This window comes from Streptomyces sp. NBC_00289 (assembly GCF_041435115.1).
Classification (GTDB): Bacteria; Actinomycetota; Actinomycetes; order Streptomycetales; family Streptomycetaceae; genus Streptomyces.
Genome location: NZ_CP108046.1, coordinates 3,852,187 through 3,967,529, shown reverse-complemented (window position 1 = coordinate 3,967,529; position 115,343 = coordinate 3,852,187). Strand labels below are relative to the sequence as shown.

Sequence of the window (115,343 nt, the reverse complement as noted above, 5' to 3'; positions counted from 1 at the left end):
GGAGGCGGCGCCCCTGGGGGCGGTGCGGCAGCAGTCGACGGGGCGGCCGTCGCAGCAGGAACTGGAGCTGCTGCGGCTGCTCGAACGCGGGCTGACCGACGAGGTCGCCGGACGCAAGCTGGGCCTCTCGCTGCGGACCACCCGGCGCATGATGTCCGGGATCTGCTCCCGCCTGGGCGCCCGCAGCCGGTTCGAGGTGGGTGTCCTCGCGGAACGCGCGGGGTGGTTGTGAGCACCGGCGAGCGGGCGGTCGGGGCCATGGCGCCGAAACGCCCTGTGCGGGAATGTCGCGCGGCGGCGGACGCGGCGCTGTCCGGCACCTTGGCCGCGATGCGTTTCGTCGAGCCGACGGAGAACGCGTTCGCCATCGAGAACCCGTTCGGTGGGGAACCGTCGGATATGGTTCCGCGCGTTTCCGCCGGTCGTGCGGAACGCGTATGCGTGTCGCCTTCACCGAAATCGGCCGCGGTCCCGCGCGAATTCCGGGCGTCCGGCCGGGTTTTCGTGCCGGCACGTCGGACGGTTTCGTTCACTGGACACTTGGCGCCATTGCAGCTTGATGCCAGGAGCCGTCCCTTGAAGGGAAACGAGCACGCCTGAGACCTTTTCGGGGAAGGTCGGGTGGAACTGCGTTCCCAACTCCCGTTTCCATGTCGTGAACCATTACCGGAAAGGGTCCATGCTCGTGAATCCTGGCGCGATTTCCAGCGAATTCCCGAATCGGCAGGTGCCGCTCGACGAATCGCTCACCCTGCACGAGAACTTCGAGCGCGTCGCCCGGCGGTACCCGGAGTCCGTGGCGGTCACCGACCACCGCGGAAACCTCACCTACCGGGAACTCGACGCCCGGGCCGGGCGGCTCGCCGCCGTCCTGCGCGCGGCCGGTGCGGGCCGCGACCAGCGGGTGGGCCTGTGCGTCGAGCGCGGCCGGGACCTGATCGTGGGCATCCTCGGCATCCTCAAGGCGGGCGCGGGCTATGTCCCCGTGGACCCGGCCTATCCGGCCGAGCGCCGCGACTTCGTCTTCGGCCAGTGCGACTCGGGCCTGGTCGTGACCGGTGCGGACACCGCGGAGCTGGTCAACGGGCGGCGGGTCGTCCGCGTCGACTCCGAACCCGAAGAGGGCGTCGAGGAGTTGGCGCAGGCCACGGACGCCGACGGTCTCGCGTATGTGATCTTCACATCCGGTTCCTCGGGAGCCCCCAAGGGCGTGCAGATCGAACACCGCAACGTGGTCCGGCTGTTCACCTCCACCAGCGAGGTCTTCGGCTTCGACCAGACCGACGTGTGGGCCGGCTTCCACTCGGCCGCCTTCGACTTCTCCGTCTGGGAGATCTGGGGCGCGCTGCTCCACGGCGGCCGCCTGGTCGTCGTCCACCGGGACACCGCCCGCGACCCGCGCGGCCTCCACGAACTGCTGCGTCGTGAGCGCGTCACCGTCCTCAACCAGACCCCGTCCGCCTTCCGTAACTTCATCAACGCCGACGCCGAGGCCGGTGCCTCTTCCGCCGAACTCGCCCTGCGCTACGTCGTGTTCGGTGGCGAGAAACTGGACCACCGGATGCTCGCCCCGTGGGCGGAACGCCATGGCCTGGACAGCCCCGCGCTGATCAACATGTACGGGATCACCGAGACCACCGTCCATGTCACCTGGCGGCGGATCGAGGAGGCGGACCTCGCCGGAGAGGGACTCAGCCCGATCGGCGTTCCCCTCTCCGACCTGCGCCTCGACATCGTCGGCGAGGACGGCAAGTCCCTGCCGCCCGGTGAGGAGGGCATCCTTCACGTCGCCGGCGCCGGGCTCGCCCGGGGCTACCTCGGCCACCCGGAGCTGACCGCCGAGCGCTTCTTCGAGCGCACCGCCGCCGACGGCACCACCGAGCGCTGGTACAACTCCGGTGACCTGGGCGTGCAGGTGCGCCCCGGCGAGTACGCCTACGTCGGCCGCGCCGACCGTCAGCTGAAGATCCGTGGTTACCGGATCGAGCCCGGCGAGATCGAGGCCCGGCTCAGGAGGCATCCGGCGGTCCGGGACGCCGTCGTCACCGCGGCCGACTTCGGCGGCGGCGACCCCCGCCTCGTCGCCTACCCGGTGACCGACGCCGACCCGGACACCCTCGCCGCCGAGCTGCGTGCCGACGTGGCCCAGGCGCTGCCGTACTACATGGCTCCGTCGATGTACCTGTGCATCGAGGAGATACCGGTCACCGTCAACGGCAAACTCGACCAGTCCGTCCTCGGCAAGCTGCTCGACGCCCGCCTCGCGGAGACCCGCCACACCCGCGACGCGACGAGCGCCGGCACGGCCGTCGGCGCCACCGGCTCGGACGGTGCCTCGGTCGAGGAGGAGCTGCGGGCGATCTGGTCCGAGGTCCTCGGCGTGGAGGGGGTCAAGGACACCGACGAGTTCTTCGACCTCGGCGGCACCTCCTTCTCGCTCATCCACATGCTGCAGATCGTCAACAAGAGGTTCCGGCTCTCGCTCAACATCTCGACGCTCAGCAAGGGCGCCAACATCGGCGTCCTCAGCGCCGCCGTCAACCGCCGGCTCGCCACCGCTTCCCGCTAGGAGCTTCCAGGATGACCACCACCCTGCCCGAGACGAGTCAGTCGTTCGCGCTTTCCGAGGAGGAGCTCCGGCGTTTCCACCAGCAGGGCTTCATCGGCCCGTTCACCCTCTACGAGCCCGAGGAGATGCGGGAGATCTGGCGCGGCACCCGCCTCGAACTGCTCGACCGCACGGACGCCGTCTACCCCGCGGAGGACGCCGTCTCCGGCGCCACCAACATCGCCAACTACGACCGGCACCTGGACAACGACTTCCTCGCCTCGCACATCGGCCGCCGCGAGATCGTCGACCGGGTGGCGAGCATCCTCGGCCCGGACGTCGCCTGCTGGCGCACCGAGTTCTTCCCCAAGCACCCGGGCGACGAGGGCACCGACTGGCACCAGGCGGACACCTTCGCCAACGCCTCCGGCAAGCCGCAGATCCTGTGGCCCGAGGACTCCGACTTCGGCGGCACCATCACCGTCTGGTCCGCCTTCACCGAGGCGACCCCGGAGAACGGCTGCCTCCAGTTCATCCCCGGCACCCACCAGACGATGTTCTACGACGAGACCAAGAAGATGCACTACGACCCCGACAAGATCAACGCGGTCGACAAGGAGGGCATCCCCCGCGGCTTCTTCGGCTACGACTACCGCGAGCTCCAGAAGGACCCGGACTGGACGCCGGACGAGGACGCGGCCGTCGCCCAGATCATGCGGCCGGGCCAGTTCATCATCTTCTGGTCGACCCTGATGCACGCCTCCTACCCGCACCTCGGCCGGACCAACGACATGCGGATGGGCTTCGCGTCCCGCTATGTCCCCTCCACCGTCCACGTCTACCCGGACAGCGACCACATCGAGGAGTACGGCGGCCGGATCAGCCTGGAGAAGTACGGCAGCGTCCTGGTCAACGGCGTCAACCACCGGCCCGACAACCGCATGGTCACCGAGACCACCCGCGGGAAGAAGTTCTGAGGTGGCCGGCGCCGAGAGCACAGGCGGTGACACCCGGCTCGGGCCGGAGGCACTGGCCCCGCTGCTGACCGCCCTCGACCTGGCTCAGCCGCTGCTGACCGCGGCCGACGCGACCCTGCGGGTGTTCCCCGTCGACGAGGCCGAGGCCGACACGTTCGACGCGCGGGCCGTGGACCGGTGCAACGAGGTGCTGGCCCGTCTCGGCGCCGCCCACCGGCTCACCGTGCCCCGCTTCGTGGCGCCCGCGCCGGAGAGCCCGTCCGGCCTGGAGGTCGCCCTCAGCAACCTCTGCGACCTGGAACTCGGTTCCTGGCGGCCGCTCGCGGACAGCGCGGGTGAGCTGCCGGGGCCGGGGACGGGCGACACCACGGGACCGGTGCGGTCCGTGCGCTCGGGCAGCGCCGCCCTGCCGGACAGCCACCGCGTGACACCCCACGGGCTGCCCCCGTTCGAGAGCTTCGCGGCCGGGGACCCCGGTGACGAGGCGATCGTCCTGGTGCCGCCCTGCGGAGTACCGGCCGGACTCTTCGCCCCCTGGCTCGACCGCCTGTCCGCCCGCCACCGGGTCATCACCTACGAGAACCCCTATCTCTTCGGGGACTGGGCGTCCCTGCCCACTCCCCGGGGCGACTTCGCCGAGGAGATCGCGCAGCTCGTCGCCGTCGTCGAGGAGTACGGACCGGGGCGCGTGCATCTGGTCGGCATCTGCGGCGGGGCGCCCGTGGCCCTGGCGGCGGCCGCTCGCCTGGGCGATCGGGTCGGCTCGTCGACCATGCTCCACCCGGATCTCAACTTCGGCCCCGGCGTCACCCGCACCCCGTTCCAGACCCAGTTCCAGGGACTGCTCGCCGGTGCGGGCAGCAGCCCGGCGCGGGCCCGCGAGGTCCTCACCATGTTCCTCGACCCGAACATGCTCTTCGGCGTACCGACCCGCCTGGCCCCCTTCGTGCTCTACCCGTACGGGGACCTCGAACTCTTCCACCGCTACGCGAGGCTGAACGACGCGCTGATGGCCTACGACGCCAACGAGGCGGCACGCCGGGCCGGTTCACGCACGCTGATCGTCACCAGCCGCACGGACCGGATGACCCACCCGGACACCGCCCGGCACCTGCACGAGCTGGTAGCGGGCAGCACCCTGGAGGTACGGCCGACCGGCAGCCATCACGACATCCTCGCCCCGGACGACGAGATGTTCACCCTGATCCAGGCCTTCATCGACGAGGCGACCCACCGGAGCGGATCCGCCCCGGACCCGCGCCCCGCGTCCGCCCCGGCTCCGGCCCTGGCCGCCGGGAGCCCGCCGTGAGTCCGCCGACGGCCGATCCGCCGGCCGAACGCGTCGTCGTGGTCACGCACGCGACGCTCTACGCCGGACCGGGCGCCGTCGCCGCGCTGGCCGCCGCGGGATTCACCGTTGTCTGCCAGGACGAGACCTTCGGCGACGAGGAGAACCGGGCGAAGTTCGAGGCCGGTCACGAGTGCGTGGTGGCCTGTCCGTCCAAGACGCCCGCCGGCGCGGTGACCTGGGCGATCCGGCGGTACGGCCGCCTGGACGCGGTGATCAGCAACGACGTCTACCCCGGCAAGTACCTCCCGGTGGAGCAGGCGGACGTGACCGAGCTGCGGGCCGCCGCCGAGGCGCTCCTGGTGGCCCCGGTCGCCGTGGTCGCGAAGGCGGCCGCCCAGATGAAGCGCCAGGGCCACGGGCGCATCGTCCTGGTCACCTCGGCGGCCCCCGTCCGGCCCGAGCCGGGCTTCTCCTACTACAGCTCGCTGCGCGCCGCGGCCTCCGCGTTCGCGCGCGCGGCGGCCCGTGAACTGGCCGCGCACTACGTCACGGTGAACGCCGTCGCCCCCAACTTCCTGGAGAGCGAGACCTACTACCCCGAGGAGGCCTGGGGCGACGAGGACGGAAAGGAGAGGCTGCGTGGCCTGCTGCCGATCGGACGTCTCGGTACCGCCCGCGAGATCGGCAACCTGATCGTCTTTCTCACCTCCGGCCGGGCCGACTTCGTGACCGGCGAGGTCGTCGGGTTCACCGGCGGCTGGGCCTGACCGTGCGCGCCGCGGTGACCGCCACCGCATCCGTACCGCTCCTGTCGCCGAGCTCGTCGGCGCCCGACACGACACGAAAGGAACTCGCGCTGTGAGTACGCGGCAGACGCCCCTCCTGGAACCGGTGACCACCTCGGAGCCGAGCCTGGTGCAGCAGATCCTGCTGGACATCTGGCGCACCACGCTCGACCGAGACGTCACCGTCACCGACGACTTCTTCGAGAGCGGCGGCGCCTCGCTGCTCGCCCTCGTCACCATCGAGCAGATCAACCAGCGTCTCGGCTGGAGTCTCAACATGGGCGACCTGCTGCGGTTCCGCACCATCGAGGGACTGACCTCGAACAAGGCACAGCCCCAGGCCGCCAACGGCGAACGCGCCGTCATCCGGATGAGCAACCAGGGCTCGCGCACCCCGATCGTCTTCCTGCACCCCGGTACCGGCATGGTCGACGGCTACGCCCGCCTGGTCCGCCTGATGGGCGCCGACCGCGGCTGCTACGGCCTCCAGTCGCCGCTGCTCATGACCGGCGGAAACCGAGCCGTGCCCGACACGATGGAGGGCATCGCGGAGCTCTACGCCGACCTGCTGGAGGACGAGTTCGGCGAGGACGAGTTCCACCTGGTCGGCTCCTGCGCCGGCGGGGCGATCGCCCTGGAGCTGGTCAGGCTGGCCGAGGAGCGGGGACTCGGGCTGCGCCGTACCGTCGTCATCGACGGCTACCTGGACGTGCGCTCCACCGGCGAACCCGACCCCCAGGAGCTCCTCGCCCAGTACCGCGACGACATCATCCGCCTCTCCGGAACCTCCGGCGTCTTCCAGGAGGTCAAGCCCGACGACCTCGACGAGCACACCGCGATCCGTGACGTGTCGGCGGCGATCTTCGGCGCCGCCAAGGCCGACGACCGGGCCGCCAACGCCTTCGCCCGGCGGATCTACGAGGCGTACCGCCTCATCGCCCGCGCCCTCACCGTGTACCGCCCCGAGCCCGTCGACGCCGACCTGCTGATGCTGCTCGCCAAGGACAACTTCACGCTGGGCGACTGGCGTTCGGTGGTGCGCGGCGAACTCACCGCCGAGGTCATGGACTCCGACTCGTACGGCATGAACCTGTGCCTCACCGACGCGGAGACCCTCGTGGCCCGCATCGAAGACTTCCTGGGCGAGGAGTGACGTCATGAGCGGGAGCAGCAGCACCAATCCGTTCGAGGACGAGTCGGCCGTGTACCGCGTCCTGGTCAACGCCGAGGGCCAGTACTCGCTCTGGCCCGAGTTCGCCGCCGTACCCGCGGGCTGGGACACCGCTCACGGCCCCGACACGCGGGCCGCCTGCGTGGCCCACGTCGAGGAGCGCTGGACCGCCCTGGCCCCGGCCGGGGACTCCGCGGCCCCCGCGGAACCGGCACGGGAGAAGGTCCGCGTCTCATGACCGTTCAGCTGGAACACACCCGGAACGACACCGGCGACGACACCGGCTCGTCGGCCCCCTGGCCGGGCGGCCTCGTCGCGCGTTTCGAGGAGCAGGCCGCCCACAGCCCCGACGCCCCGGCCCTGGTCTCGGGGGAGGTCACGCTCACCTACCGGGAGGTGAACGACCGCGCCAACCGGATCGCGCACCGGCTCATCGACCTGGGCATCGGCTCCGGGGACACCGTCGCGGTGGCGGTGCCGCCCTCGCCGGCGCTGGTGTGCGGGCTGCTCGGCACCCTCAAGTCCGGCGCCTCGTACCTGCCCCTCGACCCGGCGTACCCGGCCGACCGGCTCGCCTACATGGTCGCCGACGCGGGCCCCCGGATCCTGGTCGCCACCCCGGAGGCCGACGCGGCCCTCGACGGACTGGGCGGCTCGCTGCCCCGGCTTCACCTGTCGGAGACGGGAGCCGGCGAGCCGTCCGGACAGGAGCCGTCCGCGGGCCCCGCCCCCACCGACCCGGTGGGTCGCCGCACGGGCCTCGACCAGGCGGCGTACACGATCTACACCTCGGGCTCGACGGGCCGCCCCAAGGGTGTCGTCGTCACCCACCGCTCCCTGGCGAACTTCCTGGCCTTCATGGCGTCGCTCCACGAGGTCGGACCCGGTGACGTGGTGCTGTCCACCACCCCGGTCTCCTTCGACATCGCGGGGCTCGAACTCCATCTGCCGCTCGCCGTCGGGGCGTTGCTCCACCTGGTACCGCGTGACGTGACCGTGGACGGGGTCGCGCTGCGCCGACGGCTCGCCGCCGCGCGCCCCACGCTGGTCCAGGGCACCCCGGCCCTGTGGCAGTTGCTGCGCGAGGCCGGCTGGGATCCACGCGAGATGCCCGCCGGAACCCGGCTGCTCTGCGGCGGTGAGGCGCTGCCCCAGGACCTGGCCGACTTCCTCTCCGCCGACGGGCACGCCGAGGTGTGGAACCTCTACGGGCCCACCGAGACCACGATCTGGTCGCTGCTCGCCCCGGTGCGGGCCGGTGAACCGGTCACCATCGGAACACCCCTGTGGAACACGGGCGTGCACATCCTCGACGAACGTCTCACGCCCGTGCCCCCGGGCGAGAGCGGCGAGTTGTACCTGTCCGGAGAGGGGCTGGCCCGCGGCTACCACCGCAGGCCCGCGCTCACCGCCGAGCGGTTCGTCGCCTGCCCGTTCGGCGCCCCGGGCGGCCGGATGTACCGGACGGGTGACGTCGTACGGCAACGCGCCGACGACGCCCTGGAGTTCGTCGGCCGGGTGGACGAGCAGGTGAAGATCCGCGGCTACCGGGTCGAACTCGGTGAGATCGAGGAGGCGTTGCGCCGGCTCCCCGAGGTGGCACAGGCCCGCGTGGTGGCCCGGGAGGAGACGCCGGGCACGCCGCACCTCGCCGGATACGTGGTGCCGGCCTCCGGACACTCGCCCGAACCCGCCGCACTGCGGGCCGCGTTGGGCGACTGGCTGCCCGCGTACATGGTCCCGGCCGGCATCGCCGTGCTCGACCGCTTCCCGCTCACCCCCGCGGGGAAGATCGACCGGAAGGCTCTTCCGCCGCTGGACTTCACCCGTTCCCGGACGTCCGGACGCGCCCCGGAGACCGAGCACGAGCGGGCCCTCGCCGCGCTCTTCGGCGACGTACTGGGCACCGACGGGGTGGGCGCCGACGACAGTTTCTTCGACCTCGGCGGCAACTCGCTGCTCGCCACCCGCCTGGTGTCCCGCATCCGCGCCGAGCTCGGGGCCGAACTCCCCATCCGCGCCGTGTTCGAGGACCGTACGGCAGCCGCCCTGGCCCTCCGCCTGGCCGGCGCCGACCAGGCACGCCCCGCCCCGCGCCGGATGGAACGCGGCCCGCGCGTCCCCCTGTCCTACGCCCAACAGCGCCTGTGGTTCCTGCACCGCCTGGAGGGCCCCAGCGCCACCTACAACCTGCCCGTCGCGGTCCGTCTGACCGGCGCGCCGGATCTGGCGGCGCTCCGCGCGGCCGCGCGCCACCTGGTCGCCCGGCACGAGAGCCTGCGGACGTACTTCGCCGACGGACCAGGGGGCGCGGAGCAGGTCGTGGTACCCGCCGACGAGGCGGTCGTCGACCTCACCGTCCACGACCTGAGCCCCGAGGCGCTGCCCGCCGCCCTCGACCGCGCCGCGGGCCACCTCTTCGACCTGGCCGCGGAGATCCCCGCCCGTTTCGACCTGTTCCGAACCGGTGAGCGCGAGCACGTCCTGCTGCTCTGCATCCACCACATCGCCAGCGACGGCTGGTCCCTGGCCCCCCTGGTCCGCGACCTGTGCGACGCCTACGCCGCCCACCTCGACCCGGACGCCGAGGGCCCCGGCACCCCCGCCCCGAACGTGGGCTACGTCGACTACACGCTCTGGCAGCGGGAGGTCCTCGGCTCCCCGGACGACCCGGACAGCCCCATGTCCCGGCAGCTCGCCTACTGGCGGGACCGGCTCGCCGGCGCGCCCGAGCTCCTCGACCTGCCCACCGACCGGCCCCGCCCGGCGGAGGCCACCTACCGTGGCGACGTGGTGCCCTTCGAGGTGCCGGCCGGGCTCACCGACCGTCTGCTCGACCTCGCCCGGCGGGAGCGGGTCAGCCTCTTCATGGTCCTGCAGGCCGCCGCGGCCACGCTGCTGACCAAGCTCGGCGCGGGCACCGACATCCCGCTGGGCAGTCCGCTGGCCGGGCGGGCCGACAGCGCCTTCGACGACCTCGTCGGCTTCTTCGTCAACACCCTGGTGCTGCGGACCGACACCTCGGGCAACCCGTCCTTCACCGACCTGCTGGCCCGCGTCAACGCCTCCAACCTCGCCGCCTACGACCACCAGGACCTGCCCTTCGAGTACCTCGTGGAGGCGCTCAACCCGGCCCGTACCACCAGCCACCACCCCCTGTTCCAGGTGATGCTGGTGCTGCAGAACAACGTGGCCCCCGACTGGCGCCTGCCGGGTCTCACCGCCGAGCACGAGACGGTGCCCACCCACACCGCCAAGTTCGACCTGACCTTCGAGCTGACCGAGCGTTTCGACGAGGCTGGACGGCCCGACGGGCTGCGCGGCGAGGTCGAGTACGCCGTCGACCTGTTCGACCGTTCCACCGCCGCCGCGTTCGCCGAGCGGCTGCTCCGCGTCCTCGAGGCGGTCGCCGACGACCCGGGCAGGTCCCTGGAGTCCGTCGACGTCCTCGGCGAGCAGGAGCGCGAGCGGATCCTGCGCGGCTGGAACGACACCGCCCTGGACCTGCCCGACGCGGCCTACCCCGACCTGCTCGCCGCGCAGGTCGCCCGCACCCCCGACGCCGTCGCCCTGGTCCACGAGGACACCGAGCTCAGCTTCGCCGAACTGGACCGGCGCTCCAGCCGTATCGCCCACTGGCTGATCGCCCGGGGAGTGGGCCGGGACGACGTGGTCGGGCTCTCGCTGCGCCGCTCCCCGGAGCTGCTCTGCGCGCTGCTCGGCATCCTCAAGGCCGGCGGCGTCTACCTGCCGCTCGACCCGGACTACCCGCCGGAGCGGCTCGGCTTCATGGTCGAGGACACCCGCCCGGCCCTCCTGCTCACCACCCGTGAGGTCGCCGACCGGCTCCCGGCGGGCGCCCGCGAGATCCCGCGGCTGGAGTTCGACGACCCGGCCGCCCTGGCCGAGTGCGACCGGATGCCCGGCACGGCTCCCACGGACGCCGACCGGCGCGTCCCGCTCCGCCTCGACGACCTCGCCTACGTCATCTACACCTCCGGCTCGACCGGCCGCCCCAAGGGCGTCGCCGTCACCCACCGGGGCATCCCCAACCTGGCCCGCGGCTACCTCGACCGCTTCCGCCTCGACGGAACGTCGCGCTTCCTGCAGTTCTCCTCGATCAACTTCGACCCGACGTTCTGCGAGATGTGCTGCACCCTGCTCGCCGGGGCGACGGTGATCCTCACCTCCCCCGACGAACTGCTCTCCCCGGACCGGCAGCGCGCGCTCACCGCTCGCCACCGCCCCACCCACATCACCTTCTCGCCGACCGTCCTCGGCGGGATGGCCGAGGACGCCCTCGCCGGCTGCGGCAACCTGATGGTCGCCGGTGAGGCCTGCCCGCCCGCACTGGCCGCCAAGTGGTCGCGGGGCCGCCGCATGATCAACGCGTACGGGCCGACGGAGTCCACCGTCGACGCCCTGTACTGGGAGTGCGGAAGCGCGGGCGACGGCTACGAGGAGGATTCGGTCCCGGTGGGCCGTCCGCTGCCCAACACCCGCGTCTACCTCTTGGACCGGGCACTGCGGCCGGTGGCGCCCGGCGTCGTCGGCGAGCTCTACCTCAGCGGCGTCGGACTGGCCCGCGGCTACCTCAACCGGCCGGGGCTGACCGCGGAGCGTTTCGTGGCCTGCCCGTTCGGGCCCGAGGGGTCCCGGATGTACCGCACCGGCGACCTCGCCCGGTGGCGGCCCGACGGCGTCGTCGACTTCGTGGGACGCGCCGACGACCAGGTGAAGATCCGGGGCATGCGCGTCGAACCGGGCGAGATCGAGGCGGTCCTCGACGCCCACACGAGCGTCGCCCAGTCGGTGGTGGTGGTCCGCGAGGACACCCCGGGCCACCAGCAGCTCATCGGTTACGTGGTGCCCGACGCGGCCGCGGGCGACGGGGACCGCGCGGACGACTTCGAGCACGTCGACAAGTGGCAGGAGATCCACGAACAGGGCTACAGCGACCAGGAGGACCTGGGCGGCGAGCAGGACTTCACCGGCTGGAACAGCAGTTACGACAACGAGCCCATCCCTCTCGACCACATGCGGGAGTGGCAGGCCGCGACGGTCGACCGCATCCTGGAGCTCCGGCCCCGCCGGGTGCTGGAGATCGGCGTCGGGTCCGGGCTGATCCTCTACCGGGTCGCCCCGCACGTGGACGCGTACACCGGCGTCGACTTCTCGCCCTCACTGATCCAGACCCTCGGCGCGGGAGTCGAACGCACGGAGTTGCGTGACCGGGTGACCCTGCACAGCCTGGCGGCCCACGAGGTGGGCGAACTGGCCGGGCAACGCTTCGACACGATCGTCGTCAACTCGGTGGCGCAGTACTTCCCCAGCGTCCGCTACCTCCTCGACGTACTCCGCGCGGCCATGGACCTCCTGGAGCCCGGCGGCCGTGTCTTCCTCGGCGACATCCGCAACCTCCGTCTGCTGCGCACCTTCCTGACCGCGATCACCCTGCACGACGGCGCCCACGCCGGCGAGACCCTCGCCGCGGTCGAGGACATGGTGTCCCGTCTCGACGACCTGGAGAGCGAACTCCTCCTCGATCCGGCCTTCTTCGCCCGGATCGCCGAGGAGGTCCCGGGCGTGGCGGGCGTCGACATCCGGCTCAAGCGCGGCCGCCTGAGCAACGAACTGACCGACTACCGTTACGAGGTGGTGCTGCACAAGCAGGGGGCTCGGCCGCTGTCGCTGGCCGGGACGCGCGAGGTCGCGTGGCCCGCCACGGACGGGCTCGACGGGCTGCGCGCCCGACTCGCCGAGGAGAGGCCGCGGACCCTGCGTGTCACCGGCATCCTCAACCGGCGCGTGGCCGCCGAGGTGGCCGTCGACCGGCGAGTGGCCTCGGGGGCGGCGACGCTCGTACGAGACCTGACCGACGGGGAGTCCGGGCGCCCCGGCGTCTGCCCGGAGGACCTCGCCCGGTTCGGCGCCGAGCTGGGTTACACGGTGCACGCCACCTGGGCCGGCGGACCGGGGGAGCAGGACCGCTTCGACGCGCTGTTCCTCGCCCCGGAGGCGGCGGCGCGGGCGGAACGAGCGGGACTGACGGACGTGTTCGTCGCCCCGGCCGCCGCCGCGAAGCCGTCGGAAGCCGGCCTCTCCCTGCACCGGCTGGGCAACGATCCCCAGGCTGTGGATCACGCCCGCAGACTGGGGCAGGAGCTGCGCCGGCACGCGGCCCAGCGGCTGCCGGACCACATGGTGCCCGCGGCCGTCGTCGTCCTCGACCGGCTGCCGCTCACCCCCAACGGCAAGCTCGACACCCGTAGCCTGCCCGCTCCGGACTTCACCTCGCGGGCCGTACGCCTGCCCCGCACCCCGCAGGAGGTCACGCTCGCCCGGCTGTTCGCCGAGGTGCTCGGCCTCGACGCGGTCGGTGTGGACGACCGCTTCTTCGACCTCGGTGGCGACAGCATCCGTTCCATCCAGCTCGTCAGCCGGGCCCGCGCGGAAGGCCTCCTGATCAGCCCGCGTGACGTGTTCCGCGACCAGACGGTCGAGGCGCTCGTCGCCCGCGCCGCCGAGACGGCCGACGCACACGACCCGGCCGCCGTGGCCGCCACCGAACTGGACGACTGGCTCAAGATCCTGGAGACCCCCGACCCGGCGTACCCGCCGCTCGTCGACGGCGAGCGGCCGGACGGCGAGCCGTGGCAGGTCTGCGACCGCACCGTCACCGGCGCACTCGCCGGAGCACTGACCGGAGATCTCCCGGCGATGTTCCGCTGCGGCCCCGAGCACATCGCGCTCGCCGCGCTCGCGCCCGCGCTCGTCGAGTGGCGCCGTGCCCGGGTCGCCGACGTCAGGTCGGCGCTGCGGATCGACATCGCCACCGGCGCGCCGCACAGCGCGTACCCGGTACGACTCACCCCGGGGCTCGCCGACCTCGACAAGGCGCTGGACGACCCGAAGTCGCTGGCCCGTGCGGTCAAGCGGGTCAAGGAGCAGATCCGCACGGTGCCGGCCGCCGGCGTCAACTACCCCGCTCTGCGTGCCGGTTCCGACACGGGCCCGCACCTCGCCCGGTACCCCGGCTCCCAGACCCGCTTCCGTTTCCTGCCACCGGAGTACGTCGAGAGCGCCGACGACGACGGGAGCGGGACCGACGGTCACGCCCTGCGTGTCGACGTCCGCCCCACCGCCGACGGCGCGTCCGTGGCCGTCCGCTGGCACGGGGACCCGGCGCTGTTCCGCGCGGCGGACGTCGCCGCCCTCGCCGACCGCTGGACGGAGGTGCTGTCCGGCCTCCACGGCCTCCTCGGCCACCCGGAACTCGGCGGCCTCACGCCCTCGGACGTGGGCCTCGTCGCCCTCAAGCAGTCCGCGCTGAACGCCCTCGAGGCCGACTATCCCGGCCTGACGGACGTCCTCCCTCTCGCCCCCCTCCAGCAGGGCCTCGTCCTGCACTCGGGCGGCATCCTGGAAGGGCCGGACCCGTACCAGGGCCAGACCCTCTTCGACCTGGACGGGCCGCTGGACGCGGAACGCCTGCGGGAGGCGGCGCACACCCTGCTCATGCGGCACGACAACCTCCGCGCCGGCTTCGTCCACCGCGGCCTGGAGACACCCGTGCAGGTGGTCGGGGACCGAGTGGAGGTGCCGTGGCGGGTGCACGACCTGTCCGCGCTGACGCCCGCCCGGCAGGAGGCGCGGGAGGCGGCCGTCCTCGCCGAGGACGCGGCACTCCGCTTCGACCTCACGCGGCCGCCGCTGCTGCGCTTCTCGCTCCTGCGGTACTCCGCCACCCGGCACCGGCTGCTCGTCGCCGACCACCACGTCCTGCTCGACGGCTGGTCCACCCCCCTGCTCTGGGAGGAACTGTTCGCCCTCTACCGGGGCGAGGAGCCCGGCCCCGTCACCCCCTTCCGGGAGTACCTGGCCTGGCTGGCGAGGCAGGACCGGGCGGCGGCGGCGGACGCCTGGCGCGCCTACCTGGCCGACGTCCCGGTCCCGACCAGGGCCGGCGACGCCGAACCGGAGCCCGGTGTGCTGCCGCGCACCACCGGCGTCCTGCTCTCCGAAGAGCTCACCGCCTCGCTGGTCGCCGCCGCCGCCAGGAACCAGGTCACCCTGAACACCGCGCTGCAGACCGCCTGGGGCATCCTCGTCGGCCGCCTCACCGGCCGCGACGACGTGCTGTTCGGCACGAGCGTCTCGGAGCGCCCGGCGGAGATATCCGGCATCGAGAACATGGTCGGCCTGCTGATCAACACCGTGCCGCTGCGGGTGCGCCGGGTTCCCGGCGAGCCGGTCCGGGCGACCCTGGCGCGGGTGCAGGAGGAGCAGCTGGAGATGTTCCCGCACCGGCACCTGGGCCTCGGCGAGGTGCAGCGGCTGGTGGGTGCCGGCGAACTCTTCGACACGTACTACGTCTTCCAGAACTACCCGGACGCCCCGGACCAGGGCGGCCGGGCCGCGGAGCCGGACGCGCTGCGGGTGACCGAGCGCACGCAGAGCGCCAAGGGCGTCTCGCACTACCCGCTGGGCATCACCGTGATGCCGGGCGAGCGGATCGAGATCATCTTCGGCCACCATCCCGGGCTGTTCGACGACACCAGGATCGAGGACATCAAGAAGTCCTTCGTGGACATCGTCGAGACGGTCGCGGCCGTCGGTCCCGACACCACAGCCACCAACTCACCCCCACCGAAGGGCCGTTCATGAAAGACCTGCTGACGATGGTCCGAGGCCTGCCGCCCGCGGTGCGGATCCTGCTGCTCTGTGCCACGGCCCGGTCGCTGAGCTTCTTCGCCGTCCTCGCCTACATGCCCATCTTCCTCCACGGCCCGGTCGGCATGAGCGGCGCGACCATCGGCTACGTCCTGGGCGCCTCGCTGCTGGTGGGCACCGTCGCCAGCGTCTACGGCGGCTATCTCGCCGACCGGTTCGTCAAGGTCGACCTGATGATCGCGCTGGACGGCGTGCTCGTCCTGGTCTATCTCGCGCTGCCGGCGATCCACGACCCGCTCGCGGTCCTGGCCGTGCTCCTGGTGGCGAACACCGCCTCCTCCTCCATGGGGGTCACCGCAAACGCGCTGCTCGCCGACCTGGTGCCCTCGGAGCAGCGGGCGAAGGTGTTCTCGCTGCGGTACTCGCTGCAGAACATCGGCGCCGCCGTCGGCCCCTTCCTCGGCGTCGCGTCCGTCGCCGTGAGCGGCGGCGGGCCGTTCCTGCTCGCGGCGGGCATCATCGTGGCCGCACTTGTGCCGCTGATCGTCTTCCACCGCCACTTCGTGGCCTCCCCGGCGGCCGGAACGGCCACCGAAGCCGTGGCGGCGAAGGAGTCCGGGGAAGAAGCGGACTCGGAGGAGGCGCTCAACTTCCGTGAGGTGCTGCGGGTGATGCGGGCCGACCGCGCGCTCGCCTGGTTCACCCTGGGCGGCATCTTCAGCATCGTGGTCTACGGGCCGCTGCTGACCTTCATGTCGCAGTACCTGGTCATGGTGGAGGACCGGGACACGGCCTACCGGCTCGTCGCCTACATCTCGGCGGCCAACGCGGTCGTGGTGATCTCCACCCAGTACCTCGTGGGCAGCAGGCTCAAGGACAGCACCCTGATGCGATGGCTGACCTGGGGCACCGCGGCGTTCGTGGTCGGCCTGCTCGCCATGTCGTTCTCGACCCAGGCCGCGCTGCTGGTCGCCGCCGTCGCGCTGTTCACGCTCGGCGAGGTGATCGTGGTGCCGGCCGAGTACATGTTCATCGACTCGATCGCGCCGAGCCGACTGCGCGGCAGCTACTTCGGAGCCCAGAACCTCGTGCACGTCGGGGTGGCGATCGGGCCCGTCCTGTGCGGATTCCTGCTCCAGCACTTCGCACCGGCGGTCATGTTCTACAGCCTCGTCGGCGTCGTGATCGCCGGCTGGTGGTTCTACGTCATCGGCTGCCGGGCCGCGGCCTCGACCGCGCTCGTCAAAGGGAACACAGGGAAGGTCGTGAGTGAGGTATGAGTTTCGAGGAGATCGCCGAGCGCACGTACTGCCCGTTCGCGAGGACGTCGAAACTGGGCCCGCCCGTCACCGTCACCGGCCTCGAATTCGAGAAGGAACTGCACCGGCACAGGGACACCATCGCCGAATTCTTCAGCACCGCCCGGGACAATTCCTACGACGGCATGGTCATCACCTTCGAGGACCCCGCGGCCGGAGCCACCCTCGACGCCCTGGTCGATCTGACCCGCCGCTTCTACACGACGCTCGCGGAGCTCTACCCCAGCGTCTATCTCCAGGACGACCCCGACCCCGACGAGACCTGGTACGCGATGATCGGGGGAGAGCAGTTCTTCGTGGTCTCCTTCGCGCCCTGCTACCCGGCCGACTCGCCGCGCCACACCTACGGCGACCGGCGCACCCACGTCCTGCTCCAGCCGGCCAGCACCTTCGAGCGGAACGCGGCCGCCATCGACCGGCGCCGGGAACGCATCCACCGCGCCTTCACCGCGGTCGGCAAGCCGTACGACGCGCGCCTGGCCAACGTGCAGAACGACATGTTCAAGTCGGTCATGCCCATCGACCCGATCGACCAGCACATCCCTTGGTGGGACGAGTCGTGGAAGGACCGGCGGCAGGACCACGGCAGGGCGCAGGATGTGAAGGACGCGGCCGACGCGCCGAGCCCGGCCGCCTGAACCGCCCCGACAGCTCCAGGGAGCAACCCCGTTGACCAGTGACACCCCGGCCCCGGACCTCACCCCGGACCCGGCAGCCCATCCGCTCGCGGCCTACGGCTGGGACGCGGACTGGGCCGCCGTGTTCGCCCCGTACGAGAGCGAGGGACTGATCCCGGGGCGGGTCGCGCGGGTGGACCGGGGCCGGTGCGAGGTCGTCGTGGCGGCCGGTGCCGTGGGCGCCCCCGGCACGGACGGCGCCGCCGACGCGGCCACCGCGGACCCCTCCGGCGGCGCCGTCACCGTGCGGGCCGACACCCGGCCGGCACGCACCGGCGGCGACCCCGACGCCGTGGTGTGCACCGGCGACTGGGCCGCCGTCGACCCGGGCGCGGGCAGCGGACCCGTGGTGCGGGCGTTACTCCCGCGCCGCACCCGATTCCTGCGCTCCACGCCGTCGGCCCGGTCCGAGGGGCAGGTGCTCGCGGCCAACATCGACCAGGCCGTCGTGGTCGTCTCGCTCGCCGTCGAACTCGATCTCGGGCGCCTGGAACGATTCCTGTCCCTGGCCTGGTCCAGCGGCTCCCAGCCGCTGGTCGCGCTCACCAAGACGGACCTGGTGCCGGACAGCACCCACCTGGTGGCCGACGTCCGGGCGGCGGCACCCGGCGCCCGGGTGCTGCCGGTCAGCGCCGTCACCGGCAACGGGATCGACGCGCTCGCCGCGGAACTCGCCGGTGGCACCGCCGCGTTGCTCGGTCAGTCGGGTGTCGGCAAGTCGACGCTGGTCAACGCACTGCTCGGCGCCGAGGTGCAGGCCCGTGGCGAGGTGCGCGGCAGCGACGGCAAGGGCCGGCACACCACGACCGCCCGAGAGCTGCTGCCGCTGCCCGGCGGCGGGCTGATCGTCGACACCCCGGGCCTGCGCGGCGTCGGCCTCTGGGAGGCCGACAGCGGCCTGTCCCAGGTGTTCGCCGAGATCGAGGAGTTGGCGGTCCGATGCCGCTTCCACGACTGCGAGCACCACGCCGAGCCGGGCTGCGCCGTACTGGCCGCGGTGGCCGACGGAACACTCTCGCACCGCCGCTTCGAGAGCTACCGCAAGCTGCTCAGGGAGAGCGCCTGGATCGCCTCCCGCACGGACGCCCGGCTCCGGGCCGAACTGTCCCGCGAGTGGCGCCGCCGGGAGGCGGCAGGCCGGGAGATGTACGAGCGCAAGCGCGGCGGCGGCCACCGCAAGGCATTCTGAACGGCCGGCAGAGGCCGCGGAATTGGCCACTTGAAGCCACGGCACTTTGGTGCCGGGTGGAATGCCTTGAGACCAGGTCCGGACACTGACACATTATTTCTCGTAAGCCGGAAAAGAAAATCGGCGGAACGTCGCGAAGGAAACCGACGGCAATCCGCTCCGGAAAAGAGAACTGTGTCCATCGAAATGTTCCCTTCGGTCGGAGAGGGCGTTTTTCATGTCCGAATACCCTGGCGTGCTCACCTATGACCTGTCTCTCGAAGAGACCGCTCGGCTGGATGAAGTGATCGCCGAACTGTCGGAGGCCGGCTGCGATCCCGGAGAACCGGAGTTCCACGACACGGCCTGGGAGGTCGTGTCGCGACTGCCGATCGGGCTGCGCCGTTTCGTGGAGGACTTCCGGCGCGAGGACCCGGCCGCAGCCTTCCTGGTACGCGGTTTCCCGGTCGACGACGCCGCGGTCGGCCCGACACCGGGCACCTGGGCCGCCGCCGCGGCCTCGGGCCGTGCGCGCCGGGAGCAGCTCTTCCTGGCGCTGGTCGCCAAGTGCCTGGGCGAGGTGTTCAGTTGGCCCACTCTGCAGGCCGGCCGGATGATCCACCACGTGCTGCCGATCGCCGGCGACGAGCGTGAGCAGAGCGGCCACGGCAGCGACGTCCTCCTGGAGTGGCACACCGAGGACGGCTTTCATCCCGCCCGCTGCGACTACCTGGCCCTCTTCGGGGTCCGCAACCACGACCGGGTGCCGACGACACTCGCCTCCCTGCGTGACGTGCAGATGTCCGACGAGAGCCGACAGGTGCTGTCCGAGCCGCGCTTCTACATCTTTCCCGACGACGAACACCTGCGGCAGCTCGCCGCCCACCAGCCCGACCACCCGGGCCTGCTGCGGATGCGCGCCATGCGGGAGACGCCTGAGCCGGTCGCCGTGCTCTTCGGCGCGGCCGACTCGCCCTACCTGCGTATCGACCCGTTCTTCATGCGCTGCGTCGAGGGCGACAGCGTCGCCGAACAGGTCCTGAAGGAACTGGTGGTGGAGCTGGAACGGGTCCAGCAGGACGTCGTCGTCGACGCGGGCACCCTGCTCGTCGTCGACAACTACCTCGCCGTGCACGGCCGTCGGGCCTTCAACGCCCGCTACGACGGGACGGACCGCTGGCTGCAGAAGGCCATCGTCACCCGCGACCTGCGCAAGTCCCGAGCCACCCGCGACTCGGCCGCCGGCCGGGTCGTGGTGTGAGGCGTGCGATGCCGACGCCCGACGCCCTGCCGCTGGAGGCGGTCGTCCTCGCCGATCTGGCGGTCATCCTGACGGTGGGTGCCGCCCTGGTCCACCTGGTACGGCGGCTGCGTCAGCCCGCGGTGGTGGTGGAGATCGCGGCCGGTCTGATGCTCGGGCCCAGCCTGCTCGGCCTGCTGCCGGGGGACCTGCCCGCCCGCCTCTTCCCGCTCGAAGCCCGGCCCGCGCTCTCCGTGCTGGCCCAACTGGGCCTGGCCCTCTTCATGTTCCAGGCCGGCTGGGAGCTCGATCCGCGCCGACTGCGTGGCCGGGGCCGGTCGGTGGGCACCCTCGCCGTCCTGGCCATGACGGTGCCCTTCGTCCTCGGCGGCGGGGCGGCGGCCCTGCTCCACGCCTCACAGGCCCCCGAGGGCGTGAGCCGCGGCATGTTCGTGCTCTTCATGGCCACCGCGTTCTCGATCACGGCGTTCCCGGTCCTCGCCCGCATCATCCGTGACCGCGGCCTGACCCGGACCCATGTCGGCGTGCTGGCCATGGCGTGCGCCGCCGTCGGCGACGTGGTGGCGTGGTGTGTGCTGGTCCTGGTCGTGGCCCTCGCGGGCGCACAGGGACCCGGCGGCTTCGTCACCGTCATCGCCCTCACCCTGGCCTACGCCGCGACGATGATCCTGGCGGTACGGCCCCTCCTGCGCCGGCTGCTGCGGGACTTCGCCCAGGGGGAGAGCCGGGGCGCGTCGCTGGCCCTGATCGTCTCCGGGGTGCTCCTCTCCTCCTACGTCACCTCGTGGATCGGGATCCACGCCATCTTCGGCGCGTTCGCGTTCGGTCTGGTCATGCCGCGCGGCGACCGCGGCCTGGAGGAACGGATCGGGCAGCCGCTGGAGCGGGCGTCCGCCCTGCTTCTGCCGGCGTTCTTCACCCTCACCGGCCTGTCCACGGACATCGGCGGGCTCGGCTGGTCGGGGCTCGGGGTGCTCGCCCTGGTCCTGCTGGTGGCGGTGACGAGCAAGTTCGCCGGGGCGGCCGTGCCCGCCCGGCTGACGGGGAGCGACTGGCGGGAGGCCGCGGTGTTCGGCACGTTGATGAACAGCCGGGGCCTCACCGAGATCGTCATCCTCGGGATCGGACTTCATCTCGGTCTGATCGACACGCAGTTGTTCACCGTCATGGTCCTGATGGCCCTGATCACCACGGCCATGGCCGGCCCGCTCCTCAGCCTCTTCGGCGGCGGCACCGGAGCCGTGGCCGTACCCGCAGCCGCCCCCGCGGCACGTCAACTCACCCCGGCGAAAGGACAGAACGATGGCTCACCGTTACTTCGGATACCAGAAGCGCCGCGACGGCTCCGTGATGATCACCCGGGGGTGCAGTCCGGTGCGGATCGTGGGTGACAGGGCCGAGGCGGTCGCCCTCCTGGCCGAACTGGCCGAGGAGGACCCCCAGGAGACCCTGGCCCGCTGGGCGGACGAGCGCCCCCGCATGACCGCCTGACGGGCCGTCCGTGGCTCGACCGTGGAGACCCACGCAGATCCGGGTCGCGAGATCGTCAACGGCCTCACCCTCCTCGCCCCTCACCTCTGCCGTGCCACCCGGCGGCAACTGTCCGCGTACGCCCGCACCAGGGGGCGGGTGTCGTCCTCACGGCGCCAGGCGAGCGCGTAGCGGCTCGGGGCGATCCCGCGTACCGGTCGGGTGGTCACGCCTCCCAGCGTGACCAGGGGGGCGTTGCCCGTCGCGACCAGGCAGATGCCGAGGCCCGCCACCAGGGCCTCGTACGTCTCCTCCGTGCCGGCGATCTCCGCGGCGACGCGGGGTGGCCGGCCGGCGCGCTCCTCGAGGGCGAGCCAGAAGTCGCGCAGGGGGCCCGCGCTCGGCGGGAGGGCGAGGAACGGCTCGTCGACAAGGTCGGCGAAGTCGATCTCCGGGTGCGCGGCGAGCGGGTGGGTGTCGGGGAGGGCGACAAGCCGGGGCTCCTCGGCGAGCACCGTCCAGGCGTAGCGCTCCGGGTCCGGCAGCGGCAGCCAGACGAAGGCGACGTCCGTCTCGCCGTCCGCCAGGCCCGCGGTCGGGTCCTCCCAGCTCATCTGCCGGAGCCGGACGACCGCCTCCGGGTGGGCGGCCGTGAAGCGGGAGCGGATCGCCGGCAGCAGCCCGCCGCGCCCCGGGCTGGTGCTCATGCCCACCACCAGGGTGCCGCGCTGGGCCGCCCGTGCCGCCGCCATCGCCGCGTCCGCCTCCGCCCAGGCCGCCAGCACCCGCCGAGCCTGCGGCAGCAGCGCCGTCCCGGCCTCGGTCAGCAGTACGCCCTGGCGGTCCCGCCGGAACAGTTCCACGCCCACCTGCCGCTCCAGGGCCCGGATCTGCTTGCTGAGCGCGGGCTGGGACACGTACAGCCGCTCGGCGGCGCGGGTGAAGTGCAGCTCCTCGGCCACCGCGACGAAGTAGCGCAGGTCCCGCACATGAACGTCCACAGTCATAACCATCGGTTATCACCATGGGTCTTGGACGCGCAACCGCCCACGGCAGCAGGCTTGTCGGCGGAGGAACCCACGAGAGCGCGAAGAGGAGTCGTCATGAACAAGGTGTGGCTGGTCACCGGCGCGAGCAGCGGCCTCGGACGGGCCATCGCCGAGGCCGCCGTGGCCGCCGGTGACGTCGTGGTGGGCGCGGTACGGCGGCCCGAGGGGCTGGGCGACCTCGTCGCCGCCCACCCCGACCAGGTGGAGGCGCTGCGCCTGGACGTCTCCGACACGGCCTCCGCGGAGGCGGCCGTGGAGGACGTGGTGGCCCGGCACGGCCGGATCGACGTCCTGGTCAACAACGCGGGACGCACGCACGTCGGTGCCTTCGAGGAGACCACGGAACAGGAGCTGCGGGACCTCTTCGACCTGCACGTGTTCGGGCCGGCGGCCCTCGTGCGGGCGGTGCTTCCGCACATGCGCCGGCGGAAGGCGGGCGCCGTGGTGCAGATGAGCAGCGTGGGCGGGCAGCTGTCCTTCGCGGGCTTCTCGGCGTACAGCGGGACGAAGTTCGCCCTGGAGGGCATGTCCGAGGCGCTCGCCGACGAGGTGCGGGAGTTCGGGATCAAGGTGCTGATCGTGGAGCCGGGTGCCTTCCGCACCTCGCTGTTCGAGGCGGGACGGGCCGGGGTCAGCGAGGACAGCGGCGTCTACGCCAAGGTGAGCGGCACCCGGGGCTTCGTCTCCGGCGGTCACGGCACCCAGCCCGGCGACCCCGCGAAGGCGGCGGCCCTCGTCCTCGCCGCCCTCGACGCCGAGGAGACGCCCCTGCGCCTGCCGGTCGGCGACGACGCGGTGACCGGCGTGGCCGACCACCTCGACGCGGTGCGGGCCGACATCGCCGCCTGGGAGAAGCGGGCCCGCGCCACCGGCTTCGGCGACTGACCCGGCCCGCGCGGCCGTACCGCCCCACGGGCCTCCCGGGCCGCTTGTCAGAGGCGGGTGTCACGATGGACGCACATCGGGACGGCTGGGGAGCGGGGTGTCATGGAGGGGGAGCTGCCACCGGCGGGGCGTGCCGCCCGAGAGCTGTGGGCGCGAGGCGCGCGGCTGTACGGCGCGGCGCGCACCCTGCGCGAGGACCACACCCGCGCCCTGGACGCCGTCCGCTCGGCGCTCGAACCGATCCGGGACCACCTCGTCGCCGAGGAACTCGAGTCCATCCCGGTCGCCCGCCTGAAGGACGTCACCGAGGGGCGGCTGCGGCTCGGCGCGATCGAGGCGGCCGGGCTCGCCTCGGTGCGCGCGGTGCACGAGGCCGGCCGGTACGAACTGCGGCAACTGCCCGGCGTGGGCCCGCAGACCGCCGACCGGGCGCTCGCCGCCGCCCGCCAGATCGCGCGGGCCGTGGCCGACACCGTCTCCGTCCGCATCGACGTCGACCACCCGGAGCCCCGCACCACCGCCCTGGTCGTCGCCCTGCAACGGCTCGTCGAGGCAGGCCCGGAGCTGCGCCGCGCCCTGGACGCCGCCGAGCGGCTCGACGAGCGGCTCGGCGAGCTGCTGCCCGCGGCCCGGCCGGCCGGCAACCGGCTGCGCATGGCGCTCGCCGGACGCAAGCGCAGGGAGGGCGCGCTCGCCGCCGTCGCCGGGCTGCGCGAGCTGGTCGCCGACGCGGCCGCGCGGGACCTCCGGCTGCTGATCGCCCAGGCCTCCACCGACCTGCTGCGCCCGCCCGTCTCCGACATCGAGGCCTGGGTCGACTTCGAGCTGCGCTCCGCCGAGTACTACAGCCGGCTCGCCGAGGTCTCCGAACACCGCCCGGACCTGGCGGCGAGCGAGGGCTTCCTGCCGGCGGAGATCGCCGAGCGCGTCCACGCCCAGCCGCTCGACGACACCCACCGCCGGGTCTCCCTGCGCGGCTACCAGGCGTTCGGCGCGCGCTTCGCCCTCGCCCAGCGCCGGGTGGTCCTCGGCGACGAGATGGGGCTCGGCAAGACCGTCCAGGCCGTAGCGGCGATGGCCCACCTCGCGAGCGAGGGGCACAGCCACTTCCTGGTGGTCTGCCCGGCCAGCGTGCTGATCAACTGGACGCGCGAGATCCGCGCCCGCAGCACGCTGCGCGCTCTGGCGGTGCACGGCCCGGACCGGCAGGACGCGTACGCCGAGTGGCGCGAGCGCGGCGGTGTCGCCGTCACCACGTACGACGTGCTGCACACTCTGCCCGGTCCGGACGGCACGGCGCCGGGCATGCTCGTCGTCGACGAGGCCCACTACGTGAAGAACCCGGCCACCCGCCGCGCCGGATCGCTCGCGGTGTGGACCGGCCGCTGCGACCGCGTCCTCTTCCTGACGGGCACCCCCATGGAGAACCGGGTCGAGGAGTTCCGCGCCCTCGTCCGCCAGCTCCGCCCCGACCTGCTGCCCGCACTGCGAGGCGCCGGCGCGGTCGCCGGACCGCAGGCCTTCCGCACCCTGGTCGCGCCCGCCTATCTCCGCCGCAACCAGGAGGACGTCCTCACCGAACTCCCCGCACTGCTCCAGGTCGACGAGTGGGAGGAACTCGGCGCCGCCGACCGCGAGGCGTACGACCGCGCGGTCGCCGACGGCAACTTCATGGCGATGCGCCGGGCCGCATACGCCGACGCCGAGAAGTCGGCCAAACTGCAACGGCTGTGCGAGCTGGTCGCCGAGGCCGCCGACAACGGGCTGAAGGTGGTGGTCTTCTCGTACTTCCGCGAGGTGCTCGCCACGGTGCGGCGGGCGCTGACCGAGTCGGCGCGGGACCCCGACCCGGACCGACAGACCGCGGAGCAACGGGTGTTCGGCCCGATCACCGGGGCCGTCCCGGCGGCACGGAGACAGCAGATGGTCGACGACTTCGCGCGGGCGCCGGGGCACGCGGTGCTGCTGTCCCAGATCGAGGCCGGCGGCGTCGGCCTCAACCTCCAGGCGGCCTCCCTGGTGATCCTCTGCGAGCCGCAGGTCAAGCCGACGGTGGAGCACCAGGCGGTCGCCCGGGTGCACCGGATGGGCCAGACCCGCACGGTCCAGGTGCATCGCCTCCTCGCGGCGGACAGTGTGGACGAGCGGCTCCTGGACATCCTCCGGAACAAGGACCGGCTCTTCGACGCGTTCGCCCGGCGCAGTGACATGGCCGAGTCCACCCCGGACGCGGTCGACGTGTCGGACTCCGGACTGGCCCGCCGGATCGTGGAGGAGGAACAGCGGCGCCTGGCGGCCGGCGCGGGCTGAACCCGCAGGCACGCCTGCCCGGGGGCGCGGGCCGGTGCGGATCCCGTCGACCGGCGGGCCGGGTTCAGAGGTGCCCCCGCCCTTCGACCTGGGGCTCGTCCCCCATCGGTGACGGCCCGCGCTTACCATGCGCCCAGTCGCACGTCAGTTCCGTACCGCACCGTCACGGTTTACGGTCACGGTCATCGTCCTCGCCCCGGCGTCACCCCCTGAACCAGGAGCACGGTACTCGTGTCCATACCCCCGCCCCCTGGGCCCCACCAGCCCCAGGAGCCGTACCCCCAGGGTGACGCGCCGACGCCTCCGACGGGCGGCCCCGCCCACGCTCAGGGACCGTGGCAGAGCCCGGCGCAGGGCGGCCCCTGGCAGGGCGCCCCTCAGGGCCCGTCGCAAGGCCCCCACCCAGGCCCCCCGCCGGGCCCGGGCGGCCCCTACGGCCCCTACCCCCCGACGCCCTACCAGCCCTGGGGCCAGGGTTACAGCCCGTACAACCGGCCCGTGCCCGTCAACGGGTTCGCCATCGCCTCGCTCGTCCTCGGCATCCTGTGCTTCGTGCCGGCCGTGGGGCTCGTGCTGGGTCTGATCGCGTTCGGGCAGATCAGGAAGCGGGGCGAGCGCGGCCGGGGGCTGGCCGTCGCCGGCTCCGTGCTGTCCTCCGTGGGGCTCGTGCTGTGGGTGCTGTCGCTCTCCACGGGCTTCGCGTCCGGCGTCTGGGAGGGCGTCAAGGACGGCGCGAACGGGACCGCGTCGATGAACAAGGGCGCCTGCTTCGACTCACCCGGCGGACTGGAGGGCGCGGCCTACGACTTCGACGAGGTGCCCTGCGCGGACGAACACGACGCCGAGGTGTTCGCCGTCGTCACCCTGCCGGGCGGCTCCTACCCCGGTGACGACGAGCTCACGGACACCGCCGAGGACAAGTGCTATGCGTTGCAGGCCGGTTACGCGATGGACGCCTGGGCCGTACCCGACGACGTGGACGTGTACTACCTCCTGCCGTCGCGGCAGAGCTGGCGCTTCGGTGACCGCGAGATCACCTGCGTGTTCGGCAACACGGACGAGAACGCCACGCTGACCGGCTCGCTGCGCAACGACGGCTCGACGCTCGACTCCGACCAGATCGCCTACCTGAAGGCGGCCAACACCCTGGACGCGGCCCTGGACTCGGCGCCCGACACCGCGCCCGACGACGACCTGTCCGCCAACCGGGAGTGGGCGGCACGGGTCTCGGACGCGCTCGGCGAGGAGGCCACGCTGCTGAGCCGGCACCAGTGGCCCGCGAAGGCCGAGCGGCCGGTCGCCGACGTCGCCAGGGAGGTGGCGGCGCTCAGGAAGGAGTGGGCGCTGGCCGCCGTCGCCGCCGACGTGAACGCCTTCTACCGGCACTACGACCGGACCGTGACGATCGAGGACCCCGGCACGTCCGTCACCGCTCGCAAGGCTCTGGGCCTCGCCACCACCCCGCCGTCGTACGGCGACGGCTCCGGCGACTCGGGCGGCGGTGGAGCGAACGGCGACATCGAGGTGTGAGCGCGCCCATAGCGGGGAGAAAGTGCCTGCGTAAAGCCCTCACCGGGCACATGTCATCACATCGAGTGATTCTCTGGCCTTTGCTTGCATGGCACAACCTTCGGTTGCCACGCTGTTGCTGTCTGTACAACCTGATGGGAGCGGCCAGTGACATTCGGTGAGCAGCCGGCGTACCTGCGTGTCGCGGGTGATCTCCGCAAGAAGATCACCAATGGGTCGCTGCCACCGCACACCCGTCTCCCGTCCCAGGCCAGAATCCGTGAGGAGTACGGGGTCTCGGACACCGTCGCGCTGGAGGCGCGGAAGGTGCTCATGGCCGAGGGGTTGGTCGAGGGACGCTCGGGCTCGGGGACCTATGTGCGCGAGCGGCCCGTGCCCCGGCTCATCGCCCGCTCCGGTTACCGCCCGGCCGGCGGTGCCACCCCCTTCCGCCAGGAGCAGGCGGACGGCGACGCCCGCGGCACCTGGGAGTCGAGCAGCGTCCAGGTCGAGGCGGGCGGTGCCGTCGCCGACCGGCTGGACATCAGGCCGGGCGACCGCGTGATGCGCACGAAGTACGTCTTCCGGGACGCGGGCGAGGTGGTCATGCTCTCCACCTCCTGGGAGCCCCTCGCCGTCACCGGCCGTACGCCCGTGATGCTGCCCGAGGAGGGCCCGCTCGGCGGCATGGGCGTGGTCGAGCGCATGGCCGCCATCGACGTGGTCGTCGACAACGTCACCGAGGAGGTCGGCGCCCGTCCCGGCCTCGCCGACGAGTTGCACGCCCTGGGCGGGGTCCCCGGCCATGTCGTCCTCGTCGTCCAGCGCACCTACTTCGCCTCCGGCCGCCCGGTCGAGACGGCCGATGTGGTGATCCCGGCCGACCGCTACCGAGTGGCGTACCACCTCCCAGTGAAGTAGCGCACACCCTCGCACCACCCCGCACACCCTTCCGGCAGTTGCCCCCGGCGTGGGACCCCGCGCGCGCCTGCCCGCACGGCGTTGCAATTCAGCCGTTCTCGCAGGTCGACCGGTACATGCGCCGCATGCCGCTGACCGGATACGTCGGCGCGTCCGGGCGGCGCGTTCGAAGTCGCGCGCCCCCTGTCACGCCCGTCCGACCTGGCTGGTTGCGTACCTCTTTGTGAAAAGCCGTATTCGCTGCGTGAAGGTTGGGCGTAGGGTCGGGCATATGCGGATTGCGGTTTCCTTATCGGGTGGGGCACGGCAGAGGCCGCCGCGGGCGGGAAGTGGAGGGGCGCGATGAACGACGGCACCATCACTCTTCCCTGGCTCGTCATACGGCAGGACGACAACGGCAATCGCTACCGCGTGGGCCGGTACGCGACCCGGGCCGAGGCGCAGAAGATCGCCGACAGCCTCGACAGCCGCGGACACCGGCAGCTGTACTGGGTCGAGCGGATCGGCCCGAACGGAACGGGCGCCGACGGCTGACCCGCGTCCGCCGCTCGCGCCTTTCCCCGGCCGCCGTTCACGCGTCGCCGTTCCGGGCTCCCGTTAGGCTCCGGCGCATGACGCGCATGAGCGAACGGATCGTGGTGGTGGGAGCCGCCCTGCTCGACGGAGGCCGGCTGCTCGCCGCCCGCCGCAGCGCTCCCCCCGAACTGGCCGGCCGCTGGGAACTGCCCGGGGGCAAGGTGGAGCCGGGCGAGACCCCCGATGCGGCCCTGGTGCGCGAGTTGCGCGAGGAGCTCGGCGTCGACGCCGAGACCGTCGAGCGGGTCCCGGGTGAGTGGCCCCTGAGACCGCCGTACGTCCTTCAGGTGTGGACCGCCCGGCTGCGTCCCGGCTCCGCCGGGCCCGAGCCGCTCCAGGACCACGACGAACTCCGTCTGCTGACCCCCGCCGAGATCTGGACCGTCGCCTGGCTGGACCAGGACGTGCCCGCCGTTCGGGAGGTGCTGCGCGTGCTGGGGGCGGAACCGGAGGCGGCGGAGGAAGCGGAGGCGGGGGCCGGGGTGCGGGCAGGGGACACAAGAGGGGACGCGACCGGCGTCTGAGCCCCGCGTGAGCGCCTCGTAAGCCGTTTGTGCCACAGTGCGCCCCCGATGACGGTACTCGTGACTGGATATCGGGTATCTGCCCATTAACCCCATGAAACCGGACATGGGTGAGCTTGCTGGGCTGGGAAGTGATCGGCGTGACCGACACCGAGGGTGGCCGCGCCGAGTGGACCTTTCCCGCAGAACCGGGCGCCGTCCGTGACGCCCGTGCCGCCGTACGCGGCCGGCTGCGCGACTGGGGCCTCGAAAGCCTCGCCGACCTGACCGCTCTGCTGGTCAGCGAGCTGGTCACCAACGCGCTGCGGCATGCCACCGGTCCCATCGGAGTCCGCCTGGTACGCCCGGCAGCCCCCGGCGACGTGCTGCGGGTGGAGGTCTCCGACCCTTTTCCGGACCTCCCCCGGGAGCGCGCCGCCCGGCCCGAGGACGAGAGCGGCCGCGGTCTCCAGCTGGTCGCCCACACGTCCCGGCGTTGGGGTACCCGGCCCGGAGGCGCGGGCAAGACCGTGTGGTTCGAGCTCGCGGTGCCAGGATGAGACGGCGGTTTACGGCGGTCCGGGGGCTGTACGGACCCTCTCACACTGTCGAGCGAATGGTTCAGGCCAGTGGCGGTTGTCGACGGGTGGGATTCGATGACGTGTCCGCTGGTTAGAAGACTGGAAGTGTTGTCGCGGTACGGACCGAAAACCATCGGGACCGTGCTGTGATCGTGAACACCGTGTTGTGCGGAGCCGTAGTGCTGGATACTGCGGGCAGCCGCCGCCGGTGACCGGTGCCGGACGCGGTGAGCTGGAGGGGACGGTTCGCGTGAGCGAGATACCAGCGAAGGCCACGGAGTCCGAGGACCCGTCGGACGGTGCTGGAGCGGAGGTCGTGGATGCTGCCGCGACGGGAGTCCGCCCCGGCGAGGTGCCGCCGGGCGACGCCCTGTGGCAGAGCAGCCCGCCCGGCTCGATCTACGACTACATCAAGGTCGCGTCCTTCTCCATCGGTCCCGACGGACTCGTCGACCAGTGGAGCCTGCGTGCCGAGCAGCTTTTCGGTATCCCCGCCGGCCACGCCGTCGGTATGGACCCCATCGAGGCGTTCATCGACCCCGACCGGCGTGAGCAGGGTCAGCGCAAGATGGCCGAGATCCTCGACGGCCGCGAGTGGACCGGCGTCGTCCCCTTCCGGCTGCCGGACACACCCGGGGGCGAGCGCGGCCACGAGGGCCTCGCCGAGGTGTACGTCATGCCGACGCGGACGGAGGAGGGCGAGAAGGCCGCAGTCTGTATCGTCGTCGACGTCCGCACCCTGCGCAGCATCGAGACGGACCTCGCAGCCTCGCAGGCGATATTCGGTCAATCCCCTTTCGGCTTCCTGCTGATCGACCCCGATCTGCGGGTGCGGCGCGCCAACCACCGGTTCGCGTCGATCTTCGGCGGCACACCCGACGACCACCGTGGCCGCGGCGTCCACGACTACCTCCCGCGCCCCGAGGCCGAGCGGGTCGCCGCCACCCTGCGCCGGGTCCTGGAGACGGGCGACTCCATCACCGACATGCACGTCACGGGCTTCGTGCCGGGCTCCGACGAGCGCCGTCACTGGTCCGTCAACCTCTACCGCGTGCACAGCGGTACCGGCCGTCCCATCGGTGTCGCCTGGCTCGGAACCGACATCACCGCCCGCCGCGCCGCCGCCCGCGAAGCGGCCGCCGCCCGGCGCAACCTCGCCCTGCTGAACGACGCCGGTGCCCGCATCGGCAACTCCCTCGACCTGGAGACCACCGCCCGCGAACTCCTCGACGTCGTGGTGCCCGGCTTCTGCGACCTCGCCACCGTCGACCTCTACCAGGGACTGCTGGCCGGCGACGAGACCCCGCCCGGCCTCGCCGACGGCAGCGCCGAACTGCGCCGCGTCGCGTTCGCCAGCGCCGTGTCGGACGCGCCCTTCGTCGGCGGCGGCCCGCCGGTCGCGGTCGGCGCCGTACACCACTACCCCTTCAACTCCTCCTGCGCTGACGCCCTGCGCACCGCCCGGCCGCAGTTCGTCCCCGCCGAGGAGGGCGGCCTCGTACAGTCCACGCTGGCCGTGCCGATGGTCGCCCACGACACCGTCGTAGGACTCGCGCAGTTCGCCCGGACCAAGGGCAGCGAACCGTTCGGCGACCGGGACCGCGACCTCGCGGTGGAGCTGGCCGCGCGGGCCGCCGTCTGTATCGACAACGCCCGCCTGTACCGGCGTGAGCACGAGCGCGCGCTGATACTGCAAAGGTCCCTGCTCCCGCCCGGCGACCCGGTGGCCTCCGGCCTCGACATCGCCTGCCGCTACCTGCCGGGGAACTCCTTGTCCGACCGGCCCAGCGAGGTCGGCGGCGACTGGTTCGACGTCATCGAACTGCCGGGTCACCGCACCGCGTTGGTCGTCGGCGACGTCATGGGCCGCGGGCTGCGGGCCGCGGTCGCGATGGGCGAACTCCGGTCCGCCGTCCGCACGCTGGCCCTCCTCGACCTCGAACCGGCCGAGGTCCTCTCCGCGTTGGACGAGATCGCGCGCGGTCTCGGTGCCCCCGGCGGTGTGCAGCAGGCCACTCGCTCGGCCCGCCGGCCCCGCGAGGCGGACCTGTCCGAGGTGTACCTCGCGACCTGCGTCTACGCCGTCTACGACTCGGTGACCCGCAGGTGCACCTTCGCCAACGCCGGCCATCTGCCGCCCGTCCTGGTCGAACCCGGTGAGGACGCGCTGATGCTCGACGTGCCGCCGGGCATGCCGCTCGGAGTCGGTGGCGAGCCCTTTGAGGAGGTGGAGGTCGAACTGCCCGAGGGCGCGCTGCTGGCGCTCTACACGGATGGACTGGTCGAATCGCGCGACCACCCGCTCGACGAGGGTCTCCAGGCCTTCGTGGGTGCCCTCACCGACCCCTCCGCGCCGCTGGAGGACGTCTGCGATCACGTGCTCAACACCCTCGACACCCACCACGGCGAGGACGACATCGCCCTGCTGATGGCCCGCGTCCAGGGACTGCCCGCCGGGTCCGTCGGCGACTGGACGCTGCCGCGCGAGCCGCGCAGCGTGGGGCGCGCCCGCGAGCAGGCACGCCGGCAGTTGATCGAGTGGGACCTCGAACCCCTGGTCGACACGACGGAGTTGCTGGTCAGCGAGCTGGTGACGAACGCCCTGCGGTACGGCGAGGGCGAGATCAGACTGCGCCTGCTGCTGGACCGCACGCTGGTGTGCGAGGTCTGGGACTCGGGCCTGGTCCAGCCGCGCCGCCGCCGCGCCCGCGACACGGACGAGGGCGGACGCGGCCTGCAACTGGTCGGCCTGCTCAGCGCGGCCTGGGGCTCGCGCCGTACCCCACGCGGCAAGACGGTCTGGTTCGAACTGCCCCTACCGGACGGCGAGAACGGCCTGGCGGACCCGGCGGAGGCGTTGCTCAGCCTGTTCTGAGGACGACGGAACGGGAAGCGCGGGCCGCGGGACGGGGAGTGCTGGCAGTGGGGCGGGAAGGGCTGCCGCGGACTGCGTAGCGTTGGCCGTGGGACGGCAAGTGCTGTCGCGGGCGCCGTCTCGCCGGGTGCCGTGACGAAGCGCTGGGCGGCGATGTCGGTGGGCAGCGGCCTCGGCTTCACCGACCCCACCGAAGTCCAGCGCACCTGGGAAGTGCAGGCCGGAGGGCGGGAAGTGCTGGCCGCGGGCTGGGAAGTGCTGGCCGGGGACAGGAGGCGCTGGGCGCGAGACGGTGGGCGCTGGCCGCGGGTCTGCCGCGGTTCGGTCAGGGAGTTTCCGGAGCTCGCGGGGTGGTGCGGCCGCGCCGCGCCCGGGTGGCGGGTCCGCCGAAGCTCGCGGGCGGGCCGCCGTCCGGGCCCTTGCCGAGGAGGATTCCGCCGAGCACGGCACCGCCGACTCCCGTGGTGTGCTCCGCCGCCCCGACGGCCGGGGTCCCGTGCACGCGCACGTCCTGCCCGGCGAGCTCACGGGCCCGCCGCGCCAAGGCGTCGGCCGTCGGCTCCTGACCGGGGTCTTCGCCGCGTCCGTGCCCGTACGGCGCCGGGGGGACCGGGAAGGCGAGGAGCCGTTCCGCCTCCGTCAGCAGGGTGCGGGCCGCGCCGCCCACCGCACCCCGGTGCGTCCCGACGAAGTCAGCCGCCAGGGCGGTCGCACTGCGGGCGGTCAGGGAACCGGCGGCCGCCAGGACTCCGGCCCGCCCGGTGCCGACCGGAGCGACGGCCCGCACGATCCGCCGGAGCGCGTCGAGCGGGTCGTAGGGCCCGGCGATCAGCTCCTCCCGTACGGCGGCCAGGACGGCGTCCGCGTGCGCGACCCGGGCGCGGAACTCGGGGGCGAGCATGCCGGGTGCGCCGGGTGCGCCGGGTGCGCCGGGTGCGCCGGGTGCGCCGGGACCGACGGGGACATCGGGACCGCTGGGTGCGCCGGAAGCGCCGGAACCGCTGGGTGCGCCGGAAGTGCCGGGAGCAGCGGGTGCGCCGGAACCGCCGGGTGCACGGGGACCGCCGGATGCGCTGGGATCGCGGGAACTGCCGGACGTGCCGGGACCGCTGGGTGTGCCAGGCGCGTCGGTACCGCCGGGTGCGCCGGAACCGCCGGGTGCGCCGGAACCACCAGCTGCGCCGGAACCGCCGGGAAAGCCGCGAGCACCGGATGCACCACGAGCACCGGAACTGCCGGGCCCGCCAGACACCTCGGGAGTGCCCATCGTCTCCGCCGGCCGCTCCCGGGCGCTCGCCAGCTCCGCCTCCGCCCCGGTGAGCGCGGCCGGGACGAGGCTCGCGGCCGCTGTCAGTTCGGCGGCGAGCCGGTCGATGCCGTCCAGGAACACCGCGGCCTGCGCCACCGCACCCTCGGCGGCGCGCACATGGCGGGCGGCGCTCTCCGGCTCGTCCAGGTCGGCGGCCTGGCGGGCCTGGTTGAGCTGGAAGGTCGCGAACACCAGCCGGTCCCTGGCCTGTTCGACGTGGCCGGTGACGTCGGCGGTGGCGGTGGGGGAGAAGCGCCCGCCGGCGTCGAGCTCGGCGAGGCCGGCGTCCGCGGCCCCGGTACGGCCGGCCAGCTCCCGGAAGCGGGCCTCCGCGGCCTCCAGGGCCGCGCCCGCTCCCCGTTCCAGACCACGCAGCCGGTCGAAGTCGGCGGCCTCCGCGTCCAGCCGGCGTCCCACCTCCTGGCACCGCCCGACGATTCCGGTGAGCGCGTGCCGCCGCGACGGCTCGTCCGCCGGGACGCCCTCGTCGTACTGCCGCCGCATCCGGAAGGCCGCCGACAGCTCGGCCTCCGCCTCCCGTACGGCCCGCGCGAAGGGGGCGACGGCGGGCGCTCCCGAGCGGGCCTCGGCGCAGCCGAGCTCCTCGCGGCTGGTGCGGAGACAGTCGTCGGCCTCGACGAGCAACGCGAGGGTCCGCGCGTCCAGGTCGGTGAGCGGCGGCCGCGGGAGCGGTTCGGCGGGGGCGGCGCCCGGGGTCGTACGGGTGCGGGCCCGGCGGGTGCGCCGTACATAGCCGTATCCGGCGAGCGTGCCCACCACCGCGACCGCGACCAGAGGCAGGACGAGAGCGGCGGCGGACGTCTCGTCCTCCTCGGCGGTCGTGGCCGCCACCGGGGTCTGCCCGGCGGGTACGGCCGCAACCGGGTCGTCGGTACTGATCGTCATCCACGGCAACACCAGCCACACGACCCCGACCGCGACGCCGAGCAGGGCATGTGCGACCCGCACGGATATGCGCGCGGTCGTGCGCCGCGGCCGGCCCCGGCTCAAGGATGACGTCACATTCCGGAGCGTATGAGCAGATATGCGCCGGCGCGACCGGGATGCGTCCGGGACGAGTCGGGGGCGGGGCACGTGAGGAACGGCGACCGGGGAGGAACGACGTGGGGTCGGAGTCGAAGCCGAAGTCGACGACGGACGAGTGGGACGACAGGGGCGAGAGGGGCGAGAGGGACGAGAGGACGGACGCGGAGCCTGCGGCCGGCGGGGGAGCGGACGTGGAGTCGGACGCCGGGGAGGGAGCGAATGCCGAGCCGGAGGCCGGCGCCTCCCCGGCGCCGCCGCCCCGCCGTCGCAGGCTCCGATGGGTCCGCAGGGCGGCCCTCGGACTGGTGCTGGCGCTCGTCCTGTCCACCCTGGGCGCCGAGGTCGCGCTCAGGGTGAACTACACCGGCGACCCGGCCGACGGGACGTACACGAGGAACCGTGACGCGATATGGCTGGGCCACGCCTGGGTGGACGGCCGGAAGGACGACGCCGATGTCACCGGCCTGGCCCGCCGTCTGAGCGGCACCGGCATCCGTGACCTGTACGTCCACACCGGCCCGCTGGAGCACGACGGGACGCTGCCCGAGTCGGTGTACCCGAAGGCGCGCTGGTTCGTGGCCGCCGTCCACCGCGAGCTTCCCGGAGTCAGGGTCCAGGCATGGCTGGGCGACGTGCTCGCCACCGAGAGCCCCGACGGCCTCCGCCTGGAGCGCCCGGCGACCCGCGACGCCGTCGTCGCGTCCACTCGCCAGGTGCTCGCGGCCGGCTTCGCGGGCGTCCACTTCGACCTGGAGCCGCTGCACTCGGGCGACCGCCACTACCTCGCCCTGCTCGACTCGCTGCGCGGGGTGACCCGGGCCCGGGACGCGCAACTGTCGGTCGCCGCGCACCAGATCGACCCGGTGCCGGGCTTCCACTCCTTCTGGGGCACCGTCACCGGACACCCGAAGTGGTGGTCCCAGGCGTTCTTCGGGCAGGTGGCGCGCAGGGTCGACCAGATCGCCGTGATGTCGTACGACACCATGCAGCCGCTGGACACCCTGTACGGCGGCTACGTCGCCCAGCAGACCTCGCTCGCCCTGGAGGTCACCCCGCCGTCGACCGACCTGCTGATGGGCCTGCCGTTCTACCACGAGAACCGTTTCGGCCACTGGGCGCACGCCGAGACCGTCCCCGCCGCCGTCCGGGGCGTCCGCCTCGGACTGTCCCGCACGGACGCCGACCGCGCGCGCTTCGGTGTCGCCCTGTACGTCGACTTCGCGGCCACGGAGGCGGACTGGTCGGCGTACCGGGAGGACTGGGTCCACTGAAATCCGCCTGACGCCGGCCGGGCGGGGTGCGAGGATCCGACGGGTGACCTCCACCCGAGCCCCCTCACCCGCGACGACCTGTCCCCGCTCGCCCGGGCGGCCGCCGGCCCGGGCCGCTCGCTGGCAGCGGCCGCGCGGCTGCGGGGCGGCTCCAAGAAGGGCGTCTACCGACTCACCTTCGACGACGACACGACGGCCGTCGCCTACGTCTGGTCGCCCGACGAGGACTTCTGGGACGACGGCCCCGGCGACCCGCGCGATCCCTTCGCCCACGCCTCGGGACCGGACCTGTTCACGGCGGCGTACGACCGCCTGTCCGCCCTCGGCGTCCGCACGCCCCGGCTGCTGCTCGCGGACGACTCGGGACGCCATCTCGGCGCGGCCGCCGCGGTCGTCGAGGACCTGCCCGGTGGCAGTCTGGAGGAGGCGCTGCGGAACGACCCGGACGCGGCGCGGGCGCCTCTGGAGCGACTGGCCGAGACGCTCGCCGTGCTGCACGCACAACGGGGGCCGGCCGTCGGGAAGGTCGCGCTCGTCGACAACGGCGGTGCCTCGCCCGTCACTTCGTGCGAGCGGCGCGTGACCGAGGGCGCCCTGCGCGACATCGCGGCGGTGGCCGTACGGGACGCGCGGATCGCCACCGCCCGCCAGGACCTCGAAGCGGCGGTACGCGGCCTGGCGGCCGAGGTCCGCCCGCGTGCCCGCCACACCCTGATCCACGGCGAACTCGGCCCGGACCACGTCCTCCTGGCCGCCGACGGCCGACCTGCACTGATCGACATCGAGGGCCTCATGTACTTCGACGCGGAGTGGGAGCACGTGTTCCTGGAGCTGCGGTTCGGCCGGTGGTACGACGTTCTGCGCGTCCCCGGCCTGGACGAGGACCGGCTGCGCCTCTACCGCCTCGCCATGCGTCTCAGCCTGGTCGCCGGCCCTCTCCGCCTCCTCGACGGCGACTACCCGGAGCCGGGACCGATGCGGGCCATCGCCGAACACAATCCGGTGCGGGCGCTGGAGTTGGTGGGACGATGATCGGCATGCACCTCACGCTGGTGGTTCTCGGCGCGCTGACCGTGACGGCGCTGGCAGCGCTCGGTCTCGTGGCGCTCGTGACCGGATGGCTGCTGCCGTGGCACCGGACGAGGGTGCTGAGGCCGAGGCTGTCGGGGCTCGGGACGCTGCTGTGCGCCGTCGGGGCGGGGCTGTTCATGTTCCTGGGCCCGTTCATGGGCCCGCCGCACGGCGAACGTGGTGACGTCGCCTGGGGCGGCTGGGTCACCTTCATGGTGGGCCTGGGCGTCGGGTTCCTCGCCCAACGCCCGGGCCGCACCCCCGGGCCTACGAAGACCGCCTCCTGATCTTCGAGCCCAGCCACACGATCGGGTCGTACTTGCGGTCGGCCGCCCGTTCCTTCAGGGGGATCAGGGCGTTGTCCGTGATCTTGATGCCCTCGGGGCAGACCTCCGTGCAGCACTTGGTGATGTTGCAGTAGCCGAGGCCGTGTTCGTCCTGGGCGGTGCGTTTGCGGTCCAGGCCGGACTCCTCGGCCGCGTCCAGCGGATGCATGTCCAGTTCCGCGACCCGCATCAGGAAGCGGGGACCGGCGAACGCCGGCTTGTTCTCCTCGTGGTCGCGGACCACGTGGCAGGTGTCCTGGCACAGGAAGCACTCGATGCACTTGCGGAACTCCTGCGGGCGGTCCACGTCCTCCTGCATCATGCGGTACTCGCCGGGGGCCACACCGTCCGGCGGTACGAAGGCCGGAACCTCCCTGGCCTTCTGGTAGTTGAAGCCGACGTTCGTCACCAGGTCGCGGATCACCGGGAAGGCCCGCAGCGGGGTCACCGTGATCGTCTCCGCCCGGTCGAACACCGACATGCGGGTCATGCACAGCAGCCGGGGCCGTCCGTTGATCTCCGCGGAACAGGAACCGCACTTGCCCGCCTTGCAGTTCCAGCGCACGGCGAGATCCGGCGCCTGGGTGGCCTGGAGGCGGTGGATGATGTCGAGGACGACCTCACCGTCGTTCACCTCGACCTCGAAGTCCTCCAGGCCGCCGCCCTCGACGTCCCCGCGCCACACCTTGAAGCGGGCCTCGTAGCTGCTCACTCGTAGAGCTCCTCTTCGGCGAGGTACTTGACCAGCTCCTCCTTCTCGAAGAGGGCGAGCAGGTCGGGGCGGACGGGGTCGGTGGTCTCATGGGTGAGGTTGATCTGGCCGCGCACGGTGTCCGTCGCCGCCAGGCCGCCCGAGGGGTCGATGAGCCGGCACAGCAGATTGACCCGGCGCCACGCGCGGTCCATCGCGGGGTGGTCCTCGCGGGTGTGCCCGCCGCGCGACTCCGTGCGCTCCAGCGCGGCCCGCGCCACGCACTCGCTGACCAGCAGCATGTTGCGCAGGTCCAGGGCCAGGTGCCAGCCGGGGTTGAACTGCCGGTGGCCCTCGACCCCGGCCCGCCGGGCCCGTACCCGCAGATCCGCCAGCTTATCCAGCGCCTGCTCCATCTCGGCCTCGCGACGGATGATGCCGACGAGATCGTTCATCGCCTGCTGGAGTTCCTGGTGGAGGGTGTACGGGTTCTCGGCCGGGCGTCCGTCGTCCGCGCCGGGTGCCGGGCCCTCCGCGGAGAAGGGGCGCAGGGCCTCGGCCGCGGCCGTGTCGACCTGGACGTCGTCCACGGGGGGCCGGCCGTCGGCCAGGCCGGTCGCGTACTCCGCCGCGTGCCGGCCCGCACGCCGCCCGAACACCAGCAGGTCGGAGAGCGAGTTGCCGCCGAGACGGTTGGAGCCGTGCATGCCGCCGGCCACCTCACCGGCCGCGAACAGCCCGGGCACCCCGCGGGCCGCCGCGGAGTCCGAGTCGACCGCGATACCGCCCATCACGTAGTGACAGGTCGGCCCGACCTCCATCGGCTCCGCCGTGATGTCGACGTCGGCCAGCTCCTTGAACTGGTGGTACATCGACGGCAGTCGGCGCCGGATGACCTCGGCGGGCATACGTGTCGACACGTCGAGGAACACGCCACCGTGCGGGGAACCGCGGCCCGCCTTCACCTCGGAGTTGATGGCCCGGGCGACCTCGTCTCGGGGGAGCAGTTCGGGCGGGCGCCGGTTGCGGTCCGGGTCGTCGTACCAGCGGTCGCCCTCCTCCTCCGACTCCGCGTACTTCTCCTTGAAGACGTCGGGGACGTAGTCGAACATGAAGCGTTTCCCGTCGGAGTTCCTGAGCACCCCGCCGTCGCCGCGCACCGACTCGGTGACGAGGATGCCCTTCACCGACGGTGGCCAGACCATGCCGGTCGGGTGGAACTGCACGAACTCCATGTTCAGCAGGGGCGCTCCGGCGAGCAGCGCCAGCGCGTGCCCGTCGCCGGTGTACTCCCACGAGTTCGACGTCACCTTGAAGGACTTGCCGATCCCGCCGGTCGCGATCACCACGGCGGGCGCCTCGAGGACGAAGAAACGGCCCGACTCGCGCTCGTAGCCGAAGACCCCGCTCACCCTGCCCGCGGCCGAGCCGCTCTCGGTTGCCGTGTCCTTGAGGACCCGGGTGACCGTGCACTCCTGGTAGACCTTCAGGCGGGACTCGTAGTCCCCGGTCTCCCGGAAGTCCTCCTGTTGCAGGGCCACGATCTTCTGCTGGAGCGTCCGGATGAGCTCCAGGCCCGTGCGGTCACCGACGTGCGCGAGACGCGGGTACTCGTGGCCGCCGAAGTTCCGCTGGGAGATCCGGCCGTCCTTCGTGCGGTCGAACAGGGCGCCCCAGGTCTCCAGCTCCCACACCCGGTCGGGCGCCTCCTGGGCGTGCAGTTCGGCCATCCGCCACTGGTTGAGGAACTTCCCGCCACGCATGGTGTCGCGGAAGTGGACCTCCCAGTTGTCACCGGAGTTCACGTTGCCCATCGCGGCCGCGATGCCGCCCTCGGCCATCACCGTGTGCGCCTTGCCGAACAGCGACTTGCAGATCACCGCCGTACGGGCGCCCCGCTCGCGCGCCTCGATGGCGGCGCGCAGCCCGGCGCCGCCGGCCCCGACCACGACGACGTCCCACTCCTGCCGATCCACCACGGACATCAGAGGACTCCACCCAATCTAGAAGAAGCGCGGATCGTCGAAGGCACCGGACGCCACCAGGAAGACGTAGAAGTCGGCCGCCGCCACACTCACCAGCGAGGCCCAGGCCAGCACCATGTGGCGGGCGTTCAGCCTGCCGACCCACTGCCACATCCGGTAGCGCACGGGGTGTCTGGAGAAGTGCTTGAGCTTGCCGCCGACGATGTGCCGGCACGAGTGGCAGGAGAGGGTGTACGCCCAGATCAGCGCGATGTTGACGAGGAAGACGAGGGTGCCGAGGCCCATGTGGCCCCAGTGGTAGTGCTCGTCGCGGAAGGAGAGCACGGTGTCGTAGGTCAGCACACCGGCGACGAGGAGCGCCGCGTAGAAGAAGTACCGGTGGATGTTCTGCAGGACCAGCGGGAAGCGGGTCTCGCCGGTGTACTTCTTGTGCGGCTCGGCCACCGCGCAGGCCGGGGGCGACGCCCAGAAGCCCCGGTAGTAGGCCTTGCGGTAGTAGTAGCAGGTCAGGCGGAAGCCGAGCGGGAAGATCAGGATGATGATCGCGGGGGAGATGCCCCACCAGCCGCCGAAGAGCTCCCAGTTCGGGCCGGCGCGCATCGTCTGGCAGCGCTCGGCCAGACACGGCGAGTAGAACGGCGAGACGTACGGCGCCGCGTAGTAGTCCGTGTCGGCGAAGGCCCGCCAGGTCGAGTACACGATGAAGGCGAGCAGGCCGGCGGCGGTGGCGGCGGGGGCCAGCCACCACCGGTCGGTGCGCAGGTGCGGGGCGTCGATCGCGGCGCGCGTACCGCCGCGTACGCCGCCGCCGGGCGGATGGGATTCCGTGTCGGGGGGTTCCGTACCAGTGGCCAAGTCATGACTCCGGTCGGGATCAGGGGGCGTGCCGGTCGCGGGCGCCGAGACCCTCGTCGTCCGAGTCCGTCCACAGACTGTTGTCGTACGGGGTGTCGGAGATGGAGACGAGGTCCGGACGCAGTGGCTTGGCGAGCGCGGGGGCGGCGTCGCGCAGCAGCGCGACGCTTTCGCGCAGGTGGTCGGTGTCGGCGCGGACGCGGCGCATCTCCAGACCGCCCTTGCCGAACTGCTGCTCCAGGCGCTTCACGGACCGGGAGAGGTCCTCGAGGCAGCGCTGGACTGATGTCAGGTCGTCGTGCACGGACATGACGTGACCTCGCTTCCGTGGGCCGTGGGCCCGTGGGTGGCAACGTTCATGCGCCTGCGAGTGTTGCGCGTCACACCTACCGGTGGGAACCCGTGTGCACGGATTGGCGGATCGCGAGCCTCCGAGTGCGCCCGGCCCGCGCTCCTGTGCGCGCTGCGTTCCGTGGGGTTGCGGGGGTGTCACGGGGAGCCGCACGGTGCGGCGCGTGGTGCCAGTTGCCGGGACCAATTCTACCGCTTCGTGGTGTTGCGTACCGGTTGGTGATGTCGCGTGCCCGGGGTGTCGCGTACCCGCGGTGCGCGGTGGCGGGTGCCGGGTGCCGGGTCCCCGGGGTGTCGCATGCCGCGTCCCACGACGCGCGCGTCGCGTCTCAGGGCGCCGCGCGACCCTCCCGCCCGGGTTCCGGGGGGCCGGGCCCAGGGGCCCGCGCGGCCCGCTCCGGGGCCCGCGCGCCCCGGCCCCGTTGGGCCGCACGGGTGGGTTTCGTGCCTTCCGCCGCCGTGTCGCCGCCCGCTGCTGAACCCTTTCCTCTTCAGTGGCCGCATAGATCTGATCAGCTCCATATACCGCCAAACGTGATCCAAACCGGCGGCCCATCATCGGAGGTAGACGGGATGTCCCACGACGGCGTCGGACTGCGCGCGGTCATGCGCTCGGTCGCCTTCCTCACCGCGGGTGCGCTCGCGGTGCCCATGCTGGCCGCCTGCAGTTCCCAGGACGAGGCGGGCAAGCCGCTCGCCGGACAGGACCTCGCGCCCGCCGCCCGTGACCTGGTCAGCGACGGCGGCACGCTGAACTGGGCGGTGGACGCCGTGCCGGAGACGTTGAACACCTTCCAGGCGGACGCCGACGCGGCCACCAGCCGGGTCGCGCAGGCCGTACTGCCCTCCATGTACCGGCTCGACGCCAGCGGCCGGCCCCGGATCAACCCCGCGTACCTGGAGTCGGCGAAGGTCGTCGACACCGAGCCGAAGCAGGTCGTCCTGTACAAGCTCGACCAGCAGGCGGTCTGGAGCGACGGCCGCGAGATCGGCGCCGCCGACTTCGCCGCCCAGTGGCGCGCCCTGTCCGGCAAGGACAGCGCCTACTGGACCGCCCGCAACGCCGGCTACGACCGCATCGAGAAGATCGAGCGCGGTGCCAACGACCTGGAGGTCAAGGTCACCTTCGGGCGGCCGTACGCCGACTGGCGCTCGCTGTTCTCGCCGCTGTACCCCAAGGACGTCATGGGCACCCCGGACTCCTTCAACGACGGGGCCAGACGCAAGCTGAAGGTCACCGCCGGGCCCTTCGCGGTGAAGAAGGTCGACCGCAAGGAGGGGCGGATCACCCTCGCCCGCAACCCGCGCTGGTGGGGCCGGCCCGCCAAGCTCTCCGAGATCGTGCTGCGCGCCGTACCGCGCGACAAGCGGACCGCCGCGCTGGCCGCCGGCACCGTCGACCTGGCCGAGATCGACTCCGCCGAGGCCCAGAGCATCACCCTCGCCGCCCGCGCCGGGGGCAGCGGCACGAGCACCCCGCTCCAGGGGCCCGGCGAGAAGAAGCCCAAGGCGCTCACCAAGTCCGAGCGTCAGCGCAAGGCACTGCGGGACTTCGAGGTCCGCAAGTCACTGGAGCCCGCCTACACCCAGCTCGCCCTCAACGGCGCGGGAGGCCCGCTCGCCGACGAGCGGGTCCGCCGGGCCGTAGCCCGCGCCCTGGACCGCGCGGAGCTGGCCCGGATCGTGCTGAAGCCGCTCGGGCTGCCCGCCGAGCCCGTCGGCAGCCACCTCGCGCTTGCCGGGCAGGCCGCGTACGCCGACAACAGCGGGGCACTGGGCGGCCAGGACACCGCGGAGGCACAGGCACTGCTCGCGGATGCCGGCTGGGTGCCCGGCGGCCCGGTGACGAAGCAGAAGAAGAAGGCGGAGAAGGCGGCCGGCGCCGAGCGCCGCAAGCCCAAGGACGACTCCTCCGACGGGGAGGGCGGAGACAGCGGCGACAGTGATGACGAGGGGACGTACATCGTCGGCGAGGACGACAAGGCGCGCGGTGACGCCGACCGGGGACAGGCGAAGGAACCGGGCGACCAGGCGAACAAGCACCGGCAGACGAGTGAGCTGGCCGGCCGGAAGGCCGAGGAAGGCGCGCGCCACCTCGCGCAGGACGGCAAGCAGTACAAGCCCCTGACTCCGGACGGCGCGTACGCCCCGAAGGGCACCGCCGTCCCGGCGGGCGCCGTGGCCGGGCCGCTCGCCAAGGACGGCAAGCCGCTGACGCTCCGCTTCGTGCTCCCCTCGGGCTCCGGTTCGGACTCCCTGCGCGCGGTCGCCGACCGCGTCGGCCGGATGCTGGATCGCGTCGGCATCCGCACGGAGATCACCAAGGTCTCCGACGAGAGCTACTTCAAGGACCACATCGCGGCCGGTCAGTACGACCTCGCGCTGTACTCCTGGCCGGCGTCCGCCTTCCCCGCCACCGACGCCCGCCCCGTCTACGCCAAGCCCGTCCCGGCCGCCGACGGCTCCCTGAACGTCGAGCAGAACTACACCCGCGTCGGCACGGACCAGGTCGACCAGCTGTTCGACAGGGCCATGAGTACGCTCGACGAGGACGAGAGCAGGAGTTTGATCCGCAAGGCGGACTCCCGCATCTGGGCAGCGGCGGGCTCCATCCCCCTCTACCAGCGCCCGCAGCTGACGGCAGCCCGGAAGACCGTGGTCAACGCGGGTGCCTTCGGTTTCCAGACACCGGTGTACGAGGACATGGGTTTCCTGAAGAAGGGCGCGAAGCCCTCGACGAGCCCGTCACCGAAGTAGCCCGAGCCGGAGACTGAGCCGACAGCCGAGCCGGAGCCTCGAGCCCGAGCCCCGAGCCGGAGCCTCGAGCCCGAGCCCCGAGCGGGAGCCCCGAGCCGGCACCGAAGCAGTCCCGAGCCGGACACTCGACCGGCCACGAGCCGGTCGCCGGACCGGCCACGAGCCGGTCGCCGGACCGGCCACGAGCCGGTCGCCGGACCGGCCCCGGGCCCTTCGCAGGACCGGCCGACCGGATGCCCGAACCGCGGCGGTCGCCGCCCGCATCGCGCGGGTGGCGGCCGCCGCGTCGTGTTCGGCGGGTGTCGCGCCGGCGGCGGACGTCTGACCGGCGACGACGCCGGGCGGGGCGGTGCCGCAGAAGCCCGGCGCGCCCCAGTGTCGGCGGCCCCGTACCATGGGGTAAGGCCGTGGCGTGTCCAGCCCGGCAGGGTCCGCGTAGCACTGACGTACGCGCAGGCCGTCCACTCACTCCGGGAGAAGCGCCTCAATATGGCCACGCGCCACGACATCCGCAACGTAGCCATCGTCGCCCACGTCGACCACGGCAAGACCACCTTGGTCGACGCCATGCTCAAGCAGGCCGGTGCCTTCGCCGCGCACGCCGCCGAGTCGCTCGACGACCGCATGATGGACTCGAACGACCTGGAACGTGAGAAGGGCATCACGATCCTGGCCAAGAACACGGCCGTCAAGTACCACCCCAAGGATGGCGGCGACGTCATCACGATCAACATCATCGACACCCCCGGCCACGCCGACTTCGGTGGCGAGGTCGAGCGCGGCCTGTCGATGGTGGACGCGGTCGTGCTGCTGGTCGACGCCTCCGAGGGGCCGCTGCCGCAGACCCGCTTCGTGCTGCGCAAGGCGCTGCAGGCCCGCCTGCCCGTCATCCTGTGCATCAACAAGACGGACCGCCCCGACTCGCGCATCGACGAGGTCGTGAACGAGGCGTACGACCTCTTCCTCGACCTCGACGCCGACGAGGAGCAGATCGAGTTCCCGATCGTCTACGCGTGTGCGCGTGACGGTGTCGCCTCGCTGACCAAGCCGGAGAACGGCACGGTCCCGGCCGACAGTGACAGCCTGGAGCCGTTCTTCTCCACGATCCTGTCGCACGTCCCGGCCCCGTCGTACGACGAGGAGGCTCCCCTCCAGGCGCACGTCACCAACCTGGACGCCGACAACTTCCTCGGCCGTATCGCGCTGCTGCGCGTCGAGCAGGGCGAGCTGCGCAAGGGCCAGACGGTCACGTGGATCAAGCGTGACGGCACCATGTCCAACGTTCGCATCACCGAGCTGCTGATGACCGAGGCGCTCACCCGCAAGCCCGCCGAGAAGGCCGGCCCCGGTGACATCTGCGCCGTCGCCGGTATCCCGGACATCATGATCGGCGAGACCCTCGCCGACCCCGAGAACCCGATCGCGCTGCCGCTCATCACGGTCGACGAGCCGGCGATCTCGATGACCATCGGCACCAACACCTCGCCGATGGTCGGCCGGGGCGCCACCGGCAAGGGCGCGGACAACAAGGCCGCCGTCAAGGACCGCAAGGTCACCGCCCGCCAGGTCAAGGACCGCCTCGACCGCGAGCTGATCGGTAACGTCTCGCTGCGCGTCCTGGACACCGAGCGCCCCGACGCCTGGGAGGTGCAGGGCCGTGGTGAGCTGGCGCTGGCCATCCTGGTGGAGCAGATGCGCCGTGAGGGCTTCGAGCTGACCATCGGCAAGCCGCAGGTCGTCACCAAGATCGTCGAGGGCAAGGTCTACGAGCCGGTCGAGCGCATGACGATCGACGTGCCCGAGGAGCACATGGGCCCGGTGACGCAGCTCATGGGCGTCCGCAAGGGCCGCATGGACAACATGTCCAACCACGGCTCCGGTTGGGTCCGCATGGAGTTCGTCGTTCCGTCCCGCGGCCTCATCGGCTTCCGTACGGAGTTCCTGACCGGTACCCGTGGCACGGGTATCGCCCACTCCATCCACGAGGGCCACGAGCCGTGGTTCGGCACGCTGACGACCCGTAACAACGGCTCGCTGGTGGCCGACCGCGCCGGTGCCGTCACCGCGTTCGCGATGACGAACCTCCAGGAGCGCGGTGTGCTGTTCACCGACCCCGGCACCGAGGTGTACGAGGGCATGATCGTCGGCGAGAACTCGCGTTCCGACGACATGGACGTGAACATCACCAAGGAGAAGAAGCTCACGAACATGCGGTCGTCCTCGGCCGACTCGTTCGAGGCGATCGTCCCGCCGCGCAAGCTCTCGCTCGAGCAGTCGCTGGAGTTCTGCCGTGACGACGAGTGTGTCGAGGTCACCCCGGAGGCGGTTCGCATCCGCAAGGTGAACCTGGACGCCCGTGAGCGCGCCCGCTCCGCGAGCCGCGCCAAGCACGGCTGACCCGGCCTCAGGAGGCCGTCAGACCGCCCCGACAGACCCCGCCGTCCGCTGAGCGGACGGCGGGGTGTTGGCGTGCTCGGGAGGCGTGCTGACCTTCACAGCGCCCGCGTGCGGGAGCGCCCGGCGGGGGCGGGTTTCGGCCTGATCCGCAGAACCCGAAGTTCCTGTTCGGTAATCGGTGTTCCAGCGATCAAGTTTCGGACATGTAAACCGAAATCTCTTCCTGAATGCCCGATATGACGGGTTGCCACTCTGCGTGTCAAGCGCGTACAGATGTCAATCTTTGCAATTTTTGCTCAAAATATGGACCGTAGGGAGATCCCTGTGTCTTCCGCCCTTGACGCGCGTTGACTCGCTTGGCGAAAGTTCCCCCAAACCACAGAACCTGCCGGTATCTGTGCTGCGCACAACTCTCAACCCCCCGGGGGAAGAACAAACATGACCAGTCCAGCCAAGGCTGAGGGCGCCGGGCCGTCGATCGCCTTGGACCCCGAGCTCGAGACGCACCCCGAGCCCGCCAAGGGTGAGAAGAAGCTCGAGGGCCGTTCTCCCGGCCAGTTGATGTGGCAGCGCTTCAAGCGTGACCGTACCGGTGTCATCTGTGCCGTGGTAGTGATTTTGTACTTCGCCGTCTCGCTGCTCGCGCCGCTGCTGGTCAAGCTCAGCGGGACGGACCCGTACACGCTCTACGGGCAGGACCCGACCTACGCGGACAAGCCCGTCCTCGACCAGTTCGGACTCCCGCTCGGCTACTTCGGCGGTGTCTCGGCGGACCACTGGTTCGGCGTGGAGCCCCAGTACGGCCGCGACCTGTTCGCGATGCTGGTGTACGGCATGCGGACGTCGCTGTTCATGGCGCTCGGTGTGACGGTCCTGCTGATGGTCACCGGCGTCATCATCGGTCTGATCGGCGGCTACTTCGGCGGTCGGACCGACTACTGGATCGGCCGGGTCACCGACTTCTTCCTCTCGTTCCCTCAGCAGCTGTTCTTCATCGCCTTCATGCCCGTGGTCACCGCGTTCTTCGTCGACCCGCGGGAGGAGACCCCCACGTACTTCCGCGCTCTGGCGATGCTGATCGTGCTGTGGCTGCTGGGCTGGATGGGCATGGCGCGACTGGTCCGCTCCACCGTGCTGTCCCTGCGTGAGCGGGAGTTCGTCGAGGCCGCCAAGGTCTCCGGCGCCTCCCCGGGCCGGATCGTCCGCAAGGAGATCCTGCCGAACGTGGTGACGCCGATCCTGGTGCAGTTCACGTACAGCCTGCCCAGCACCATCCTCACCATCGCCTTCCTCTCCTTCGCCGGTGTCGGTTTCGTCGAACCGACTCCGGACTGGGGACGTCTGTTCGCCGCCGCTGCCCAATACACCCAGCAGGACCCGGCGTTCCTCTTCTTCCCCGGACTGGCGCTGGTGATCTTCGTCCTGGCCTTCAACCTCCTCGGAGACTCGGTCCGGGACGCGTTCGACCCCAAGTCCGGGCGCTGAACCGTCCATTGGTGGGGGGTGGCTGCCGCCCCCGCGTCGGCATACCAGCCGCGTCAGGCAGTACTCATGGATAACAACCGACAGGTAGGTATTCGCCACATGAAGTCCATCAGCTCGCGCAGAGCGCGTTCCATCGTCATTGCGCTCGCAGCCGGTTCCCTCGCTCTCACGGCCTGCTCGAAGAACGAGGGTGGCAAGTCCGACGCGGACTCCAAGAAGGACCAGAAGCAGGCGTCGGTCCAGTCGAAGGCGGTCACCTACGCCGACGCCGCGGGCTCGACCGGTCCGGCCCCCGAGGTCACCGGTGCCAAGAGCGGTGGCACCATCGACGTCTACCAGGAGGCGGGCCTCTCCCACCTGGACCCGGGCCAGATCTACGTCTCCGACGCCGGCCAGGTCGCCAACCTGCTCTTCCGTCGCCTGACGCAGTTCAAGGAGGACGGCAAGGGCGGCGTCTCGGTCGTGGGTGACCTCGCGACCGACGCGGGCAAGGCCTCGGACGGTGGCAAGACCTGGACCTTCACGCTGAAGGACGGCATCAAGGACCAGAACGGCGCGGCGATCACGTCCAAGGACGTGCGCCACACCGTCGAGCGCCAGTACGCCAAGTTCATCTTCGACGGCCCGAGCTACCTGCAGACCTGGCTGAGCGGTGCCGACTACCGCAAGGCGCTGCCGGACGGCGGCTTCGGCAAGAAGCACCTGCCGGCCTCGGTCCTGGACACCCCGGACGACAAGACGGTCGTCTTCCACTTCGACACCGCGCGCCCGGACCTGCCGCAGACGCTGGCCATGGCCGGCTACGCCATCGTCCCGGAGAAGACGGACACGAAGGAGAAGTACGACAAGGCCCCGGTCTCCACGGGCCCGTACAAGATCGCTTCGTACAAGCTCGGCAAGTCCCTGGTGCTCGAGAAGAACACGAACTGGGACCCGAAGACCGACTCCGTGCGCCACCAGTACGTGGACGGCTTCAACTTCGACTTCGGCGTCACCGAGTCGACCCAGACCAAGCGTCTGATCGCCGACCAGGGCGAGGACAAGAACGCCATCCAGCTCACCGCCGGCGTCGAGGCCACGCAGATCCAGGACGTCATCGGAAACCCGGCCGTCAACAAGCGCACGGTCAAGGGCTACCAGCCCTACGTCATGCAGCTGTCCTTCAACCTGGACCGGGTGAAGGACCTGAAGGTCCGCCAGGCCATCACCTACGCGGTCAACTCCAAGTCGCTCATCGCCGGTGAGGGCGGTGTCTACGGCGGCGACGTGGCCCCGAACTACTTCGCCCCGACCCTGCCCGGCTACGAGGCGAAGTACGACCCGTACGGCCGTCTCAAGACGCCGCAGGGCAACATCGCGAAGGCCAAGGAGCTCCTCGCGGGCGTCCCGGCCGCCGAGAAGAAGGTCGTCTTCGCGTACGCCAACAGCGAGAACGGCCAGAAGCGCAAGGTCGCCATCGAGGACGCGCTGAGCAAGGTCGGCTTCGACGTCGTCTCCAAGGAGGTCGACGCGGCGAGCTACTACGAGCAGATCGGCAAGCTGGACAACCCGTACGACATGTACATCTCGGGTTGGGGCCAGGACTGGCCGTCCGCGGGCACGGTCGTCACGCCCGTCTACGACGGTACCCAGGTCGCCGACGGCGCCCCGAACTACTCGCACGTGAAGGACGCCAAGGTCGACGCCCTCATCAAGAAGGCGCTGTCCCAGCAGCCGGAAGAGGCCGCGGCGACGTGGAAGGAAGCCCAGCACTACCTGCTGGAGAAGGTCGTTCCGGCGGCCCCGCTGTGGTACACGAAGCAGTTCCAGCTCTCCGGGTCGAACGTCGGCGGTGCCCGCTACGGCTCCGTTTCGAGCCTCATCGACATCACCCGGCTGTACCTGAAGTCGTAACTCTCTACGGCTGATCGCGGGGGCACGCACCAGGCGGAGCGTGCCCCCGCAGTCCCGTGAATCCTCCCCACCGTCTCCGCAGAGAGCAGCCTCCCCGCCATGCTTCAGTTCATCCTCCGGCGCACGGTCGGTGCCGTCGTCACCCTGTTCCTCATCGGCGCCGCCACCTTCTTCCTGTTCGTCGCCGCGCCCTCCGACTACGCCTCCCTGGCCTGTGGCAAGGACTGCTCTCCCACGAGACTGGAGGACATCCGCCAGGCTCTCGGCCTCAATCTGCCGATCCACCAGCAGTTCTGGGACTTCATGTCCGGCATCGTGATGGGCCGTGACTACCCCACCGGGCACTGCAACGCACCCTGCCTCGGCCAGTCGTTCTACTCGGGCGACATGGTCTGGTCGACCATCATGGACCGCTTCCCCACGACGCTCACGCTCACCGCGGGCGGCGCGGTCGTCTTCGTCGTCGTCGGTGTCGGCGCGGGCATGATCGCCGCCTACCGGCGCGGATCGCTGGTCGACAAGGTCGCCACCGGCGTGTCCATGGTGCTCAGTTCGTTCCAGATCTACGTGCTCGGCCCGATCGTCCTGTTGATCTTCGTGTACAGCACGGGCTGGATGGAGAACCCCGCGTACCACCCGATCAGCGAGGACCCGTGGCGCTGGTTCACCGGCATGCTGCTGCCCACACTGGTGATGGCCACCATCTTCACGGCGCAGTACACGCGTATGGCTCGCTCCTCGATGATCGAGCAGCTCGCCGAGGAGCATGTCCGGACCGCGCGCGCCAAGGGCATGTCGCAGAAGTACGTGTTCTTCCGGTACGCCTGGCGCGGCTCGATGATCCCGATCGTCACCGTCCTGGGTATCGACATCAGCAGCATGCTCGGCGGCGCGGTCGTCACCGAGCTCACCTTCTCGCTCCAGGGGATCGGCCGCCTCGCAGTGGACGGCGCGGTCCACAAGGACCTGCCGCTCACCATGGGCGTCATGCTGGTCGGTGCGTTCTTCATTCTGATCATCAACATCCTCACCGACATCGCGTACGCCTACATCGACCCGCGCGTCCGGCTCTCCTAGGAAGAACGAACCACCGTGACCACACTGACCAAGACCGAGGACGCGCCGGCCCCGACCGGTCCGGAGAGCTTCCTCTCGGTGCGTGATCTGAAGGTGCAGTTCTCCACCGAGGACGGCATCGTCAAGGCGGTCGACGGCCTCTCCTTCGACGTCGAGCGCGGCAAGACCCTGGGCATCGTCGGCGAGTCGGGATCCGGCAAGTCCGTCACCAACCTGACCGTTCTCGGTCTGCACAACCCGCGCAACACCACCATCGACGGCGAGATCGTCCTCGACGGCAAGGAACTCGTCACCGCCACGGAGAGGGAGCTGGAGCGGCTCCGCGGCAACAAGATGGCGATGATCTTCCAGGACCCGCTGACCGCCCTGTCGCCGTTCTACACGGTGGGCCGGCAGCTGTCCGAGCCGTTCATGAAGCACCGGGGCGCCTCCAAGAAGGAGGCGAAGGACCGCGCCGTCCAGATGCTGGAGAAGGTCGGCATCCCGCAGCCCCGGATGCGCTTCGACGACTACCCGCACCAGTTCTCCGGCGGTATGCGCCAGCGCGCGATGATCGCCATGGCCCTGATGTGCGACCCCGACCTGCTGATCGCCGACGAGCCGACCACCGCGCTCGACGTGACCGTGCAGGCGCAGATCCTCGACCTGCTCAAGGACCTGCAGCAGGAGTTCGGCTCCGCGATCGTCTTCATCACCCACGACCTCGGCGTCATCTCCAACATGGCCGACGACCTGCTGGTCATGTACGCCGGCCGGGCCGTGGAGCGCGGCTCCGTCCGCGAGGTCCTGGGCGAGCCCAAGCACCCGTACACCTGGGGCCTGCTGAGCTCGATGCCCCGCCTCGACGGCGACATCAACGAGGTGCTGGAGCCGATCCCCGGTTCCCCGCCCTCGCTGCTCAACCCGCCCTCGGGCTGCCCGTTCCACCCACGGTGCGTCTACAAGGACCAGGTCGCGGGCACGCTGTGCACCGACGTCCGTCCACCGCTCGGCGAGGGGCGCGCCTCCGCGTGCCACCTGACGCCCGAGCAGAAGCAGACCATCTTCATCGACAAGATCCAGCCCCGGCTGCGCTAGGGAGATCCGAGACATGAGCGAGAACCTCACCCTCCCCGCCCAGCAGGGTTCCACCGGTACGTCCGCCGAGACGCTCCTCAAGGTGGAAGGGCTGACCAAACACTTCCCGATCTACGGCGGCTTCCCGATCAAACGCAAGGTCGGTGCCGTGCAGGCCGTCGACGGGGTCGACCTGTCGGTCGGCGTCGCCGAGAGCGTCGGCCTGGTCGGCGAGTCCGGCTGCGGCAAGTCGACCACGGGCCGGCTCATCACCCGCCTGCTGGAGCCGACCGCCGGCACGATCACCTACGCGGGTCAGGACATCACCCGCGCCTCGCGCCGGCAGCTCGCGCCGGTACGGTCCGAGATCCAGATGATCTTCCAGGACCCGTACTCCTCGCTGAACCCGAGGCAGACCGTCGGCACGATCATCAAGTCGCCGATGGAGGTCAACGGCATCGAGCCGGCGGGCGGCCGGGAGAACAGGGTCCGGGAGCTGCTGGAGCTCGTCGGCCTCAACCCCGAGCACTACAACCGCTTCCCGCACGAGTTCTCCGGCGGCCAGCGCCAGCGCATCGGTGTGGCCCGCGCCCTGGCCCTCCAGCCGAAGCTGATCGTGGCCGACGAGCCGGTCTCCGCCCTCGACGTGTCGATCCAGGCGCAGGTCGTCAACCTGCTGAAGAAGGTGCAGCAGGAACTTGGCATCGCGTTCCTCTTCATCGCCCACGACCTGGCCGTCGTACGGCACTTCTCGCAGCGTGTCGCGGTGATGTACCTCGGCAAGGTGGTCGAGGTCGGCGACCGGGAGGCGATCTACAACCGCCCCCGGCACCCGTACACGCACGCCCTGCTCTCCGCGGTGCCCGAGGTCGACATCGACGGCACCGGCGCCGACCGGGAGCGGATCCGGCTCTCCGGTGACGTCCCCTCGCCGATCATGCCGCCGTCCGGCTGCCGCTTCCGCACCCGGTGCTGGAAGGCGCAGGACAAGTGCGCGAGCGAGGAGCCGCCGCTGGTCCAGCTCTCCGGCAACCGCGCGGGTCACCTGACGGCCTGCCACTTCCCGGAGGACCCGACCACCGAGGCCCGCGACGAGGACGTCATCCTCGACCCGGCGCTGAAGGCGCTGGAGGCGAACGCCCCGAGCGACGCCGTCGGCAAGGAGTGACGACGGGCCGGCCCGGACACCGGCGCCGATGACCTGACCGACCGGGGCGGGGGCCGTGTGCCCCCGCCCCGGTCGCGTGCGTCCACCCGCCCGCGGTGCCGTCCACCGGCCCGCCGAGGATGCCGGGGTGACTGCCCGTGACTCCGTGCGTCGACGGTGGGCGGAGCGGCCCGGCCGGGGTCGGCATGGCCCGACCAGCGGAGTACCTGCCTCCTCCACCACCCGAAAGGGTGGAGCGCAAGTGCAATGTGCAACTTTTGGGTCGATATTGGCCCATAACGGATCAGCGCCCCGGCGCTGGCGGCACAGCGCACTCACGAGGAGGAACTCCATGCGCGGAGCCACGCACGCCACATGGGCCGCATGCGCGGCGGCTGTAGCCCTCGCGGCGACAGCCTGCGGAAGCGGGGACAGCGGCAGCAGTGGCGGCGGTGACGGCAGCGGGGTGGTCAGTGCATCCTGGGGTGATCCGCAGAACCCGCTGGAACCCGCCAACACCAACGAGGTGCAGGGCGGCAAGGTCCTCGACATGATCTTCCGGAGCCTGAAGCGGTACAACCCGGAGACGGGCGCCGCCGAGGACATGCTGGCTCAGAAGATCACCACCTCGGACTCGCAGAACTATACGATCACCGTGAAGAGCGGCTGGAAGTTCAGCAACGGCGAGGCCGTCACCGCCCAGTCCTTCGTGGACGCCTGGAACTACGGCGCGAGCCTGAAGAACAACCAGAAGAACGCGTACTTCTTCGGGTACATCGACGGGTACGACAAGACCCACCCGGACGACGGCAGCAAGCAGACCGCCGACACCCTCTCCGGCCTCAAGGTCGTCGACGCCAACACCTTCACGGTCAAGCTCAACCAGAAGTTCTCGACGTTCCCGGACACCCTCGGCTATCCCGCCTTCGCCCCGCTGCCGAAGGCCTTCTTCGACGATCACGACGCCTGGGTGAAGAAGCCCGTCGGGAACGGGCCGTACGCCATCGACTCGTACACCAAGGGCTCGCAGATGGCCCTGAAGAAGTGGGACGCCTACCCGGGCACGGACAAGGCCGAGAACGGCGGTGTGACCCTCAAGGTCTACACCGACAACAACACCGCCTACACCGACCTGCTGGCCGGCAACCTCGACCTCGTCGACGACGTCCCGGCCGCCCAGCTCAAGAACGTCAAGAGCGACCTCGGCGACCGGTACATCAACACCCCGGCCGGCATCATCCAGACCCTCGCCTTCCCGTTCTACGACCCCAAGTGGAACAAGAGCGGGGTGGAGAAGGTCCGCCAGGGACTGTCCATGGCGATCAACCGCAAGCAGATCACGGAGACGATCTTCCAGAAGACCCGGACCCCGGCCACCGACTGGACCTCCCCGGTGCTCGGCAAGGAGGGCGGCTTCCAGGACGGCCTGTGCGGGGACTCCTGCGATTACAACCCCTCCGAGGCGAAGAAGCTGGTCAAGGAGGGCGGTGGCCTCCCCGGCGGCCAGGTGAAGATCACGTACAACGCGGACACCGGCTCCCACAAGGAGTGGGTCGACGCGGTCTGCAACTCCATCAACAACGCGCTCGACAACGACAAGGCCTGCGTCGGCAACCCGGTCGGCACCTTCGCCGACTTCCGCAACCAGATCACCGACAAGAAGATGAGCGGGCCGTTCCGGGCCGGGTGGCAGATGGACTACCCCCTCATCCAGAACTTCCTCCAGCCGCTCTACTACACCAACGCCTCCTCCAACGACGGCAAGTGGTCCAACAAGAACTTCGACAAACTGGTCGACGAGGCCAACGCCGAGACCGACACCGCCAAGGCGATCCAGACGTTCCAGCAGGCCGAGGAGGTCGTCCGGGACAACATGGCGGCCATCCCGCTCTGGTACCAGAACGGCAGCGCCGGCTACGCGGAGCGCCTCTCCGAGGTCAAGCTCAACCCGTTCAGCGTCCCCGTCTACAACGAGATCAAGGTGGGCTGAGCGCTCATGGGACGCTACGTCCTGCGGCGGCTGCTCCAGATGATCCCGGTCTTCATCGGCGCCACGCTGCTGATCTTCCTGATGGTGAACGTGATGGGCGACCCCATCGCGGGGCTGTGCGGCGACAGACAGTGCGACCCCGCCACGGCCGCCCAGCTGAAGAAGGAGTTCGGCCTCGACAAGCCGGTCTGGCAGCAGTACCTGACCTACCTGGGCCACATCTTCACCGGCGACTTCGGTACGGCGTTCAACGGGCAGCCGGTCACCGAGCTGATGGCGACGGCGTTCCCGGTCACCATCCGGCTGACGATCGTGGCGATCCTCTTCGAGATCGTCATCGGCATCACGCTGGGCGTCGTCACCGGCCTCCGGCGTGGCCGGCCGGTCGACACGAGCGTCCTGCTGCTCACCCTGGTCGTGATCTCCGTCCCCACCTTCGTCACCGGTCTGCTGCTCCAGCTCCTGCTCGGCGTCGAGTGGGGCTGGATCAAACCGTCGGTGTCGACAGAGGCCACGTTCGGCGAGCTGATCGTGCCGGGCCTGGTCCTCGCCTCGGTCTCGCTCGCCTACGTGACCCGGCTGACCCGCACCTCCATCGCGGAGAACAAACGCTCCGACTACGTCCGTACGGCCGTCGCCAAGGGCCTGCCGAGACGGCGGGTCATCACCCGGCACCTGCTGCGCAACTCGCTGATCCCCGTGGTCACCTTCATCGGCACGGACATCGGGGCCCTGATGGGCGGCGCGATCGTCACCGAGCGGATCTTCAACATCCACGGTGTCGGCTACCAGCTGTACCAGGGCATCCTGCGCCAGAACACCCAGACGGTCGTCGGCTTCGTGACCGTCCTCGTCCTGGTGTTCCTGGTCGCCAACCTGCTCGTCGACCTGCTGTACGCCGTCCTCGACCCCAGGATCCGCTATGCCTGAACCGCAGCAGCCGGGGCATCACCTGCGGGGCCCGGGCCGCACCCCGGAGGACGGTGCCATCGCCGGGACCGGCATGGGCGGGGCCATGGACCTCGCCACGAGCGAGGGCGAGACGCTGGAACGGTCACCGGGCCCGGACAGCGCCGGCGGCCCCCAGGGCAAGCCCCGGTCCCTCTGGTCCGACGCCTGGCGCGACCTGCGCCGCAACCCGGTCTTCATCCTCTCGTCGCTGGTGATCGTCTTCCTGGTCGTGATCTCGATCTGGCCGTCCCTGATCGCCACCCAGAACCCCCTCAAGTGCGACCTCGCCAAGGCCCAGGAGGGCTCGCAGCCCGGTCATCCCTTCGGCTTCGACGGCCAGGGCTGCGACGTCTACACCCGCGTCGTCTACGGCGCCCGTACGTCCGTCACGGTCGGCGTGTGCGCCACGCTCGGCGTCGCCCTCCTCGGCTCCGTCCTGGGCGGGCTCGCCGGGTTCTTCGGCGGGTTCCCGGACTCGATCCTGTCCCGCATCACCGACGTCTTCTTCGCGATCCCGGTCGTCCTCGGCGGCCTGGTCCTGCTCTCCGTGGTGACCAGCAACACCGTCTGGCCGGTCATCGGGTTCATGGTGCTGCTCGGCTGGCCGCAGATCTCCCGCATCGCCCGCGGCTCGGTCATCACCGCCAAACAGAACGACTACGTCCAGGCCGCGCGGGCGCTCGGCGCCTCCAACTCACGCCTGCTGCTGAGGCACATCGCACCGAACGCGGTCGCGCCGGTGATCGTCGTGGCGACCATCGCGCTCGGCACGTACATCGCGCTGGAGGCGACCCTGTCGTATCTCGGTGTCGGGCTGAAGCCGCCGACGATCAGCTGGGGCATCGAGATCTCCGCGGCGTCCCAGTACATCCGGCAGGCCCCGCACATGCTGCTGTGGCCGGCCGGGGCGCTGGCCATCACGGTGCTCGCGTTCATCATGCTCGGCGACGCGGTGCGCGACGCCCTCGACCCGAAGCTGAGGTGAACCGCCGTCATGCTGCTCGAAGTGCGTGACCTGCATGTCGAGTTCCGGACCCGGGACGGCGTCGCCAAGGCCGTCAACGGCGTCAACTACGAGGTGGACGAGGGGGAGACCCTCGCGGTGCTCGGCGAGTCCGGCTCCGGCAAGTCGGTGACCGCGCAGGCCGTGATGGGCATCCTCGACATCCCGCCCGGCCGGATCACCGGTGGCGAGATCCTCTTCCAGGGCCAGGACCTGCTGCGGCTCAAGGAGGAGGAGCGGCGCAGGGTCCGCGGCGCCGAGATGGCGATGATCTTCCAGGACGCGCTGTCGTCCCTGAACCCCGTGCTGTCCGTCGGCGACCAGCTCGGCGAGATGTTCGTCGTGCACCGCGGAATGTCGAGGAAGGACGCGCGGACCAAGGCCGTCGAGCTGATGGACCACGTCCGCATCCCGGCCGCCGCCCAGCGCGTGCGCGACTACCCGCACCAGTTCTCCGGCGGTATGCGCCAGCGCATCATGATCGCGATGGCGCTCGCCCTCGAACCGGCGCTGATCATCGCCGACGAACCGACCACCGCCCTCGACGTCACCGTCCAGGCCCAGGTCATGGACCTGCTCGCGGAGTTGCAGCGCGAGCTCAGCATGGGGCTCATCCTCATCACCCACGACCTCGGCGTGGTCGCCGACGTGGCGGACCGGATCGCGGTGATGTACGCGGGCCGGATCGTCGAGTCGGCGCCCGTGCACGACATCTACAAGGCGCCCGCCCACCCGTACACCAAGGGCCTGTTGAAGTCGATCCCGCGCCTGGACCAGAAGGGCCGCGAGCTGTACGCCATCAAGGGCCTGCCCCCCAACCTCACGAACATCCCGCCGGGCTGCGCCTTCAACCCGCGCTGCCCGATGGCCCAGGACGTGTGCCGCACCGACGTACCGCCCCTGTACGAGGTGGACGAGGACCGTCGCAGCGCCTGCCACTTCTGGAGGGAGTGCCTGCATGACTGAGCCGATTCTGGAGGTCAGCGGGCTGGTCAAGCACTATCCGCTCACCCGGGGCATCCTCTTCAAGAAGCAGATCGGGGCGGTGAAGGCCGTCGACGGGGTGGACTTCGCGCTGGCCCGGGGCGAGACCCTCGGCATCGTCGGCGAGTCCGGCTGCGGCAAGTCGACGGTCGCCAAGATGCTCGTCAACCTGGAGCAGCCGACGGCCGGCACGATCAGGTACAAGGGCGAGGACATCACCAAGCTGTCCGGCCGCGCCCTGAAGGCCGTACGGCGCAACATCCAGATGGTCTTCCAGGACCCGTACACCTCCCTCAACCCGCGGATGACGGTCGGCGACATCATCGGGGAGCCGTACGACATCCACCCGGAGGTGGCGCCCAAGGGGGACCGGCGGAAGAAGGTGCGGGACCTCCTCGACGTCGTCGGCCTCAACCCCGAGTACATCAACCGCTATCCGCACCAGTTCTCGGGCGGCCAGCGCCAGCGCATCGGCATCGCGCGGGGTCTGGCGCTGCGCCCCGAGGTCATCGTCGCCGACGAGCCGGTCTCCGCGCTCGACGTGTCCGTGCAGGCCCAGGTGATCAACCTGATGGACCAGCTCCAGGGCGAGTTCGACCTGTCGTACATCTTCATCGCGCACGACCTGTCGATCGTGCGGCACATCTCGGACCGGGTCGGGGTGATGTACCTGGGCCGGATCGTGGAGGTCGGGCGGGACGCCGAGATCTACGACCACCCCACGCACCCCTACACCCAGGCGCTGCTGTCCGCGGTGCCGGTGCCCGACCCGGAGGCGCGCGAGCACCGGGAGCGGATCATCCTCGCGGGCGACGTGCCGTCCCCGACGAACATCCCCTCCGGGTGCCGCTTCCGCACCCGCTGCTGGAAGGCGCGGGAGCGCTGCGCGCTGGAGGTGCCGGCACTCGCGGTACCCGCCGAGTTCCGCCTCACGGCCGGTCCCGCCGCGCACGACTCGGCCTGCCACTTCGCGGAGGAGAAGCAGGTGGTGCCGCCGGAGCAGACCACGGACGATCACCCCGACGGCACGGCATAACCATACAAATGCGCACCAACCGCGTTAACACACAGGCAACTCGGCCGACCCGGTCTCGATATACGGACAGGCCAGTCTGAACGACGTACGGCCGTGCGGGTGCCGTAAACGGGCCGGGAGCGCCATGTCTCCCGGCCCGTTGCCGTTCTTCGCCCTCAGGTCAGGTCGAGGGCGCGGCGGAGGAAGTCCACCTGGAGGAGCAGCAGGTTCTCCGCGACCTGTTCCTGCGGGGTCATGTGGGTCACCCCCGAGAGGGGCAGGACCTCGTGCGGGCGGCCCGCGGCCAGCAGGGCGGAGGACAACCGCAGGGAGTGCGCCACGACCACGTTGTCGTCGGCCAGTCCGTGCACGATCATCAGCGGGCGGTGCGGCTCGGCGGGGGAGACCAGGCCGTCGTCCGTGACCAGGGAACTCTTCGCGTACGACTCGGGGTGGGCGGCCGGGTCGCCCAGGTACCGCTCCGTGTAGTGCGTGTCGTACAGCCGCCAGTCCGTGACCGGGGCGCCGGCGATGCCCGCGTGGAAGACGTCCGGGCGGCGCAGGACCGCCAGCCCGGCCAGCCAGCCGCCGTAGGACCAGCCGCGGATCGCCACCCGGGAGAGGTCGAGGGGATGGTTCTTCGCGAGGTCCTGGAGGGCCTCGATCTGGTCGTCGAGGGAGACCGTGAGGTCGTGGTGGACGGCCTTCTCCCAGGCGGGGGAGCGGCCGGGGGTGCCGCGGCCGTCGGCGACGACCACCGCGAAACCCTGGTCGGCGAACCACTGCGAGGTGAGGTGCGCGTTGTGTGCGGCGACCACCCGCGGACCGTGCGGACCGCCGTAGGGGTCCATGAGGACGGGGAGGGGCGTGTCTCCGGTGTAGTCCGTAGGCATAAGCACGGCGCACGGGATTCCGCGTGCGCCCCCCTGAGTGAGGGTCACGCGCGGGGACAAACCAGGATCTTCGGCGTACGACGTGACGGTCACCGTCGGCTTCGCATCGCGCAGCACCCGCGCTCGCGTACCCGGCCGGTCGAGGGTGGCGGAGACCAGTACCGTCACACCCCCGGCGCGCACCGCCGAGTGCACGCCCGGCTCCTGCGAGACGCGCTCCACACCGAGCTCGTTGACGCGATACACATGTACCTCGCCGGTCTCCGGGTCGGCCGCGCCCTCACCCGCGGACGCCGAGACCAGTACGTCGTCGGAGCCCACGTCCAAGACCGCCCGGACGTGCAACTGCCGTCCCGTCAAAGGCCGTTCACCGACCGCCAGGACGCGCGCACCGCCCTCGTCGGCGATCCGCACGAGCCGTCCCGACGGACTCCAGCACGGCGCACCGGCGAAGAGTTCCAGCCAAGTTGGATCTTCGTCGGCGTGCACCATCCGGGTCGCTCCCGTCTCCGGGTCCACGGCCAGGAACAGCTGGCTCCGCTGGTCGCGCGCCTGTACGAGCAACAGCGGGGCACCCGCCGCTGACCAGTGGACATGCGCCAGATAGGGAAAGCGCGTCCGGTCCCAGACGACCTCCGTGCGCACCCCGTCCAGAGCGAACACGAAGAGTCGTACGTCCGCGTTGGCGGTGCCCGCCGCCGGATACGGGACGTGCTGTGGATCACGTTCCGGGTGCGCCGGGTCGGAGATCCACCACCTCCGCACCGGCGCGTCGTCCACCCGCGCGACCAGCAGCCGGTCCGACTCCGGAGCCCACCAGAAGCCCCGCGACCGGCCCATCTCCTCGGCCGCGACGAACTCGGCCAGACCGTAGGTGACCCGCTCCGGCCCCGTCGCCGGCTCCGGCGAGGCCAGCGCCCTGTCGTCCTCGCCGTCCGCGCCCACCACGCGCAGGGCGCCCTGCGCGACGTATGCGACCTGTCGGCCGTCGGGGGACGGGCGCGGGTCGATCACCGGCCCGGGGGTGGGCAGTTCACGTGCCGTGCCGGCTCGCAGCTCCGCCGTGAAAAGCCGCCCTGACAACGCGAAAGAGGCCAACTCGACGGCCGCGTCGGTGGCATAGCCGACGATGCCGGCGCCGCCCTCGCGACTGCGTTCACGGCGGGCCCGCTCCTCGGCCGAGAGGCGCTCCACGGCACCGCCCAGCAGGGCGCGCGGGTCGGCGGCCACGCGCTCTCCGCCCGCCTCCTGGTCGAGCACCCACAGGGCGTTCGCCCGGTCCGTACCGGAAGCGGAGCGCAGGAACACGACACGGGAACCGTCGGGCGCCACGGTGAACGCGCGGGGTGCGCCGAGCGTGAAGCGCTGGGTGCGGGCGTGCCGGCGGGGGAAGGAGTCGGACGTCGTCGTCATGCCCCGACCATATTGGCCATGCGCCCCCTTGTGCGGCCGTGCGCCGAGCGATGCGCGAGTGCGGATAGTTATGATCACTACCGCATAGTGGGTATGAACCCGCTGGCTGCTGTATGGATTTATCTGACCCCTTGGTCCGACCCCCCGTGCTCCTGGGATCTTTGGAGGTGAGCCGCCGTGGCACTCTCGATTTCGGCGGTGGTGCTGCTGGCGATCATCGTCTTCCTGCTGGTCAAGAAGTCGGGCTTGAAGGGTGGACACGCGGTTGTGTGCATCCTCCTCGGCTTCTACCTGGCCTCGTCGACGATCGCTCCGACGATCAACGATCTGACGACGAACATCGCGGGCATGATCGGCGACCTCAAGTTCTGACCGGGCGGTCGGCCTCGCGCGGCACGCGGTTCGCCCACCGTGCCGGGGCTGACCTCGGAAGGTCCCCCGCGTCGCGGGGACGAGAACGGTCCGGTGCCCGAGTCGCGACCTCGCCGGGCCCGGTGGTCTCGTGCCTCGTAGGGTGGCCCCATGACGGAACCATCCGGCCGTCGTCTGCTGCTGGTGCACGCGCACCCGGACGACGAGTCGATCAACAACGGCGCCACCATGGCCAGGTACGCGGCCGAGGGGGCCCGGGTGACGCTTGTCACCTGCACCCTCGGTGAGCTGGGTGAGGTCATTCCGCCCGAGTTGCGGCAGCTGACCGGTGCCGCGCTCGGCGAGTACAGGCTGCGCGAGCTCACGGCCGCGATGGGTGAACTCGGCGTCGAGGACTTCCGTCTGCTAGGCGGCGCGGGCCGCCACCGGGACTCCGGGATGATGGGCCTCGCCGACAACGACGACCCCGCGTGCTTCTGGCAGGCCGACGTGGACGAGGCCGCCCGGTCCCTCGCGGAGGTGATCCGTGAGGTTCGCCCGCAGGTGCTCGTCACCTACGACCCCGACGGCGGCTACGGCCACCCCGACCACATCCAGGCCCACCGCGTCGCCATGCGTGCCGCCGAACTCGCCGCCGGGTCGGGCTGGGAGATCGCGAAGATCTACTGGAACCGCGTCCCGCGCTCCGTCGGCGAGGAGGGCTTCGCCCGGCTCCGGCAGGACCTGCCCGAGCTTCCCTTCAGCAAGGCGGCCGCCCTGGACGACGTACCGGGGGTGGTGGACGACGAGCGGATCACCACCGAGATCGACGGCACCGCGTTCGCCGCCGCGAAGACCGCCGCGATGCGCGCGCACGCCACGCAGATCGAGGTGGCCCCCGACGCGCCGTACTTCGCGCTCTCCAACGAGCTCGCGCAACCCCTCCTCACCACCGAGTACTACGAGTTGGTGCGACCGGAGCGCGCTCCCGGCCCGCGGGAGACGGATCTGTTCGCCGGGATCGAGGAGACGTCATGAACGACCGGACCCCGGTGCTCGCCCAGCCGCTGCAACGGCCCTCCGCCGGCCGGGCCGCCGTCTACCTGGGCCTTCTGGTGTTCGGCGCGCTGATCGGCGTGGCCGGGTCACTGGTGCAGGCCGGCTGGTTCCCGGGCGGGCTGCTGCTCGGCCTGGCCGGCGAGGCCGGGCTGTGCCTGGGCGCGGCGCGGGCGGTACGCAGCAGGGGCGCCGCCGTCGCCGCCGCGGCCGGCTGGATGATCGCCGTCGTGCTGCTGACCGCCAGCCGCCCGGAGGGCGACTTCGTCTTCGCCGCAGGAGCCGGTTCCTACCTCTTCCTGCTCGGCGGTATGGCCGTGGCTGTGATCTGCGCCACCCTTGGTCCGGGGCGGCAACCGGGCGGCGACGCCGTCCGACTTGGCAAGTGACGTACCACTTCGCCGTACCTGACGCGTGCGAGTCCGGTGTGGGTTTCCCAGGCGGTCGTGGGATACACGCCTGAAGTGGCCAGTATGGTGGTGCGCGCCGCCGAGCCGCCCGAGAGAGGTCGTACCGCGGGCGGCGGAGCCAACCGGGAGAACCTGCCTTGAGTCGTGAAACTGACACTCCGTCCTCCGGGCCCAACGGGCGCGGCGGAGCCGCATACCCTTCGGGGACGCCGCCGTACGGGACCCCCATGGCTTCCGACGACGGTGCGGAAGCGGCCCGTTCGGCCGCCAAGCCGGAGGAACGCAAGACCGAGACCACGCTGACGACCCGCATCCGGATCAACATCCCCGGATCGCGGCCGATTCCGCCGGTCGTCGTCCGCACGCCCGTCGCGGACACCGAGGGCCCCGACGGCCCCACCGACAGCGAGACGACGTCGTCCGGCATCCCGACGCCGACGCCGACGCCCACCGGCGCCACCGAGCCGCCGCCCGCCGATCCCACGGCCGGGGGCGCCCCCGGCCCCGGGGAGAAGACCAGCGACTGGTTCGCGCCGCGCAAGTCCGGTCCGGGCGGCGGCGGTCCGGGCGGCGGTCCCTCCAACGGGGCCGGACTGCCCGGAGCTTCGGGCGCGCCGAGCGCTCCCGGCGGCCCGGCCGCTCCGGCCGCCCCCGGCGCCGCGCGTCCCGAGTCCGCGCGTCCGAACGCCGGCCGTCCCGGCGGTGTGGTCGGTTCCATGGGTATCCCGGCCGGCTCCCGGCCCGGCGGTACCAACGGGGCCGGGCTGCCCGGCGGTGCCACCGGCGGGCCCGTGGCCCCCGGGCACGGCGGCGGCACCGGCTCCTTCGACGTCACCGAGGCCTTGGCCGCGGGACCGCTGGGCACCGGCCCGCGTCCCGGCACGGGCGGCGGCGAACCGCGCCGCGACGACCTGCCGTACTTCGCGGAGAACGGAAGCGGCGCCCAGAACGGAAGCGGCGCCCAGAACGGCCAGGGTGCCCGGAACGGCCAGAGTGCCCGGAACGCGTCCGGCGGCCAGGGCGGCTACGGCGGTCCGAACGGGCAGGGCGGCTTCAACGGGCCCAACGGCCCCGGCCGCCCCGGCGGACCGCAGGGCCCCGCGGGGCCGACCGGCGGCCCGGTCACCGGAGACGGCTCGCTGGTGCCGTCGGCCGGCGGCGGGCCCGGCGCCCCCCGCACGGGTCGCGGCCCCGGCGCCCCCGGCGGCGGACTGAGCGACGACACCGCGATCCTGACTCCGCAGAAGCCGGCCTCCGAATCCGGCACGCCCGGCTACCGGCCCGCGGACAACGTCTCCGGGCACACCGTCACCAGCGGTATCCCCGTCGTCCCGTCGACCGGCCAGAACTCGCCGTTCGGGCCGGGCGCGCGCACCGACGGACCGCTGCCGCACACGCCTCCGAAGCTGCCCGAGCCGGTCGCGCAGAACGTGCCCGCGGCCGCCTCGTCCAAGAAGAAGAAAAAGAAGGGCCGCAGCAAGCTGGTGCTGCTCTTCGTCGCCGCGTTCCTCATCGGGGGCCTCGCCTACGGCGCGGGTCTGCTGATGAACCACTCCGACGTGCCGAAGGGCACCACCGTGCTCGGCGTCGACATCGGCGGCGGCACGCGCGACGACGCCGTGAAGAAGCTCGACGACGCCTTCGGCGACCGGGTGAACAAGGCGCTGAAGCTGTCCGTCGGCGGCGACACCGTCGCGCTCAAGCCGGACCAGGCCGGCCTCCAGTTCGACACCCAGGCCACGGTGCGGGCGGCCGCGCAGAGCGACTACAACCCGGTCTCGGTCATCGGCTCGCTGTTCGGCAACCACCGGGTCGTCGACCCGGTCATGCCGGTCGACGAGGAGAAGCTGCACGCCGCACTGGAGGACGCCGCCGGCGGCTCCGGCTCGGCGACCGAGGGCACGATCACGTTCAAGTCCGGCAAGGCCGTCGCCGTGTACGGCAAGGCGGGCAAGGGCATCGACGTCGGCAAGTCGACCCTGGCGGTCGAGGAGGCCTACCGCACGCAGGTGGAGACGGACGCGTCCGCGCCGGTGGCGGTGGCGACGACCACCAAGCAGCCGACCATCTCGAACGCCGAGGTCGACCGGATGATGAAGGAGTTCGCCAAGCCGGCGATGTCCGGACTCGTCACCGTGCAGACCGACGCCGTGCACAGCATCAAGTTCGGCCCCGTGTCACTGCCGAAGATCCTCGGCGTGAAGGCCGTCGACGGCAAGCTCGTGGACACGTACGACCTCGAGGCGCTCAAGGAGGCGTACGGCGCCACCTTCCAGGGCGTGCAGATCGACGGCGCGAGCGGGAAGCGTGACGTCCTGCCGCAGGACGTCGTCATCGCGCTGCGGAAGGCCCTGGGCGGCAAGACGTCGGCGGAACGCGTCGGCGTCATCGACACCACCCCGAGCTAGTGCCGCAACAGGCCTCACTTCGAACGGGAGGGGGCACCCGGCACGCGCCGGGTGCCCCCTCCCGTCGTAGGGCACCTACCGCACATGACATCTGTCATCCGCCGGTCAGGACCCTCGACACTGCCGGACGGCGGGCCCGCGCGGCCACGATGGTGGGCATGACGACGACAACGACGACCACCGCCACCGAGGTGGTCGGGTTCGAGCAGGTGAGCAAGAGCTACGGGGACGTCCGGGCCGTGGACGGTCTGACGCTGCGCCTGCACCCGGGGGAGACCGTGGCGCTGCTGGGCCCCAACGGGGCCGGCAAGTCGACCACGCTCGACCTGCTGCTCGGCCTCAAGCAGGCCGACAGCGGCACGGTGCGGATCTTCGGCACCGGCCCGCGCGAGGCGATCGTCGCCGGACGCGTCGGCGCCATGCTGCAGAGCGGCGGACTCATGGACGAGGTCACCGTCCGCGAACTGGTCACGCTGGCCTGCGATCTGCACCCGAGGGCCTACCCGGTGACCGACGTGCTGGCCCGGGCCGGCGTCACCCAGATCGCCGACCGCAAGGTCAACAAGCTCTCCGGCGGCCAGGCCCAGCGCGTCCGCTTCGCCCTCGCCACCGCGGGCGACAGCGACCTGATCGTGCTGGACGAGCCCACCACCGGCATGGACGTCTCCGCCCGCCAGGCCTTCTGGGCCACCATGCGCGAACAGGCCGACCAGGGACGGACCGTGCTGTTCGCCACGCACTACCTGGAGGAGGCCGACGCCATCGCCGACCGGGTGCTGGTGCTGCACCGCGGGCGGCTGCTCGCCGACGGCACCGCGGCCGAGATCAAGGCGAAGGCGGGGGCGCGCCGGGTGTCGTTCGACCTGGAGGGCCCCCTCGACGAGGAGCCCCTGCGCAACCTGCCCTTCCTGACCTCGATCGACATCTCGGGCCACACCGTCCGTATCCAGTCCTCCGACGCCGACGCGACCGTCCACGCCCTGTACGGACTCGGCGTCCACCCCCGCAACCTGGAGGTCGCCGGACTCGGTCTCGAGCAGGCCTTCGTCGCCATCACGGCCGCCGAGGAGGCGAAGTCGCTGTGAACAGCCTGATCAAGCTGGAACTCGTCCGCGCCCTGCGCAACCGCAAGTTCCTGTTCTTCTCGGTGATCTACCCCTCGGCGCTGTTCCTGCTCATCGCGGGCAACGCCGACGCCACCACCAGGGTCGACGGCACGGGCCTGACCGTCCCGACGTACATGATGGTCTCCATGGCCTCCTTCGGCGCCCTGACGGCCGTCCTCATGGGCAACAGCGAGCGCATCGCCAAGGAGCGGGAGAGCGGCTGGGTACGGCAGCTGCGCCTGACGCCCCTTCCGGGCCGCGGCTACGTCCTCGCCAAGACCGCGAGCGCCGCCGTCGTCAGCCTGCCGTCCATCGTCATCGTCTTCGTCGTGGCCGCGGTCGTGAAGGACGTACGGCTGGACGCCTGGCAGTGGCTCGCCCTGACCGGCGCGATCTGGGCGGGCAGCCTGGTCTTCGCCGCGCTCGGTGTCGCCATCGGCTACCTGGCGTCCGGGGACGCGGTCCGCCCGATCACGATGATCACCTACTTCGGCCTGTCGATGCTCGGCGGCCTGTGGATGCCGTCGACGACGTTCCCGCAGTGGCTCCAGGACATCGCGCAGTGGCTGCCCACGCACGCGTACGCTGCCCTGGGGCGGGCCATCGAACAGAGCCAGGCCCCGCACGCGAAGGACGTCGCCATCCTCGCCGTCTTCCTCGCCCTCTTCGCGGGCGGCGCGGCCTGGCTGTACCGGAAGGACACGCTGAAGGCGTGAGCAGCTACCCCGACGAGGCCCGGCCGGCCCCGCTGACGCGCATGGGACAGTCGCCCCGCAACCTCCGCGAGGCGCTGCGCAAGACCGTGTGGATCGTCGTCTGGCTCGTCTTCCTCAGCTCGCCGGTCCACGACCTGGTGTCCGGCGACCACACCACGGGCGCGACCGTGGCCGGCTGGCTGGGCCTGCTGGCCTTCGTCGCGGTCTACCTGTCGCTGGTCTTCCGGAACATGGGTGGCAGGGCGTACTCCGGGCGGACGCTCGGCGCCCTGATCCTCGGTCTCGCGGTCGTCGCCACCGTCCTGTGCCTCACGCTCGGCACGGAGTGGCTCGGCCTCTACGTGTACGTCTCCGTCGCGTGCGGGGCGGCCCTGCCGCTGCGCATGGCGTACTGGACGATCCCGCTGACCGCCGCGACCATGGTGCTCGTCGGCCTGCGAATCGGCGAGCGGGACGCCATGGACCTGGTGCTGCTCGTGGTGCTGATCGGGTTCGCGATGACCGGCGTCGGCCAACTGGTGCGGACGACCATAGAGTTGCGCAAGGCCCGGGCCACCGTCGCCCAGCTCGCCGCGAACGAGGAACGGCTGCGGCTGGCCCGCGACCTGCACGACCTGCTCGGTCACTCACTGTCCCTGATCACGCTGAAGAGCGAGCTCGCCGGCCGGATGCTGCCGGGCCACCCCGACAAGGCGGCCCAGCAGATCGCCGACATCGAACAGGTCAGCCGCCAGGCCCTCGTCGACGTGCGCGAGGCCGTCACCGGCTACCGCCGCCCGCGCCTGCACGGCGAACTCGCGGGCGCGCAGGTCGCGTTGACGGCGGCCGGAGTCATCGCCGAACTGCCCTCCGAACCGGACCTCACCGGCGTCCCCGAGGAGAGCGAGTCGGCCCTCGCCTGGGCGCTGCGCGAGGCGATCACCAATGTCGTACGGCACAGCGGCGCCGGGCGCTGCACGGTCGAGGTGCTGCACCGCCAGAGCCTCGACGGGCCGGTGTGCGAACTGTCCGTCGAGAACGACGGCTCCGGCGGCTCCGGCAAGGGGCCGGGCAACGGCCTCACCGGCCTCACCGAGCGCCTGGAGAAGGCGGGCGGCTCCCTGGAGGCGGGCCGCACCAAGCGCGGCTTCCGGCTTGTCGCCCGCGTGCCGGCCGGCGGCGCGGCCGACGTAGGATCCGGCGCATGAGCCGCACGATCAAGGTCCTGCTCGCCGAGGACCAGTCGATGGTCCGCGAGGCGCTGGCCGCACTGCTCGGCCTCGAGGACGACATCGAGGTCGTCGCCCAGGTGGCGCGCGGCGACGAGGTCCTGGCCGCCGCCCGCGAGCACGACGTGGACGTTGCCCTGCTGGACATCGAGATGCCGGGCGCGACCGGCATCGAGGCCGCGGGCCTGGTGCACCGGGAGCTCCCCGGGGTGAAGCTGGTCGTCCTGACCACCTTCGGCCGCCCCGGCTACCTCCGCAGCGCGATGGAAGCCGGCGCCGACGCCTTCCTGGTCAAGGACGCCCCGGCCGCCCAACTCGCCGCCGCGGTACGCAAGGTGCTGGCCGGTGAACGGGTCATCGACCCCACGCTCGCCGCGGCGGCCCTGGCGGGGGGCGCCAACCCCCTGACCGACCGCGAACGCGAGGTTCTCCGGGCGGCGGCGGACGGCTCCACCAACGCCGAACTGGCCACGGCCCTGCACCTGTCCCAGGGGACGGTCCGCAACTACCTCTCCACGGCGATCCAGAAACTGGCGGTACGCAACCGGGCGGAGGCGGTCCGCGCGGCGCGGGAGAAGGGCTGGCTGTGAGACGCGGCCGACCGCGTCCCCGGGAGGCGCCGGGGACTCAGTTCAGCATCGCCCGCGCGGCGTGCGCCTGGTCCCGGACCCGTGCCGCGGCCGGCTCGTCCACCGCGCCCACCACCTCGGCGTACGCGTCGAGTTCGGCCGCGCCCTCGACGAAGTCCCCCCGCTGCACGAGCAACTGGGCCCGCTCGTAGCGCAACCGCGCCGGATGCGAGGGCAGCAGCAGCGACAACTCGACGGCCCACAGGGAGACGTCCGACCGCTCGGGCCGCGCCGCGGCCCACGCCCGGACGTTGTTCAGGATCCGCACCACCACCTCCAGCGGCTCCGCGGGACCGAGCATCGACGGATGCAACGGCGCCCCGGTGGCCCCCGCCACCAGCAGCTCCGCGTCGGACCCGCTCAGCACGCGCCCCCCGTCGAAGGGATCGGCGAGCACCTGCTCCTCGGTGCCGAACCCGACCACGAAGTGCCCCGGCAGAGCCACCCCGTACACCGGCGCCCCCGCCCGTCTCGCGACCTCCATCCACAGCACCGACAGCAGGATCGGCAGCCCCCGCCGTCGCGCCAGCACCCGGTGCAGCAACGAGGACTCGAGCCGCTGGTAGTCCGCGGGGAACCCGCGGAACCCGGACCGTTCCCCCAGCAGTTCCCGTAGCGCGACCGCCCACGAGCGCGGTCCGCCCGGCCGGAACGGCAGCTGTCCGGCGAGCTTGTCCAGCTCGATCTGCGCGCTGTCGAGCCCGGCGTCGTCCAGCTCCCCGTCGGCCTCCGCGCCGAGCAGCAGGCACAGCGCGGACAGGTCGGGACGCTCGGAGCGCGCCTCTGCGGCGAACCGCTGCCGTAGTTCGGCGGAGCGCTCGGGCGGCGGGGGATAGGGAGGACGCATAGCTGGCTCGTGCCCTCTCAGGACGATCGGTACCGGCCGGTGCCGGCACTTCCGGGTTCGACGCGTTCCGGTTCGCGGTAGTGGTGGTACGCGTGGTGCGCCGTGAAACCCAGCTGGTCGTACAACGCCTGCGCTCCCACATTGTCCGTCTCGACCTGCAGCCACCCGGCCGACGCGCCCTCGTCGAGCGCGCGCCGGGCCAGCGCGGTCATCACGGTCCCGGCCAGCCCCCGCCGCCGTAGCGCGGGATCCACCTCGACGGCGGCGAAGCCCGCCCACCGTCCGTCGACGACACACCGCCCGATCGCGGCGGGAGCCGCGCCCGCCGCCGCACCCGGCACGGTCGCGAACCACACCGAGGGGCCGCTGCCCAGCACCTTCAGGGCCACCTCGCTCACCCCCTTGCGCTGATAGCGCGCGAGCCAGGCCTCGTCCGCCTCCCGGGACAGCAGGACGCCGGGGGCCTCCTCCCGGTCGGCCACCGGCGCGAGCGCGCCGGTCCACAGCTCGGCGGTCACCTCCCGCACCCAGCCCCGCCGCTCCAGCTCCGCGCTCAGCAGCTCCTGCGTCCCCGCGGCGCCGGTGGCGGTCTGCACGTAGGCGGGCAGCTCCCGCTCGCCGTACCAGCGCCGTACGGCGGTCAGCGCCTCGTCGAGCGGCAGGCCGGGGTCGCCGAGCGGCAGCACGGAGTTCGCCCGCCGCGTGAAGCCTTCGGCGGCCCGCAGCTCCCACTCGCCCAGCCGCTCGCTCACCAGTGGCCGCCACGCGCGCGAGGACACCCGCGCCAGCTCCTCGTAGGAGGCGGCGGGGCCGCGTCGGCGGGCCGGCGCCGGGGGCACGATCTTGCCCGCCACCAGCGCCGATTCCGGAATACGGACACTGCGGCCGTCCTTGCGTGTGATCCGCAGCACACCCTTGTCCCATGATGTGAGAACACCGACCGTGTCGGTGAACTTCTCACCCGCCGCCGCATGTTCGATCATGGACCGTACGGAGACCCGTTTGCCCACGTCAGCGGCGGTGAGACGGACCACGAGACGTCCGGTCGCAGAGATTTCCACAGGTCGGTTCACCCCTCCTGTTCGGATCATGCCCGGGAACGGAGATACTAGAGGCGGGCATCGACGACGCCGCGCTCCCGCGCGCCAGGCGGCGGAGCCTGTGGAGGCCCGCCAGCGCCCTATCGAGGAGGAACGACAGCGTGACCTACGTCATCGCGCAGCCTTGTGTCGACGTCAAGGACAAGGCGTGCATCGAGGAGTGCCCGGTCGACTGCATCTACGAGGGCCAGCGGTCCTTGTACATCCACCCGGACGAATGCGTCGACTGCGGCGCCTGTGAGCCGGTCTGCCCGGTCGAGGCGATCTTCTACGAGGACGACACTCCGGAGGAGTGGAAGGACTACTACAAGGCGAACGTCGAGTTCTTCGACGAACTCGGCTCTCCCGGCGGCGCCAGCAAGCTGGGCCTGATCGAGCGCGACCACCCCTTCGTCGCCGCGCTGCCGCCGCAGAACCAGTAAGCGCGGCCCGCGTCCTCCCCGGTGCTCGGCCCCGCCCGAACCGGGGAGAGGCCCTTCGCCTCGGTCCCGTACGGCCTGATCGCCGCACGGGCCGGGGCGTTTGCCGTACGAGAAAGTGAGTCAGATCCCGTGTCCGCAGTCTCCGACCGTCTCCCCACCTTCCCCTGGGACAAGCTGACGCCGTACAAGGCGACGGCCGAGGCCCACCCGGACGGCATCGTCGACCTGTCCGTCGGCACCCCGGTCGACCCGGTTCCCGAGCTGGTCCAGAAGGCGCTGATCGACGCGGCCGACTCGCCGGGATACCCGACCGTCTGGGGCACACCCGGGCTGCGCGACGCGATCACCGGCTGGGTGGAGCGCCGGCTCGGCGCCCGCGGGGTGACGCACCGGCACGTCCTGCCGATCGTCGGCTCCAAGGAACTGGTCGCCTGGCTCCCCACCCAGCTGGGCCTCGGCCCCGGCGACCGGGTCGCCCACCCCCGCCTGGCCTACCCGACCTACGAGGTCGGCGCCCGGCTGGCGCGCGCGGAGTACGAGGTCTACGACGATCCGACGGACCTGGACCCGACGAACCTGAGGCTGCTCTGGCTCAACTCGCCGTCGAACCCGACGGGCAAGGTGCTGGGCAAGGACGAGCTGACCCGGATCGTCGCCTGGGCCCGCGAGCACGGCGTCCTGCTCTTCTCGGACGAGTGCTACGTCGAGCTGGGCTGGGAGGCCGAGCCGGTCTCGGTCCTGCACCCCGACGTCAACGGCGGCTCCTTCGAGGGCATCGTGTCGGTGCACTCCCTCTCCAAGCGCTCGAACCTGGCCGGCTATCGGGCGGCCTTCCTGGCCGGTGACCCGGCGGTCCTGGGTCCCCTGCTGGAGATCCGCAAGCACGGCGGCATGATGACGTCCGCGCCGACGCAGGCCGCCGTGATCGCGGCGCTCGGCGACGACACCCATGTGCGCGAGCAGCGCGACCGGTACGCGGCCCGCCGTACGGCCCTGCGCGAGGCGCTGCTGAAGCACGGCTTCCGCATCGAGCACAGCGAGGCCAGCCTCTACCTCTGGGCCACCAGGGACGAGTCCTGCTGGACCACGGTCGCCCACCTGGCGGACCTGGGCATCCTCGTGGCCCCGGGTGACTTCTACGGCACTGCGGGCGAGAACTTCGTCCGCGTGGCCCTCACCGCGACGGACGAACGCGTCCGGGCGGCCGTGGGGCGCCTGTAACCGCCCTGCCGAGCCCCCGACGTCCGCACACGACGCTCGGCCCCCCCGACGTCCGCAGACGGCGAACGGCGGGGCCCGGGAACGCGTCCCGGGCCCCGCCGCCGGTCGAACCGGGCGCGGCAGGCGTCAGCCGCCGAGCGGAAGCCCCTGCGTCGGCAGGGAGCCCGTCGGCAGGGAGCTCGTCGGCAGCCCGCCCTTGGTCAGGGAGGTCGTCGGCAGCCCGCCCTTCGTCGCCGTCTTCGTCGCGTCACCGAGGATGCGCGCGGCGGACCCGGCCGCCTCACCCGCGGCCTTCTGTGCCACCGGCGTCGCCTTCTTGGCGGCCTTGCCGCTCGTCTTGCCGGCGGTGGGTACGGCCTTCTTGACGGCCTTGCCGCCGGTGTCGCCCGCGAGCCCGGCGACGTTCTGGGCCGCTCCGTCGATGGTGTTGCCGACGTTCGCCCCGTCCAGGGCGGTCAGTCCGCCGAGGTTGGGGGCTGCCGGAAGGTCGGGTGCCGCACTGGCGGCGCCGGCCGCACCGACCCCGGCGGCCGCTCCGGCGGCGACAAGCAGCGCGGCACGGGCGATCCGGCGGGTCAGGGGGAGGGACATGGTGCTCCTTCGACGGGAGAGAACGATGAACTGTCCGCCCGCGCCCGCAAGATCGACCGCTGTCAGACCGACCGGCTGTGGACCGACCTGCGGTTGATCGTCCGGGCTCGGACGCAGTGACTACCGCTCGAAGTCCGTGAAGGTTGCGGCGCCCCGACGTAAAGAGTTGGCAATGTGTCGCATTATCGGTTGCGGATAAAAACGGGCAAAGGGTGCCCGGATCGACAGTGTGTCGAGTCCACGCAGTCCTTTGTTCCCAAGGGATTCGGCTACTGCGACGATGAGCGGCCGCATACCCGCGCACCGTTCTCCGCACCGGGCCCGCATGACCCCTGCGGGTGATCGACCGCACTACTGCGCGGTCATGATCCGCACTGCGCCCGCCCCGGTGTCCGTCCGCGCCCCGCTCGTACGCCACTGGCTGTCCGTGTTCCCGGCGGTCCACTCCCGGCCGGCGTACGCGACGCGTTCGATGTGCAGCGCGGAGGCGTTGGCCACCGCCCAGTGCGCCAGCTGCCAGCCCCGCTGCCGGGCGCCGCGGCCGTCGCCCCCGGCGCCGTCCGGGTCGGCGGTCACCGGCAGGGTCACGGTCCGACCGTCGCCGCTCGCGGACGGGGCCGCCGTCGGCGAGGGCGACGCCTTCGAGCCGCCCACCTCCGCGTTCACCGGCTCCAGTACATCGCGCCCGAAGTCCCTGACGAGCGCGGACCGCACCGCGTCCGGACCCGCGGCCACGGTGGCGCTCTGGCGCCCGTCGCAGGTCAGCGTGGCGGGAGAGGTCCCGGTCAGGGCGGCGGAGAGCAGCACCGCGTCCGGCTCGTGCTTCGCGTACGCCGACGGATAGCCGCTGCGCTGCACGCGCTGCGCGGCGACGGTCAGCGGCAGTCCGGTGTAGCCGGGCACCTTGGCCAGATGCTCGTAGAAGACGCCCGCCGCGTACGTCGGGTCCATGATCTCCTTCGCCGTGCCCCAGCCCTGCGAGGGCCGTTGCTGGAACAGGCCGAGCGAGTCCCGGTCCCCGTGGCGGATGTTGCGCAGCCCCGACTCCTGGAGCGCGGTCGCCAACGCGATGGTCACGGCCCGCTCGGGCAGCCCGCGCCCGGTGCCCACCGCCGTTATCGTCGCCGCGTTCACCGCCTGCTCCGGCGTGAGCTCGTACGCCGCCGCGTCCCCGTCCTTCGACACGACCTTGCAGCCGGGTCCGCCCGCCCCACCGGTGACGTACTGCACCACGAGGTAACCGGCGACGGACAGCAGGACCACGAAGGCCGCGCCGACACGGAGGAGGCGTCCGCGGCGACGCTTGGGGGAGGTGGGGGACGGCTCTGGCACGCGTACAAGGTACTGGAGGGCCCCGTGATCTCCGCGCCGGGTGGGAAGGAGGATGCCGGCCCCCGGGTACTAGGGTCGACGACATGGCCGATACCCCGCTTGACCTCACGCTGGACGCCGCGCGGCTGACCGCGCAGCTCGTCGACTTCCCCTCGGAGAGCGGCAGCGAGAAGCCGCTCGCGGACGCCATCGAGAGCGCCCTGCGGGACCTTCCCCACCTGACGGTCGACCGGTACGGCAACAACGTCGTGGCCCGCACGCACCTGGACCGCGCCGAGCGCGTGATCCTCGCCGGACACATCGACACGGTCCCGATCGCGGACAACGTGCCGTCGAGGATGGACGAGGACGGCGTGCTCTGGGGCTGCGGCACCTGCGACATGAAGTCCGGGGTGGCGGTCCAGCTCCGCCTGGCGGCCACGGTCCCGGCCCCGAACCGTGACCTGACCTTCGTCTTCTACGACAACGAGGAGGTCGCCGCGCACCTCAACGGCCTCAAGCACGTGGCGGAGGCCCATCCGCAGTGGCTGGAAGGCGACTTCGCGGTGCTCCTCGAGCCGACGGACGGTCAGGTGGAGGGCGGCTGCCAGGGCACGCTCAGGGTGTTCCTCACGTTCCGGGGACAGCGGGCGCACTCCGCGCGCGCGTGGATGGGCTCCAACGCGATCCAGGCGGCGGCCCCCGCGCTGGCCAGGCTCGCCGCCTACGAGCCGCGCACGCCGGTCGTCGACGGACTCCGGTTCCACGAGGGCCTCAACGCCGTCCGCGTCGAAGGCGGCGTGGCCAACAACGTCATCCCCGACGCCTGCACGCTCGTCGTCAACTTCCGCTACGCGCCCGACCGCAGCGCGGAGGACGCCGAGGCGTTCGTGCGCGAGTACTTCGCCGACTGCGGTGTGGACGAGTTCGTCATCGACGACCACAGCGGCGGCGCCCGCCCCGGCCTGACCCACCCGGCCGCGGCGGCCTTCATGGCGGCCGTCGGCGGCGAGGCCCGGCCCAAGTTCGGCTGGACCGACGTCGCCCGCTTCAGCGCGCTGGGCGTGCCCGCGGTCAACTACGGCCCCGGCGCGCCGCTTCTGGCCCACCGGGTCGACGAGCGCGTGCGGGCCTCGCTCATTCCCGAGGCGGAGGAACGTCTGCGCCACTGGCTGACGTCGTAAGAAGGGCACGGCGGGGGAGCTCGTCCGACGGCGCTTCATGGCGGACACGCTCACGTCCCCCGCACGTAACCCGCGTAGATCTACGCTGAGGTGGAAAGACCTGCAATCGGAGGGAGCGCACATGGCTACCGGCAACCCCGAGGGGAAGAAGCAGCCGCCGGAGGAGCAGCGCCTGGGGCCGGTTCTCCGACGGCGCGATCAGGTGCAGGCGAGCACGACGGACCAGCGCCTGCTGGACGCGGGCGGCCCGTCGGACTGGGTCCACACGGACCCCTGGCGGGTGCTGCGCATCCAGTCGGAGTTCATCGAGGGCTTCGGCACCCTGGCCGAACTCCCCGCCGCCATCAGCGTGTTCGGCTCGGCGCGGACCCCGGTGGACTCGCCCGAGTACGAGGCGGGCGTCCGGCTGGGCCGCGGCCTGGTCGAGGCCGGGTTCGCGGTGATCACCGGCGGCGGTCCCGGCGCGATGGAAGCCGCCAACAAGGGCGCCTGCGAGGCGAAGGGCACCTCGGTCGGCCTCGGCATCGAGCTGCCGTTCGAGCAGGGACTGAACCCGTACGTCGACATCGGCCTCAACTTCCGCTACTTCTTCGTCCGGAAGATGATGTTCGTGAAGTACGCCCAGGGCTTCGTGGTCCTGCCCGGCGGGCTGGGGACGCTCGACGAACTCTTCGAGGCCCTCACCCTGGTCCAGACCCAGAAGGTCACCCGCTTCCCCATCGTCCTGTTCGGCAGCGCGTACTGGGGCGGCCTGATCGACTGGCTGAAGAACACGCTGGTCGCGCAGGGCAAGGCCGCGGAGAAGGACCTCCTGCTCTTCCACGTCACGGACGACGTGGACGAGGCGGTGGCCCTGGTGTCGAAGGAGGCGGGGCGCTGATCGGCCCCGCCCGCGTCTGAAAGCGCGGACTCAGGGGCGGGGCCCCGGGAGGGAAGCAGAGCCGGCGGGGGCAGGGCGGGAAGACCTTACGCCAGCCCCCGCCGCGCCACGGCCGGCGGCCGGTGCCCCGCGATCGACGCCACCATGTCGAGCACCTGCCGCGTCTCCGCCACCTCGTGCACCCGGTACACCTGCGCCCCGAGCCACGCGGACACCGCCGTCGTCGCCAGCGTGCCCAGCACCCGCTCCTTCACCGGCTTGTCCAGCGTCTCCCCGACGAAGTCCTTGTTGGACAGGGACACCAGCACCGGCCACCCCGTCACCACCATCTCCTCCAGCCGCCGCGTCGCCTCCAGGCTGTGCCGGGTGCTCTTCCCGAAGTCGTGCCCCGGATCGATCAGCACCGACTCCCGGGGCACCCCCAGCGACACCGCCCGCTCGGCCAGCCCCACGGTCACCCGGAGGATGTCGGCCATGACGTCGTCGTACGCCACCCGGTGCGGCCGGGTCCGCGGCTCGGCGCCGCCCGCGTGCGTGCACACCAGGCCCGCCCCGTACCGCGCGGCGACCTCCGCGAGCCGCGGATCGACGCCGCCCCACGCGTCGTTCAGCAGGTCGGCTCCCGCCTCGCACACGGCCTCACCGACCTCGTGCCGCCAGGTGTCCACGCTGATCACGACGTCGGGGAAACGGCGCCGCACCTCCGCGACGAACCCGACGGTCCGCCGCGCCTCCTCCTCGGCCGTCACCTCTTCGCCCGGCCCCGCCTTCACGCCGCCGATGTCGATGATCGCCGCGCCCTCCGCCACCGCCTGCTCCACGCGCGCGAGGGCGGGCTCGTCGAGAAAGGTGGCCCCCCGGTCGTAGAAGGAGTCCGGGGTCCGGTTCACGATCGCCATGATCACCGGCTCGTGCGCCTCGAATTCGCGCCTGCCCAGCCTGAGCATCCCCTGTGACCTCTCCTGGTACGTGCTGGTCTTCGGCCGCCTGCGGCCCTGACTGTCAGCCTCGCATGGCACGATCGTCCCCTGACACATTCGAGGGGACCCAGCGATGGTTATGTTCTTGTTCCTGGTCGTCGCGCTCGCCGTGGTCGTCGCCGCGGTGACGCTCGCCGTGGTGGGCGGCGGCGGGGGCGACGCGCCGCTGCCGGAGGCCGCCCCCGAGCGGCTGCAGGACCCTCTGCCCCTCGACCGCCCGGTGAACCACGCGGACGTGGAGAGCCTGCGTTTCCCGCTCGCCGCCCGCGGCTACCGCATGGCCGACGTCGACGACGCCCTCGGCCGCCTCGGCGCCGAACTCGCCGAGCGTGACGCCCGCATCGCCGACCTGGAGTCCGCACTGGCCGGCGCGCGGGCCCCGGACCACGTCTCCATGGAGAAGCCCGCCCAGGACCACCGGCAGTGGCACGCCCCGGAGGACCAGCAGTGACCGACGGCACCGCCCTTGCCGGCCCGGACGGCGCGCTGCGCTGTCCCTGGGCCCTGTCGGCCGCGGAGTACGTGACGTACCACGACGAGGAGTGGGGCCGTCCGGTCCACGGCGACGACGCCCTGTTCGAGCGGCTCAGCCTGGAGGCCTTCCAGTCCGGCCTGTCCTGGATCACGATCCTGCGCCGCCGCCCCGGCTTCCGCACCGCCTTCGCCGGTTTCCGGATCGCCTCGGTCGCCGTCTTCACCGACGACGACCGGGAGCGCCTCCTCGCCGACGCCGGCATCATCCGCAACCGCGCCAAGGTCGACGCGACCCTCGCCAACGCGCGCGTGCTGGCCGACTGGGCTCCGGGCGAGCTGGACGAGCTGATCTGGTCCCACGCGCCCGCCCCGGGCCCGGCCCCGAAGGCCCTCGGGGACGTCCCGGCGATCACGCCCGAGTCGACGGCCCTGTCCAAGGCCCTCAAGAAGCGGGGCCTGCGCTTCGTCGGCCCCACGACCGCGTACGCGCTGATGCAGGCGTGCGGTCTGGTCGACGACCACCTGGCGGACTGCGTGGCGAGGCGGGCCTGAGCGGCCCGGCCGGCGCTCAGCGCCCCAGGTACTTCGGCTTCTCCTTGTTCACGAACGCGCGGACGGCGATCGCGTGGTCCTCGGACGCGCCCGCCCGTGCCTGGAGCTCGTCCTCCTTGTCGAGGGTCTCCTCCAGGGAGTGGGACAGCCCGTGGGCCACCGCCTCCTTGATCGCCGCGTACGCCACCGTCGGCCCCTCGGCCAGCGCCCGCGCCACCTTCTCGGCCTCGGCGCGCAGCTCGGCCGCCGGCACCAGACGGTTCGCGATGCCGAGGTCGTAGGCCTCCTGCGCCTTGATGCTCCGCGGGAAGAGCAGGAGGTCGGCGGCGCGCCCCGGGCCCACGACCCGCGGCAGCGTCCAGGAGACCCCCGAGTCGGCGGTCAGCGCCACGCCCGCGAACGAGGTGTTGAAGGCCGCCGTGTCCGCCACGACCCGGTAGTCCGCGGCCAGCGCGAAACCGAAGCCGGCCCCGGCCGCGACACCGTTCACGCCGGCCACCACGGGCTTGGCCATGCCCGTCAGCGCCCGCACGATCGGGTTGTAGTGCTCGCGCACCGTGGTCATGGTCTGCCCCGTGCCCGCCTCCCGGTCGGCGGCCAGCAGCCCGATGTGCTCCTTCAGGTCCTGGCCCACGCAGAAGGCCCGATCCCCGGCGGCGGTCAGCAGCACCGCCCGTACGGCGTCGTCGGCCGCCGCGGACCGTACCGCGTCACGGAAGGCGACCTTGGTGGCGATGTCCAGCGCGTTCATCGCCTCGGGGCGGTTCAGCGTGATCGTCGCGAGCCCGTCGTTCACCTCGTAGAGCACGGTGTCGGCCATGGTGTAACCCCTCCGGTGTCGCGGCTCGGACGTACCCCTCGGTACGCCTTGGTGTCGTCCGAAGGACAGCATGGCGGAGATCACCGGCGGGGGACCGGGCCGTACGTGTGACCTGCGTCAAAGAATTCCGGAAGATTTCCGGTGCGAGGAAGTCCGTGCGGCGGCGCAGTATCGCAGTCACATCGCCGAATTGAGTGGTTTTGCTCGGGCGCGTTGCCCAAGCGATGCCGACTGATGTTGGTCATCGGGTCCTGAGATGCGGGATAATGGCCTGGAAGCAATGTGTTCGATGCCGGTGTCGCGTGTCCCATGTCGGGCTGCGCGTGCCCTCCAGGGCCGTCGGCTTTGACGATGAGCTGGTTTCAGGAAGGGGAACGAGCATGGCGGCCATGAAGCCGCGAACGGGCGATGGCCCGCTCGAGGTGACAAAGGAGGGGCGGGGCATTGTCATGCGCGTTCCGCTCGAAGGCGGCGGTCGGCTCGTCGTCGAGCTGACCCCTGACGAGGCCGACGCGCTCGGCGACGCCCTCAAGAAGGTTGTCGGCTGACGCGGGAGCGACCATACCCCTTCAGTCGCCCCGGCACCGTACGCGGTGCCGGGGCGATTGTTTTCCGCCGTCGAGCAGGGTTCAGGGGGTCAGCGCTTGACCGCGCACAGCAGTCCGTCACCCACAGGGAGCAGTGACGGCACCAGTTCCTGGCTCTCGCGCACCGCGCGCAGCAGTTCCCGCAGACGCAGCACCTCGGTGGGCTGCGGACCCGAGTCCACGGTCCGGCCGTTGGCGAAGACGCCCTCGAAGACCACCAGGCCACCGGGGCGCAGCAGGCGCAACGATTCAGCGAGGTAGTCCAGGAACTCCAGGCGGTCGCCGTCGCAGAAGACCAGGTCGTAGCCGGCGTCCGCGAGCCGGGGCAGGACGTCCAGCGCGCGGCCCGGAATGAAGCGGGCCCGGTTACTGGCGAAACCGCACGCGCGGAAGGCCTGGCGGGCGAACTGCTGGTGCTCCGGCTCCGGGTCCACCGTGGTCAGTACCCCGTCCGGCCGCATGCCGTGCAGCAGGTGGATGCCGGAGACACCGGTGCCGGTGCCGATCTCCGCCACCGCCTTCGCGTCCACGGAGGCCGCCAGCAACCGCAGCGCCGCGCCCGTGCCGGGCGACACCGAGCGCAGCCCCGCCTCACGGGCCCGGTCGCGGGCCCAGCGCAGCGCTTCGTCCTCGGCGACATAGGCGTCGGCGAACGCCCAGCTTGTCTGCCGGTTGCCGGTAATGACCCTCTCCTGTCCCCGTGGTTGCCTGGGCGTGACTGTATCCGTTGCCGCCGGGAACCTGCTGATGGGACCGGGCGTTTAGAGGGGTGGGAGACGACGCGGGGGGACACGGTTGGATCACGATGAGGGGCCGGTGCTCAGGCAACTGCCGACGCAGGCACACGAGCGGTACCAGCACACATCAATTTCTCGTAAAACCGCTTATCCGGAGCTAACGGGCGAGGTGGCTATGGTAGGGGCTCCGCTGGACACCATCAGAGCCGACAGGGGAGGTGCGGCTACGTCTGTGGATCGGGGAGGAGCGCTGAGGCGCCTTCTCGGATCGGCGGGCAGGCCGAGATCCGTGAACGACACCGCTGCTGACCACAGCCACGCCGCTGACCACGCCCAGACCGCGACCTTCACGACCGACGCGGACGGGCCGGCGTGGACTCCTCCGACGTGGGAGGAGATCGTCAGCACCCACAGCGGCCGGGTCTACCGGCTCGCCTACCGCCTGACCGGCAACCAGCACGACGCCGAGGACCTCACCCAGGAGGTCTTCGTCCGCGTCTTCCGCTCGCTGTCGACGTACTCGCCGGGCACCTTCGAGGGCTGGCTGCACCGCATCACCACCAACCTCTTCCTGGACATGGTCCGCCGCAAGCAGCGCATCCGTTTCGACGCGCTGGGCGAGGACGCGGCCGAGCGGCTGCCCAGCCGCGAGCCGTCCCCCCAGCAGCTCTTCAACGACGCCCACTTCGACGCGGACGTGCAGCAGGCGCTGGACACCCTCGCCCCGGAGTTCCGCGCCGCGGTGGTCCTGTGCGACATCGAGGGACTCTCGTACGAGGAGATCGCCGCGACCCTGGGCGTCAAGCTCGGCACGGTCCGCTCCCGTATCCACCGCGGCCGCTCGCAGCTGCGCAAGGCCCTCGCGCACCGTTCGCCCGAAGCCCGCGCCGAGCGCCGTTCCTTCATGGCCCGCGTGCCCGCTCTGGGAGGAGGGGGCGCGACCGCGTGAGTGGAACACGACCCAATTCCGCAGAGCGGCTTCTGGCCGAGCAGCACCTGGGCGACCGACTCGCCGCCCTGGTGGACGGAGAGCTCGGTCACGAGTCACGCGACCGCGTCCTCGCACACCTGGCCACCTGCGCCAAATGCAAGGCCGAGGCCGACGCCCAGCGCCGACTGAAGAACGTCTTCGCGGAGGCGGCCCCGCCGCCGCCCTCCGAGAGCTTCCTGGCCCGCCTCCAGGAACTCCCCGGTGGAGGCGGCCCCGACGACGGCCAGTCCCCGCCGCCCGGCGGAGGGTTCGCCGGGCTGCCCGGGCGCCCCGGTGGCGCCGGAGTCTCCGGCGCGTTCGGGCTGCGACGCGCGGAGCGCTTCGAGTTCAACTACATCCCCGTGCGGCCGCACGGCTCCGTGTTGCCCGCCGCCTCGGCGGACCGCGGCTTCCGGATCCACGACGTCAGCCGTCATGAGGCCGACCGGTCGGCCTCGCGCGGCATGCGGTTCGCGTTCGCCGCCGCCGGGGCCGTGTCCCTGGCCGCGATCGCGCTCGGCGGAGTCAGCACCGGCGTACCGGCCGACACGGCCGCGGAAGCCCGTGGTGGCACCGGCGCCGGCAGCAATGTCACCCCGGCCCGCTCCCAGGGCACCGGGGCGGCCGCAGCCCCCGAGAGCCAGCGCCGCCGGGGAACCGGCTCGCTGCTCACACAGGGGCAGGGCCAGGCCTCGCTGGGCGATGTCCCGGCGGTGGCCTCGACCGCGGTGTCCGCGCCGCTGCTGCCCGGGATGACGGCCACCGGCCTGAGCCGGGCCGAGGACGCCGTGCACTCCCTGACGGCGCCCGTCATGGCCGGTGCCGCCGTCATGTCCCCGCTCATACGTCCGTTCACGGCCACCCCGCCGCTCACCCTGACCTCCTGGTCCACGGCCGGGGAGCTCACGGCCCCGGGCCTGCTCGCCGCGCCCGTCCCCGACGCCACTTCCTCCCCTTCCTCCTCCGCTTTCTCCCGCTGACCGGCCTCTGCGCGGTCGCCCGCGAACCTGGTTGAATCCAGGGACAGGTCCGGGGCACCAGCTGTGGGGAGAGCAGTGAACGAGGGGAAGCCCACGCGGGCGAAGTGGTGGAGCCGTCCTCGCAGACAGGACCCCGCGGGGCCGGTCAAGGGAGCCGCGGCGGTCCCGGAACCGTACGAGGCGGAGCCGCACGACGCCGGGGTGCCGATGCCGATCGGCACCGCCGGGGGCGACTTCGAACTCGAACGTCCGATCTCGACCGGCCATGGCGGGACAGCGCCCTCCGGGTCAGGTTCCGGTTCCGTTTTCGAATCCGGGTCCGGTCCCGGTCCCGGGGACGACTTCGAGCTGGCCCGACCCGTCCCGGCGGACGCCATGCCCGCAACGACCGGGGGCGCGGCGACGTCGCCCGTCCCCGCCCCGCCGGAGCAGCACCACGCGGTCTCGGCCGCGGCCACGCGCGGCACCGCGAGCCCGGCACCTCACGAACCATCACCTCCCGCTCCGGCCCCCGCCCCTACCCCCGCCCCGGCAGACGACATTCCCGCCCCGGCCCTCTCCACCCCCTGGCAGAACTACGACCCCTGGGCGCCCGTCCCCGCCCCGCTCCAGCAGACCGGCGCCGCCTCGCCGAGCAGGGAGCAGCGACGGGGGCGGGCTCGGAAGGCTCTCGTCGGTGGAGCCGTGCTGCTCGCGCTCGTCTCCGGGGGCGTCGGAGGAGCCACAGGCGCGTATCTGGAGCGCAACGGCGGCATCGGGGACGTGGAGCTGCCGCAGGCCGCGCCGGCGCCCGCCGGGAGGGCTCCGGACAGCGTGGCCGGGATCGCGGCCCGCGCGCTGCCCAGCGTGGTGACGCTGCACGTGACCGGCACCGGGAAGTCCGGCGACGGGGAGTCGGGCACCGGCACCGGATTCGTCCTCGACGACCGGGGTCACATCCTCACCAACAACCACGTCGTGGAGTCCGCCGGGCAGGACGGCGCGATATCCGTGACCTTCAACAGCGGGGACACGGCCAAGGCCACGGTCGTCGGCCGGGACAGCGGCTATGACCTCGCCGTCGTCAGGGTCGGCGGGGTGAGCGGTCTCAGGCCCATGGCCCTCGGCAACTCGGACGGCGTCCGGGTCGGTGATCCGGTCGTCGCCATCGGTGCCCCCTTCGATCTGGAGGGCACCGTCACCTCCGGCATCATCAGTGCCAAGGAGCGGCCCATCACGGCCGGCGGCGAGAGCGGTGACGGCAGCGACGTCTCGTACGTGGACGCGCTGCAGACCGACGCCCCCATCAACCCCGGCAACTCCGGCGGGCCCCTTCTCGACGCCGAGGCCCACGTCATCGGCATCAACTCGGCCATCCGGTCCGCCGACAGCGGCACCGGCACGGACGACGTTCAGGCCGGCTCGATAGGCCTCGGCTTCGCCATCCCCGTCAACCAGGCCAAGCGCGTCGCCGAGGAGCTCATCAACACCGGCAGGGCGAGCCACCCGGTGATCGGCGTCACCCTCGACATGGACTACTCGGGCGACGGCGCGCGGGTCGGCACGAAGAGCGGCGACGGGGGCTCCCCGGTCACTGAGGACGGCCCCGGGGACCGGGCCGGGCTCAAGGCCGGTGACGTCGTCACCGAGGTCGACGGCCGACGGGTCCACTCCGGCGAGGAGCTCATCGTGAGGACCCGCGCCCACCGCCCCGGCGACCGACTGGAACTGACCGTGCGACGCGACGGCGCCGAACGCAGGATCTCGCTGGTCCTCGGCTCCGCCGACGGCGGCTGAGCCGGAGCCGCCGGGACACCGGCCCGAGAATCACAGAAACCTCACACCAACGGCTCCGCCGCCCGCTCCACACGAGGCCCGACAAGGCAAACAAGCCGGAAAACCACTCAGGTACCACCACTCGGAGCGCTCGGGACAGTACCGGTCGTACGGGATCGCCGGGTACCGTGGACCCGGCCCGGACCACGGAAGACCGCACCGACCACCGAGGGCCGCGGACCGAGGACATCGCAAGGAGCTTCAGGTGTTCAATGACATAGGACCGCTCGAGCTGGTCACGCTCGTTGTCCTCGCCGTGCTCGTCTTCGGTCCGGACAAGCTCCCGAAGGTCATCCAGGACGTCATGCGGACGGTGCGCAAGATCCGCGAGTTCTCGGAGAGCGCGAAGGCGGACATCCGGCAGGAACTCGGCCCGGAGTTCAAGGACTTCGAGTTCGAGGACCTCAACCCCAAGACGTTCATCCGCAAGCAGCTGGACAACGACGAGCTGGGGCTGAAGGAGATCCGCAACGGCTTCGACCTGAAGAAGGAGATGGCCGAGGTCACCGACGCGGTCCACAGCCGCGACACGGACGCGTCCTCGCCCTCCTCGTCCGGTTCCTCCGGTGGCCGCGTCGACATGACGAAGAAGCCCGAGAACCCCGGCGACGACGACCGGCCGCCCTACGACGCGGACGCCACCTGAGCCCGCACGCTCCCTGAGCCCGCACGCTCCCTGAGCCCGTAGGCCGCTGAGCGTGCGCCCTCTGAGCGCGCACGCCATCCGAGCTCACGAGCACGTCGTACGCGTCGCCGTCCGAGGTCGTCCGCACCGCCGTACGTGACGCGTTTCATACGTCTGCCGACCGGTCCTAGGGCCTCGACCCGGCCCCCTGGGCGATTCGGGAGGCCACGCGGCGGGCGGTTTCCCGGCTGTCCGTGGCGGGGTGGCTATGCTGCCGAGTTGTTGTGCGGACCGGACGAGTACGCCCGAAGGGGGGCGGGCCGCTCCGATCCGACGAGAGCGAGGAGGCGTCCGGCCCAATGGAGACGACGAGCAGAGCGGTCGCGCAGACGCCGGCCGCGGAGGGTGCACAGCAGGTCCCCTCCGCCCGGCGCACGGTTGACGGCTACCTCCTGGCGCCCTTCCCGTGGTACGGCCTCGACGAGGCCTTCACGGGGCCGCGCTGGCTGATGCAGGTCGGGACGGCGGCCGACGGGGCCGTCGAGCACGGTTCGATCGGGCACGGTGAGGAGCCCTCCGTACGCAACGAGGGCACGGAGGACCGGGAGAAGTTCGCGGTCGTGGTGACCGTCGCGGCCAACCCCGTGCGGCGCAGCGCGGACGGCACGGGCCTTCTGGAGGCCACCTCGGTGTCCTCGGCGGCCTGGCTCGCGGGAGTGGGGCTGCTGTCCTTCACCTGGCCCGGCCAGATGGACCACTCGCTGCGCGACGACTGGCTGGACCAGCAGACCGAGACCGCGTGGGCCCTCGCCGACGACCTCGCGGGCGAGGACTGGTCCACGCTGTCCCTGCCCGTGGACGGCGTACCGACGCCCTTCCACTACCGCGAGTCCGAGTTCGGCTGGGTGCTGGCCGGATCGACGCAGGCGGGCGTGCACGTGGGGGCGTACGGCAGGGGCATGAGCGCGTACGGACTCGGCTTCGCCATGATCAAGGACATCTCGGCGTACGCGTAGCCGGGGCCCCGACCGTGGCGCCCCCGTGGGCCGACGGACACGACGACGGACACGACGACGTACACCAGGACCCCCGGGGCGCCCATGCTCCCCGGGGGTCCTGGTGTGTCCGTCCGTCAGAACTTGTTGCGCGGGGTGATTCCCAGCGACAGGCCCGACAGCCCGCGCTGCCGTCCGCCCAGCTTGCCCGCGATGGCCCGCAGCGCGGAGCCCGCCGGGGAGTCCGGGTCCGTCAGGACGACCGGCTTGCCCTCGTCGCCGCCCTCCCGCAGCCGGACGTCGATGGGAATGCTGCCGAGCACCGGAACGGCCGCGCCCGTCGTACGGGTCAGGCCGTCGGCCACCGACTGGCCGCCGCCCGTGCCGAAGACGTCGACCATCTCGCCGCAGTGCGGGCAGGGCAGCCCGGCCATGTTCTCGACCACGCCGACGATCTTCTGGTGGGTCTGCACGGCGATGGACCCGGCCCGCTCGGCGACCTCGGCCGCCGCCTGCTGCGGGGTGGTCACCACCAGGATCTCCGCGTTCGGGACCAGCTGGGCCACCGAGATCGCGATGTCGCCCGTGCCCGGGGGCAGGTCCAGCAGCAGCACGTCCAGGTCGCCCCAGTACACGTCCGCCAGGAACTGCTGGAGTGCCCGGTGGAGCATCGGGCCGCGCCAGACGACCGGGGCGTTGCCCGGGGTGAACATGCCGATCGAGATGACCTTCACGCCGTTCGCGGACGGCGGCATGATCATGTTCTCGACCTGGGTCGGGCGGCCGTCGGCGCCGAGCATGCGGGGCACGGAGTGGCCGTAGATGTCGGCGTCGACGACGCCCACCTTCAGCCCGTCCGCGGCCATCGCCGCCGCCAGGTTCACCGTCACCGACGACTTGCCCACACCGCCCTTGCCGGACGCGACCGCGTACACGCGGGTCAGCGAGCCCGGCTTGGCGAAGGGGATCTCGCGGTCGGCCTGGCCGCCGCGCAGCGCGGTCGCCAGTTCCTTGCGCTGTTCGTCGCTCATCACGTCGAGTTCGACGTCGACGCGCGTGACGCCCTCGACGCGCGAGACCGCATCCGTCACCCGCTGCGTGATGGTGTCACGCATCGGGCAGCCGGAGACCGTCAGGTACACCGCGACCGCGACCGCTCCGTCCGCACCGATCTCCACCGATTTGACCATCCCCAGCTCGGTGATGGGCCGGTTGATCTCGGGGTCGTTCACCGTCGACAGTGCTTCGCGCACCGCGTCTTCCGTAGCCATAACCACGATGGTACGGCGCCGCACGGGGGCGCCGGTAAGCCCCGTCAGCGGTCGTCTACGTCACGTCCGTGCGGTCGTTCTGCCGGGAATACGACATGACCCTCGTGAGCGTCGCGCCCGCCGTGGCCGTCGTGCCTGCCGTCGAGCTCCTTGACCAGGTCCTGCAGCTCCGAGCGGATCCAGTCGCGGGTGGCGACCTCCCCGAGGCCGATCCGCAGGGCGGCGATCTCGCGGGTGAGGTATTCGGTGTCCGCGATCGACCGCTCGTTCTGCTTGCGGTCCTGCTCCAGGTTGACCCGGTCGCGGTCGTCCTGCCGGTTCTGCGCGAGCAGGATCAGCGGGGCGGCGTAGGAGGCCTGGAGCGAGAGCATCAGCGTCAGGAAGATGAACGGGTAGTTGTCGAAGCGCAGGTCACGCGGCGCGAAGATGTTCCACAGCACCCAGACGATGATGACGATCGTCATCCAGACGATGAACCGCCCGGTGCCCAGGAAACGCGCGATGCGCTCCGACAGCCTGCCGAAGGCCTCCGGGTCCCACTCCGGCACGAGCCGGCGGCGCGGCGGGCGCGGCTGGTCGAGCCGGGGGCGGTGCCGGGTGGCGGCGGTCGCGCCGGCGGGCGTGCGGTCGCGGCCGCTCTCGCGCTCAGGAGTCATGCGGGGTCACCCCCTCGCCCTCGTCGAGGTGGAACTCCGTCTCGCGCCAGTCGTCCGGCAGCATGTGGTCCAGTACGTCGTCCACCGTCACCGCGCCCAGCAGCGCTCCCGCGTCGTCGACGACGGGTGCCGCGACCATGTCGTACGTCGCGAAGAAACCGGCGACGACCGGCAGGGCCGCGTCCGGCTCCAGCGGCTGCAGGTCGTCGTCGATGATCGCGCTGACCAGCGTGTACGGCGGGTCCCGCAGCAGTCGCTGGAAGTGGACGGTGCCCAGGTACTTGCCGGTCGGCGTCTCGTCGGGCGGCCGGCAGACGTAGACCTGGGCGGCGAGGGCGGGGGACAGGTCGGCGTTGCGGACGCGGGCCAGCGCGTCGGCGACGGTCGCGTCGGGCCGCAGCACGATCGGCTCGGTCGTCATGAGACCGCCCGCGGTGTGCTCCTCGTACGACATCAGGCGCCGCATGTCGGCCGCGTCGGCGGGCTGCATCAGGCTCAGCAGCCGCTCCTGGTCCTCCTCCGGCAGCTCGGAGAGCAGGTCTGCCGCGTCGTCGGGGTCCATGGCCTCCAGGACGTCGGCGGCGCGTTCCTCCTTCAGCTTGCCGAGGATCTCGATCTGGTCGTCCTCCGGCAGTTCCTCGAGCACGTCGGCGAGGCGGTCGTCGTCGAGGGCGGCGGCGACCTCGGCGCGCCGCTTGGCGGAGAGGTGGTGCAGGACGTTCGCGAGGTCGGCGGGGCGCAGCTGCTCGAAGGTGGCGAGCAGGCTCTCCGCGCCCTGCCCGTGCTCCTCCAGGGAGAAGCCGGTGACGGCGGTCCACTCGACGGTGAGCGTCTCCCCCTTGCGCCGGAACGCGCCGCCCTTGCCGCCCTTGCGGACGAAGACCCGGTCGATCTCCCAGTCCCGCCGGGCCGGCAACTGCTGGACGGACACGTCGAGGACGGTGACCTCCTCGCCGGTCTCGACGAGCGTGACGCGCCGGTCGAGCAGCTCGCCGAAGACCAGCCGCTCGGTGGGCCGCTGCTCGAAGCGGCGGACGTTGAGCACGCCAGTGGTGATGACCTGGCCGGACTCGATGCCGGTGACCCGGGTCATGGGCAGGAAGATGCGGCGCCGCGTGGAGAGTTCGACGACCAGTCCGAGCACCCGGGGCGGCCGTCGCCCCACCCGGAGCACGACGACCAGATCGCGCACCCGGCCCACCTGGTCGCCGCTGGGGTCGAAGACGGCGACGCCGGAGAGGTGCGAGACGAAGATCCGCGGGACGCCCGCTGCCATGACTGTGCTTCCTTTTCGTGCGGGTTCGTACCGCGTATCGCGTACTGCGTGCTCGGTGTCGTGAGGAGAGTCCTGTGGGATGTCCTGCCGCAGTGCTCCGCTTCCGCCGGGTGTCCCGATGCCGGGTGTCTTATCCCCATTGCCCGCTCGGGTGGGCTTCAGGCTAGCCCGTCCCGTTCGGATACGCCCTGGTGAGCGCTTCGGACGAGCTGACTCCGCTCGGCCGCCACCGCCCCGGTACGCTGCCGTACGCCGCTCCGGACCCCCGTCAGAAAGGCACCCACCTGTGACTGCGATCTCCCGGCGCCGTACCCGCAGGACCGCACTGGCGGGCGCGGTGTGCGCCCTGGTGGTGACGGGAACGGGGCTGACGGGATGCGGCGGTGACGATCCGGACGCCGGCACCAACGGGGTCGGCAAACTCCAGCCCGGGCAGATCCAGTCCCGGACGCGGACGGCCGCCGAGGCCGCCGAGGCGGTCCACCTCTCCGGGAGCGTCGTCACCAGCGGGCGTACGTACACCCTCGACATGCGACTCAAGTCCGACGGCGGCAGCGGTTCGGTCACCTCCCAGGGCATGGCGTTCCGGCTGCTGCGGATCGGCGAGCGGCTGTACCTGAAGGCGGACGCGGGGTTCTGGAACCAGGCGGACGGCGACGGGGACACCGGGGCGGCCGACAAGCTCGGCGGCAAGTTCGTGAAGGTGCCGCAGGGCGACCCGGCGTACAAGAAGTTCAGCGGGTTCACGGACAAGGACGTCCTCCTCGAAGGTCTGCTGACACTGCACGGCGAGCTGGCGACCGACGGCCACCACGAGCAGGCGGGCGTCCGCACCATCCGCATCACCGGCGACGAGGGCTCCGGCGGCACCCTGGACGTCTCCCTGGAGGGCAAGCCGTATCCGCTGCGCCTTGCGCGGGCGGGCGGCGCCGGGACGCTCAGGTTCTCCGACTGGGGGCAGGACTTCGCCGTGAAGGCACCGGCGAGCGGCGACACGGTGGACTACGGCAAGCAGCTGCCGACGTCCTGACCCGGCAGAACCTAGGGCTTGGGCCGGCCGCGCCCCCGCCGTTTCAGGAGCAGGCGGGGCAGACCGGCGGGGGCCGGCAGGCGGGTGGTGGCCGGTGACGGCAGTGGCGCCTCGGCCAGGCTGTCGGCGGGCAGCGGCGCCGTCGCTCCGGTGGGCTCCAGGCGCAGCACCCGGCACTCGCGTGCCCAGCGCGCCGTCATCGCCTCGCCGTCGGGGGCGTTGAGGCGCTTGCCCTTCAGCTCCGCGACCGTCGCCTCCCACTCGGGTGACCCGGGCGCCTGCTCCACCACCTTCGCCGTCCACGACACCAGGCGGCCGCCCTTGTCCTTGCTGCGGACCGTCACCTCGGCGTCGGCGCCGGCGGCCAGTCCCGGCAGCGGCTGTTCGCCGGGCCCGTCGCCGACCAGGCAGGCCGCGCCCTCGTGCCACACGTGCCACAGGGCGCGGGCCGGGCCGACGGGGCCCCGGACCCAGATGAGGCCGGACTTCTTCGTGGCCTCCTCGACGAGGGCCTGGCCGAGCAGCTCGCTTGTCATGGCAGCAGCCTATCCACGCGCGCTCACAGCCAGCCGTTGCGCTTGAGCGTGCGGTGGATGCCCACGCACATCCCCACCATGACCGACATGACCACGGGGTAGCCGTACTTCCAGTGCAGTTCCGGCATGTAGTCGAAGTTCATGCCGTACACCCCGCACACCATCGTCGGTACGGCGATGATCGCGGCCCACGAGGTGATCTTCCGCATGTCCTCGTTCTGTGCCACGGACGCCTGCGCGAGGTTGGCCTGGAGGATCGAGTTGAGGAGCTCGTCGAAGCCGATGACCTGCTCCTGGACCCGGGCCAGGTGGTCGGCGACGTCCCGGAAGTACTTCTGGATGTCGGGGTCGACCAGCCGCATGGGCCGCTCGCTCAGCAGCTGCATGGGCCGCAGCAGGGGCGAGACCGCCCGCTTGAACTCCAGCACCTCGCGCTTGAGCTGGTAGATCCGCGCCGAGTCCACACCGCGCGAGACCCCGCCCCGGCGCCCCGGTGAGAACACCTCGGTCTCCACCTCGTCGATGTCGTCCTGGACGGCGTCGGCGACCGCGATGTAGCCGTCCACGACGTGGTCGGCGATCGCGTGCAGCACGGCCGAGGGGCCCCTGGCGAGCAGCTCGGGGTCGTCCTGGAGGCGGTGCCGCAGCGCCCGCAGCGAGCCCTGCCCGCCGTGCCGGACGGTGATGAAGAAGTCCCGTCCGGTGAAGCACATGACCTCGCCGGTCTCGACGACCTCGCTGTTGGCGGTGAGCTGGTCGTGCTCGACGTAGTGGATGGTCTTGAAGACGGTGAACAGCGAGTCGTCGTACCGCTCCAGCTTGGGCCGCTGGTGGGCCTGCACGGCGTCCTCGACGGCCAGCGGGTGCAGCCCGAACTCGCCCGCGATACCGGAGAATTCGGCCTCGGTCGGCTCGTGCAGGCCGATCCACACGAACCCGCCGTCCCGCCGCACCTGGCGCATCGCCTCGTGCGGGGTGAGCGGCTTCGCCGTCTCGACCCGGGCGCCGTCGCGGTAGACGGCGCAGTCGACGACGGCGGAGGGCGTCGAGGGGTCGCGGGTGGTGTCGTAGACGCCGCTCTCCTTGCGCAGGGAGGGGCGGGACGGGCGGACCACGGCACGCAGGTCGCGGATCATCGACATGGCAGGCTCCTTCGCGAACGAGCAACGAAAGGCCGCCCGCTGACGGGTGGAACTGCCCGGAATGGGGACGTCCTACAAGGGGTGTCCCCGCCGTCGAAGGCAGGGAAAAGATGTTTGGCACGTCCACAAAGCGGGGAGCACCGCACCGTCGCGGTGGCGAGCTTCGCTACTGATACAGGTACTGACGCGGATCAGACGGATCAGACGAATCAGGTACAACGAAACGAAGCGCTCTTCCGCGGTGAAGCGAGTGCGAGAGGTGGCAGCCAGCCAGAGCCAGAGCAGCTACATCAGGGGCGGGAAGAGCGGGTGCTACTGCACGGTCGACTTCGGTCCATTGCAGCCCCACCTCCTCCGGCCGGTCCCTCGTGAGGGACGATCCAACCCCCTTCGGGGGAACCCCCACAGGGGAGTGTCGTCGGCGTCGGGACTCGATCGCGACGCTTCTGCGTGCTGCCCCGAACCACCGGGCAAGACTAGCAGCCGACCGAAGTGTCAAGGCGCTGCTTTGCCCTGTACTGGCGAGTTCTATGCTCGCGGCATGGCAGATGTTCTTCCTCTGGTCGAGGCCCGGTTGCGCACCGCGCTGGGCGAACCCGACGCGCGCGCCGCGGTCACCTTCGTCGGTACCGACCGCCTCGAGGTGCTGCGTTTCCAGGAGGGCGACGTCGTCCGCTACGCCACGCTCGGCATGTCCGCACAGCCGATGGGCGACCCCACCGCGGTGCTCGCCGACCCCGTCAGGGGCCCGCGCGCCGAGCTGGTCCTGTCCGTCCGCGGCGGCCTCGCCGAGACCGACAAGGTGCTCCGCCCGCTCGCGGTCCTCGCCGCGTCCCCGCAGGTCGAGGGTGTGGTCGTGGCGCCCGGCGCCTCCCTCGACGTCGGTGAACCCCTGTGGCCCGGTGCCCCGTTCACCTCGGTACTGGTCGCCGAGCCCGGCGGTCTGGTCGAGGACCTGGAGCTCGACGAGCCCCTCGAACCCGTACGGTTCCTGCCGCTGCTGCCGATGACGCCCAACGAGGCCGCCTGGAAGCGGGTGCACGGCGCCCAGGCGCTTCAGGAGCGGTGGCTGACGCACGGGACGGACCTGCGGGATCCGTCCCGCACGTCCGTCCCGCTGGAGTGACCGAAGTCACCAACCGCTCGCTGACACGGGTCAGTTGGCGAAGACGGTGACCCCGTCCTCCGCCGCGTGCCGCGGCTCCAACTCCTGCGCGTCGTGGGTGAGCGCCCGACGCCGTACGACGACCACGACCGCGCCCAGCAGCGCCGTCACCGCCGCGACCACGAACGGGATGTGGATGTCGGTCCACTCCTCGATCTTCGGCGCGAAGTAGGGCGCGGCCGCGGCCGCGAACCAGCGCACGAAGTTGTAGCCCGCGCTCGCCACGGGGCGGGGGGCGTCCGACATGCCGAGCGCCAGCTCCGTGTAGACGGTGTTGTTCACGCCGATGAAGGCACCGGACAGGATCGTGCAGACGACGGCCGTGGTGTGGTCGCCGTACCCGAGGACGAGCACGTCGGCGGCCAGCAGCACCAGCGAGCCGCCGAGCACCTTCAGGGAGCCGAACCGCTCCTGGAGGCGGGGCGCCACGATCACCGAGAAGACGGCGAGCAGCACACCCCAGGCGAAGAAGACCGCGCCCGACTTGTACGGGGTCATGTTCAGCACGAACGGCGTGAAGGCCAGCACGGTGAAGAACGTGTAGTTGTAGAAGAACGCCGAGACCGCCGCCGAGGCGAGGCCGCCGTGGCCGAGCGCCTTGAGCGGGTCGAGCAGCGAGGTCTTCCGCGTGGGCCGCGGCTGCTCCTTCAGGAACACCGTGATGCACAGGAAGCCGATCGCCATCAGGAACGCGGTGCCGAAGAAGGGGTAGCGCCAGCTGGCGTCACCGAGCAGCGCGCCGAGCAGCGGTCCGCAGGCCATGCCGAGGCCGAGGGCGGACTCGTAGAGGAGGATGGCGGCCGCGCTCCCGCCGGCCGCCGCGCCGACGATGACCGCGAGGGCCGTCGAGACGAAGAGCGCGTTGCCGAGGCCCCAGCCGGCCCGGAAGCCGACGAGCTCGGCGACCGAGCCCGAGGTGCCGGCGAGGCCCGCGAAGACCACGACGAGGGCGAGTCCGAGCAGCAGGGTCTTCCTGCCGCCGATGCGGCTGGAGACGAAGCCGGTCACCAGCATGGCCACGGCGGTGATGAGGAAGTACGAGGTGAACAGCAGGGAGACCTGACTGGTGGTGGCGTCCAGGCCCTTGGCGATGGACGGCAGGATCGGGTCGACGAGTCCGATGCCCATGAAGGCCACGACGGACGCGCCGGCGGTCGCCCACACGGCCTTCGGCTGCCGCAGGATGCCGCCCGCTCCGGAGTCGAACGGGTCGCCGTCGGCGGGACCTCCTGTGCTGGTGTGCATGCCTGCTCCCATCTGGATCGTTGTCGTTTACACATAATAAGTTAGCGCAGCTAATTAATGCAAGCTACATGTAGTTTTGCCTGGTGAAGCCAACCGTCTGGACGGGTGATCGTCCTTGACGTGGCGGAGCAGGGGTAGGACCGTGGGGCTCTATGAGGGGCGAACCCAGTTGCCCGAAGTGTGGTGGCCGGGTCAGGGCTCCCGGACTCTTCTCCGATGCCTGGCAGTGCGATGTGCACGGCACCGTGCATCCGCTCCAGCCCGTGATCCCGCCCAGCGTCGAGGCTCTCGACGTCGTCGTGCACCGCACCCAGGTGCCCGTGTGGATGCCGTGGCCGCTGCCCGTCGGCTGGCTGTTCACGGGCGTGGCCTGCGCGGGCGACGACCGCAGCGGCGGGCGGGCCACGGCCGTCGCGTGCACCGGGCCCGGCCCGCTGGGCGGCGTCGGGGAGCTGATCCTGGTCGCCGAGGAACTCGGCGTCGGCCTCGGCGCGCGCTACGCCGGCATCGACGGCCCGGACCCGGGGCCGTACATGAACGTCGAGAAGCCCGCCCAGGCCAAGGTGCTCGCCGCCGGCCGCCCCACCCCGCTCTGGCATGTCACCGGCAGCCCGGACGACCGTGCCGTCTTCGCGGGCGAGGCGCTCGGGCTGTGGGTGTGGGCGGTGGTGTGGCCCGAGCAGTCGGGCCTGCTGATGTACGACGAACTGGTGCTGACCGATCTGCGGGACGCCGGCGCCGAGGTGGAACTGGTGCCGTGCGGGGCGTTGTCGCCGCGCTTGCTCCAGCCCTAGCGCACCGGGTGTTGCTGCTCGGGGGTCGGTGGGTGCGTGCCGGTGGGGCGGGGGAGTGCGGTTCGGTGGGTGTGCGCCGGCCGGTCGCGGAGCGCGGGTTCGCCCGGCGGTGCCGTGGGCTGGTCGCGTTGTTCCCCGCGGCCTCTGGCGGCGCCGTGGGCTGGTCGCGTTGTTCCCCGCGGCCTCGGGGGGTGCGTCGACTAAGCGGCTCGGCACGCGGGGCTCAGGTGTAGGGGGCGCCGGGCGGGTGCGGGTGTGACAGGGGGGCGGTGAAATGCCGCTATGCTGAAGCGTCCCCGTCCGTCACGTCACCGCCTGGAGTCAGCGTCGTGCGCATCGATCTGCACTGCCACTCCACGGCCTCCGACGGTACGGACACGCCGGCCGAGCTGGTGCGGAACGCCGCCGCGGCCGGCCTGGACGTGGTCGCCCTCACCGACCACGACACCACCCGCGGTCACGCGGAGGCCCGCGCCGCGCTGCCGGCCGGGCTCACCCTGGTCACCGGCGCCGAGCTGTCCTGCCGTATCGACGGCATCAGCATGCACATGCTGGCCTACCTCTTCGACCCCGAGGAGCCGGCCCTGCTCGCCGAGCGTGAGCTGGTCCGGGACGACCGGGTGCCGCGGGCGCGCGGCATGGTCGCCCGGCTCCAGGAGCTCGGTGTGCCCGTCACCTGGGAGCAGGTGGCGCGGATCGCGGGCGACGGTTCGGTGGGGCGTCCGCACGTCGCGACGGCGCTGGTCGAACTCGGCGTCGTACCGACCGTGAACGACGCCTTCACCCCGGACTGGCTCGCCGACGGCGGCCGCGTCTACGTGCCGAAGCACGAGACCGACCCCTTCGAGGCGATCCGGCTCGTCAAGGGCGCGGGCGGGGTCACCGTCTTCGCGCACCCGGCGGCGGCCAAGCGGGGCCGGACCGTACCGGATTCCGCGATCGCGGAGATGGCCGCGGCGGGGCTCGACGGCATCGAGGTCGACCACATGGACCACGACCCGGACACCCGGGCGCGGCTGCGGGGCCTGGCCGGAGAGCTGGGGCTGCTGACCACCGGGTCCAGCGACTACCACGGCAGCCGGAAGACCGTCTCGCTCGGCGAGTACACGACGGATCCCGAGGTCTACGGGGAGATCACCCGGCGCGCGACCGGCGCATTCCCGGTTCCGGGCACCGGCGGAGTCTGAGGCTCGGTTCCTCGCTCTCACGCCCCCGTCCGTTTCCCTCCCTCGCAAGGTCTGTAGCTCACCCATGTTCGACGTCGCCGTCTTCGGCTCCCTGTTCCTCACCCTTTTCGTCATCATGGATCCCCCCGGGATCACCCCGATCTTCCTCGCGCTGACCGCCGGCCGGCCCGGCAAGGTACAGAAGCGCATGGCCTTCCAGGCTGTCTGTGTCGCCGGTGGGGTGATCGCCGTCTTCGGCCTCCTCGGGCACCAGATCCTCGACTACCTGCACGTGTCCGTGCCCGCGCTGATGATCGCGGGCGGGCTGCTGCTCCTGCTGATCGCGCTGGACCTGCTCACCGGCAAGACGGACGAGCCGAAGCAGACCAAGGACGTCAACGTCGCGCTCGTACCGCTGGGCATGCCGCTGCTGGCCGGACCCGGTGCGATCGTGTCCGTCATCCTCGCGGTGCAGAAGGCCGACAGCGTCGCCTCCCAGGTGTCGGTGTGGTCGGCGATCCTTGCCATCCATGTCGTCCTGTGGGTGGTGATGCGGTACTCGCTGCTGATCATCCGGGTCATCAAGGACGGCGGCGTGGTCCTGGTGACGCGGCTCGCGGGCATGATGCTGTCCGCCATCGCCGTACAGCAGATCATCAACGGGATCACGCAGGTCGTACGAGCGAGCTGAGCCCTGCGCATGCCCGGGCATGCGCAGAGCCCCGGTGCGGCATCGGAGTCGATGCGCGCCGGGGCTCTGGAACCTGTGGTGGGACCGTTGGGGTTATGAGGCCGAGGTCCCGGCCGGCCGGATCCACAGCCGCTGGCCTATCGAGGCAGCCTGCTGAACGATTCGGTTGACGGAGGCGGCGTCCACGACGGTGCTGTCAACGGGCGTACCGTCGACATCGTCGAGTCGCATGATTTCGAAGCGCATGGGCTTCTCCCTTCGTCTGGTCATCCTCCTGAGGAGAACTACTGGTGGTGGCTGGCACACGAGGCATCGGTGCCCCCTGCTCCATACGTATTGAACAGGCCGCGTGTTACAAACATTCCCTACGCTAAAGAAATTTTTCGAACGCCTAACTACTGACCGGTAAGCGGTGTGAACGAGACTGACCGGGACCGGTTGTGTTCGAAGCGTGACCGCCGGGACAATGGAGGCGATGAACGACGACCTCGCGGCGCTCACCGCCCGCATCGACCGCACCAACGAGCTGCTCCAGCGCATGCTCGCCGAGGTGGCGAAGACGCCTTCCACCCACGCGATCTTCGTCGACGCCGGTTATCTCTACGCGGCCGCGGGGCGACTGGTGGCGGGGACGGAGGACCGGCGCTCCTTCGACCTGGACACCGAGGGGCTGATCGAGGCGCTCATCGACCGGGCCCGCACGATCTTCGCGGACAGCCGGCTGCTGCGGGTCTACTGGTACGACGGCGCGAGACGCCGTATCCACACCGGTGAGCAGCAGAGCATCGCCGAACTCCCGGACGTGAAGGTGCGACTCGGCAACCTGAACGCCAACAACCAGCAGAAGGGCGTCGATTCCCTGATCCGCTCCGACCTGGAGTCACTCGCCCGGCACCGCGCCATCAGCGACGCGGCCCTGCTCGGCGGGGACGAGGACCTGGTGTCCGCCGTCGAGGCGGCCCAGGGGTACGGGGCGCGGGTGCACCTGTGGGGCATCGAGGCGCCGGAAGGCCGCAACCAGGCCGAACCCCTGCTGTGGGAGGTCGACAGCCAGCGCACGCTCGACCTCGACTTCTTCAAGCCGTACGTGGCCCGGCGCACGGCGACGACCTACGAGACGACGGCCGGCCGGCCGACGCGGGAGGGCGTCCGCTTCGTGGGCGCGCAGATCGCCGCGAAGTGGCTGGCCGCCCGTGGCCGGGAGTCCCTGGTGGAACTCCTGCCCGGACACCCCTACCTGCCGGGTTCGGTGGACCAGGATCTGCTGGTGGAGGCGGAGGTCCTGCTGCAGTACTCGCTCCGAGGTCAGGCGGACCTGCGGCGGGCACTGCGGGACGGCTTCTGGGAGCACCTGCAGACGCAGTACTGAGACCGACTACCCGGTGGGCTGCCCGTCGGCGGTGTCCCAGAAGTCGGCGAGGGCGCGGGCGGTCGGCAGCGGCCGGTCAACGTTGGGCGAGTGCTCGGCCCCCGGGACGACCGTCCGGCGCGCCTTCAGCCGTACGGCCATGTCGTCCAGGAGTGTCACCGGCCAGGTGTCGTCGCGGGCGCCCGACAGCACGTGGAGCGGGAGCGGGACGGCGGCCAGTTCGGCGACGCGGTCCGGCTCGGTGCACAACTGTCGTCCGGTGGCGAGGAGTTGGGCGGGCTGGTTGCCCAGCCAGCGGCGGCGCAGCAGTTCCTGGTAGCCGGAGCCCCGGTCGGGCAGGTCGACCTCCTCGGGCGGGCTCATCGCCTGCATCGCCTCCCAGACCTCGGCCATGCTCATCACCGCCAGCGCGTCCCGCAGCAGTTTCACCCGCAGTCGCTGGGAGTCGGAGATCTGCGCCGGGCCCGAGGCGACGAGGGTGAAGGAGACGAAGGGGGAGTGGTCGAGCAGTACGGCAGCCCGCGAGATCTGCCCGCCCAGGGAGTGCCCGACCAGCTGCACGGGAACACCGAGCGCCGCGGCCTGCGCGAGCACGTCCCGCGCCAACTCCTCCTGCGCGTACGCCGATTCGTCATCCGCGGGCCCGACGGTCTCGAACTGTCCCCGCCCGTCCACGGCCACGGTCCGGTACCCGCGAGCGGCGAGCGGCCCGTGCAGCAGCGTGAAGTCCTCCTTGCTCCCGGTGAATCCGGGCACCAGCAGAGCGACCCCCTTGGCCTCCACATCGGGCGCCACGGGCACATCGACGACGGCGAACTCCCCGCGCGCGGTCCGCAGCGCGTACGCACGAGCACTGGGCGGCGGGCTGAATGCGGCTTGGCTGTTCACGGGGAGAGGGTATAGGGAGCACCTCGACGCGGCCTTGCTGGGCACATTGAGCCCCTGGGTACATCCAGCCCTTCCGGCTGGGACCCACCCAGCCCCTCGGGCGCATCCAGTCCCTGGGACGCATCCAGCCTCTCGGGCGCATCCGGTCCCTGGGGCGCATCCAGCCCCTCGGGCGCATCCAGTCCCTGGGACGCATCCAGCCTCTCGGACGCACCCAGCCCCTGGGGCGCATCCAGCCCCTCCGGCGATTGAGGAGCGGGGGCCCGGGGGCGGAGCCCCCGAGGACGGGACGGGAAGGGGCGGCGGGGGCGAGAAAACCCCCTCCACCCCCAGCGACGCCCGATGACCACCGCACACGCCGACGGCCCGGCCCCCGCACGGGGGACCGGGCCGTCGTAGAGGAGATCAGCTCTCCGAGCGCTCCACGGCGTCCGCGGCCTTGCGCGCCCGCCGCACCCGGGGCTTGGCCTCGCCCGAGTCACCGGCGACCTCGGCCGCCGCCGTGGCGGCCACGGCCTTGCGGGCCCGGCGCCGCGGCGCGGCTTCCGACTCCTGCGTGGCCTGAGCCGGAATACCGACTCCCTCGCCCGCGACACTGTCGACGGTCTCGGCGGCCTTGCGCGTACGCCGGCGCGGCTTGGCCTCCGTGCCTTCGGCGGTGTCGAGGGCGGCCTCGGCGGTGGCCGCGGTCTTGCGGGTGCGGCGCGGCTTGGCTTCGACGGCGTCCGGGGTCTCCGCGGTGACGGCGGTGGCCGCTGCCTTGCGGGTCCGGCGCGGTTTGGCCTCCGTGCCTTCGGCGGTGTCGACGGCGGCCTCGGCGGTGGCCGCGGTCTTGCGGGTGCGGCGCGGCTTGGCTTCGACGGCGTCCGGGGTCTCCGCGGTGACGGCGGTGGCCGCTGCCTTGCGGGTCCGGCGCGGTTTGGCCTCCGTGCCTTCGGCGGTGTCGACGGCGGCCTCGGCGGCGGCCGCGGTCTTGCGGGCGCGGCGCGGCTTGGCAGCCACGGTCTCCGTCTCCTGAGCCGGCTGCGCCGGGATCTCGGCGGCGACGGCAGCGTCCGACTCGACAACCTTGCGCGTACGCCGACGCGGCGTGGCCTCCACGGCCTCGACCGTGTCGACCGCGACCTCGGCCGGAGCCGCGACCGCCGCCTTCCGCGTACGGCGGCGCGGCGCGGGTGCGACGGCCTCGGACGCGATGTCGACGGAACCCTCGGCGGTGTCGACCGCGGTCTCGGCCGGAGCCGCGACCGCCGCCTTGCGCGTACGGCGGCGCGGCGTGGCGACGGGAGCCTCGGGCTCCGTGGCCTCGACGACCAGCGCGGCCTCGGGAGCCTTCGCGGCCTCGGCGACCGGCGTCCGCGGCACGACCACGGACGTGGCGTCCGCGGGAGCACCCGCGGACTCGACCGCCTTGCGCGTACGGCGGCGGCGCGACTGCGCCGGCGCCTCGGTGACAGGGGCGTCCAGAGCGGGGCCCTCCGCCGTCGTGACGGCGGCTTCCGCGGCCGCGGGGGCCGACGGCTGCACGGCCGCCGCGGTGGCCGGCAGGGACTCCGGCGTGCCGTTGCGCGTGCGGCGACGGCGGCGCGGGGTACGGGGCGCGGTGACGTCCTCCGCCACGACGGCGGCGTCGGTCACGGGAGCCGGCGTGGCCACCGGCGTCGTGGTCCCGGACAGCGTCTGGTCCGCGTCCATCGGCGAGCCGTTACGCGTACGGCGACGGCGGCGCGGCGTACCCGCCGGACGCTCACGGTCGGCGGAACGGGCCTCGTCCCGGCCGGCCCGGTCGTCCCGGCCGCCGCGCTGGTCACCGCGGCCGCCGCGGTCACCACGGCCCCCGCGGTCACCGCGACCGCGCGCACCACGGCCACCGGTCTCGCCCAGGTCCTCGACCTCCTCCGCCCCGAGCCCGGCGCGCGTGCGCTCCGAACGCGGCAGGACACCCTTGGTGCCGGCCGGGATGTGCAGCTCCTCGAAGAGGTGCGGGGAGGTGGAGTAGGTCTCCGGCGGGTCGTTGAACCCGAGGTCCAGCGCCTTGTTGATGAGCTGCCAGCGCGGGATGTCGTCCCAGTCGACGAGGGTGATCGCGATGCCCTTGGCACCCGCGCGGCCGGTACGGCCGATGCGGTGCAGGTACGTCTTCTCGTCCTCGGGGGACTGGTAGTTGATGACGTGGGTGACACCCTCGACGTCGATGCCGCGCGCGGCGACGTCGGTGCAGACGAGGACGTCGACCTTGCCGTTGCGGAAGGCGCGCAGCGCCTGCTCACGGGCGCCCTGGCCGAGGTCGCCGTGGACCGCGCCGGAGGCGAAACCGCGCTGCTGGAGCTGGTCGGCGAGATCCGCCGCCGTCCGCTTGGTGCGGCAGAACACCATCGCCAGGCCGCGGCCGTCGGCCTGCAGTATCCGCGCGACGAGCTCGGGCTTGTCCATGTTGTGCGCGCGGTAGATGAACTGCGCGGTGTTCGCGACCGTCGCGCCCGAGTCGTCAGGCTCCGAGGCGCGGATGTGCGTGGGCTGCGACATGTAGCGGCGCGCGAGTCCGATGACCGCGCCCGGCATGGTCGCCGAGAACAGCATCGTCTGACGGCGGGCCGGCAGCATGTTCATGATCTTCTCGACGTCGGGCAGGAAGCCCAGGTCGAGCATCTCGTCGGCCTCGTCGAGGACGAGGGCGCGCACGTGCTTCAGGTTGAGCTTCTTCTGGCCCGCGAGGTCCAGCAGTCGGCCCGGGGTGCCGACGACGACGTCGATGCCCTTCTTCAGGGCCTCGACCTGCGGCTCGTAGGCCCGGCCGCCGTAGATGGCGAGAACGCGCACGTTGCGGACCTTGCCCGCGGTCAGCAGGTCGTTGGTGACCTGGGTGCACAGCTCGCGGGTGGGGACGACGACGAGCGCCTGCGGCGCGTCGGTGAGGTCCTCGGGCTTGGCGCGGCCGGCCTCGACGTCGGCGGGGACGGTGACGCGCTCGAGGAGCGGGAGGCCGAAGCCCAGCGTCTTGCCGGTGCCGGTCTTGGCCTGGCCGATGACGTCGGAGCCCGACAGGGCTACGGGGAGCGTCATCTCCTGGATGGGGAAGGGAGTGATGATGCCGACGGCTTCAAGGGCTTCGGCGGTCTCGGGAAGGATCCCGAGCTCTCGGAAAGTAGTCAGGGTGCTGCCTCTTCTGTGTGCGCGGTGCGAGGCGAGCGCGGGGGTCGTGTCAGGACCGTGCCGGGGGACGTCGGCTTCGTTACTGGCGGGCCGTAGGGACACGGGACCACTGCCGACGCTCTAGCGCTCGAACCGCTGAGGGTCCCCCTCCGGGTTCCGTACGACCACTGCCGTACGGACGAGGAGGGCTGTCGGGTCGGAGCCGATCGGGCCACCGACCGGGCATCCTCATTCGTGCGGCCCGTCGAATAGTCGGCGGGCGCATTACCACTGTACCCCGGAAACGCGCACATGTGATGGCCGAATTGGTTACGTAGTCGTCGTCACAGTCATTGACCAAGGGCTCTCACTGTGCATGGAGCGGGCTATTGTGCGCTTCATGACGACGCCTGACAACACCTCCGACGCCCCCGCAGAAGCCGCCCCCCGGGCGACCGGAGTCGCCGCCCAGGACTGGGCGCAGGCCTCCACCGAGCCGCAGTACCGGGCCGCCGTCGTGGACCTGCTCGGCGCGCTCGCGTACGGCGAACTGGCGGCCTTCGAGCGGCTCGCCGAGGACGCCAAGCTGGCGCCGACGCTGGCGGACAAGGCGGAGCTTGCGAAGATGGCGTCCGCCGAGTTCCACCACTTCGAGCAGCTGCGCGACCGGCTCGCGGAGATCGGTGAGGAGCCCACCTCGGCGATGCAGCCGTTCGTCGCCGCCCTCGACGGCTTCCACAAGCAGACGGCACCCTCGGACTGGCTGGAGGGGCTCGTCAAGGCGTACGTCGGCGACTCGATCGCCAGTGACTTCTACCGGGAGGTCGCCGCGCGCCTGGACGCCGACACCCGCGCCCTGGTGCTGGGTGTGCTCGACGACACCGGGCACGCCAGCTTCGCCATCGAGAAGGTGCGCGCGGCGATCGACGCGGAGCCGCGCGTGGGCGGTCGGCTCGCGCTGTGGGCACGGCGGCTGATGGGAGAGGCGCTCTCGCAGTCCCAGCGGGTCGTCGCCGACCGGGACGCGCTGTCGACGATGCTCGTGGGCGGCGTCGCCGACGGCTTCGACCTCGCCGAGGTGGGCCGCATGTTCTCCCGGATCACCGAGGCGCACACCAAGCGGATGGCCGCGCTGGGGCTGGCGGCCTAGCCGACCGAGGATGGCGCGGACACCGGGCCGGAAACGGCCCGGACAAAGGTTTCCCGCCCGACCCGTCACGCGGGTGGGCGGGCACCGGTCCGTTCGGAACCGGTCGGATTCGGTACGGCAGGGCCCGGATCGGCTCGGGCCCGTCCCGGGAAGTCCCGGCGTTACGCCGGGGCTGATCGTCGGCGGAAGCGCCCGGCCGGGCGCAGCAGCAGCGAGAGCGAGGCCGCGGAGACGACCGCGGCGCCGACGAGGTTCAGCAGGAAGCTGCCGGGGCCCAGCGCGCTGTGCGTGAGGAACGCGCCGAAGAGAGCCCCCGCGACACCTGTCGCCAGCACGAGGGAGCGGGTGGGCAGACGGTGGGACAGCCGGTGGACCGCCGCTCCGGCGAGCACCACACCGAGCAGTGCGGCACCGAGCGCTTCCAAGAACATGATGAATCCCTCCCACACGGCCGGGCCTGCGCTTTACGTCGTAGCCCGTCTTACCCGTGACCTGCGGAATGCAACCCTCGACTGTGGCCGCGGTGTGCTCCATCTGTGTGGGGGTCGCCGCGGACGCGGGGTCGGCGCGGCACGGGAGTGACGCGGTGGACAGACGGGAGGGGCCCGGCGACCAGTCGGTCGCCGGGCCCCTCCCGTCGCGTCTGCTCTACAGCGCGCCGAAGCCGACCTTGCGCGGCGCCGGCTCGCCCAGCTCGACGTACGCGAGGCGGTCGGCCGGGACCAGGACCTTGCGGCCGTGCTCGTCCGTGAGGCTCAGCAGCTGCGTCTTTCCGGAAAGTGCCTCGGCCACCACGCGCTCGACCTCCTCAGCGCTCTGACCGCTCTCCAGAACGATCTCGCGGGGCGCGTGCTGCACGCCGATCTTGACCTCCACGGCTATGTCCCTCCGACGGTCAGTGAAGTGCGCGATCTTCCGCGCCGTACCCAGCACACATTAGCCCGGAGCGGGGACGTACATGCTCCGCCCGAGAACGCCAACAGCGAACATCGGACGGGAACAAACGTCCCCCCGCGGCGGCGTCAGTTGTGGTCCGTGCCGTGCAGCGGGAATCCGGCGATGCCCCGCCACGCCAGCGAGGTCAGCAGCTGGACCGCCTGGTCGCGCGGCACGCTGCGGTCACTGTGCAGCCAGGAACGGGCCACTACCTGGGCGAGACCGCCGAGCCCGGAGGCCAGCAGCATCGACTCCGCGCGCGACAGCCCCGTGTCCTCGGCGATGACCTCGCAGATCGCCTCGGCACACTCGGTGGTGACCTTGTCGACGCGCTCGCGGACCGCGGGCTCGTTCGTCAGGTCCGACTCGAAGACCAGCCGGAAGGCACCGCCGTCGTCCTCGACGTACGCGAAGTACGCGTCCATCGTCGCCCGTACGCGCTGCTTGTTGTCGTTCGTCGAGGCGAGCGCGCTGCGGACGGACTGGATGAGGGACTCGCAGTGCTGGTCCAGCAGGGCGAGGTACAGATCGAGCTTGCCCGGGAAGTGCTGGTAGAGCACGGGCTTGCTGACGCCGGCCCGCTCGGCGATGTCGTCCATCGCGGCCGCGTGGTACCCCTGCGCCACGAAGACCTCCTGGGCGGCGCCCAGCAGCTGGTTCCGCCGGGCACGGCGCGGCAGGCGCGTCCCCCTCGGGCGTGCCGCCTCTGTCTGCTCGATGGCTGTCACGCCGCCTCCCAATGTCGTCCACACGCGGTGTGCGCCGCGCCGCCATCGTACTTTTCGGTAACCCTGCTGTGCGCGGTGCGAGCGCAGAATTTCACGGACCGGACAATGGCGACAGCCGCGCAGAACGTTTCAAAGGGGGATGCTTCGGGCAAGGGCGTGCCTCACCCCAGGTCAGCGCGGCCCTCTCCGCCCCGTCGCCACGCGCTCCTTCACCGTCACCGGTAGTCGTCCTCGTCCTGGGAGACGACGCGGGCCTGTTCGATGAGGTCGCCCTCGTCGCCGCGGGCCGGGTCGACCTCGGTCAGGGGGTCGTCCCGGTCGGCCGTCACGTCCCTGAGCTGCTCGGCGGCGTCGTTCTCCGGGGCTTCCACGTCGATCTCCGGCGGTTCCGGCGCGGCCTCGGCGCTCTCGTCGGCGAACGTCTCGGGATCGGTGGGGTCGACGGTCATGGCGGGCTCCCTTCCTAGAACGTCCCTGTGTTTCAGGGGGCCACGTACGGGTGCCCACCGTTCGAGCCTAGGAGACACCCAATCCGGTCGCCACGCGATCCAGGTGCTGTCTGTGACGGCGAACACATGAGTCACTGCGTGATCGTCTCGTAACATTGCCCGCATGTCTTCGACCGAGCTGCCGTCCGTGCCGGCCACCACCGTGCTCCCGAAGGTGTCGCCCGTCCGGGTCGCGGAGGGCGAACGGCTCAGGTCGGTCGGGCTGCCGGGGGTCACTCTGACGGTGCGGTCGAGACCGCCGGCGCGTGAGGGTCTCCCGCCCGCGCTGTACGTCCACGGCCTCGGCGGCTCCTCGCAGAACTGGTCGGCGCTGATGCAGCTGCTCGACGGGTCCGTCGACGGCGAGGCCGTCGATCTGCCGGGCTTCGGCGACTCCCCGCCGCCGGACGACGGCGACTACTCGATCCTGGCGCACGCGCGGGCGGTCATCCGTCTCCTCGAGGCCTCCGGGCGCGGGCCCGTGCACCTCTTCGGCAACTCGCTCGGCGGCGCGGTCTCCACGCGCGTGGCCGCGACGCGCCCTGACCTCGTACGGACGCTGACCCTCGTCTCGCCGGCGCTGCCCGAGCTGCGCATCCAGCGCACGGCGGTGCCGACGGGGCTGCTGGCGGTGCCCGGAGTGGCCGCGCTCTTCACCCGGTACACCAGGGAGTGGACGGCCGAGCAGCGGGTCCGCGGGGTCATGGGGCTCTGTTACGGCGATCCCGCCCGGGTCTCGCCCGAGGGATTCCGGCACGCCGTGGAGGAGATGGAACGGCGGCAGCGGCTGCCGTACTTCTGGGACGCGATGACGCGCTCCGCGCGCGGGCTCGTCAACGCCTACACACTGGGTGGCCAGCACGCGCTGTGGCGCCAGGCGGAACGGGTCCTCGCGCCGACACTCCTCGTCTACGGCGGCCGGGACCAGCTCGTCGGCTACCGCATGGCCCAGAAGGCGGCCCGCTCCTTCCGCGACTCCCGTCTGCTCACCCTGCCGGAGGCGGGGCACGTGGCGATGATGGAATACCCGGAGACGATCGCGCACGCCTTCCGTGAACTCCTCGCGGACACGGGCGAGTCGGCGGCGGCCGGTCGCTCCGGCGGCGCGCACCGGGCCGGTGGCGCGGAGGCAGCGGGCCGGACCGGTGGCACGGAGCGTGCCGGTCGGACCGGTGGCACGGAGCGTGCCGGTCGGGCCGGTGGCGCGGAGGGCGCGGGCCCGACCGCTGATCCGCATGGTGACGATCGGGCCGGTGGTGGCGCGCGTGGTGCCGGCCGTACCGGTGGCGCGGAGGGTGCCGGGCGGGCCGGTGATCCGCGTGGTGACGATCGGGCCGGTGGCGGCGCGCGAGGGGACGACCGGGCCGGTGGTGCCGTGCGCGCGGATCGTTCCGGTGCCGCCGAGAGCGCGGGGAGCTGACGGGCGAGGTGGGACGCCACAGTCGGCGCGGGTCTGCCCGAGCCGTCAACAAGGGTGACAGCCCGGACGCTGCCACGAACGGGGGCTCGCAGGGCCCCGAGGGCTCACGAGGCCCACAGAACGCCCCGGGAGCGCCGCGACTGCCGGACGGCACGCCCGCGCACGGCTTTCCGCGGTTTCCGGACGGCACCCCCGCGCGCGGCATGCCGCGTCTCCCCGACGGAACCCCGGCCAACGGCTTCCCCCGGGTCCGGGGCGGTCACCCCGAGCAGCGTGAAGCGGGCGGTGGCTGGGGCGAGTTGAGCGCCCAGGGCAGTGCCGGAAACGCCGGACGGCCCGGGGTCGCCCTCCCGCGGCAGCGGAAGGCGGGACCGCGACAGGACTACGTCGACGCCTTCGACGCGGACGACGACGTCTTCGGCGCGGACGGCGACGTCTTCGCCCCCCGCGTCCCCCGCGCCAGGTCCGCCAGCGTCGCCACCGCCCCGCGTGGCACCCGCCCCGGCCGGGACGAGGACGCCGCGCCCACGGGCGAGCCCGCGTCGGCCAGGGGATCCAGGGGGCGCACCTTCACCGGGATCGCGGCCGCCGCGGTCACCACCGTGCTGGCCGTCGTCGTGGCCGGACAGGTGGCCGGAGGGCGCGACGACACCGAGGCGGGGGCGCGGTCGGCGACCGACCAGGCCCGCGACGCCCGGGGCTCGGCCTCCCGAGGGGACGGACGGCCGACGCCGTCGGGTTCGCCCAGCGTGGCGACACTGACGTACGCGCAGAAGATGGCCACGACGTACGCGCTGGGCCCCAAGCTCAAGGGGTCGGGGAAGTTCGACGCGGTTCCCGGAGTCGACAAGGCGCCCGGCAAGGGGCAGAAGTACACCTACCGCGTCGACGTGGAACAGGGGCTCGGGCTCGACGGGGCGCTGTTCGCGCAGGCCGTGCAGAAGACGCTCAACGACGACCGGAGCTGGGCGCACAACGGCGCCCGTACGTTCCAGCGGGTCTCCTCCGGCAAGTCCGACTTCGTGATCACGCTCGCCAGTCCCGGTACGACAGCCGAGTGGTGTGCCAAGTCCGGTCTGGACACCACCGAGGACAACGTCTCGTGCGACTCGGCCGCCACCGAGCGCGTGATGATCAACGCCTATCGGTGGGCCCAGGGATCGACGACGTACGGGGATCGCATTCACGCCTACCGGCAGATGCTGATCAACCACGAGGTCGGCCACCGGCTCGGCTACGGCCACGTCACCTGCGACAAGGACGGCGAGCTGGCGCCGGTCATGCAGCAGCAGACCAAGTTCCTCGACCACGACGGAATCCACTGCAGGGCCAACCCCTGGCCCTACCCCGGCAGTTGACGGGCGCCCCTGATGTCACGTTGACATGCGCAGAAAAGTCATACATATTGCTGCGCATGTCGTCCCGTCACGTGTCCGCCCGCGCCGCCATCCGGTTGGCGCTCATCGGCGTGACCCCGCTCTGCGTGGCCGACATTCTCTGTCGCTGACGTCCGCCCCCGGCGTGCGCGTCGCGACTTTCCGCATGTCTCCGTGACCTCGGGTCACGGATTTTCGACGACCCGACGCCGAGGCAGACGTCTGCTCATCTTCGTCTCACTCCTCGTCAATCTGTCTCGCGATCCGAGACATGTCATTCCGAGAGGTCGTCTCCGATGCGTCAACCGTCCGTGAACAGAGCCCGCGTGGCAACCGGCCTGCTGGGTTTGGTGCTGGCGGCGGGCGCCGCCGCCTGCGGCCCCGAGGACAACGATGCCAAGAGTTCCGGTGGCGACTCCACGCCCCACAAGGGCGGCACCCTCACGGTCCTGAACTCCAACCCGCAGCAGGACTTCGACCCGGCCCGGCTGTACACCTCCGGCGGCGGCAAGATCCCGTCCCTCGTCTTCCGCACCCTCACCACACGCAACCGCGAGAACGGCGCTCCCGGCGCGAAGGTCGTCCCCGACCTCGCCACCGACACCGGGCGGCCGAACAAGGACGCGACCGTGTGGACGTACACCCTGAAGAAGGGCCTCAAGTACGAGGACGGCAGCGCGATCACCTCGGCCGACATCAAGTACGGCATCGAGCGCTCCTTCGCCGCCGAACTCTCCGGCGGCGCGCCCTACCTCAGGGACTGGCTCATCGGCGGCGCCGACTACCAGGGCCCGTACAAGGACAAGGGCGGCCTCGACTCGATCGAGACGCCGGACGAGTCGACCATCGTCTTCCATCTCGACAAGCCCGAGGGCGAGTTCCCCTACCTGGCCACACAGACGCAGTTCGCGCCCGTCCCCAAGGACAAGGACACGGGCACGAAGTACGAGGAGCACCCGGTCTCGTCCGGGCCGTACAAGGTCGTCAAGAACGAGAACGACGGCGAGCGGCTCACCCTGGAGCGCAACACGTACTGGTCCGCCTCGACCGACGCCGAGCGCAAGGCGTACCCGGACAGGATCGACGTCAGGTCCGGGCTCGACTCGTCCGTGATCAACCAGCGGCTGTCCGCCTCGCAGGGCGCGGACGCCACCGCCGTCACCACGGACACCAACCTCGGCCCGGCCGAACTCGCCAAGGTGACCGGTGACAAGGAGCTCGCCGCCCGCGTGGGCACCGGCCGCTTCGGCTACACGAACTACATCGCGTTCAACCCGAAGGTGAAGCCGTTCGACGACATCAGGGTGCGGCAGGCGATCTCGTACGCCATCGACCGCTCGTCCGTGGTCAACGCGGCCGGCGGGTCCTCGCTGGCGGAGGCCGCGACCACCTTCCTGCCGAGCCAGAAGTCCTTCGGCTACACGCCGTACGACCTGTTCCCGGCGGGCGCCTCCGGCAACGCGGCGAAGGCCAGGGAACTGCTGAAGGAGGCCGGTCACGCGAACGGGCTCACGATCACCCTGACCCATTCCAACAGCAAGGACTTCGAGACCAGCCCGGAGATCGCGACCGCGATCCAGGACGCGCTGAAGAAGGCCGGCATCACCGTCAAGCTGCAGGGGCTGGAGGAGAACGACTACTCCGACAAGATCCACAGCGCGAGGACCGAACCCGGCTTCTTCCTCGCCCACTGGGGCGCCGACTGGCCGTCCGGCGGGCCCTTCCTCGCCCCGATCTTCGACGGCCGGCAGATCGTCAAGGACGGCGCGAACTTCAACACCGGCTTCCTGGACGACAAGTCGGTCAATGACGAGATTGACGCGATCAACAAGTTGACCGATCTTGACGAGGCCGCCAAGAGGTGGGGCGCACTGGACAAGAAGATCGGCGAGCAGGCACTGACCGTCCCGCTGTTCCACCCGGTCTACAAGCGCCTGTACGGCGAGAACATCCGCAGCATCGTGATCAGCGACTGGGACGGCGTCCTGGACCCCTCGCAGGTCGCGGTCAAGTAGCGCCATGAGCGAGGCAATCGTCGCCTCCCAAGCCCCCGGGACGGACATCGTCGTCCCGGGGGCCTCGGGGGCCGTCCTGTTCTGGCGGCGGCTGCGCTCGCAGCGCGCCGCGCTCGTCGCGGCCGCCGTCGTCGCGCTCCTCGTCCTGGTCGCGCTCGCCGCGCCGCTGCTCACCGCGATCGAGGGCCAGGACCCGACCACGTACCACCCGTCCCTCGTCGACTCCGCCCGCGGTGGTGTGCCCGTCGGCTCGCTCGGTGGCGTCAGCGGCGACCACTGGCTCGGCCTCGAACCGCAGACCGGCCGCGACCTGTTCGCGCGGCTCGTGTACGGCGCCCGGGTGTCCCTCGGTGTCGCGCTGGCGGCGACCGTCGTCCAGGTGACCATCGGTGTGGTCGTGGGTGTCGCGGCCGCGCTCGGGAATCGATGGGTTGATCAACTGTTGAGCAGGTTCACCGACATCATCGTGGCCCTGCCGCTGATGATCATGTCGTTGGCGCTGCTCGCGATCGTGCCGTCGAGCTTCCCGCGACCCGTGCTCGTCGCCCTCGTCATCGGCCTGATCGCCTGGGGCAACATCGCGAAGATCGTCCGTGCCCAGACGCTCACCCTCAAGGGGCTCGACTACGTCTCCGCCGCCCGGCTCAGCGGCTGGGGCGCCTGGCGCATCGCCCGCCGTGAGCTGCTGCCCGGTCTGGCCGCGCCCGTCATCACCTACGCCGCGCTTCTCATCCCGCAGAACATCACCGTCGAGGCGGCACTGTCCTTCCTCGGCGTCGGGGTGAAGCCGCCGACGCCCTCGTGGGGACAGATGCTCACCGCCGCAGACGTCTGGTACCAGGCGGCCCCGCAGTACCTCCTGCTGCCCGCGGGCGCGCTCTTCCTGACCGTCCTGGCGCTGACCGTCCTCGGCGACGGCATCCGCACGGCCCTCGACCCGCGCGCGGCCTCCCGGCTGCGCGTCGGCGCGGGCCGCAAACAGGAGGCCAGGGCGGACAAGGGAGGTGCCGAGTGAGCGGCTTCGGCGGCTTCCTCCTGCGCCGCGCCATCGGCACACTGGTCACCCTGCTCGCCATCTCGGTGGTCGTCTACGTCGTCTTCTACGTCACCCCCGGCAACGTCGCCCAGATCACCTGCGGCCCCCGCTGCTCGCCCGCCCAGGTCCAGCAGGTGACCGAGCAACTGCACCTGAACGACCCGCTGTACCTGCGCTACTGGCACTTCCTGGAGGGCCTGGTCGCCGGCCGGGACTACTCCACCGGCACCTCCGTCGAACACTGCCCGGCGCCCTGCCTCGGCCTGTCGTACCAGAGCGACCAGCAGGTCACGCGGCTGATCCTGACGAAGCTGCCGGTCAGCCTGTCGCTCGTGTTCGGCGCGATGGTGCTGTGGCTGCTCCTCGGCGTCGGCACCGGTGTGCTCTCCGCGTGGCGGCGCGGCCGGCTCTCCGAGCGGCTGCTCACCGGCATCACGCTCGCGGGCGTCGCCACGCCGGTATTCGTGATCGGCCTGGTTCTGATGATCGTCGTCTGCGGGCAGCTGCGACTGCTGCCCTTCCCGCAGTACGTCGCCCTCACCGACGACCCCGAACAGTGGGCGTGGAACCTGCTGCTGCCCTGGCTCTCGCTCGCGCTCATCGAGGCCGCCGCGTTCGCCCGGCTGACCCGGGCGTCGATGCTGGAGACGCTGGCCGAGGACCACATCCGCACCTTCCGGGCGTACGGCGTCGGCGAGCGGTCGATCGTCGGGCGGCACGCGCTGCGCGGGGCGTTCGCACCGGTCATCGCGCTGAACGCGAACAACTTCGGCAGCGCGGTCGGCGGCGCGGTGCTCACCGAGACGCTCTTCGGGCTGCCCGGCATCGGACAGGAACTCGTCCATGCCGTCAATGTCGTCGACCTGCCCGTCGTCGTCGGCATGGTCCTGGTCATCGGGTTCTTCGTGGTCATTGCCAACGCCGTCGCGGACGTCCTGTACGCGCTGGCCGACCGACGGGTGGTGCTGACATGAGCGAGTCCGCGAGCGAGCCGAAGGGGCACGCCGGTGCCGCGGGATCGAGCGCGAACGGGCCCGAGGCGCTCAGCACGGTCGGGCTCACGGCACCGGCCCGCGTGCCCCGGAGGCGAAGCGGGTCTCAGATGGAGAAGGCCCCGTCCCAAAGCCTGGTCGACGTCGACGGTCTGACGGTCGAGTTCGGCGGCCTGCGTGCCGTGGACGGCCTCTCCTTCCGTCTGGAGCGGGGCGCCGCCCTGGCCCTGGTCGGGGAGTCGGGTTCGGGCAAGTCCACGGTCGCGTCCGCCCTGCTGGGGCTGCACCGGGGCACCGGAGCCCGGGTCGGCGGCTCGATCGAGGTCGCCGGTACCGACGTACAGCGGGCGTCCGACGACGCACTGCGGCGGCTGCGCGGCGGAAAGGCCGCGATGGTCTTCCAGGATCCGCTGTCCTCCCTCGACCCGTACTACGCGATCGGTGACCAGATCGCCGAGGTGTACCGGGTGCACACGCGCGCTTCGCGACGGGCCGCACGCGCGCGTGCCGTGGACGTGCTGGATCGGGTGGGCATCCCGGACGCGGCACGGCGGTCGCGCGCACGCCCGCACGAGTTCAGCGGCGGGATGCGCCAGCGCGCGCTGATCGCAATGGCGCTGGCCGGCGAGCCCGACCTGCTGATCGCCGACGAGCCGACGACCGCGCTCGACGTGACCGTCCAGGCCCAGATCCTCGACCTGCTGCACACGCTTCGCGAGGAGACCGGTCTGGGGCTGCTGCTCGTCACGCACGACGTCGGTGTCGCCGCGGAGAGCGTCGACGAGGTCCTGGTGATGCGGCACGGCCGGGCGGTCGAACGGGGGACGGTCTCCGCGGTCCTGGGATCGCCCGAGCAGCCGTACACGCGGGAACTGCTCGGTGCCGTCCCCCGCGTGGAGGCGCCGCGGGCCGTCGCAGGGAAGCCGCCCGGGCCGCAGGAGGTCGTGCTGGAGGGCGCCGGTCTGCGTCGCGAGTTCGGGCGCGGAAAGCGCGCGGTCACCGCCGTGGACGACGTGTCGCTGACCATCCGTCGGGGCGAGACCCTGGGGATCGTGGGCGAGAGCGGCAGCGGCAAGACGACCCTGGGGCGCATGCTGGTCGGCCTGCTGGAGCCGACCGCGGGCGAGGTCCGCCATGAGGGGCGCGCCCGGCCCGGGGTGGATCCGGCCGTCCAGATGGTCTTCCAGGACCCGGTCTCCTCCCTCAACCCGCGCCGCAGCGTGGGCGAGTCGATCGCCGACCCGCTGCGGGCGCGCGGCGAACTGGCGGAGGCGCGTATCCGGGGGCGCGTAAGGGAACTGCTGGAGCGGGTGGGGCTCGAAGGGGCGCACTACGACCGCTATCCGCACGAGTTCAGCGGTGGCCAGCGCCAGCGCGTCGGCATCGCGCGGGCGCTCGCGGCCGACCCGCGCGTGATCGTCTGCGACGAACCCGTCTCCGCGCTCGACGTCACCACCCAGGCCCAGGTCGTCGCCCTGCTGGGCGAGTTGCAGCGCGAACTCGGGCTCGCGCTGGTGTTCGTCGCGCACGACCTCGCGGTCGTACGGCAGGTCAGTGACCGGGTGATGGTGATGCGACACGGGCGCATCGTGGAACAAGGCCTTGCCGACCAGGTGTACGACGACCCCCAGGACCCGTACACCAAACAACTCCTGGCGGCCGTACCGGCGCTCGATCCGCAGGTGGCGGCCCGGCGCAGGGCCGCCCGTCGGGAGCTGACCGTGACGTGATTCCCCGCGTCCCGGGCAGGACGTCGCGCGTACGGATGATCTCTTAGCGCGACGGAACGCCACCCGCACGGGAAAGTTACGACCGTTCACCCCTTTTGGTGGCGCGATGGACAACCGTCCGTCGCGCCACCGTCTTGTCCGCATACGTTCGTCCCGCTGCGAGCCGTCGGGCCAACGGCGGCTCCCCATACGGGAGATCGGGGGTGCACTGTGCGCATTGGACTTGTTACGGAGGGTGGCTATCCGTATGTGGGCGGTGACGCCAGGCTCTGGTGCGACCGGCTCGTGCGCGGGCTCGAGCAGCACGAGTTCGAGCTCTACGCGCTCAGCCGCAGCGAGCGGCAGGAGGACGAGGGCTGGGTTCCGTTGCCGCCGCAGGTCAGCCGGGTGCGCACGGCGCCGCTGTGGACGGCGGAGAACGACGGCGTGACGTACGGACGCCGCGCACGCCGGCGGTTCGCGGAGTGCTACGGGGAGCTCGCGGACGTGCTGTGCACGGGCGGAGCCGAAGCGGCGTCGGAGCAGTCCGCCCCGGAGGCGGACCGTTTCGGCAGCGCGCTGTACGGGCTCGCCGAACTCGCCCGCGAAGAAGGCGGCCTGGTCGCGGCGCTCCGCTCGGA

Annotated in this window: 99 protein-coding genes (2 of these 99 only partly in view); 72 read left to right on the top strand and 27 right to left on the bottom strand. The window is 71.6% G+C overall.

The features are described from left to right. The 14 genes from OG985_RS17920 to OG985_RS17855 form a co-directional block, all read left to right on the top strand. On the top strand, window positions 1-232 hold the 3' portion of the coding sequence (locus OG985_RS17920; protein WP_371669351.1) for a TrmB family transcriptional regulator. It extends 716 nt beyond the left edge of the window; only the last 232 of its 948 coding nucleotides appear in the window; the start codon falls outside the window, past its left edge; the stop codon is at window positions 230-232. After that, complete coding sequence (locus OG985_RS17915; RefSeq protein WP_371669350.1) at window positions 229-600, top strand: hypothetical protein; 372 nt, start codon at window positions 229-231, stop codon at window positions 598-600. Before OG985_RS17920 ends, OG985_RS17915 begins: the two co-directional genes overlap by 4 nt. 127 nt (window positions 601-727) lie before the next feature. Next, on the top strand, window positions 728-2,569 hold the full coding sequence (locus OG985_RS17910) for an amino acid adenylation domain-containing protein (protein WP_371669349.1): 1,842 nt from the start codon (window positions 728-730) through the stop codon (window positions 2,567-2,569). 11 nt (window positions 2,570-2,580) lie between these two features. Next, entirely contained in the window at window positions 2,581-3,525 is a 945-nt protein-coding gene (locus OG985_RS17905; protein ID WP_371669348.1) for a chlorinating enzyme, read from the top strand. Between the two features lies 1 nt (window position 3,526). Continuing rightward, window positions 3,527-4,834, top strand: a complete 1,308-nt coding sequence (locus OG985_RS17900) for an alpha/beta fold hydrolase (protein WP_371669347.1) — start codon at window positions 3,527-3,529, stop codon at window positions 4,832-4,834. After that, a complete protein-coding gene (locus tag OG985_RS17895) occupies window positions 4,831-5,583 on the top strand; it encodes an SDR family oxidoreductase (RefSeq protein ID WP_371669346.1) in 753 nt (250 codons plus the stop codon). Before OG985_RS17900 ends, OG985_RS17895 begins: the two co-directional genes overlap by 4 nt. A 91-nt stretch (window positions 5,584-5,674) precedes the next feature. Beyond that, window positions 5,675-6,754, top strand: coding sequence for an alpha/beta fold hydrolase (locus OG985_RS17890; RefSeq protein WP_371669345.1), 1,080 nt, complete (start codon window positions 5,675-5,677; stop codon window positions 6,752-6,754). 4 nt (window positions 6,755-6,758) lie between these two features. Further along, window positions 6,759-7,010 (top strand): MbtH family protein, encoded by a 252-nt coding sequence (locus OG985_RS17885; protein WP_371669344.1) that lies wholly within the window; start codon window positions 6,759-6,761, stop codon window positions 7,008-7,010. Further along, on the top strand, window positions 7,007-15,439 hold the full coding sequence (locus OG985_RS17880; protein WP_371669343.1) for an amino acid adenylation domain-containing protein: 8,433 nt from the start codon (window positions 7,007-7,009) through the stop codon (window positions 15,437-15,439). Before OG985_RS17885 ends, OG985_RS17880 begins: the two co-directional genes overlap by 4 nt. Continuing rightward, the gene (locus OG985_RS17875) at window positions 15,436-16,725 is read left to right on the top strand and encodes an MFS transporter (RefSeq protein WP_371669342.1); all 1,290 of its coding nucleotides are present in this window, start codon (window positions 15,436-15,438) and stop codon (window positions 16,723-16,725) included. The genes OG985_RS17880 and OG985_RS17875 overlap by 4 nt, the downstream gene beginning before the upstream one ends. Continuing rightward, a complete protein-coding gene (locus OG985_RS17870) occupies window positions 16,722-17,402 on the top strand; it encodes a YqcI/YcgG family protein (protein ID WP_371669341.1) in 681 nt (226 codons plus the stop codon). The genes OG985_RS17875 and OG985_RS17870 overlap by 4 nt, the downstream gene beginning before the upstream one ends. Window positions 17,403-17,433: 31 nt before the next feature. Then, a complete protein-coding gene (rsgA, locus tag OG985_RS17865; protein WP_371669340.1) occupies window positions 17,434-18,630 on the top strand; it encodes a ribosome small subunit-dependent GTPase A in 1,197 nt (398 codons plus the stop codon). A 217-nt stretch (window positions 18,631-18,847) separates the two neighbouring features. Continuing rightward, window positions 18,848-19,870: a guanitoxin biosynthesis L-enduracididine beta-hydroxylase GntD gene (gene gntD, locus OG985_RS17860; protein WP_371669339.1), complete on the top strand. Its 1,023-nt coding sequence runs from the start codon at window positions 18,848-18,850 to the stop codon at window positions 19,868-19,870. An 8-nt stretch (window positions 19,871-19,878) separates the two neighbouring features. After that, entirely contained in the window at window positions 19,879-21,261 is a 1,383-nt protein-coding gene (locus tag OG985_RS17855; protein WP_371669338.1) for a cation:proton antiporter, read from the top strand. A gap of 180 nt (window positions 21,262-21,441) precedes the next feature. Here OG985_RS17855 and OG985_RS17850 read toward each other — a convergent pair whose 3' ends face one another. After that, window positions 21,442-22,353: a LysR family transcriptional regulator gene (locus OG985_RS17850; RefSeq protein ID WP_371669337.1), complete on the bottom strand. Its 912-nt coding sequence runs from the start codon at window positions 22,351-22,353 to the stop codon at window positions 21,442-21,444. A gap of 90 nt (window positions 22,354-22,443) precedes the next feature. Here OG985_RS17850 and OG985_RS17845 point away from each other — a divergent pair, with 90 nt between their 5' ends. The 8 genes from OG985_RS17845 to OG985_RS17810 all read left to right on the top strand — a co-directional run bounded on the left by OG985_RS17845 (window position 22,444) and on the right by OG985_RS17810 (window position 32,549). Continuing rightward, window positions 22,444-23,274, top strand: a complete 831-nt coding sequence (locus OG985_RS17845) for an SDR family NAD(P)-dependent oxidoreductase (protein WP_371669336.1) — start codon at window positions 22,444-22,446, stop codon at window positions 23,272-23,274. 102 nt (window positions 23,275-23,376) lie between these two features. Then, a complete protein-coding gene (locus OG985_RS17840; RefSeq protein WP_371669335.1) occupies window positions 23,377-25,584 on the top strand; it encodes a DEAD/DEAH box helicase in 2,208 nt (735 codons plus the stop codon). 498 nt (window positions 25,585-26,082) lie between these two features. Continuing rightward, on the top strand, window positions 26,083-27,114 hold the full coding sequence (locus OG985_RS17835) for a DUF4190 domain-containing protein (protein ID WP_371669334.1): 1,032 nt from the start codon (window positions 26,083-26,085) through the stop codon (window positions 27,112-27,114). 147 nt (window positions 27,115-27,261) lie between these two features. Next, entirely contained in the window at window positions 27,262-28,014 is a 753-nt protein-coding gene (locus OG985_RS17830; protein ID WP_371669333.1) for a GntR family transcriptional regulator, read from the top strand. Between the two features lie 342 nt (window positions 28,015-28,356). Next, window positions 28,357-28,548: an SPOR domain-containing protein gene (locus OG985_RS17825; RefSeq protein WP_371669332.1), complete on the top strand. Its 192-nt coding sequence runs from the start codon at window positions 28,357-28,359 to the stop codon at window positions 28,546-28,548. An 86-nt stretch (window positions 28,549-28,634) separates the two neighbouring features. Then, window positions 28,635-29,114: a (deoxy)nucleoside triphosphate pyrophosphohydrolase gene (locus tag OG985_RS17820; RefSeq protein ID WP_371674409.1), complete on the top strand. Its 480-nt coding sequence runs from the start codon at window positions 28,635-28,637 to the stop codon at window positions 29,112-29,114. Window positions 29,115-29,224: 110 nt separating this feature from the next. Further along, a complete protein-coding gene (locus OG985_RS17815) occupies window positions 29,225-29,653 on the top strand; it encodes an ATP-binding protein (protein WP_371669331.1) in 429 nt (142 codons plus the stop codon). A 271-nt stretch (window positions 29,654-29,924) separates the two neighbouring features. Further along, a complete protein-coding gene (locus OG985_RS17810) occupies window positions 29,925-32,549 on the top strand; it encodes a SpoIIE family protein phosphatase (RefSeq protein WP_371669330.1) in 2,625 nt (874 codons plus the stop codon). Window positions 32,550-32,874: 325 nt separating this feature from the next. Here OG985_RS17810 and OG985_RS17805 read toward each other — a convergent pair whose 3' ends face one another. Then, complete coding sequence (locus tag OG985_RS17805) at window positions 32,875-34,764, bottom strand: hypothetical protein (RefSeq protein ID WP_371674408.1); 1,890 nt, start codon at window positions 34,762-34,764, stop codon at window positions 32,875-32,877. 218 nt (window positions 34,765-34,982) lie between these two features. Here OG985_RS17805 and OG985_RS17800 point away from each other — a divergent pair, with 218 nt between their 5' ends. The 3 genes from OG985_RS17800 (at window position 34,983) to OG985_RS17790 (ending at window position 37,534) form a co-directional block, all read left to right on the top strand. Next, window positions 34,983-36,176, top strand: a complete 1,194-nt coding sequence (locus tag OG985_RS17800) for a hypothetical protein (RefSeq protein WP_371669329.1) — start codon at window positions 34,983-34,985, stop codon at window positions 36,174-36,176. 78 nt (window positions 36,177-36,254) lie between these two features. After that, complete coding sequence (locus OG985_RS17795) at window positions 36,255-37,208, top strand: phosphotransferase family protein (RefSeq protein WP_371674407.1); 954 nt, start codon at window positions 36,255-36,257, stop codon at window positions 37,206-37,208. Between the two features lie 5 nt (window positions 37,209-37,213). After that, complete coding sequence (locus OG985_RS17790; protein WP_371669328.1) at window positions 37,214-37,534, top strand: hypothetical protein; 321 nt, start codon at window positions 37,214-37,216, stop codon at window positions 37,532-37,534. Here OG985_RS17790 and OG985_RS17785 read toward each other — a convergent pair. From OG985_RS17785 to OG985_RS17770, 4 genes are read right to left on the bottom strand one after another with little or no spacing between them, the layout of a single operon-like run. Beyond that, window positions 37,515-38,285: a succinate dehydrogenase/fumarate reductase iron-sulfur subunit gene (locus OG985_RS17785; RefSeq protein ID WP_371669327.1), complete on the bottom strand. Its 771-nt coding sequence runs from the start codon at window positions 38,283-38,285 to the stop codon at window positions 37,515-37,517. The two genes, OG985_RS17790 and OG985_RS17785, sit on opposite strands and share 20 nt — an antisense overlap. Beyond that, on the bottom strand, window positions 38,282-40,249 hold the full coding sequence (locus OG985_RS17780; protein ID WP_371669326.1) for a fumarate reductase/succinate dehydrogenase flavoprotein subunit: 1,968 nt from the start codon (window positions 40,247-40,249) through the stop codon (window positions 38,282-38,284). The genes OG985_RS17785 and OG985_RS17780 overlap by 4 nt, the downstream gene beginning before the upstream one ends. 18 nt (window positions 40,250-40,267) lie before the next feature. Further along, window positions 40,268-41,104: a hypothetical protein gene (locus tag OG985_RS17775; protein WP_371669325.1), complete on the bottom strand. Its 837-nt coding sequence runs from the start codon at window positions 41,102-41,104 to the stop codon at window positions 40,268-40,270. 19 nt (window positions 41,105-41,123) lie between these two features. Then, complete coding sequence (locus OG985_RS17770; RefSeq protein WP_371669324.1) at window positions 41,124-41,414, bottom strand: hypothetical protein; 291 nt, start codon at window positions 41,412-41,414, stop codon at window positions 41,124-41,126. 614 nt (window positions 41,415-42,028) lie between these two features. Here OG985_RS17770 and OG985_RS17765 point away from each other — a divergent pair. From OG985_RS17765 to OG985_RS17710, 12 genes are all read left to right on the top strand, one after another. Then, window positions 42,029-44,212, top strand: coding sequence for an ABC transporter family substrate-binding protein (locus OG985_RS17765; RefSeq protein ID WP_371669323.1), 2,184 nt, complete (start codon window positions 42,029-42,031; stop codon window positions 44,210-44,212). Window positions 44,213-44,701: 489 nt separating this feature from the next. After that, complete coding sequence (gene typA, locus OG985_RS17760) at window positions 44,702-46,609, top strand: translational GTPase TypA (protein WP_371669322.1); 1,908 nt, start codon at window positions 44,702-44,704, stop codon at window positions 46,607-46,609. Between the two features lie 438 nt (window positions 46,610-47,047). After that, window positions 47,048-48,094, top strand: a complete 1,047-nt coding sequence (locus OG985_RS17755) for an ABC transporter permease (protein ID WP_371669321.1) — start codon at window positions 47,048-47,050, stop codon at window positions 48,092-48,094. A gap of 99 nt (window positions 48,095-48,193) precedes the next feature. Then, on the top strand, window positions 48,194-49,987 hold the full coding sequence (locus OG985_RS17750) for an ABC transporter substrate-binding protein (protein ID WP_371669320.1): 1,794 nt from the start codon (window positions 48,194-48,196) through the stop codon (window positions 49,985-49,987). Window positions 49,988-50,086: 99 nt separating this feature from the next. Then, complete coding sequence (locus OG985_RS17745) at window positions 50,087-51,064, top strand: ABC transporter permease (protein ID WP_371669319.1); 978 nt, start codon at window positions 50,087-50,089, stop codon at window positions 51,062-51,064. A 15-nt stretch (window positions 51,065-51,079) separates the two neighbouring features. Then, window positions 51,080-52,141 carry an ABC transporter ATP-binding protein gene (locus tag OG985_RS17740; protein WP_371669318.1) on the top strand — a complete coding sequence of 354 codons (1,062 nt, stop codon included), beginning with the start codon at window positions 51,080-51,082 and terminating at the stop codon, window positions 52,139-52,141. Between the two features lie 13 nt (window positions 52,142-52,154). Further along, window positions 52,155-53,288, top strand: coding sequence for an ABC transporter ATP-binding protein (locus OG985_RS17735; protein WP_371669317.1), 1,134 nt, complete (start codon window positions 52,155-52,157; stop codon window positions 53,286-53,288). Window positions 53,289-53,619: 331 nt separating this feature from the next. After that, the gene (locus tag OG985_RS17730; RefSeq protein WP_371669316.1) at window positions 53,620-55,257 is read left to right on the top strand and encodes an ABC transporter substrate-binding protein; all 1,638 of its coding nucleotides are present in this window, start codon (window positions 53,620-53,622) and stop codon (window positions 55,255-55,257) included. A gap of 6 nt (window positions 55,258-55,263) precedes the next feature. Continuing rightward, entirely contained in the window at window positions 55,264-56,187 is a 924-nt protein-coding gene (locus OG985_RS17725; protein ID WP_371669315.1) for an ABC transporter permease, read from the top strand. After that, the gene (locus OG985_RS17720; RefSeq protein WP_371669314.1) at window positions 56,180-57,193 is read left to right on the top strand and encodes an ABC transporter permease; all 1,014 of its coding nucleotides are present in this window, start codon (window positions 56,180-56,182) and stop codon (window positions 57,191-57,193) included. The genes OG985_RS17725 and OG985_RS17720 overlap by 8 nt, the downstream gene beginning before the upstream one ends. Before the next feature lie 9 nt (window positions 57,194-57,202). Beyond that, window positions 57,203-58,177: an ABC transporter ATP-binding protein gene (locus OG985_RS17715; RefSeq protein WP_371669313.1), complete on the top strand. Its 975-nt coding sequence runs from the start codon at window positions 57,203-57,205 to the stop codon at window positions 58,175-58,177. After that, on the top strand, window positions 58,170-59,231 hold the full coding sequence (locus tag OG985_RS17710) for an ABC transporter ATP-binding protein (RefSeq protein ID WP_371669312.1): 1,062 nt from the start codon (window positions 58,170-58,172) through the stop codon (window positions 59,229-59,231). Before OG985_RS17715 ends, OG985_RS17710 begins: the two co-directional genes overlap by 8 nt. Before the next feature lie 155 nt (window positions 59,232-59,386). Here the strand turns inward: OG985_RS17710 and OG985_RS17705 are convergent, their stop codons facing one another. Beyond that, a complete protein-coding gene (locus OG985_RS17705) occupies window positions 59,387-61,516 on the bottom strand; it encodes a prolyl oligopeptidase family serine peptidase (protein ID WP_371669311.1) in 2,130 nt (709 codons plus the stop codon). Window positions 61,517-61,693: 177 nt separating this feature from the next. Between OG985_RS17705 and OG985_RS17700 the strand changes: the two genes are divergently transcribed. The 8 genes from OG985_RS17700 (at window position 61,694) to OG985_RS17665 (ending at window position 69,361) form a co-directional block, all read left to right on the top strand. Next, window positions 61,694-61,888, top strand: coding sequence for a hypothetical protein (locus tag OG985_RS17700; RefSeq protein ID WP_371669310.1), 195 nt, complete (start codon window positions 61,694-61,696; stop codon window positions 61,886-61,888). Window positions 61,889-62,038: 150 nt separating this feature from the next. Beyond that, the gene (gene mshB / locus OG985_RS17695) at window positions 62,039-62,905 is read left to right on the top strand and encodes an N-acetyl-1-D-myo-inositol-2-amino-2-deoxy-alpha-D-glucopyranoside deacetylase (protein ID WP_371669309.1); all 867 of its coding nucleotides are present in this window, start codon (window positions 62,039-62,041) and stop codon (window positions 62,903-62,905) included. Then, window positions 62,902-63,312, top strand: a complete 411-nt coding sequence (locus OG985_RS17690; protein WP_371669308.1) for a DUF6113 family protein — start codon at window positions 62,902-62,904, stop codon at window positions 63,310-63,312. The genes mshB and OG985_RS17690 overlap by 4 nt, the downstream gene beginning before the upstream one ends. Before the next feature lie 158 nt (window positions 63,313-63,470). Next, on the top strand, window positions 63,471-65,741 hold the full coding sequence (locus OG985_RS17685; RefSeq protein WP_371669307.1) for a hypothetical protein: 2,271 nt from the start codon (window positions 63,471-63,473) through the stop codon (window positions 65,739-65,741). A 158-nt stretch (window positions 65,742-65,899) separates the two neighbouring features. After that, window positions 65,900-66,826, top strand: coding sequence for an ABC transporter ATP-binding protein (locus OG985_RS17680; protein WP_371669306.1), 927 nt, complete (start codon window positions 65,900-65,902; stop codon window positions 66,824-66,826). Beyond that, on the top strand, window positions 66,823-67,563 hold the full coding sequence (locus tag OG985_RS17675; RefSeq protein WP_371669305.1) for an ABC transporter permease: 741 nt from the start codon (window positions 66,823-66,825) through the stop codon (window positions 67,561-67,563). Before OG985_RS17680 ends, OG985_RS17675 begins: the two co-directional genes overlap by 4 nt. Window positions 67,564-67,604: 41 nt before the next feature. Further along, window positions 67,605-68,750: a sensor histidine kinase gene (locus OG985_RS17670; protein ID WP_371674405.1), complete on the top strand. Its 1,146-nt coding sequence runs from the start codon at window positions 67,605-67,607 to the stop codon at window positions 68,748-68,750. After that, a complete protein-coding gene (locus OG985_RS17665; protein ID WP_371669304.1) occupies window positions 68,747-69,361 on the top strand; it encodes a response regulator in 615 nt (204 codons plus the stop codon). Before OG985_RS17670 ends, OG985_RS17665 begins: the two co-directional genes overlap by 4 nt. 37 nt (window positions 69,362-69,398) lie before the next feature. Here OG985_RS17665 and OG985_RS17660 read toward each other — a convergent pair whose 3' ends face one another. Next, window positions 69,399-70,247, bottom strand: coding sequence for a tetratricopeptide repeat protein (locus OG985_RS17660; RefSeq protein WP_371669303.1), 849 nt, complete (start codon window positions 70,245-70,247; stop codon window positions 69,399-69,401). Window positions 70,248-70,264: 17 nt separating this feature from the next. Continuing rightward, the gene (locus OG985_RS17655) at window positions 70,265-71,308 is read right to left on the bottom strand and encodes a GNAT family N-acetyltransferase (RefSeq protein WP_371669302.1); all 1,044 of its coding nucleotides are present in this window, start codon (window positions 71,306-71,308) and stop codon (window positions 70,265-70,267) included. Window positions 71,309-71,448: 140 nt separating this feature from the next. Between OG985_RS17655 and fdxA the strand changes: the two genes are divergently transcribed. Beyond that, entirely contained in the window at window positions 71,449-71,769 is a 321-nt protein-coding gene (fdxA, locus tag OG985_RS17650; protein WP_003973842.1) for a ferredoxin, read from the top strand. A gap of 129 nt (window positions 71,770-71,898) precedes the next feature. Further along, window positions 71,899-72,990 carry a bifunctional succinyldiaminopimelate transaminase/glutamate-prephenate aminotransferase gene (locus tag OG985_RS17645; protein ID WP_371669301.1) on the top strand — a complete coding sequence of 364 codons (1,092 nt, stop codon included), beginning with the start codon at window positions 71,899-71,901 and terminating at the stop codon, window positions 72,988-72,990. Between the two features lie 126 nt (window positions 72,991-73,116). Here OG985_RS17645 and OG985_RS17640 read toward each other — a convergent pair whose 3' ends face one another. Continuing rightward, window positions 73,117-73,581: an ATP-binding protein gene (locus OG985_RS17640; protein WP_371669300.1), complete on the bottom strand. Its 465-nt coding sequence runs from the start codon at window positions 73,579-73,581 to the stop codon at window positions 73,117-73,119. 351 nt (window positions 73,582-73,932) lie between these two features. Continuing rightward, window positions 73,933-74,913, bottom strand: a complete 981-nt coding sequence (locus OG985_RS17635; RefSeq protein WP_371669299.1) for a heavy metal transporter — start codon at window positions 74,911-74,913, stop codon at window positions 73,933-73,935. Between the two features lie 83 nt (window positions 74,914-74,996). Between OG985_RS17635 and dapE the strand changes: the two genes are divergently transcribed. Both dapE and OG985_RS17625 read left to right on the top strand, forming a co-directional pair. Continuing rightward, window positions 74,997-76,076, top strand: coding sequence for a succinyl-diaminopimelate desuccinylase (gene dapE / locus OG985_RS17630; RefSeq protein ID WP_371669298.1), 1,080 nt, complete (start codon window positions 74,997-74,999; stop codon window positions 76,074-76,076). A 121-nt stretch (window positions 76,077-76,197) separates the two neighbouring features. Next, on the top strand, window positions 76,198-76,956 hold the full coding sequence (locus tag OG985_RS17625) for a TIGR00730 family Rossman fold protein (RefSeq protein WP_371669297.1): 759 nt from the start codon (window positions 76,198-76,200) through the stop codon (window positions 76,954-76,956). A gap of 86 nt (window positions 76,957-77,042) precedes the next feature. On the opposite strand, the gene folP is transcribed toward OG985_RS17625, so the two are convergent. Further along, window positions 77,043-77,903, bottom strand: a complete 861-nt coding sequence (gene folP / locus OG985_RS17620) for a dihydropteroate synthase (protein WP_371669296.1) — start codon at window positions 77,901-77,903, stop codon at window positions 77,043-77,045. Window positions 77,904-78,015: 112 nt separating this feature from the next. Between folP and OG985_RS17615 the strand changes: the two genes are divergently transcribed. Both OG985_RS17615 and OG985_RS17610 read left to right on the top strand, forming a co-directional pair. Then, window positions 78,016-78,387: a DivIVA domain-containing protein gene (locus OG985_RS17615; RefSeq protein WP_371674404.1), complete on the top strand. Its 372-nt coding sequence runs from the start codon at window positions 78,016-78,018 to the stop codon at window positions 78,385-78,387. Beyond that, window positions 78,384-78,962, top strand: a complete 579-nt coding sequence (locus tag OG985_RS17610; protein ID WP_371669295.1) for a DNA-3-methyladenine glycosylase I — start codon at window positions 78,384-78,386, stop codon at window positions 78,960-78,962. Before OG985_RS17615 ends, OG985_RS17610 begins: the two co-directional genes overlap by 4 nt. Before the next feature lie 16 nt (window positions 78,963-78,978). Here the strand turns inward: OG985_RS17610 and OG985_RS17605 are convergent, their stop codons facing one another. Beyond that, a complete protein-coding gene (locus OG985_RS17605; protein WP_371669294.1) occupies window positions 78,979-79,782 on the bottom strand; it encodes an enoyl-CoA hydratase/isomerase family protein in 804 nt (267 codons plus the stop codon). Between the two features lie 380 nt (window positions 79,783-80,162). On the opposite strand from OG985_RS17605, the gene OG985_RS17600 reads away from it, so the two are divergent. After that, the gene (locus OG985_RS17600; protein ID WP_003966491.1) at window positions 80,163-80,330 is read left to right on the top strand and encodes a DUF3117 domain-containing protein; all 168 of its coding nucleotides are present in this window, start codon (window positions 80,163-80,165) and stop codon (window positions 80,328-80,330) included. A gap of 89 nt (window positions 80,331-80,419) precedes the next feature. Here OG985_RS17600 and OG985_RS17595 read toward each other — a convergent pair whose 3' ends face one another. After that, window positions 80,420-81,118 carry an O-methyltransferase gene (locus OG985_RS17595; protein WP_371674403.1) on the bottom strand — a complete coding sequence of 233 codons (699 nt, stop codon included), beginning with the start codon at window positions 81,116-81,118 and terminating at the stop codon, window positions 80,420-80,422. Window positions 81,119-81,281: 163 nt separating this feature from the next. Between OG985_RS17595 and sigE the strand changes: the two genes are divergently transcribed. The 5 genes from sigE (at window position 81,282) to OG985_RS17570 (ending at window position 86,512) form a co-directional block, all read left to right on the top strand. Further along, on the top strand, window positions 81,282-82,055 hold the full coding sequence (sigE, locus tag OG985_RS17590; protein ID WP_371669293.1) for an RNA polymerase sigma factor SigE: 774 nt from the start codon (window positions 81,282-81,284) through the stop codon (window positions 82,053-82,055). Further along, entirely contained in the window at window positions 82,052-83,056 is a 1,005-nt protein-coding gene (locus OG985_RS17585; protein WP_371669292.1) for an anti-sigma factor, read from the top strand. The genes sigE and OG985_RS17585 overlap by 4 nt, the downstream gene beginning before the upstream one ends. Before the next feature lie 75 nt (window positions 83,057-83,131). Continuing rightward, complete coding sequence (locus tag OG985_RS17580) at window positions 83,132-84,832, top strand: trypsin-like peptidase domain-containing protein (RefSeq protein WP_371669291.1); 1,701 nt, start codon at window positions 83,132-83,134, stop codon at window positions 84,830-84,832. A gap of 244 nt (window positions 84,833-85,076) precedes the next feature. Next, window positions 85,077-85,517 (top strand): sec-independent translocase, encoded by a 441-nt coding sequence (locus OG985_RS17575; protein WP_371669290.1) that lies wholly within the window; start codon window positions 85,077-85,079, stop codon window positions 85,515-85,517. Window positions 85,518-85,855: 338 nt separating this feature from the next. Further along, window positions 85,856-86,512 (top strand): hypothetical protein, encoded by a 657-nt coding sequence (locus tag OG985_RS17570; protein WP_371669289.1) that lies wholly within the window; start codon window positions 85,856-85,858, stop codon window positions 86,510-86,512. A gap of 116 nt (window positions 86,513-86,628) precedes the next feature. Here OG985_RS17570 and OG985_RS17565 read toward each other — a convergent pair whose 3' ends face one another. From OG985_RS17565 to OG985_RS17555, 3 genes are read right to left on the bottom strand one after another with little or no spacing between them, the layout of a single operon-like run. Continuing rightward, window positions 86,629-87,762 (bottom strand): Mrp/NBP35 family ATP-binding protein, encoded by a 1,134-nt coding sequence (locus OG985_RS17565; RefSeq protein ID WP_371669288.1) that lies wholly within the window; start codon window positions 87,760-87,762, stop codon window positions 86,629-86,631. Window positions 87,763-87,806: 44 nt separating this feature from the next. After that, a complete protein-coding gene (locus tag OG985_RS17560; RefSeq protein WP_371669287.1) occupies window positions 87,807-88,418 on the bottom strand; it encodes a DUF1003 domain-containing protein in 612 nt (203 codons plus the stop codon). Further along, window positions 88,408-89,694 (bottom strand): magnesium transporter MgtE N-terminal domain-containing protein, encoded by a 1,287-nt coding sequence (locus tag OG985_RS17555; RefSeq protein ID WP_371669286.1) that lies wholly within the window; start codon window positions 89,692-89,694, stop codon window positions 88,408-88,410. The genes OG985_RS17560 and OG985_RS17555 overlap by 11 nt, the downstream gene beginning before the upstream one ends. A 286-nt stretch (window positions 89,695-89,980) precedes the next feature. On the opposite strand from OG985_RS17555, the gene OG985_RS17550 reads away from it, so the two are divergent. Beyond that, window positions 89,981-90,724, top strand: coding sequence for a hypothetical protein (locus OG985_RS17550; protein WP_371669285.1), 744 nt, complete (start codon window positions 89,981-89,983; stop codon window positions 90,722-90,724). 11 nt (window positions 90,725-90,735) lie between these two features. Here OG985_RS17550 and OG985_RS17545 read toward each other — a convergent pair whose 3' ends face one another. Both OG985_RS17545 and OG985_RS17540 read right to left on the bottom strand, forming a co-directional pair. Further along, window positions 90,736-91,260 (bottom strand): hypothetical protein, encoded by a 525-nt coding sequence (locus OG985_RS17545; RefSeq protein WP_371669284.1) that lies wholly within the window; start codon window positions 91,258-91,260, stop codon window positions 90,736-90,738. Between the two features lie 23 nt (window positions 91,261-91,283). Beyond that, window positions 91,284-92,402 (bottom strand): magnesium and cobalt transport protein CorA, encoded by a 1,119-nt coding sequence (locus OG985_RS17540; RefSeq protein ID WP_371669283.1) that lies wholly within the window; start codon window positions 92,400-92,402, stop codon window positions 91,284-91,286. Between the two features lie 541 nt (window positions 92,403-92,943). On the opposite strand from OG985_RS17540, the gene OG985_RS17535 reads away from it, so the two are divergent. Then, a complete protein-coding gene (locus OG985_RS17535; RefSeq protein ID WP_371669282.1) occupies window positions 92,944-93,528 on the top strand; it encodes a suppressor of fused domain protein in 585 nt (194 codons plus the stop codon). Window positions 93,529-93,558: 30 nt separating this feature from the next. Here the strand turns inward: OG985_RS17535 and OG985_RS17530 are convergent, their stop codons facing one another. After that, window positions 93,559-94,812, bottom strand: coding sequence for an MFS transporter (locus tag OG985_RS17530; RefSeq protein ID WP_371669281.1), 1,254 nt, complete (start codon window positions 94,810-94,812; stop codon window positions 93,559-93,561). 152 nt (window positions 94,813-94,964) lie between these two features. Here OG985_RS17530 and OG985_RS17525 point away from each other — a divergent pair, with 152 nt between their 5' ends. The 3 genes from OG985_RS17525 to OG985_RS17515 all read left to right on the top strand — a co-directional run bounded on the left by OG985_RS17525 (window position 94,965) and on the right by OG985_RS17515 (window position 97,463). Beyond that, complete coding sequence (locus OG985_RS17525; protein WP_371669280.1) at window positions 94,965-95,606, top strand: DUF6758 family protein; 642 nt, start codon at window positions 94,965-94,967, stop codon at window positions 95,604-95,606. A 329-nt stretch (window positions 95,607-95,935) separates the two neighbouring features. Further along, on the top strand, window positions 95,936-96,793 hold the full coding sequence (locus OG985_RS17520) for a PHP domain-containing protein (protein ID WP_371669279.1): 858 nt from the start codon (window positions 95,936-95,938) through the stop codon (window positions 96,791-96,793). A gap of 64 nt (window positions 96,794-96,857) precedes the next feature. Continuing rightward, window positions 96,858-97,463 carry a MarC family protein gene (locus OG985_RS17515; protein ID WP_371669278.1) on the top strand — a complete coding sequence of 202 codons (606 nt, stop codon included), beginning with the start codon at window positions 96,858-96,860 and terminating at the stop codon, window positions 97,461-97,463. Window positions 97,464-97,556: 93 nt separating this feature from the next. On the opposite strand, the gene OG985_RS17510 is transcribed toward OG985_RS17515, so the two are convergent. After that, window positions 97,557-97,709, bottom strand: coding sequence for a hypothetical protein (locus OG985_RS17510; protein WP_371669277.1), 153 nt, complete (start codon window positions 97,707-97,709; stop codon window positions 97,557-97,559). Window positions 97,710-97,938: 229 nt separating this feature from the next. Here OG985_RS17510 and OG985_RS17505 point away from each other — a divergent pair, with 229 nt between their 5' ends. Beyond that, window positions 97,939-98,832, top strand: coding sequence for an NYN domain-containing protein (locus OG985_RS17505; RefSeq protein WP_371669276.1), 894 nt, complete (start codon window positions 97,939-97,941; stop codon window positions 98,830-98,832). A gap of 6 nt (window positions 98,833-98,838) precedes the next feature. On the opposite strand, the gene OG985_RS17500 is transcribed toward OG985_RS17505, so the two are convergent. Further along, on the bottom strand, window positions 98,839-99,720 hold the full coding sequence (locus OG985_RS17500) for an alpha/beta fold hydrolase (RefSeq protein WP_371669275.1): 882 nt from the start codon (window positions 99,718-99,720) through the stop codon (window positions 98,839-98,841). A gap of 405 nt (window positions 99,721-100,125) precedes the next feature. Further along, window positions 100,126-102,783, bottom strand: a complete 2,658-nt coding sequence (locus OG985_RS17495) for a DEAD/DEAH box helicase (RefSeq protein WP_371669274.1) — start codon at window positions 102,781-102,783, stop codon at window positions 100,126-100,128. 469 nt (window positions 102,784-103,252) lie between these two features. Between OG985_RS17495 and OG985_RS17490 the strand changes: the two genes are divergently transcribed. Then, on the top strand, window positions 103,253-104,002 hold the full coding sequence (locus OG985_RS17490) for a ferritin-like fold-containing protein (RefSeq protein ID WP_371669273.1): 750 nt from the start codon (window positions 103,253-103,255) through the stop codon (window positions 104,000-104,002). A gap of 161 nt (window positions 104,003-104,163) precedes the next feature. Here the strand turns inward: OG985_RS17490 and OG985_RS17485 are convergent, their stop codons facing one another. The 4 genes from OG985_RS17485 to OG985_RS17470 all read right to left on the bottom strand — a co-directional run bounded on the left by OG985_RS17485 (window position 104,164) and on the right by OG985_RS17470 (window position 106,115). Next, a complete protein-coding gene (locus OG985_RS17485) occupies window positions 104,164-104,433 on the bottom strand; it encodes a hypothetical protein (RefSeq protein WP_371669272.1) in 270 nt (89 codons plus the stop codon). Window positions 104,434-104,650: 217 nt separating this feature from the next. Further along, entirely contained in the window at window positions 104,651-104,878 is a 228-nt protein-coding gene (locus OG985_RS17480) for a DUF3107 domain-containing protein (protein ID WP_371669271.1), read from the bottom strand. A gap of 146 nt (window positions 104,879-105,024) precedes the next feature. Then, entirely contained in the window at window positions 105,025-105,666 is a 642-nt protein-coding gene (locus tag OG985_RS17475) for a TetR/AcrR family transcriptional regulator (protein ID WP_371669270.1), read from the bottom strand. Between the two features lie 215 nt (window positions 105,667-105,881). After that, the gene (locus OG985_RS17470) at window positions 105,882-106,115 is read right to left on the bottom strand and encodes a hypothetical protein (RefSeq protein WP_371669269.1); all 234 of its coding nucleotides are present in this window, start codon (window positions 106,113-106,115) and stop codon (window positions 105,882-105,884) included. A gap of 163 nt (window positions 106,116-106,278) precedes the next feature. Here OG985_RS17470 and OG985_RS17465 point away from each other — a divergent pair, with 163 nt between their 5' ends. The 8 genes from OG985_RS17465 to OG985_RS17430 form a co-directional block, all read left to right on the top strand. Then, complete coding sequence (locus OG985_RS17465; RefSeq protein ID WP_371669268.1) at window positions 106,279-107,574, top strand: alpha/beta fold hydrolase; 1,296 nt, start codon at window positions 106,279-106,281, stop codon at window positions 107,572-107,574. A gap of 8 nt (window positions 107,575-107,582) precedes the next feature. After that, window positions 107,583-108,932, top strand: coding sequence for a DUF3152 domain-containing protein (locus OG985_RS17460; protein WP_371669267.1), 1,350 nt, complete (start codon window positions 107,583-107,585; stop codon window positions 108,930-108,932). A 56-nt stretch (window positions 108,933-108,988) separates the two neighbouring features. Beyond that, entirely contained in the window at window positions 108,989-109,081 is a 93-nt protein-coding gene (locus OG985_RS17455; RefSeq protein ID WP_371669266.1) for an Ms4533A family Cys-rich leader peptide, read from the top strand. A 165-nt stretch (window positions 109,082-109,246) separates the two neighbouring features. Beyond that, window positions 109,247-110,965: an ABC transporter substrate-binding protein gene (locus OG985_RS17450; RefSeq protein ID WP_371669265.1), complete on the top strand. Its 1,719-nt coding sequence runs from the start codon at window positions 109,247-109,249 to the stop codon at window positions 110,963-110,965. A gap of 4 nt (window positions 110,966-110,969) precedes the next feature. Next, complete coding sequence (locus tag OG985_RS17445) at window positions 110,970-111,980, top strand: ABC transporter permease (RefSeq protein ID WP_371669264.1); 1,011 nt, start codon at window positions 110,970-110,972, stop codon at window positions 111,978-111,980. Beyond that, a complete protein-coding gene (locus OG985_RS17440; protein WP_371669263.1) occupies window positions 111,977-112,975 on the top strand; it encodes an ABC transporter permease in 999 nt (332 codons plus the stop codon). The genes OG985_RS17445 and OG985_RS17440 overlap by 4 nt, the downstream gene beginning before the upstream one ends. A gap of 128 nt (window positions 112,976-113,103) precedes the next feature. Continuing rightward, a complete protein-coding gene (locus OG985_RS17435; RefSeq protein ID WP_371674402.1) occupies window positions 113,104-114,723 on the top strand; it encodes a dipeptide ABC transporter ATP-binding protein in 1,620 nt (539 codons plus the stop codon). A gap of 210 nt (window positions 114,724-114,933) precedes the next feature. Beyond that, on the top strand, window positions 114,934-115,343 hold the beginning of the coding sequence (locus OG985_RS17430) for a DUF3492 domain-containing protein (protein WP_371669262.1). 1,309 nt of this gene lie beyond the right edge of the window; 410 of the gene's 1,719 nt are visible here — the first part of the coding sequence; the start codon lies at window positions 114,934-114,936; its stop codon lies off the right edge, out of view.

Coding starts and splice junctions, on each gene's coding strand:
- OG985_RS17545 (WP_371669284.1), bottom strand. CDS start 91,260: ATGACAAGCGAGCTGCTCGGCCAGGCCCTCGTCGAGGAGGCCACGAAG.
- OG985_RS17840 (WP_371669335.1), top strand. CDS start 23,377: ATGGAGGGGGAGCTGCCACCGGCGGGGCGTGCCGCCCGAGAGCTGTGG.
- OG985_RS17770 (WP_371669324.1), bottom strand. CDS start 41,414: ATGTCCGTGCACGACGACCTGACATCAGTCCAGCGCTGCCTCGAGGAC.
- OG985_RS17615 (WP_371674404.1), top strand. CDS start 78,016: ATGTTCTTGTTCCTGGTCGTCGCGCTCGCCGTGGTCGTCGCCGCGGTG.
- OG985_RS17715 (WP_371669313.1), top strand. CDS start 57,203: ATGCTGCTCGAAGTGCGTGACCTGCATGTCGAGTTCCGGACCCGGGAC.
- OG985_RS17820 (WP_371674409.1), top strand. CDS start 28,635: ATGAGCGAACGGATCGTGGTGGTGGGAGCCGCCCTGCTCGACGGAGGC.
- OG985_RS17905 (WP_371669348.1), top strand. CDS start 2,581: ATGACCACCACCCTGCCCGAGACGAGTCAGTCGTTCGCGCTTTCCGAG.
- sigE (WP_371669293.1), top strand. CDS start 81,282: ATGGTAGGGGCTCCGCTGGACACCATCAGAGCCGACAGGGGAGGTGCG.
- OG985_RS17850 (WP_371669337.1), bottom strand. CDS start 22,353: ATGGTTATGACTGTGGACGTTCATGTGCGGGACCTGCGCTACTTCGTC.
- OG985_RS17535 (WP_371669282.1), top strand. CDS start 92,944: ATGGCAGATGTTCTTCCTCTGGTCGAGGCCCGGTTGCGCACCGCGCTG.
- OG985_RS17515 (WP_371669278.1), top strand. CDS start 96,858: ATGTTCGACGTCGCCGTCTTCGGCTCCCTGTTCCTCACCCTTTTCGTC.
- OG985_RS17845 (WP_371669336.1), top strand. CDS start 22,444: ATGAACAAGGTGTGGCTGGTCACCGGCGCGAGCAGCGGCCTCGGACGG.
- OG985_RS17665 (WP_371669304.1), top strand. CDS start 68,747: ATGAGCCGCACGATCAAGGTCCTGCTCGCCGAGGACCAGTCGATGGTC.
- OG985_RS17465 (WP_371669268.1), top strand. CDS start 106,279: ATGTCTTCGACCGAGCTGCCGTCCGTGCCGGCCACCACCGTGCTCCCG.
- OG985_RS17525 (WP_371669280.1), top strand. CDS start 94,965: ATGAGGGGCGAACCCAGTTGCCCGAAGTGTGGTGGCCGGGTCAGGGCT.
- OG985_RS17875 (WP_371669342.1), top strand. CDS start 15,436: ATGAAAGACCTGCTGACGATGGTCCGAGGCCTGCCGCCCGCGGTGCGG.
- OG985_RS17485 (WP_371669272.1), bottom strand. CDS start 104,433: ATGTTCTTGGAAGCGCTCGGTGCCGCACTGCTCGGTGTGGTGCTCGCC.
- OG985_RS17680 (WP_371669306.1), top strand. CDS start 65,900: ATGACGACGACAACGACGACCACCGCCACCGAGGTGGTCGGGTTCGAG.
- folP (WP_371669296.1), bottom strand. CDS start 77,903: ATGCTCAGGCTGGGCAGGCGCGAATTCGAGGCGCACGAGCCGGTGATC.
- OG985_RS17825 (WP_371669332.1), top strand. CDS start 28,357: ATGAACGACGGCACCATCACTCTTCCCTGGCTCGTCATACGGCAGGAC.
- OG985_RS17555 (WP_371669286.1), bottom strand. CDS start 89,694: ATGGCAGCGGGCGTCCCGCGGATCTTCGTCTCGCACCTCTCCGGCGTC.
- OG985_RS17495 (WP_371669274.1), bottom strand. CDS start 102,783: ATGACGCTCCCCGTAGCCCTGTCGGGCTCCGACGTCATCGGCCAGGCC.
- OG985_RS17870 (WP_371669341.1), top strand. CDS start 16,722: ATGAGTTTCGAGGAGATCGCCGAGCGCACGTACTGCCCGTTCGCGAGG.
- typA (WP_371669322.1), top strand. CDS start 44,702: ATGGCCACGCGCCACGACATCCGCAACGTAGCCATCGTCGCCCACGTC.
- OG985_RS17750 (WP_371669320.1), top strand. CDS start 48,194: ATGAAGTCCATCAGCTCGCGCAGAGCGCGTTCCATCGTCATTGCGCTC.
- OG985_RS17790 (WP_371669328.1), top strand. CDS start 37,214: ATGCACCTCACGCTGGTGGTTCTCGGCGCGCTGACCGTGACGGCGCTG.
- OG985_RS17880 (WP_371669343.1), top strand. CDS start 7,007: ATGACCGTTCAGCTGGAACACACCCGGAACGACACCGGCGACGACACC.
- OG985_RS17885 (WP_371669344.1), top strand. CDS start 6,759: ATGAGCGGGAGCAGCAGCACCAATCCGTTCGAGGACGAGTCGGCCGTG.
- OG985_RS17530 (WP_371669281.1), bottom strand. CDS start 94,812: ATGCACACCAGCACAGGAGGTCCCGCCGACGGCGACCCGTTCGACTCC.
- mshB (WP_371669309.1), top strand. CDS start 62,039: ATGACGGAACCATCCGGCCGTCGTCTGCTGCTGGTGCACGCGCACCCG.
- OG985_RS17725 (WP_371669315.1), top strand. CDS start 55,264: ATGGGACGCTACGTCCTGCGGCGGCTGCTCCAGATGATCCCGGTCTTC.
- OG985_RS17640 (WP_371669300.1), bottom strand. CDS start 73,581: ATGTCCCTCCCCCTGACCCGCCGGATCGCCCGTGCCGCGCTGCTTGTC.
- OG985_RS17755 (WP_371669321.1), top strand. CDS start 47,048: ATGACCAGTCCAGCCAAGGCTGAGGGCGCCGGGCCGTCGATCGCCTTG.
- OG985_RS17625 (WP_371669297.1), top strand. CDS start 76,198: ATGGCTACCGGCAACCCCGAGGGGAAGAAGCAGCCGCCGGAGGAGCAG.
- OG985_RS17450 (WP_371669265.1), top strand. CDS start 109,247: ATGCGTCAACCGTCCGTGAACAGAGCCCGCGTGGCAACCGGCCTGCTG.
- OG985_RS17570 (WP_371669289.1), top strand. CDS start 85,856: ATGGAGACGACGAGCAGAGCGGTCGCGCAGACGCCGGCCGCGGAGGGT.
- OG985_RS17705 (WP_371669311.1), bottom strand. CDS start 61,516: ATGACGACGACGTCCGACTCCTTCCCCCGCCGGCACGCCCGCACCCAG.
- OG985_RS17805 (WP_371674408.1), bottom strand. CDS start 34,764: ATGACGATCAGTACCGACGACCCGGTTGCGGCCGTACCCGCCGGGCAG.
- OG985_RS17730 (WP_371669316.1), top strand. CDS start 53,620: ATGCGCGGAGCCACGCACGCCACATGGGCCGCATGCGCGGCGGCTGTA.
- OG985_RS17765 (WP_371669323.1), top strand. CDS start 42,029: ATGTCCCACGACGGCGTCGGACTGCGCGCGGTCATGCGCTCGGTCGCC.
- OG985_RS17735 (WP_371669317.1), top strand. CDS start 52,155: ATGAGCGAGAACCTCACCCTCCCCGCCCAGCAGGGTTCCACCGGTACG.
- OG985_RS17470 (WP_371669269.1), bottom strand. CDS start 106,115: ATGACCGTCGACCCCACCGATCCCGAGACGTTCGCCGACGAGAGCGCC.
- OG985_RS17745 (WP_371669319.1), top strand. CDS start 50,087: ATGCTTCAGTTCATCCTCCGGCGCACGGTCGGTGCCGTCGTCACCCTG.
- OG985_RS17540 (WP_371669283.1), bottom strand. CDS start 92,402: ATGTCGATGATCCGCGACCTGCGTGCCGTGGTCCGCCCGTCCCGCCCC.
- OG985_RS17605 (WP_371669294.1), bottom strand. CDS start 79,782: ATGGCCGACACCGTGCTCTACGAGGTGAACGACGGGCTCGCGACGATC.
- OG985_RS17435 (WP_371674402.1), top strand. CDS start 113,104: ATGGAGAAGGCCCCGTCCCAAAGCCTGGTCGACGTCGACGGTCTGACG.
- OG985_RS17510 (WP_371669277.1), bottom strand. CDS start 97,709: ATGCGCTTCGAAATCATGCGACTCGACGATGTCGACGGTACGCCCGTT.
- OG985_RS17660 (WP_371669303.1), bottom strand. CDS start 70,247: ATGCGTCCTCCCTATCCCCCGCCGCCCGAGCGCTCCGCCGAACTACGG.
- OG985_RS17560 (WP_371669287.1), bottom strand. CDS start 88,418: ATGACTCCTGAGCGCGAGAGCGGCCGCGACCGCACGCCCGCCGGCGCG.
- OG985_RS17710 (WP_371669312.1), top strand. CDS start 58,170: ATGACTGAGCCGATTCTGGAGGTCAGCGGGCTGGTCAAGCACTATCCG.
- OG985_RS17455 (WP_371669266.1), top strand. CDS start 108,989: ATGTCGTCCCGTCACGTGTCCGCCCGCGCCGCCATCCGGTTGGCGCTC.
- OG985_RS17565 (WP_371669288.1), bottom strand. CDS start 87,762: ATGGCTACGGAAGACGCGGTGCGCGAAGCACTGTCGACGGTGAACGAC.
- OG985_RS17505 (WP_371669276.1), top strand. CDS start 97,939: ATGAACGACGACCTCGCGGCGCTCACCGCCCGCATCGACCGCACCAAC.
- OG985_RS17445 (WP_371669264.1), top strand. CDS start 110,970: ATGAGCGAGGCAATCGTCGCCTCCCAAGCCCCCGGGACGGACATCGTC.
- dapE (WP_371669298.1), top strand. CDS start 74,997: ATGGCCGATACCCCGCTTGACCTCACGCTGGACGCCGCGCGGCTGACC.
- OG985_RS17780 (WP_371669326.1), bottom strand. CDS start 40,249: ATGTCCGTGGTGGATCGGCAGGAGTGGGACGTCGTCGTGGTCGGGGCC.
- gntD (WP_371669339.1), top strand. CDS start 18,848: ATGTCCGAATACCCTGGCGTGCTCACCTATGACCTGTCTCTCGAAGAG.
- OG985_RS17600 (WP_003966491.1), top strand. CDS start 80,163: ATGGCGGCCATGAAGCCGCGAACGGGCGATGGCCCGCTCGAGGTGACA.
- OG985_RS17720 (WP_371669314.1), top strand. CDS start 56,180: ATGCCTGAACCGCAGCAGCCGGGGCATCACCTGCGGGGCCCGGGCCGC.
- OG985_RS17670 (WP_371674405.1), top strand. CDS start 67,605: ATGGGACAGTCGCCCCGCAACCTCCGCGAGGCGCTGCGCAAGACCGTG.
- OG985_RS17855 (WP_371669338.1), top strand. CDS start 19,879: ATGCCGACGCCCGACGCCCTGCCGCTGGAGGCGGTCGTCCTCGCCGAT.
- OG985_RS17690 (WP_371669308.1), top strand. CDS start 62,902: ATGAACGACCGGACCCCGGTGCTCGCCCAGCCGCTGCAACGGCCCTCC.
- OG985_RS17490 (WP_371669273.1), top strand. CDS start 103,253: ATGACGACGCCTGACAACACCTCCGACGCCCCCGCAGAAGCCGCCCCC.